101 protein-coding genes, 3 pseudogenes and 1 riboswitch (2 of these 105 cut by a window edge) are annotated in these 115,343 nt (G+C 55.9%); of the genes and pseudogenes, 54 read left to right on the top strand and 50 right to left on the bottom strand.

The features are described 5' to 3' along the window. The 5 genes from FKCLFG_RS15515 to gabT form a co-directional block, all read right to left on the bottom strand. A protein-coding gene (locus FKCLFG_RS15515) for an ABC transporter permease (RefSeq protein WP_472613964.1) crosses the window boundary here: on the bottom strand, window positions 1-728 show its 5' portion. The gene continues 565 nt to the left of window position 1, outside the view; the window shows 728 of its 1,293 coding nt (coding positions 1-728); its start codon is at window positions 726-728; the stop codon falls past the left edge of the window. 111 nt (window positions 729-839) lie between these two features. Continuing rightward, window positions 840-1,889, bottom strand: coding sequence for an ABC transporter substrate-binding protein (locus tag FKCLFG_RS15520; protein ID WP_472613965.1), 1,050 nt, complete (start codon window positions 1,887-1,889; stop codon window positions 840-842). A 39-nt stretch (window positions 1,890-1,928) separates the two neighbouring features. Further along, window positions 1,929-3,059 carry an ABC transporter ATP-binding protein gene (locus FKCLFG_RS15525; RefSeq protein WP_472613966.1) on the bottom strand — a complete coding sequence of 377 codons (1,131 nt, stop codon included), beginning with the start codon at window positions 3,057-3,059 and terminating at the stop codon, window positions 1,929-1,931. Window positions 3,060-3,102: 43 nt separating this feature from the next. Further along, complete coding sequence (locus FKCLFG_RS15530; protein ID WP_472613967.1) at window positions 3,103-3,303, bottom strand: hypothetical protein; 201 nt, start codon at window positions 3,301-3,303, stop codon at window positions 3,103-3,105. Between the two features lie 523 nt (window positions 3,304-3,826). After that, on the bottom strand, window positions 3,827-5,092 hold the full coding sequence (gene gabT / locus FKCLFG_RS15535; RefSeq protein ID WP_472615878.1) for a 4-aminobutyrate--2-oxoglutarate transaminase: 1,266 nt from the start codon (window positions 5,090-5,092) through the stop codon (window positions 3,827-3,829). A gap of 324 nt (window positions 5,093-5,416) precedes the next feature. Here gabT and pdxR point away from each other — a divergent pair, with 324 nt between their 5' ends. Then, window positions 5,417-6,910, top strand: coding sequence for a MocR-like pyridoxine biosynthesis transcription factor PdxR (pdxR, locus tag FKCLFG_RS15540; protein ID WP_472613968.1), 1,494 nt, complete (start codon window positions 5,417-5,419; stop codon window positions 6,908-6,910). A gap of 428 nt (window positions 6,911-7,338) precedes the next feature. Here pdxR and FKCLFG_RS15545 read toward each other — a convergent pair. Beyond that, window positions 7,339-7,511: pseudogene (locus tag FKCLFG_RS15545) on the bottom strand (IS481 family transposase); the annotation flags it as partial. A gap of 169 nt (window positions 7,512-7,680) precedes the next feature. Next, entirely contained in the window at window positions 7,681-8,604 is a 924-nt protein-coding gene (locus tag FKCLFG_RS15550; protein WP_472613969.1) for a LysR family transcriptional regulator, read from the bottom strand. Window positions 8,605-8,736: 132 nt separating this feature from the next. Here FKCLFG_RS15550 and FKCLFG_RS15555 point away from each other — a divergent pair, with 132 nt between their 5' ends. The 6 genes from FKCLFG_RS15555 (at window position 8,737) to FKCLFG_RS15580 (ending at window position 12,684) form a co-directional block, all read left to right on the top strand. Next, window positions 8,737-9,357, top strand: coding sequence for an NADPH-dependent F420 reductase (locus tag FKCLFG_RS15555; RefSeq protein WP_472613970.1), 621 nt, complete (start codon window positions 8,737-8,739; stop codon window positions 9,355-9,357). Between the two features lie 26 nt (window positions 9,358-9,383). After that, the gene (locus tag FKCLFG_RS15560) at window positions 9,384-9,809 is read left to right on the top strand and encodes a DoxX family protein (protein ID WP_472613971.1); all 426 of its coding nucleotides are present in this window, start codon (window positions 9,384-9,386) and stop codon (window positions 9,807-9,809) included. Window positions 9,810-9,859: 50 nt separating this feature from the next. Next, a complete protein-coding gene (locus FKCLFG_RS15565) occupies window positions 9,860-10,642 on the top strand; it encodes a DODA-type extradiol aromatic ring-opening family dioxygenase (RefSeq protein WP_472613972.1) in 783 nt (260 codons plus the stop codon). Window positions 10,643-10,714: 72 nt separating this feature from the next. Further along, window positions 10,715-11,431 carry an alpha/beta hydrolase gene (locus tag FKCLFG_RS15570; protein WP_472613973.1) on the top strand — a complete coding sequence of 239 codons (717 nt, stop codon included), beginning with the start codon at window positions 10,715-10,717 and terminating at the stop codon, window positions 11,429-11,431. Between the two features lie 4 nt (window positions 11,432-11,435). Beyond that, a complete protein-coding gene (locus FKCLFG_RS15575; protein ID WP_472613974.1) occupies window positions 11,436-11,867 on the top strand; it encodes a 2-keto-4-pentenoate hydratase in 432 nt (143 codons plus the stop codon). Between the two features lie 232 nt (window positions 11,868-12,099). Then, window positions 12,100-12,684: a hypothetical protein gene (locus FKCLFG_RS15580; RefSeq protein WP_472613975.1), complete on the top strand. Its 585-nt coding sequence runs from the start codon at window positions 12,100-12,102 to the stop codon at window positions 12,682-12,684. A 1,549-nt stretch (window positions 12,685-14,233) separates the two neighbouring features. On the opposite strand, the gene FKCLFG_RS15585 is transcribed toward FKCLFG_RS15580, so the two are convergent. Together FKCLFG_RS15585 and FKCLFG_RS15590 are read right to left on the bottom strand one after the other, a co-directional pair. Then, window positions 14,234-15,454, bottom strand: coding sequence for a CaiB/BaiF CoA transferase family protein (locus tag FKCLFG_RS15585; protein WP_472613976.1), 1,221 nt, complete (start codon window positions 15,452-15,454; stop codon window positions 14,234-14,236). A gap of 15 nt (window positions 15,455-15,469) precedes the next feature. Continuing rightward, window positions 15,470-16,651, bottom strand: a complete 1,182-nt coding sequence (locus tag FKCLFG_RS15590; protein WP_472613977.1) for an acyl-CoA dehydrogenase — start codon at window positions 16,649-16,651, stop codon at window positions 15,470-15,472. 365 nt (window positions 16,652-17,016) lie between these two features. Here FKCLFG_RS15590 and FKCLFG_RS15595 point away from each other — a divergent pair, with 365 nt between their 5' ends. Beyond that, window positions 17,017-17,928 (top strand): LysR family transcriptional regulator, encoded by a 912-nt coding sequence (locus FKCLFG_RS15595; RefSeq protein ID WP_472613978.1) that lies wholly within the window; start codon window positions 17,017-17,019, stop codon window positions 17,926-17,928. Window positions 17,929-17,941: 13 nt separating this feature from the next. Here the strand turns inward: FKCLFG_RS15595 and def are convergent, their stop codons facing one another. Then, a complete protein-coding gene (gene def / locus FKCLFG_RS15600; protein ID WP_472613979.1) occupies window positions 17,942-18,454 on the bottom strand; it encodes a peptide deformylase in 513 nt (170 codons plus the stop codon). Between the two features lie 179 nt (window positions 18,455-18,633). On the opposite strand from def, the gene FKCLFG_RS15605 reads away from it, so the two are divergent. The 4 genes from FKCLFG_RS15605 to FKCLFG_RS15620 all read left to right on the top strand — a co-directional run bounded on the left by FKCLFG_RS15605 (window position 18,634) and on the right by FKCLFG_RS15620 (window position 24,290). Then, complete coding sequence (locus FKCLFG_RS15605) at window positions 18,634-19,710, top strand: LysM peptidoglycan-binding domain-containing protein (protein ID WP_472613980.1); 1,077 nt, start codon at window positions 18,634-18,636, stop codon at window positions 19,708-19,710. 37 nt (window positions 19,711-19,747) lie between these two features. After that, window positions 19,748-20,881: a DNA-processing protein DprA gene (dprA, locus tag FKCLFG_RS15610; protein ID WP_472613981.1), complete on the top strand. Its 1,134-nt coding sequence runs from the start codon at window positions 19,748-19,750 to the stop codon at window positions 20,879-20,881. 417 nt (window positions 20,882-21,298) lie between these two features. Further along, window positions 21,299-22,723 (top strand): sigma-54 interaction domain-containing protein, encoded by a 1,425-nt coding sequence (locus tag FKCLFG_RS15615; RefSeq protein ID WP_472613982.1) that lies wholly within the window; start codon window positions 21,299-21,301, stop codon window positions 22,721-22,723. 265 nt (window positions 22,724-22,988) lie between these two features. After that, window positions 22,989-24,290: an acetate kinase gene (locus FKCLFG_RS15620; protein WP_472613983.1), complete on the top strand. Its 1,302-nt coding sequence runs from the start codon at window positions 22,989-22,991 to the stop codon at window positions 24,288-24,290. Window positions 24,291-24,510: 220 nt separating this feature from the next. On the opposite strand, the gene FKCLFG_RS15625 is transcribed toward FKCLFG_RS15620, so the two are convergent. Both FKCLFG_RS15625 and FKCLFG_RS15630 read right to left on the bottom strand, forming a co-directional pair. Beyond that, window positions 24,511-24,804 carry a hypothetical protein gene (locus tag FKCLFG_RS15625; RefSeq protein WP_472613984.1) on the bottom strand — a complete coding sequence of 98 codons (294 nt, stop codon included), beginning with the start codon at window positions 24,802-24,804 and terminating at the stop codon, window positions 24,511-24,513. A 90-nt stretch (window positions 24,805-24,894) separates the two neighbouring features. Next, a complete protein-coding gene (locus FKCLFG_RS15630) occupies window positions 24,895-25,029 on the bottom strand; it encodes a hypothetical protein (RefSeq protein WP_472613985.1) in 135 nt (44 codons plus the stop codon). A gap of 240 nt (window positions 25,030-25,269) precedes the next feature. Between FKCLFG_RS15630 and FKCLFG_RS15635 the strand changes: the two genes are divergently transcribed. Next, entirely contained in the window at window positions 25,270-26,325 is a 1,056-nt protein-coding gene (locus tag FKCLFG_RS15635) for a TAXI family TRAP transporter solute-binding subunit (RefSeq protein ID WP_472613986.1), read from the top strand. A 605-nt stretch (window positions 26,326-26,930) separates the two neighbouring features. Here FKCLFG_RS15635 and FKCLFG_RS15640 read toward each other — a convergent pair. The 4 genes from FKCLFG_RS15640 to FKCLFG_RS15655 all read right to left on the bottom strand — a co-directional run bounded on the left by FKCLFG_RS15640 (window position 26,931) and on the right by FKCLFG_RS15655 (window position 31,083). Then, window positions 26,931-28,199, bottom strand: coding sequence for a hypothetical protein (locus FKCLFG_RS15640; RefSeq protein ID WP_472613987.1), 1,269 nt, complete (start codon window positions 28,197-28,199; stop codon window positions 26,931-26,933). A gap of 89 nt (window positions 28,200-28,288) precedes the next feature. Next, window positions 28,289-28,978 carry a C39 family peptidase gene (locus tag FKCLFG_RS15645; RefSeq protein WP_472613988.1) on the bottom strand — a complete coding sequence of 230 codons (690 nt, stop codon included), beginning with the start codon at window positions 28,976-28,978 and terminating at the stop codon, window positions 28,289-28,291. A 2-nt stretch (window positions 28,979-28,980) separates the two neighbouring features. Continuing rightward, window positions 28,981-29,343 (bottom strand): hypothetical protein, encoded by a 363-nt coding sequence (locus FKCLFG_RS15650; RefSeq protein WP_472613989.1) that lies wholly within the window; start codon window positions 29,341-29,343, stop codon window positions 28,981-28,983. A gap of 213 nt (window positions 29,344-29,556) precedes the next feature. Further along, a complete protein-coding gene (locus FKCLFG_RS15655; RefSeq protein ID WP_472613990.1) occupies window positions 29,557-31,083 on the bottom strand; it encodes a hypothetical protein in 1,527 nt (508 codons plus the stop codon). A gap of 82 nt (window positions 31,084-31,165) precedes the next feature. Between FKCLFG_RS15655 and FKCLFG_RS15660 the strand changes: the two genes are divergently transcribed. Continuing rightward, window positions 31,166-31,354, top strand: coding sequence for a hypothetical protein (locus FKCLFG_RS15660; RefSeq protein ID WP_472613991.1), 189 nt, complete (start codon window positions 31,166-31,168; stop codon window positions 31,352-31,354). Between the two features lie 293 nt (window positions 31,355-31,647). Here FKCLFG_RS15660 and FKCLFG_RS15665 read toward each other — a convergent pair whose 3' ends face one another. After that, entirely contained in the window at window positions 31,648-33,018 is a 1,371-nt protein-coding gene (locus tag FKCLFG_RS15665) for a sigma-54 dependent transcriptional regulator (protein WP_472613992.1), read from the bottom strand. Between the two features lie 700 nt (window positions 33,019-33,718). Here FKCLFG_RS15665 and FKCLFG_RS15670 point away from each other — a divergent pair. Then, entirely contained in the window at window positions 33,719-34,309 is a 591-nt protein-coding gene (locus FKCLFG_RS15670) for a uracil-DNA glycosylase family protein (protein ID WP_472613993.1), read from the top strand. 124 nt (window positions 34,310-34,433) lie between these two features. On the opposite strand, the gene proX is transcribed toward FKCLFG_RS15670, so the two are convergent. The 3 genes from proX to proV form a co-directional block, all read right to left on the bottom strand. After that, window positions 34,434-35,453: a glycine betaine/L-proline ABC transporter substrate-binding protein ProX gene (gene proX, locus FKCLFG_RS15675; RefSeq protein ID WP_472613994.1), complete on the bottom strand. Its 1,020-nt coding sequence runs from the start codon at window positions 35,451-35,453 to the stop codon at window positions 34,434-34,436. Between the two features lie 73 nt (window positions 35,454-35,526). Further along, entirely contained in the window at window positions 35,527-36,741 is a 1,215-nt protein-coding gene (gene proW, locus FKCLFG_RS15680) for a glycine betaine/L-proline ABC transporter permease ProW (RefSeq protein WP_472613995.1), read from the bottom strand. 18 nt (window positions 36,742-36,759) lie between these two features. Continuing rightward, window positions 36,760-37,974 (bottom strand): glycine betaine/L-proline ABC transporter ATP-binding protein ProV, encoded by a 1,215-nt coding sequence (proV, locus tag FKCLFG_RS15685; protein WP_472613996.1) that lies wholly within the window; start codon window positions 37,972-37,974, stop codon window positions 36,760-36,762. 330 nt (window positions 37,975-38,304) lie between these two features. Between proV and FKCLFG_RS15690 the strand changes: the two genes are divergently transcribed. Together FKCLFG_RS15690 and ribB are read left to right on the top strand one after the other, a co-directional pair. After that, window positions 38,305-39,075 (top strand): class II glutamine amidotransferase, encoded by a 771-nt coding sequence (locus tag FKCLFG_RS15690; RefSeq protein WP_472613997.1) that lies wholly within the window; start codon window positions 38,305-38,307, stop codon window positions 39,073-39,075. Between the two features lie 99 nt (window positions 39,076-39,174). Further along, window positions 39,175-39,358, top strand: a riboswitch (FMN riboswitch). Between the two features lie 103 nt (window positions 39,359-39,461). Further along, window positions 39,462-40,142, top strand: coding sequence for a 3,4-dihydroxy-2-butanone-4-phosphate synthase (gene ribB, locus FKCLFG_RS15695; RefSeq protein ID WP_472613998.1), 681 nt, complete (start codon window positions 39,462-39,464; stop codon window positions 40,140-40,142). Window positions 40,143-40,323: 181 nt separating this feature from the next. Here ribB and metH read toward each other — a convergent pair whose 3' ends face one another. Next, entirely contained in the window at window positions 40,324-44,136 is a 3,813-nt protein-coding gene (gene metH, locus FKCLFG_RS15700) for a methionine synthase (RefSeq protein ID WP_472613999.1), read from the bottom strand. Window positions 44,137-44,624: 488 nt separating this feature from the next. Between metH and FKCLFG_RS15705 the strand changes: the two genes are divergently transcribed. Then, complete coding sequence (locus FKCLFG_RS15705) at window positions 44,625-46,013, top strand: FAD-binding oxidoreductase (RefSeq protein ID WP_472614000.1); 1,389 nt, start codon at window positions 44,625-44,627, stop codon at window positions 46,011-46,013. A gap of 134 nt (window positions 46,014-46,147) precedes the next feature. On the opposite strand, the gene FKCLFG_RS15710 is transcribed toward FKCLFG_RS15705, so the two are convergent. Then, window positions 46,148-47,407 (bottom strand): MFS transporter, encoded by a 1,260-nt coding sequence (locus FKCLFG_RS15710; RefSeq protein ID WP_472614001.1) that lies wholly within the window; start codon window positions 47,405-47,407, stop codon window positions 46,148-46,150. Between the two features lie 122 nt (window positions 47,408-47,529). On the opposite strand from FKCLFG_RS15710, the gene FKCLFG_RS15715 reads away from it, so the two are divergent. The 5 genes from FKCLFG_RS15715 (at window position 47,530) to FKCLFG_RS15735 (ending at window position 52,745) form a co-directional block, all read left to right on the top strand. Beyond that, complete coding sequence (locus FKCLFG_RS15715) at window positions 47,530-47,979, top strand: CBS domain-containing protein (protein WP_472614002.1); 450 nt, start codon at window positions 47,530-47,532, stop codon at window positions 47,977-47,979. A 98-nt stretch (window positions 47,980-48,077) separates the two neighbouring features. After that, complete coding sequence (locus FKCLFG_RS15720; protein WP_472614003.1) at window positions 48,078-49,250, top strand: PQQ-dependent sugar dehydrogenase; 1,173 nt, start codon at window positions 48,078-48,080, stop codon at window positions 49,248-49,250. Between the two features lie 195 nt (window positions 49,251-49,445). Beyond that, window positions 49,446-51,116, top strand: a complete 1,671-nt coding sequence (locus tag FKCLFG_RS15725) for an ExeA family protein (protein ID WP_472614004.1) — start codon at window positions 49,446-49,448, stop codon at window positions 51,114-51,116. Further along, window positions 51,116-51,835 (top strand): general secretion pathway protein GspB, encoded by a 720-nt coding sequence (locus tag FKCLFG_RS15730; protein WP_472614005.1) that lies wholly within the window; start codon window positions 51,116-51,118, stop codon window positions 51,833-51,835. The genes FKCLFG_RS15725 and FKCLFG_RS15730 overlap by 1 nt, the downstream gene beginning before the upstream one ends. Window positions 51,836-52,037: 202 nt before the next feature. Beyond that, window positions 52,038-52,745: a Crp/Fnr family transcriptional regulator gene (locus FKCLFG_RS15735; RefSeq protein ID WP_472614006.1), complete on the top strand. Its 708-nt coding sequence runs from the start codon at window positions 52,038-52,040 to the stop codon at window positions 52,743-52,745. A gap of 92 nt (window positions 52,746-52,837) precedes the next feature. Here the strand turns inward: FKCLFG_RS15735 and pstS are convergent, their stop codons facing one another. Both pstS and FKCLFG_RS15745 read right to left on the bottom strand, forming a co-directional pair. After that, complete coding sequence (gene pstS / locus FKCLFG_RS15740) at window positions 52,838-53,881, bottom strand: phosphate ABC transporter substrate-binding protein PstS (RefSeq protein WP_472614007.1); 1,044 nt, start codon at window positions 53,879-53,881, stop codon at window positions 52,838-52,840. Between the two features lie 84 nt (window positions 53,882-53,965). Next, window positions 53,966-55,231 (bottom strand): TIGR03862 family flavoprotein, encoded by a 1,266-nt coding sequence (locus tag FKCLFG_RS15745; protein ID WP_472614008.1) that lies wholly within the window; start codon window positions 55,229-55,231, stop codon window positions 53,966-53,968. 153 nt (window positions 55,232-55,384) lie between these two features. On the opposite strand from FKCLFG_RS15745, the gene FKCLFG_RS15750 reads away from it, so the two are divergent. Further along, window positions 55,385-55,675, top strand: coding sequence for a hypothetical protein (locus FKCLFG_RS15750; RefSeq protein WP_472614009.1), 291 nt, complete (start codon window positions 55,385-55,387; stop codon window positions 55,673-55,675). Here FKCLFG_RS15750 and FKCLFG_RS15755 read toward each other — a convergent pair. The 3 genes from FKCLFG_RS15755 to FKCLFG_RS15765 are packed head-to-tail and all read right to left on the bottom strand — an operon-like array spanning window position 55,672 to window position 56,983. After that, window positions 55,672-55,887: a hypothetical protein gene (locus FKCLFG_RS15755; RefSeq protein WP_472614010.1), complete on the bottom strand. Its 216-nt coding sequence runs from the start codon at window positions 55,885-55,887 to the stop codon at window positions 55,672-55,674. The genes FKCLFG_RS15750 and FKCLFG_RS15755 overlap by 4 nt on opposite strands. Before the next feature lie 40 nt (window positions 55,888-55,927). After that, the gene (locus FKCLFG_RS15760; protein WP_472614011.1) at window positions 55,928-56,482 is read right to left on the bottom strand and encodes a YgjP-like metallopeptidase domain-containing protein; all 555 of its coding nucleotides are present in this window, start codon (window positions 56,480-56,482) and stop codon (window positions 55,928-55,930) included. A gap of 15 nt (window positions 56,483-56,497) precedes the next feature. Beyond that, complete coding sequence (locus tag FKCLFG_RS15765; protein WP_472614012.1) at window positions 56,498-56,983, bottom strand: asparaginase domain-containing protein; 486 nt, start codon at window positions 56,981-56,983, stop codon at window positions 56,498-56,500. A 288-nt stretch (window positions 56,984-57,271) separates the two neighbouring features. Here FKCLFG_RS15765 and FKCLFG_RS15770 point away from each other — a divergent pair, with 288 nt between their 5' ends. From FKCLFG_RS15770 to FKCLFG_RS15780, 3 genes are all read left to right on the top strand, one after another. Next, window positions 57,272-57,667: a DUF2946 domain-containing protein gene (locus FKCLFG_RS15770; protein ID WP_472614013.1), complete on the top strand. Its 396-nt coding sequence runs from the start codon at window positions 57,272-57,274 to the stop codon at window positions 57,665-57,667. A gap of 177 nt (window positions 57,668-57,844) precedes the next feature. Then, window positions 57,845-59,860 (top strand): TonB-dependent receptor, encoded by a 2,016-nt coding sequence (locus tag FKCLFG_RS15775; RefSeq protein ID WP_472614014.1) that lies wholly within the window; start codon window positions 57,845-57,847, stop codon window positions 59,858-59,860. 16 nt (window positions 59,861-59,876) lie between these two features. Then, on the top strand, window positions 59,877-61,016 hold the full coding sequence (locus FKCLFG_RS15780) for a PepSY-associated TM helix domain-containing protein (RefSeq protein ID WP_472614015.1): 1,140 nt from the start codon (window positions 59,877-59,879) through the stop codon (window positions 61,014-61,016). Between the two features lie 123 nt (window positions 61,017-61,139). Here FKCLFG_RS15780 and FKCLFG_RS15785 read toward each other — a convergent pair whose 3' ends face one another. The 4 genes and pseudogenes from FKCLFG_RS15785 to FKCLFG_RS15800 form a co-directional block, all read right to left on the bottom strand. Continuing rightward, window positions 61,140-61,805 (bottom strand): LysE family translocator, encoded by a 666-nt coding sequence (locus tag FKCLFG_RS15785; RefSeq protein WP_472614016.1) that lies wholly within the window; start codon window positions 61,803-61,805, stop codon window positions 61,140-61,142. 1 nt (window position 61,806) lies between these two features. Continuing rightward, window positions 61,807-62,358: a hypothetical protein gene (locus FKCLFG_RS15790; RefSeq protein WP_472614017.1), complete on the bottom strand. Its 552-nt coding sequence runs from the start codon at window positions 62,356-62,358 to the stop codon at window positions 61,807-61,809. Continuing rightward, on the bottom strand, window positions 62,358-63,320 hold the full coding sequence (locus FKCLFG_RS15795; protein WP_472614018.1) for a DMT family transporter: 963 nt from the start codon (window positions 63,318-63,320) through the stop codon (window positions 62,358-62,360). The genes FKCLFG_RS15790 and FKCLFG_RS15795 overlap by 1 nt, the downstream gene beginning before the upstream one ends. A 59-nt stretch (window positions 63,321-63,379) precedes the next feature. Then, window positions 63,380-64,036, bottom strand: a pseudogene (locus FKCLFG_RS15800) (ATP-binding protein); the annotation flags it as partial. A gap of 138 nt (window positions 64,037-64,174) precedes the next feature. Between FKCLFG_RS15800 and FKCLFG_RS15805 the strand changes: the two are divergent. The 5 genes from FKCLFG_RS15805 to FKCLFG_RS15825 are packed head-to-tail and all read left to right on the top strand — an operon-like array spanning window position 64,175 to window position 69,351. Further along, window positions 64,175-64,843, top strand: a complete 669-nt coding sequence (locus FKCLFG_RS15805; protein WP_472614019.1) for a TnsA endonuclease N-terminal domain-containing protein — start codon at window positions 64,175-64,177, stop codon at window positions 64,841-64,843. After that, complete coding sequence (locus tag FKCLFG_RS15810) at window positions 64,840-66,726, top strand: transposase (protein WP_472614020.1); 1,887 nt, start codon at window positions 64,840-64,842, stop codon at window positions 66,724-66,726. The genes FKCLFG_RS15805 and FKCLFG_RS15810 overlap by 4 nt, the downstream gene beginning before the upstream one ends. A gap of 3 nt (window positions 66,727-66,729) precedes the next feature. After that, window positions 66,730-67,635: a TniB family NTP-binding protein gene (locus FKCLFG_RS15815; RefSeq protein ID WP_472614021.1), complete on the top strand. Its 906-nt coding sequence runs from the start codon at window positions 66,730-66,732 to the stop codon at window positions 67,633-67,635. Next, complete coding sequence (locus tag FKCLFG_RS15820) at window positions 67,635-68,810, top strand: TniQ family protein (protein ID WP_472614022.1); 1,176 nt, start codon at window positions 67,635-67,637, stop codon at window positions 68,808-68,810. Before FKCLFG_RS15815 ends, FKCLFG_RS15820 begins: the two co-directional genes overlap by 1 nt. Beyond that, entirely contained in the window at window positions 68,800-69,351 is a 552-nt protein-coding gene (locus tag FKCLFG_RS15825; RefSeq protein ID WP_472614023.1) for a hypothetical protein, read from the top strand. Before FKCLFG_RS15820 ends, FKCLFG_RS15825 begins: the two co-directional genes overlap by 11 nt. Before the next feature lie 10 nt (window positions 69,352-69,361). Here FKCLFG_RS15825 and FKCLFG_RS15830 read toward each other — a convergent pair whose 3' ends face one another. The 5 genes from FKCLFG_RS15830 to FKCLFG_RS15850 form a co-directional block, all read right to left on the bottom strand. Then, window positions 69,362-70,054, bottom strand: coding sequence for a hypothetical protein (locus FKCLFG_RS15830; RefSeq protein WP_472614024.1), 693 nt, complete (start codon window positions 70,052-70,054; stop codon window positions 69,362-69,364). Further along, window positions 70,051-71,193: a hypothetical protein gene (locus FKCLFG_RS15835; RefSeq protein ID WP_472614025.1), complete on the bottom strand. Its 1,143-nt coding sequence runs from the start codon at window positions 71,191-71,193 to the stop codon at window positions 70,051-70,053. The genes FKCLFG_RS15830 and FKCLFG_RS15835 overlap by 4 nt, the downstream gene beginning before the upstream one ends. Next, window positions 71,186-72,181 (bottom strand): PD-(D/E)XK nuclease domain-containing protein, encoded by a 996-nt coding sequence (locus tag FKCLFG_RS15840; RefSeq protein WP_472614026.1) that lies wholly within the window; start codon window positions 72,179-72,181, stop codon window positions 71,186-71,188. The genes FKCLFG_RS15835 and FKCLFG_RS15840 overlap by 8 nt, the downstream gene beginning before the upstream one ends. A 121-nt stretch (window positions 72,182-72,302) precedes the next feature. After that, window positions 72,303-74,720, bottom strand: coding sequence for a UvrD-helicase domain-containing protein (locus FKCLFG_RS15845; RefSeq protein WP_472614027.1), 2,418 nt, complete (start codon window positions 74,718-74,720; stop codon window positions 72,303-72,305). 48 nt (window positions 74,721-74,768) lie between these two features. Beyond that, window positions 74,769-76,457 (bottom strand): hypothetical protein, encoded by a 1,689-nt coding sequence (locus tag FKCLFG_RS15850; protein WP_472614028.1) that lies wholly within the window; start codon window positions 76,455-76,457, stop codon window positions 74,769-74,771. A gap of 805 nt (window positions 76,458-77,262) precedes the next feature. Between FKCLFG_RS15850 and FKCLFG_RS15855 the strand changes: the two genes are divergently transcribed. The 6 genes from FKCLFG_RS15855 (at window position 77,263) to FKCLFG_RS15880 (ending at window position 85,733) form a co-directional block, all read left to right on the top strand. Next, window positions 77,263-78,339: an SIR2 family protein gene (locus FKCLFG_RS15855; RefSeq protein ID WP_472614029.1), complete on the top strand. Its 1,077-nt coding sequence runs from the start codon at window positions 77,263-77,265 to the stop codon at window positions 78,337-78,339. A gap of 9 nt (window positions 78,340-78,348) precedes the next feature. Next, window positions 78,349-80,133 (top strand): ATP-binding protein, encoded by a 1,785-nt coding sequence (locus tag FKCLFG_RS15860; RefSeq protein ID WP_472614030.1) that lies wholly within the window; start codon window positions 78,349-78,351, stop codon window positions 80,131-80,133. Between the two features lie 121 nt (window positions 80,134-80,254). After that, a complete protein-coding gene (locus FKCLFG_RS15865) occupies window positions 80,255-80,374 on the top strand; it encodes a DUF6471 domain-containing protein (protein WP_472615879.1) in 120 nt (39 codons plus the stop codon). A gap of 321 nt (window positions 80,375-80,695) precedes the next feature. Further along, window positions 80,696-82,108 carry a site-specific DNA-methyltransferase gene (locus tag FKCLFG_RS15870; protein ID WP_472615880.1) on the top strand — a complete coding sequence of 471 codons (1,413 nt, stop codon included), beginning with the start codon at window positions 80,696-80,698 and terminating at the stop codon, window positions 82,106-82,108. 11 nt (window positions 82,109-82,119) lie between these two features. Continuing rightward, on the top strand, window positions 82,120-84,777 hold the full coding sequence (locus FKCLFG_RS15875) for a DEAD/DEAH box helicase (RefSeq protein ID WP_472614031.1): 2,658 nt from the start codon (window positions 82,120-82,122) through the stop codon (window positions 84,775-84,777). Between the two features lie 173 nt (window positions 84,778-84,950). Beyond that, on the top strand, window positions 84,951-85,733 hold the full coding sequence (locus FKCLFG_RS15880; RefSeq protein ID WP_472614032.1) for a DNA/RNA non-specific endonuclease: 783 nt from the start codon (window positions 84,951-84,953) through the stop codon (window positions 85,731-85,733). A 207-nt stretch (window positions 85,734-85,940) separates the two neighbouring features. On the opposite strand, the gene FKCLFG_RS15885 is transcribed toward FKCLFG_RS15880, so the two are convergent. The 10 genes and pseudogenes from FKCLFG_RS15885 to FKCLFG_RS15930 form a co-directional block, all read right to left on the bottom strand. Next, the gene (locus FKCLFG_RS15885) at window positions 85,941-86,171 is read right to left on the bottom strand and encodes a hypothetical protein (RefSeq protein WP_472614033.1); all 231 of its coding nucleotides are present in this window, start codon (window positions 86,169-86,171) and stop codon (window positions 85,941-85,943) included. 9 nt (window positions 86,172-86,180) lie between these two features. Further along, window positions 86,181-86,432, bottom strand: a complete 252-nt coding sequence (locus FKCLFG_RS15890) for a hypothetical protein (RefSeq protein ID WP_472614034.1) — start codon at window positions 86,430-86,432, stop codon at window positions 86,181-86,183. Between the two features lie 27 nt (window positions 86,433-86,459). Continuing rightward, window positions 86,460-86,702, bottom strand: coding sequence for a hypothetical protein (locus tag FKCLFG_RS15895; RefSeq protein ID WP_472614035.1), 243 nt, complete (start codon window positions 86,700-86,702; stop codon window positions 86,460-86,462). Between the two features lie 16 nt (window positions 86,703-86,718). Continuing rightward, on the bottom strand, window positions 86,719-87,555 hold the full coding sequence (locus tag FKCLFG_RS15900) for a hypothetical protein (RefSeq protein WP_472614036.1): 837 nt from the start codon (window positions 87,553-87,555) through the stop codon (window positions 86,719-86,721). An 11-nt stretch (window positions 87,556-87,566) separates the two neighbouring features. Continuing rightward, on the bottom strand, window positions 87,567-88,331 hold the full coding sequence (locus FKCLFG_RS15905; RefSeq protein ID WP_472614037.1) for a hypothetical protein: 765 nt from the start codon (window positions 88,329-88,331) through the stop codon (window positions 87,567-87,569). A gap of 17 nt (window positions 88,332-88,348) precedes the next feature. Further along, window positions 88,349-88,606 (bottom strand): hypothetical protein, encoded by a 258-nt coding sequence (locus tag FKCLFG_RS15910; RefSeq protein WP_472614038.1) that lies wholly within the window; start codon window positions 88,604-88,606, stop codon window positions 88,349-88,351. Window positions 88,607-88,665: 59 nt separating this feature from the next. Next, the gene (locus FKCLFG_RS15915; protein ID WP_472614039.1) at window positions 88,666-89,082 is read right to left on the bottom strand and encodes a hypothetical protein; all 417 of its coding nucleotides are present in this window, start codon (window positions 89,080-89,082) and stop codon (window positions 88,666-88,668) included. Window positions 89,083-89,132: 50 nt separating this feature from the next. Further along, complete coding sequence (locus tag FKCLFG_RS15920; RefSeq protein ID WP_472614040.1) at window positions 89,133-89,342, bottom strand: hypothetical protein; 210 nt, start codon at window positions 89,340-89,342, stop codon at window positions 89,133-89,135. A gap of 189 nt (window positions 89,343-89,531) precedes the next feature. Beyond that, window positions 89,532-90,398 (bottom strand): annotated as a pseudogene (locus FKCLFG_RS15925) (YifB family Mg chelatase-like AAA ATPase); the annotation flags it as partial. A gap of 4 nt (window positions 90,399-90,402) precedes the next feature. Then, window positions 90,403-90,642 (bottom strand): accessory factor UbiK family protein, encoded by a 240-nt coding sequence (locus FKCLFG_RS15930; protein ID WP_472614041.1) that lies wholly within the window; start codon window positions 90,640-90,642, stop codon window positions 90,403-90,405. A 208-nt stretch (window positions 90,643-90,850) separates the two neighbouring features. Between FKCLFG_RS15930 and FKCLFG_RS15935 the strand changes: the two genes are divergently transcribed. The 3 genes from FKCLFG_RS15935 to FKCLFG_RS15945 all read left to right on the top strand — a co-directional run bounded on the left by FKCLFG_RS15935 (window position 90,851) and on the right by FKCLFG_RS15945 (window position 95,396). Next, the gene (locus tag FKCLFG_RS15935; RefSeq protein ID WP_472614042.1) at window positions 90,851-91,189 is read left to right on the top strand and encodes a P-II family nitrogen regulator; all 339 of its coding nucleotides are present in this window, start codon (window positions 90,851-90,853) and stop codon (window positions 91,187-91,189) included. A gap of 52 nt (window positions 91,190-91,241) precedes the next feature. Beyond that, window positions 91,242-92,567 carry an ammonium transporter gene (locus tag FKCLFG_RS15940; protein ID WP_472614043.1) on the top strand — a complete coding sequence of 442 codons (1,326 nt, stop codon included), beginning with the start codon at window positions 91,242-91,244 and terminating at the stop codon, window positions 92,565-92,567. Window positions 92,568-92,843: 276 nt separating this feature from the next. After that, a complete protein-coding gene (locus tag FKCLFG_RS15945) occupies window positions 92,844-95,396 on the top strand; it encodes a chemotaxis protein CheW (protein ID WP_472614044.1) in 2,553 nt (850 codons plus the stop codon). Window positions 95,397-95,508: 112 nt separating this feature from the next. Here the strand turns inward: FKCLFG_RS15945 and lpxO are convergent, their stop codons facing one another. Beyond that, on the bottom strand, window positions 95,509-96,408 hold the full coding sequence (gene lpxO, locus FKCLFG_RS15950) for a lipid A hydroxylase LpxO (protein WP_472614045.1): 900 nt from the start codon (window positions 96,406-96,408) through the stop codon (window positions 95,509-95,511). A 467-nt stretch (window positions 96,409-96,875) separates the two neighbouring features. Here lpxO and gshA point away from each other — a divergent pair, with 467 nt between their 5' ends. The 9 genes from gshA to FKCLFG_RS15995 all read left to right on the top strand — a co-directional run bounded on the left by gshA (window position 96,876) and on the right by FKCLFG_RS15995 (window position 106,997). After that, entirely contained in the window at window positions 96,876-98,174 is a 1,299-nt protein-coding gene (gene gshA / locus FKCLFG_RS15955) for a glutamate--cysteine ligase (RefSeq protein WP_472614046.1), read from the top strand. Window positions 98,175-98,301: 127 nt separating this feature from the next. After that, on the top strand, window positions 98,302-99,240 hold the full coding sequence (gene gshB, locus FKCLFG_RS15960) for a glutathione synthase (protein ID WP_472614047.1): 939 nt from the start codon (window positions 98,302-98,304) through the stop codon (window positions 99,238-99,240). A gap of 109 nt (window positions 99,241-99,349) precedes the next feature. Then, on the top strand, window positions 99,350-99,757 hold the full coding sequence (locus FKCLFG_RS15965) for a PTS sugar transporter subunit IIA (protein WP_472614048.1): 408 nt from the start codon (window positions 99,350-99,352) through the stop codon (window positions 99,755-99,757). A 3-nt stretch (window positions 99,758-99,760) separates the two neighbouring features. Continuing rightward, on the top strand, window positions 99,761-100,030 hold the full coding sequence (locus tag FKCLFG_RS15970) for an HPr family phosphocarrier protein (protein ID WP_472614049.1): 270 nt from the start codon (window positions 99,761-99,763) through the stop codon (window positions 100,028-100,030). A gap of 146 nt (window positions 100,031-100,176) precedes the next feature. Next, the gene (gene ptsP / locus FKCLFG_RS15975; RefSeq protein ID WP_472614050.1) at window positions 100,177-101,931 is read left to right on the top strand and encodes a phosphoenolpyruvate--protein phosphotransferase; all 1,755 of its coding nucleotides are present in this window, start codon (window positions 100,177-100,179) and stop codon (window positions 101,929-101,931) included. 288 nt (window positions 101,932-102,219) lie between these two features. After that, complete coding sequence (gene metX, locus FKCLFG_RS15980; RefSeq protein WP_472614051.1) at window positions 102,220-103,347, top strand: homoserine O-succinyltransferase MetX; 1,128 nt, start codon at window positions 102,220-102,222, stop codon at window positions 103,345-103,347. Then, entirely contained in the window at window positions 103,344-103,955 is a 612-nt protein-coding gene (gene metW / locus FKCLFG_RS15985; protein ID WP_472614052.1) for a methionine biosynthesis protein MetW, read from the top strand. Before metX ends, metW begins: the two co-directional genes overlap by 4 nt. After that, window positions 103,952-105,451 (top strand): MFS transporter, encoded by a 1,500-nt coding sequence (locus FKCLFG_RS15990; RefSeq protein ID WP_472614053.1) that lies wholly within the window; start codon window positions 103,952-103,954, stop codon window positions 105,449-105,451. The genes metW and FKCLFG_RS15990 overlap by 4 nt, the downstream gene beginning before the upstream one ends. 283 nt (window positions 105,452-105,734) lie before the next feature. Next, window positions 105,735-106,997: an HD-GYP domain-containing protein gene (locus tag FKCLFG_RS15995; RefSeq protein WP_472614054.1), complete on the top strand. Its 1,263-nt coding sequence runs from the start codon at window positions 105,735-105,737 to the stop codon at window positions 106,995-106,997. A 32-nt stretch (window positions 106,998-107,029) separates the two neighbouring features. On the opposite strand, the gene FKCLFG_RS16000 is transcribed toward FKCLFG_RS15995, so the two are convergent. Beyond that, complete coding sequence (locus tag FKCLFG_RS16000) at window positions 107,030-107,599, bottom strand: DUF1003 domain-containing protein (protein WP_472614055.1); 570 nt, start codon at window positions 107,597-107,599, stop codon at window positions 107,030-107,032. Between the two features lie 204 nt (window positions 107,600-107,803). Here FKCLFG_RS16000 and FKCLFG_RS16005 point away from each other — a divergent pair, with 204 nt between their 5' ends. After that, a complete protein-coding gene (locus FKCLFG_RS16005) occupies window positions 107,804-108,052 on the top strand; it encodes a YdcH family protein (protein WP_472614056.1) in 249 nt (82 codons plus the stop codon). Between the two features lie 64 nt (window positions 108,053-108,116). Here the strand turns inward: FKCLFG_RS16005 and FKCLFG_RS16010 are convergent, their stop codons facing one another. After that, on the bottom strand, window positions 108,117-109,538 hold the full coding sequence (locus FKCLFG_RS16010) for an aminotransferase-like domain-containing protein (RefSeq protein WP_472614057.1): 1,422 nt from the start codon (window positions 109,536-109,538) through the stop codon (window positions 108,117-108,119). Between the two features lie 135 nt (window positions 109,539-109,673). On the opposite strand from FKCLFG_RS16010, the gene aptA reads away from it, so the two are divergent. Together aptA and FKCLFG_RS16020 are read left to right on the top strand one after the other, a co-directional pair. Continuing rightward, window positions 109,674-111,023 carry an omega-aminotransferase AptA gene (gene aptA / locus FKCLFG_RS16015; protein ID WP_472614058.1) on the top strand — a complete coding sequence of 450 codons (1,350 nt, stop codon included), beginning with the start codon at window positions 109,674-109,676 and terminating at the stop codon, window positions 111,021-111,023. 66 nt (window positions 111,024-111,089) lie between these two features. After that, window positions 111,090-112,586: a CoA-acylating methylmalonate-semialdehyde dehydrogenase gene (locus FKCLFG_RS16020; protein WP_472614059.1), complete on the top strand. Its 1,497-nt coding sequence runs from the start codon at window positions 111,090-111,092 to the stop codon at window positions 112,584-112,586. A 329-nt stretch (window positions 112,587-112,915) separates the two neighbouring features. Here FKCLFG_RS16020 and FKCLFG_RS16025 read toward each other — a convergent pair whose 3' ends face one another. Beyond that, complete coding sequence (locus FKCLFG_RS16025) at window positions 112,916-113,275, bottom strand: DUF6232 family protein (protein WP_472614060.1); 360 nt, start codon at window positions 113,273-113,275, stop codon at window positions 112,916-112,918. 465 nt (window positions 113,276-113,740) lie between these two features. Between FKCLFG_RS16025 and FKCLFG_RS16030 the strand changes: the two genes are divergently transcribed. After that, window positions 113,741-115,343 carry the 5' portion of a SulP family inorganic anion transporter gene (locus tag FKCLFG_RS16030; protein WP_472614061.1) on the top strand. Its footprint extends 77 nt past the window's final position, so only the first 1,603 of its 1,680 coding nucleotides appear in the window; its start codon is at window positions 113,741-113,743; its stop codon lies beyond the right edge, outside the window.

A 115,343-nucleotide genomic window follows, 5' to 3' on the forward strand; every position in this document is an offset into this window, starting at 1 on the left:
GACATGGTCGAGATCCAGTAGGCGAGCGGATAGCCGATCAACAGGCAGCATAAGGTTGCCACCAGGCTGATCATAAAAGTGCGGCCGAAAATCTCTTGATAGGCCGACTGGTCTGCCGGTTTTTTCTCGATATTGCCCATGCTGTCCTGCCGCATATCGACTGAGGCCAGCAGGTAATACGGCGAATATTTCGAGCCGTTTTTGGCGATCACGCGCCAGTATTCGGGCTGTGCCCACTGTTCGTCGAGCTCGATCAGCGCTTGCCGGATGCCGGCAGCCGGGATCGGCTTGCCGTCGGCATCGACGGGCGGCATCGCGCGTATCGTCTTCATGATGATCGAACGCGCACCGGGAAGCTCGCTATTGATGCGCCGGGCCAGCGTGCCGGCGGTATTTTGTTCCTTGGCCAGCGTCAAATCCTGCGCCAGCGCGACAAACGCGGCGGCGTCCGGCGTCGCCTTGCGGTCCCACTGCGACAGCGCGGCAACGGTGTGCGGCAAGGTGGCGGCCACTTCCGGATTATCGATTGCACGCTTGAGCAAGACCCCAATCGGCACCACAAAAGTGATCATCAAAAAAATCGCCAGCGGCGCAATCAGCGCCAGCGCCATGCTGCGCTTGCGCATTTGTGCCTTTCGCAAGTCGCGTTTGAGCTGCTGCACCGATGGCGCGATTAATGCCGCGTTTAGCGCAGGGTTCGGCGCAATGCCCGATGCCAGTGAAGTCATAATTTAAGACGCCAATAATAATAAAAATACTGCCCACAAAGCCGCCATGGGCAGCATCGAAACCCGTCATGTATCGCCCTTGCATGGGCACACGACGGGCGAGGAGACTCCTTATTGGACAGCCCAGGCAGTAAAACGCTGCTCCAGATCTTCGCCATGATCGGTCCAGAATTTCAGATTATTCCCAACCGCATCCTTCACATTTTTTGTCGAGGTCGGCAGGCCCGCCAGCGTTTTGGCATCCAGCAACTTCAGTGCAGTGTTGTTGGTAGGGCCGTAGGCAATTTTGCCCGCATAGTTCTTTTGCGCTTCAGCTGAACTGGCGTAGGCGATGAATTTCTCGGCGGCGGCCTTGTTTGGTGAACCCTTCGGGATCGCCCAGTAATCGAGGTCATAGATGCTGCCGGCCCAGACTACTTGCAGGTTCTTGCCTTCGCGCTGGGCGGAATCTATCCGGCCGTTGTAGGCAGTGGTCATCACCACGTCGCCGGCCACCAGAAATTGCGGCGGCTGCGCACCGGCTTCCCACCATTGGATATTCGGCTTGAGTTCAGTCATTTTTTTGAAAGCGCGCTCCACCCCGGCCTTGGTTGCCAGCACTTTGTAGACATCCTGGGTCGGCACCCCGTCGGCCATCAGGGCGAATTCCAGGTTATAGCGCGCACCCTTGCGCATGCTGCGCTTGCCGGGGAATTTTTTGACGTTCCAGAAATCGGCCCAGCCGGCAGGCGCCGTCTTGAGCTTGTCGGCGTTATACGCCAGCACAGTGGACCAGACGAAGGTGCCGACGCCGCATTCATTGATCGCTTCCGGCATGTAATCGGCTTTCTTGCCGACTTTACTGAAGTCGATTTTTTCCAGCAAACCCTCTTCACAAGCACGGCCAATCACGCCGGCTTCGATTTCCAGCACATCCCAGCTGACGTTCTTGGTTTCGACCATGGCTTTGAGTTTGGCCAGTTCACCGTTGTATTCCACCATCACCACTTTATTGCCTGTCGCTTTTTCAAACGGCTGGATATACGCGGACTTTTGGGCGGCACCGTTGGCGCCGCCAAAGTTCACGACCGTGATGTCCGCGGCCTGCGTCTGGCCGACCAGGCCGACCAGACCAACGGACAATGCAGCTGACGCCAGGATAGGTTTGATTAACAGTCTCATTGCAACTCCTCTTTATTTTATGGTTTTGGGTGGTAAAAACTAGATGAAAATACGCAAACGGTCCGGGTTCAGGTCCAGCGCCACCTGCGTTCCCTCGGCCAACCCGGACAGCGCCGGATCGCCCAGAGTCAGTTTGACGAAACAATCCTCCTGATGCGCCAATGAACAACGCACCCGCACGTGGTCGCCGAAATAAATCAGGCCGGCCACGCTCACGCGCAGCGCGTTTGGAGCGCCCGCGTCCAGCGACGCCAGCCGAATCCGCTCGGGGCGGATGCAGGCGACTGCGGCTTGCCCCACCGATGCGGCATTCGCGTTGGTGCCGGTCAGCACCGAGCCATCCGGCAGGCGCACCTTGGCGAGCGGGCCCGACACCGATTCAAGCGTGCCGACAAAGCGGTTGTTGTCGCCGATGAAGCCGGCTACAAACAGGTTTTCAGGATATTCATACAGGCGATCGACCACCGCCAATTGCTGGATGACGCCCTGGTCGAATACCGCGACCCGATCCGACATCGTCAGCGCTTCGCTTTGATCGTGGGTGACATAGACGAAGGTGACGCCGAGCCGCTGGTGCAGCGCTTTCAGTTCCAGCTGCATGTGCTCGCGCAGCTGCTTGTCGAGCGCGCCCAGCGGCTCATCCATCAGCACCAGCTTGGGATCGAACACCAGCGCGCGCGCCAGGGCGATGCGCTGCTGCTGGCCGCCGGACAGCTGGGCCGGATAGCGTTCGGCAAAATTACCCATCTGCACCATGTCGAGCGCTTGCTTGACCTTATCGGCGCGAGCGCCGGCGGCCATGCCGCGCACCTGCAGCGGGTAAGCCACGTTCTGGCCCACCGTCATGTGCGGAAACAATGCGTAGTTCTGGAACACCATGCCGATGTTGCGCTTGTGCGGCGGCACCTTGTTGAGCAATTGCCCATCCAGCAGAATTTCGCCGCCGGTGGGAAACTCGAAACCGGCCAGCATCATCAGGCAAGTGGTCTTGCCGGAGCCGGACGGCCCCAGCAAGGTCAGGAATTCGCCGCGCTGGATCTCCAGGTCCAGATGCTTGACGACCAGATTTTCGCCATCGTAGGTTTTTTGGACGCCCTTAAATGCGACCAGCGTGTCGCGCACTGCAGGTACTGGATGTGCTGTCTCTACTGCGGTATGTGCCTGATTCAAAATTGGTTCTCCATGGCGCCAGAAATCTGTCGAAACTTATGCATCAATTAAAAAAATGCGCGCGTTTTTTAATCGGGATGTCTCCCCGACTGCACTGCCATATCAGGACGCTCGATACTGCTTGATATTCTTCAAATTCTTTCTCCGGTCTCCCGACATCGGCTGCTGATGCTACTTTTTCCTTGACCGTCTTGCCTTGACCGGCGACAAACCTGCTGGTGTCAGCGCGGTCAAGGCTTTGCATTTCCAAGGCCGGCAACGCAAAAACCATGCCGCCCAGAATGCGCAGGCGCTGGCCCAGACTGCCGCCTGCCGGAACACCACTTTTTGAAGCGATCGGCCCGCTCTGCCGCGGCGCCTGCGGGCCTGTCGCTAGACATTGCGGTGCGCTCGGATGTGCGTGTGTACGTATGTGAGTGCGTGTGTGCGGAGTTTAATTTTGCGCGGTGTGCCGAACCAATGGCACAGGGCGAAACTCGGCCATGAATATGGCTAATTGCGGGTGGGATTGTGTGTGGTGCATGCGGGTTGTCTCCATCTTTATAGTTAATTGATGTTACGCACGTCACAAGCAAAACGTGTCGGAATCAGTAGGTTGGGTGTGCGATCGCGTAACCCGACATTCGCAGCCGCAAATGTCGGGTTACGCGATGAAACCGCACACCCAACCACCCAAAACCGTTTCAATCTGTGCTCAGAATAAGTGCGTAACAAGGCGGGCAATTGCAATTGCTCTCATCCTTGTACTGCGTTAAAACCGATACCGCTTATGCTTTGATGGCAAGCGCCAGTTTTTGCAATCCTTCTTCAAACACTTCCGGCTGAATCGTCAGCGGCATCAGGAAACGGACGACGTTGAAATAGATCCCGCAAGTCAGCAATACTAAGCCTTGTTCGAGCGCCTTGGCCTGCACTTTCCTGGCGAAATCCGGGTTCGGCTGCTTGCTGTCGGGATGGTTGAATTCGACTGCGATCATCGCGCCCAGGCCGCGCACATCGGCGATTTCCGGCACCTCCGAACGTAAGCCTTCCAGCGTGCTGCGCAATTGCGCACCGAGCTGATTGGCCCGCGCCACCAAGCCTTCTTCCTCGATCACGTCGATCACTGCCAGCGCCGCCGCCACTGCCAGCGGATTGCCGGCGTAGGTGCCGCCCAGGCCGCCCGGATTTGCCGCATCCATGATTTCCGCACGGCCGGTCAGGGCCGACAATGGGAAGCCGCCGGCCAGGCTTTTTGCCATCATCAGCAGGTCCGGCACTACGTCGTAGTGCTCGATGGCGAACATTTTGCCGGTGCGGGCAAAGCCGCTCTGCACTTCATCGATTACCAGCAGAATGCCGTGCAAGTCGCAGATCGCGCGCAGCTCGCGCATGAATTCCGGCGGCGTCGGATAGAAACCGCCCTCGCCCTGCACCGGTTCGATGATGATCGCGGCGACCCGTTTCGGATCGATGTCGGCCTTGAACAAGCGGTCCAGCGCTTGCAACGAATCGTCCGCCGTCACGCCATGCAGCGCCACCGGAAACGGTACGTGATACACGTCGGACGGGAACGGGCCGAAACCCACTTTATACGGCACCACTTTGCCGGTCAGCGCCATGCCCATCATGGTGCGGCCGTGAAACGCGCCGGAGAAAGCGATGATGCCGCTGCGGCCGGTGGCGACACGGGCAATCTTGACCGCATTTTCCACCGCTTCGGCACCGGTCGAGAACAGCGCGGTGCGTTTTGCATGGTTGCCGGGCGTCAGCTGATTGAGCTTTTCAGCCAGCTCGACATAACCCTGATACGGAAACACCTGGAAGCAGGTGTGGGTGAATTTTTGCAGCTGGGCTTCCACCGCAGCGACGATCTTCGGATGGCAGTGGCCGGTATTGAGCACGCCGATGCCGCCGGTGAAGTCGATATAGCGGCGGCCTTCGACATCCCACACCTCGGAATTCTTGGCATGATCGACATAGATCTGGGTCATCACGCTGACGCCGCGCACGGTGGCGGCTTCTTTGCGCTGCTGCAGGGTTTGGTTGCTTATTTCCATGAGTTCTCCGTTAATATTATTTTTGACCGGGGCGCAACCCGCGGAACTGATGCAGGGCGGGTGCAACCCGTATTTTGGTGCGGCAAAACTATCTGTTCTTCACCTACACTACCAACTGTATTTTTAAGAACCGCATATGAATAATGCGGAAAACATGGTGTTTTGAAGCATACCCCCATGTATTTATTAAATTACCGAAGTGGCTGGCTGGCTTTTTGCCAGCGTCTCATCGACTCCGATGGTCATTCTGTGGAACTATATTAATAGGATTCTGGCGTTATACTTTAGAGCCAGTTTGATTTATTTGATGGAGCCACTTTGCGCATAGCCTCGTTACCGGATTTTTTATTGCAACGCATCGATCGCGCCACCGGTGGGCCGGTCAATCGCCAGATATATCAAGTGCTGCGCGAAGCCATCCTGTCGCATCAATTGCCGGCCGGCTTGCAGCTGCCGTCCTCTCGCGAACTGGCGCACGAGCTGGCGATGTCGCGCAATACCGTAACCCACGCCTACGAACAATTGATCGCCGAGGGATATCTGGAAACGCGCGCGGGCGCCGGCACTTTTATTGCCGATACGGTGCCGGATCAGATCGTCGACGTGCGCCAGAACAGCCGCAGCGACACCGACCATCCCGGCCATGCCGGCTTGTCCAGCCGCGGCGCGCAACTGATCCGGCGCGCCGGCGTCAGCCCCTTGCAGTGGGGCGCGTTCATGCCGGGGGTGCCGGATGTCACGCAATTCCCCAGCAAGGTGTGGAGCCGGCTGCAGAATAAACACTGGCGCCGTTCGCGCGCCGATCTGCTGAGCTACGGCCAGGGCGGCGGCTACCTGCCGTTGCGGGAAGCGATTGCCGAATACCTGCGGGTGGCGCGCTCGGTCAATTGCCGCACCGACCAAATCATCATTACCACCGGCATCCACCAGTCGATCGATCTGGCCGCCAAATTGCTGGGTGAGCACGGCGATCAGGCCTGGGTCGAGGAACCCTGCTACTGGGGCACCCGCAGCGTTTGCCAGTCGCTGGGCATCGAGCCGGTGCCGATCCCGGTCGATGCCGAAGGCATGCAAGTGCCCCAGACCGCGCTGTCACATCCGGCGCATCCGCCGCGCTTCATCTTCGTGACGCCGTCGCATCAATATCCGCTCGGCACTGTGATGAGCCTGTCGCGCCGACGCCTGCTGCTGGAATACGCGGCCGCGCATAAGGCGTGGATCATGGAAGACGATTACGACAGCGAATTCCGCTACGGCAGCCGGCCGCTGGCGTCATTGCAGGGCCTCGATACGCACGAGCGCGTGCTGTACATGGGCACCTTCAGCAAGACCATGTTTCCCGGGCTGCGCATCGGTTTTCTGGTGGTGCCGGAAGGGTTGTCGGAAGCCTTCGCCACCGGGCACTCCGAGCTGTATCGCGGCGGCCAGGTATTTACCGAGGCCATCCTGGCCGACTTCATGACCGAAGGTTATTTTGCCTCGCACATCCGGCGCATGCGGGTGTTGTACGGCGAGCGCCTGCGCTTGCTGCAACAGGCCATCGAGCGCCATTTCGGCGACGCCATCGATTTTTCCGACGGCGACGCCGGCCTGCATCTGGCGCTGCATCTGCCGCCCGGCTGCGACGACCTGACCATCTGCGGCGAAGCCCGCGCAGCCGGCATCATCACCCGCCCGTTGTCGGGCTATTACATGCAGGCTGACAACGCCAGACGCGGCCTGATGCTGGGTTATGCCTGCGTGCCGAACGAGCAGATCGCGCCCGCGTTCGACAAGCTGGCCGGCATCATCAAGGGGCACTGGCCGGCGTAATCCCATTCACAAGCACCCGGCGCACTGAAAGCAGGAAGGAAGAAATGACAATAAAGCCCTGCAGACCGGACATCTTGTTGTGCTGCAAGAATCTTGTGCTTTTGAAGTGCCATGCTGGTTGGATAGCGGCAATCGAACCCAAACCTGACGCTCCTGCTTCGTAAAACCGGATGGTCAACACAGAGTTCCCCCAGCGCATTTGTACGCCTAAGACCTTTAGCACCGCCCCGTTACGCAGCCCCCAGTAGCTGCTTGCGCAAAAATATCAGAAACAATATTGATAACGCTTTTTATTAATAGTAAATATCGCCCCCGATACTTCCTCAAAATTTCATGCCCCTCTATGTCCCACTTGCACACATGACTTTTCAAATCCAACACACTATTCTTGATGCCATAGCAACAGACGCTCTGCATAGCACCACGAAGGTGTGGGCGCGATGCGAGCGATTTGTACATCGTCGCGCTTGAGCCACTTCGCGGCCATGGCACGCGTGATATTGAAGACCTTGGCCGCCTCGCGGTCGGACAGTCCTGAGTCCTTGATCTCCTGGCGGACCTTTGGGGTGGTACGGGCCTGCGGATGAATGCGTGTGTTCACGCTATCGAAAGTTCCGACGATGGGTTGCAATGAAGGGGCGACTGCCGCTTTAAGCCGGCAATCAACTCGTCAAGCACGGCCTTGGCGCGAAACAGAGCCACGCTACGACGAGGAACATGATCACATGAAACTCCACACATAACGGGTAGCTATTTCACTAGCGTTTCTTTCATTTTAGTTTAATGTCGAAATCCCAGTAAGGCTCGGGACCGAAACGTTCGGCGAGAAAATCGATAAAGCTGCGCACCTTGGGCGGCAAAAACTTACGATTCGGATAAACCGCAAATACGGTCAGGTCATCGGCCTCCCAGTCCGAAAGAATGTGCACCAGCTTCTTTTCCCGTAGTGCCTCATAGATCAGGAAGGTCGGTTGCAGAATCACGCCAAGACCTTCGATGGCAGCATTACTCAGGATATCGCCACTGTTGCCCCGTAGATCTCCGGAAACCAGAACCTTCCGCTCCACGCCTTTGCGCCTGAAGTGCCACTCGTTTGGCAAGCTCACATAGGCGTAGGAAAGGCAATTGTGGTCGGCAAGCTCCTCGGGCGATTTTGGCACTCCATGTTTTTTCAAATAACCGGGTGAGGCGCAAGTCACAATACGCGCGCGTGTGAGCTTGCGCGCGATTAACCCGGGATGAATTTGCGTAGCGACGCGTATTCCAAGATCAAATCCCTCCTCGACCAGATCGACCACGCGGTCGTTCAGCGTGACATCGACTTGAACGCCCGGATATCGCCGCAGATACTCAGTGATCGCCCAACCCAAATGACGCACGCCAAAGGCATGCGAGGAGGCCACCCGCAACGTTCCACGCGGAACCGAGGCCGCCTGTGCCACCGAACTCTCGGCTTCCTCGACCATGGCCAGCACCTGAGCGGCTCGCTCGTAATAGTCGTTGCCTGCCTCTGTGAGCGATAGCTTACGCGTAGTTCGATTGAGTAGCCGAACTCCCAGGTGCCCTTCGAGTTGCGCCACATAACGCGTGGCCATACCGCGCGACAGATCGAGCTTGTTCGCGGCACCGGCAAAGCTGCCAGCATCCACGACTGCGGTAAATACCCGCATGCTCGCCACAATGTCGATCGTCATGATTGTTTGATTAAATTGAATAGTAAGTTGTTATTTTGCTGGTTTATCTTCTATCGTGCAACTGGTTAAATGTGGTCATCAGATGCCGGAATGGTTCCGACTCTGATCAAAACCACTCCACGGAGGCTCTACATGAAAATTACATTAATCGGCGCAGGCAACATGGGCTCTGGCCTGGCCAAACAAATCACTAAGGCGGGACACACGCTGGTTATCACCGGCCGCGACTCTGCAAAAGCAAAGGATCTGGCAGAAACGACTGGCGCTACTTTCAAAGCGTTGAATGCAGCAGAAGGCGCCGATGTCGTGATCGTCGCAACCGGGTATGGCGATGCGGTGACAGCATTGGGTACAGTCGGTGATCTCGCTGGCAAAGTCGTGATCGACATCACCAATCCTCTGACAGCAGATTACTCGGGACTGACCATCGGGCATAGCACGTCGGCTGCGGAGGAAATCCAGAAAGCATTTCCGACAGCCAAGGTCGTCAAAGCCTTCAACACGGTATTTGCTCAAACGCTTGCAAGCGGCCCGTCGCTTGACGGTGAAATTGTTCCAGTGCATTTCGCCGGCGATGAACCTGCTGCAAAGGAAACAGTCAAGGCGCTGATCCAAAGCACAGGCTTTGCGGCGGTAGATGCCGGTGGCCTGAAGAACGCGCGCTATCTGGAGCCTCTCGGTGGGCTGAATATCTACTTTGGCTACGGCGCGGGCAAAGGTACGGCAATCGCCCCCAAGTGGATTGGAATTTAGTAAACAGACTAATCAAGGAGAAACTTATGCAAACGAATACTCAACAAGGCACGGCGAACGCGGTCTCCGATTGGGCCGCGCTCATTGGTCGTCTCGGGCTTGCCGCACTCTTTCTGTGGTCCGGTTACGGCAAGCTCGCACATTCGGCCGGAATGGTTGGATACATGACAGCCTATGGCATGCCTGCAGCGGATATTCTGGTCTGGCCCGTGGCTCTGGTCGAAGTGTTCGCGGGTGCAATGCTGGCTCTGGGTTGGAAGACGCGCTGGGCGGCACTGGCGCTGATCGTGTTTACGCTTCCCACCATATTCATCTTTCATGCGTACTGGAGCGTTCCAGCTGATCAGGTCATGAATCAGCAGATTCATTTCATGAAAAACCTGGCGATCCTGGGTGGACTGCTGACCGTGTTCGCACACGGTTCCGCAGGCTATGCACTTGATCGGCGGTAATCGACGCCAATCAATTATCCACGCCAACAACATTTTTGAGGATTGCTGCCATGAGTATGCCCACACTGTTCATTTCCCACGGGTCGCCGATGCTGGCGATCGAGGACAGCGCCGCGCACCGTTTTCTGCTGGGGCTAGGCAAAGCGCTGCCTCGGCCAAAGGCGATCATCGTCATCTCCGCACATTGGGAATCGACGGGCGGCCAAGTGGTCAGCCTTGCATCGCATCCTGAGACCATTCATGACTTCGGCGGTTTTCCGGAAGCGCTGTTTGAGATTCAATACCCGGCGCCAGGCGCGCCCGACACTGCGGCCCGTGCAGCGGAATTGCTGGAGCAGGCTGGCTTTGACGTCGGGCGCAGCGCGACGCGCGGTCTCGACCATGGTGCCTGGGTGCCATTGCATTTGATGTATCCGGAAGCCGATATTCCTGTCGCGCAGATTTCGCTGCGACGCGGCGCATCGCCAACCGAAAACGAGAAAATGGGAAAAGCGCTGCGCAAGCTTCGCGAGGATGGCGCTCTGATCATCGGGTCTGGTTCACTCACGCACAACCTGTATGCATTTCGCGGCACATCCATCGACGCGGAGGTCCCGTCATGGGTCAGCGATTTTGGTGCATGGATGCATGCCAAACTGCAAACAAACCAGCGTGAGGCGCTGCTGGATTACCGTGCGCAGGCGCCGTTCGCGGTGCGCAACCATCCGACCGAAGAGCACCTGTTGCCGCTGTTCGTGGCAATGGGTGCTTCTGGAGAGGGGTCGAAAGTGGAACGTCTGCACGCGAGCTATGAATATGGCGTGCTGGCGATGGATCTCTATGCCTTTTCATAGCGGACAAAGGATTTCCAAAAATTGGCAACAACGTCAAAATCAAATGCAGCGCTGAATGTAAAAGGAATCACCATGACTCACAGCTTAATGACAACGATTGCCCAACCCGTCTTGCCGCTGGTTCACCGGGTGCGCGCTCCACAAAACGGTTCAACCACCGGTTCACCATGCCTGATCCTGTTGCACGGGGTTGGCGGCAATGAAGCAAACCTGATCGATTTTGCGCAACAGCAGGATCCCCGCCTGACCGTGATTCTTGCGCGCGGACCTATCGCAGTCGGTCCAAACATGTATGGCTGGTTCAACGTCAATTTCACGTCCTCAGGACCGGTGATCAATCCCGCACAGGCGGAGCAGTCGCGCCAGACGCTGATTGATTTCATCGACGCATTACCCGCTGCATACGGCAATGATGCGAATCGGATTTGGATCGCCGGCTTCAGCCAGGGTGGCATCCTCAGCGCCAGTGTCGGATTGACGCGACCAGACAAGGTTGCCGGATTCGGCATTTTGAGCGGTCGCATCCTGCCGGAGATCGCGCCTTTGATCGCAACGTCCGAGGCGTTCGCCACGCTGCAGGCCTTCGTCTCGCATGGTGTTCGCGACAGCAAGCTTTCGATTGAATTCGCGCGCTCTGCGCAGCGCCTTTTGAATGAAAGAAAGGTGAATCTGACTTATCGGGAATATGAAGCTGATCATGAATTCAACGGCGCGATGCAGCGCGACTTCAGCCATTGGATCGCGCAGCAGCTGGATAGCGCGCGCAGCGCCGAGCGCGAACAGGAATGAAAAAATGAACAGAGTCGAGGTACTGGCAGAATTACTTGATGACGCGTGCATTCAGGCAAAGGCAATTGCGCCATTGAGTAATCTTCATGCATTGACGATGGATCAAGCATACGGGATTCAACATGCGTCCATTGCTCGACGCATTGCCAGGGGCGAGCGTATTGTTGGGATCAAAATGGGATTCACCAGCGAAGCCAAAATGCGCCAGATGGGCGTCAAGGATCAGATATCAGGATGGCTAACCGACGTCATGCACGTAAAAAGCGGCGCATCGATTTCGTTGGAAAAATACATTCATCCGCGTTGCGAACCGGAAATCGCATTTCTGTTGAAGCGTGCGCTGCCGGGCGGCGCAACCGAGGAAGAAGCATTGGATGCCATTGGTCGACATGAGACAATGCCAAATTGCCGTAGTAGTCGGCAGCCTTCGCAATGAATTCTTCAACTGGAAGCTGGCGAGTACCATTGCAAAATTAGCTTCAGCGGAATTTGCGTTCAAACAAATCGAGATTGGCTATTTACCGCTTTACAACCAGCTGAATCTCCTGTTGCACCACACCCCCATCGTGCCGATCGTCGGTGTGATACCGGCTCAAGCACCAGCGCCAGGCCGGCATGTTGCAAGTTGCCACCCATGGACCGGCTTGCTAACCCTAGATTGATATTGAATGAGTAACTCAGAAAATCCCCCCGTTCTACTGCTGGTAAGTCGTCATGCGAAATTCGGATATGAATCCCAGTTTGAGTGTCTGATGGCCGAGTTCATAGCCAGAGCAGAGGATTTTCCAGGGTGCCTCGGTGCGCAGATAGTGCATCCCGGCGATGAGGTTGGTGTTGGAGATACCTTGTATCACGCCTTGATGGCATTTGATAACACAGTAAGTCTCAAAGTCTGGCAAAACTCCCCTGAGCGCGCTGGGGGATTAGCCACCATTGCTCCCTATATCGAAGGCGCCGCAATGGTGCGTGGAATTTCGGGATTGGCGCACTGGTTTCAGCCGCAACGTAGCAACAAGGCAGGACAACCACCGCGCTGGAAAGTGGCAGTGGTTACTTGGTTAGGGATATTCCCAACTGTGTACTTGTTATTTCTATTATTGGGAGATTTATTGGCCCCTTGGTCTCTACTATCTCGCATTTTTCTCTTAACCATATTAGTAGTCGCCATCATGACTTGGGGTGTTGCACCACAACTGACAAGGCTACTCAGGACTTGGCTTTATCCCGCGGCTATACCCAAGAGTGAATCGTAATCGCTACGGCGTTCCCACCAGCGTTGCCGGCCAGGCAGTTTCTATTGGTACCACAGCAGATTAGGTGCGCATCGTGGCCCATGGCAGAATTATTGCCGCACATCCCAGTGTGTTGGGCTGTGACCAATTGATCTGCAGTCCATGGCATTACCTGCCGGTGCTTGAGAAGAAGCCAGATGCACTGCGAACGGTGCGGCACTCGTTGCATGGGACTTGCCCAGACCCATTCAGATCGCGCGTGCTGCATTCTGAAACAAACCAAGGGTGGCCGCGCCTTTGTCGAACTGCTGATACTTGCAGGGTAAGCTGGCCTAGATGCGTTCATAGTGGCCTGTGAGCTGACGCTGGAATGCGGTGTTGTCGGCTCCGCCGTCGTGATAAATGAATTACGCAGGCTCATCGTCCCCCATTTGTCCATTGATTACGCGACGAGTTTAAAGCGCTGCAGCTTTATGGCATGGCCACTGCATGAAGTGAACGGCTAGCAGAAAAACCAAAGCAGACACATCCTCCAGAAAGCTGGATGGAGCGCCTGATTGCGGCAGAACAAACGGATCGCCAACTCAAGAGCCTGCTGCGCTATCAAGGGTCAGCTCACGAAACGGAAAAATCGTACGCATGCGACGTGAAGTCGCACCAATTATGGTCTCGCCCCGTAAGGGCGAAGTGAGACCCGTTGTTCCTTCAACGGTAGAGGATGGTCGACAAAGCGAATCTTCAGACCCCGAGGCAGTCCGCCAAAAATTTTTTGCATTCAAACTGCACCCCATTTGACATAAAGCCCCTTGCGCGAATTTAGCCTAGACATCATCAGCGCAGGAAGTTGACAGACGTCCCTCGCCAATTGGCCGGCGGCGGGCGAATGCCCCCCTATAAAGCGCTTACATGACCGACCGGTACACTGGCCGAGTGCTGCCGCTCGGCGCACCTCCAAATTCACAAAAACATCGGATCAGCACCAAGCTCCGGCTATTCGCGCATACAGCTGTGCGTATTTTTAAAAGTGCAGTAGATACATGCGAAAGAATGCCTGTTTTTACTACGACTCCACTTTATTGTGAAATACCTGTATCTATTCAGCCTGCTATGCGATTGATATCCAAGTGACTGCTTTATGTCATTGGCGGTTGTATTGACGCTGTTTTTGATGTTAGGCCGCTGGGGACGCAGCCGTTTGTGTGCTGCAGAAAATGGATCAGAAATGAAGGCTGTCTGAGGTGTAGCAGGGGTTTCGTGGGGCACTGCCCCACGCCTGCGTAACGGTATCCGCTTGCAAGCGGATATGCGCCCTGCAAGGGAAGCGAGTTCCTTCATTTCCCATTTTTTGCAGCACACAAACGGGTACCCGAAGGGCAAGTCTGCGGTCGCCTTTCTTTTGCTTACTTTTCTTTGGCGAAGCAAAGAAAAGTGATTCGTTGGACTATAGTCCAACCTATCGGGCTACCCCCGACAAAGCATCTACGAAGAGTGCAGCGATTAATTAAGTCGTCGACTTTGCAGTCACCCTCTCCCCCAAGGCAGCGGAAGGCATAGATCGGGTGAATGTGCTTTACACCAGCCCCTGCTGCCGCAACGCGGCAATCTGGTCGGCCTGCAGCCCCAGCATCTCACCCAGCACAACATCGGTATGCTGGCCCAGCATCGGCGGTGCTTGCATCGCCACCGTCGCGTCGCCGGAAAAACGCACCGGATGGCGAACCTGCGGCACGCTGCCGGCGCTCGGATGCGGCACGTCGACTCGCATCTCACGTGCCTGCACCTGCGGGTCGGCAAACACTTGCGCCAGATTATTGATCGGCCCGCACGGCACGCCGACCGCTTCCAGCGCTTCTGCCAGTTGCGGCCCGCGCCACGTTTGCAGCGCTGCGGTAATCAGCGGCAGCAGCAGATCGCGGTGCTGGACCCGCGCCGGATTGCTGGCAAAGCGCGGGTCTGCGCTCCACTCGGGACGGCCCAACACCCGGCACAAGCTGGCGAACTGGCCATCGTTGCCGACCGCAATCACGATTTGCCCGTCGCCGGTTTCGAACGCCTGATACGGCACGATATTCGGATGCGCATTGCCCCAGCGCTGCGGCACGGTGCCACTGACCAGATAATTCATGCCGACATTAGCCAGCATCGCCACTTGCACGTCGAGCAGCGCGACATCGATATAGCGGCCTTCGCCGGTGCGTTCGCGATTGGCCAGCGCCGCCAGAATCGCGCTGCTGGCATACATGCCGGTCATCACGTCTACCACCGCAACGCCGACTTTTTGCGGGCCGCCGCCGGGCAACGCGTCGCGCTCGCCGGTAATGCTCATCAAGCCGCCGACGGCCTGGATCGCAAAGTCGTAACCGGGCCGCGACGCATACGGGCCGGTCTGGCCGAAGCCGGTGATCGAGCAATAAATCAGGCGCGGATTGAGCGCCTTTAAAGATTCGTAATCCAGCCCGTATTTCTGCAGGCTGCCGACCTTGTAATTCTCGATCAGGACGTCGGCTTGCGCCACCAGTTGGCGCAGCAATGCCGCGCCTTCCGGTTTGGCGAAATCGAGCGTGACCGATTGCTTGCCGCGGTTGGCCGACAGGTAATAGGCGGCTTCGCTGGTCAGGTTGCCGTTGGCATCTTTGGCAAACGGCGGCCCCCAGTGGCGGGTATCGTCGCCGACACCCGGCTTTTCGATCTTGATGACCGTCGCGCCATAATCGGCCAGGAGTTGCGTGCACCACGGCCCTGCCAGCACACGCGTCAGATCCAGCACCTTGATGTCGGGAAGCAGGCTCATGGCATCATCCCGCTATCAGGAAAACGCCGGGATGCCGGTAATCGCACGGCCCAGAATCAGCGCATGGACGTCGTGCGTGCCTTCATAGGTATTCACTACTTCCAGATTCACCATGTGCCGGATCACGCCGTACTCGTCCGAGATGCCGTTGCCGCCCAGCATATCGCGCGCCATGCGGGCGATATCGAGCGACTTGCCGCAGGAATTGCGCTTCATGATCGAGGTGATATCGACGGCGGCAATGCCTTCATCCTTCATCCGGCCCAAGCGCAGGCAACCCTGCAGGCCGAGCGATATTTCAGTCAGCATATCGGCCAGTTTTTTCTGGATCAATTGATTGGCGGCCAGCGGCCGGCCGAATTGCTGACGGTCCAGCACATATTGGCGCGCACGGTGGAAGCAATCTTCGGCCGCGCCCAATGCGCCCCAGGCGATCCCGTAACGGGCGGAATTCAGGCAAGTGAACGGGCCTTTCAGGCCGCGCACGTCGGGGAAGGCGTTTTCTTCCGGGCAGAACACGCCGTCCATCACGATTTCGCCGGTAATCGAGGCGCGCAGGCCGAACTTGCCGTGGATTGCAGGGGCCGTCAGACCTTTCATGCCTTTTTCCAGCACGAAACCGCGAATCGCGCCTTCGTCATCTTTGGCCCAGACCACGAACACGTCGGCGATCGGCGAGTTGGAAATCCACATCTTGCTGCCGGAGACGCTGTAACCGCCCGGCACTTTCCTGGCGCGGGTGATCATCGAACCGGGGTCGGAACCGTGGTTCGGCTCGGTCAGGCCGAAGCAGCCGATCCATTCGCCGGTCGCCAGCTTGGGCAGGAATTTTTGCTTTTGGGCTTCGGTGCCGAATTCATAGATCGGCACCATGACCAATGAAGATTGCACGCTCATCATCGAACGGTAGCCGGAATCGACCCGCTCCACTTCGCGCGCGATCAGGCCGTAACTAACGTAATTCAGGCCGGGGCCACCGTATTGTTCCGGAATCGTCGGCCCCAGCAAGCCGAGTTCGCCCATTTCACGGAAAATCCCGGGATCGGTTTGCTCGTTGCGGAACGCTTCCAGCACGCGCGGCTGCAGTTTATCCTGGCTGTAGGCGCTGGCAGCGTCGCGCACCATGCGTTCCTCGTCGCTCAGTTGCTGGTCTAGTAACAGAGGGTCGTCCCAATGAAATTGTGCTTTCTGGTGCATTTTGTTCTCCTGATGAATTTTGTAGTAATGCCGGCCACTGTACGAGAATGACTGGCCGCATGCAAACGCGTAATATGCATCAGATTGTGCGTTTTACGCACACATTAGGAGATGCATGTCCATAAAAAACCTTGTCCACGAAAAACACGAAGGGCACGAAAAAAATGGACTCGGAGTGCGCCGGAACATTGCAAATCCTACGAACTGGTAGTTGTATATTTTATATACGCAATAAATATATGCGGCAAATGCCATAAAAATGACGATACTCCTTATTTTTTAAAATAATCTGGTTGTGATTTTGGTTCGTGCTCTTCGTGTCTTTCGTGGACAATAATTTTTAAATGGTGCCAATGGCATTGCACATGCGCAGAAAAATTCCGAACACCAAGGCACTGATGGCTTTTGAAGCGGCCGCCAGACACCAGAGTTTTACCCAGGCGGCGCTGGAATTGAGCCAGACTCAGAGTGCAATTTGCCGGCAAATTGCCAGCCTGGAAGAGTTTTTGGGCGTGCCCCTGTTCCACCGCAGCAAGCGCGGCGTGACGCTGACGGAAGCCGGCACAACCTATGGCCGCCAGGTCGCTCTGCGGCTGGACGAAATAGAACGCGACACGCTGGAACTGATGGCGCGGCGCGGGCTGGGCGGCAACCTGGAGCTGGCCATCGTGCCGACCTTTGCCTCCAAGTGGCTGATGCCCAGGCTGGCGCAATTTCATCAGGCACACCCGGATATTTCAATCAACCTGAGCACCAGCACCCGTCCGTTCCTGTTCAACGAAACCGGATTCGATGCGGCGATCCATTGCGGCGACGCCCACTGGCCGGGAACTGAAGCGTGCTTTCTGATGCAGGAAGATATCGTCCCGGTGTGCAGCCCGGGCCTGATCGCGCCGCGCAAAAAGCTGACCCCGAAGCAGGTGCAGGAATATCCGTTGCTGCAGCAAACCACGCGGCCGTATGCCTGGCATACCTGGTTCGCATCGTTCGATCTGCAGGTGGAACATGACATGACCGGGCCGCGCTATGAACTGTTTTCGATGCTCACGCAGGCGGCAATGCACGACATGGGGATCGCGCTGATCCCGCGCTTTCTGGTGGAATCCGAATTGAAAAGCGGGCAATTGATCATTCCTGCCGACCATTATTTCGTCAACAACAAATCGTATTACCTGGTCTACCCGGAGAAGAAAGCGGAAAGCGCAGTCCTGAAACAGTTCCGGGACTGGCTTGAAAACGAGGCGAAATCATATCGCCAGGGAATTGCTCAGAATTGATGCCGGAGGGTGATTAGCCCCGGCGCTGCTGGCGCTCTTCCTTCAGCATTCTGGCCTTGATGCGGTTGCGCTTGAGCGGCGACAGATATTCGACGAATACCTTGCCCTTGAGGTGATCCATTTCGTGCTGTATACAAACCGCCAGCAAGCCATCGGCACTGACTTCGAACGCTTTGCCGTCTGCGTCCAGCGCCCGCACCTTGACCTCGGCCGGCCGCTCGACGCCATCATAGACGCCCGGCACCGACAGGCAGCCTTCGTCATACAGCTTGGTTTCGCTGCTGGCCCAGAGGATTTCCGGATTGATGAATACCTGCAAATCGTCTTGCGTATCCGAGGTGTCGATCACCAGCAACTGTTGATGGACATCGACTTGCGAGGCGGCCAGGCCGACGCCGGGCGCTTCGTACATGGTGTCAGCCATATCCTTGATGAGTTTTTTCAGGCGCGCGTCAAACACCGTCACCGGCTTGGCGATCTTGTGCAGGCGCGGATCGGGATACAGCAGAATATTTAATAGTGGCATACGATTTTTTACGCAACGGCACCACGGTGCCGAAAAGGATTTTCTCTTGCTAGTTCAAGGTTTTATGGGCAGAATTTGATTCAATTTGGCAAGTATTGCCGTGCATCCACTTGTGTGCGTACACCACATTTGCAGCGCTGCATCCGACACCAACTCATGCCCACTCATTGAATAACATCATGAAAAATTTTAGCACAATCGCTCTGAAATTGACCGCTGCACCTATTTTCGCTGCATTGGCTTTACTGACTGTACCGACTGCGCAGGCAGCCTCGTGCGCGTTTCTGTCGAATGCCCCGGATCAGCATACGGTGGTGCGCGGCGACACCCTGTGGGAAATTTCCGGAAAATTTTTGCAGCATCCGTGGTGCTGGCCGCAAGTGTGGGGCTTGAACCGCGATCAGATCCGTAATCCGCACTGGATTTATCCAGGCCAGATTGTGTATTTTGACCGCGTAGCCGGCCGCCTGCGGCTGGGGTCAAAAGCCGCTCTTGGCGGTTCGCCGAACGTGCGGCTGTTGCCCGGAATCCGCACCGAAGGCTTGGGTCTGGATGCGATACCGGCGATTGCCGCCAGCAGCATTGAGCCGTTTCTATCGCAACCATTGATAATCGAAGAAAACCAGCTCGACGATACGCCGCGCATTGTCGCGGCCCAAGAGGGGCGCGTGTTCCTTGGCAAAAATGACAAGGCGTATGTCCGGGGCGATCTGCAGGGCGGCACCTCGTTCCAGGCATTTCGTCCGGGCAAGCCGTTAAAAGACCCGGAAACCAAAGCGGTCATCGGTTTTGAAGCGGTCTATCTTGGCACGCTGAAACTGCAGCGCGCAGCCAGTGCGGAAAATGAAGCGCACACCTTTACGGTGGTTACGTCCAAGCAAGAAATGGGAGTCGGCGACCGCCTGTTGCCGGTACCGCCAACGCCGGTCCTGAATTACATGCCGCATCCGCCGGAAACCCCGGTCGCCGCGCGCATCGTGTCCATCTACGGCGGCGTAACCCATGCCGGCCAGAATCAGGTGGTGGCGATCAACCGCGGCAAGAACGACGGCATCGATATCGGTACAGTGCTTGAATTGTCGCGCTATGGCCAACTTATCAAGGACCCGGCCGATAAGGGCAAGACCATCAAGCTGCCTGACGAGCAATACGGTACGCTGTTTATTTTCCGGGTCTTCAACAAAATCTCTTACGGCCTGATCATGCAAGTCACCGACTCGGTCCAGGTCGGAGACGTGGTCAAGTCGCCCGAGTAATCAACCAACTAAGCAATTAACCGATATCAATTCCACGATGACAGATACCGCAGGCGCGGCGCGGCCGGAGGAGTTGGCGCACTGGTTGCGGCTGGAGCAGACGCCCGGCGTCGGCCCCGAGACCGCGCGCAAGCTGCTGGCGGCCTTCGGTTTGCCGGAAAACATTTTTTCGACCAACTTTTCGGCGCTGAATAAGGTGGTGTCGCAGCGCGTCGCGCAAGCGCTGCTGGCGCCGCCTTCCGACACCACCCTGACCCTGATCGACAAGACGCTGGCCTGGAGCGCGCAAGCCGACAATCACGTGCTGACGCTGGCAGACGCTGGCTATCCGCCAGCGCTGCTGAATATTTCCGACCCGCCGCTGATGCTGTATGCGAAAGGGCGGCTGGCGCTGCTGTCGGCTCCGGCGCTGGCGGTGGTCGGCAGTCGCAACGCCACCGCGCAAGGGATTGCCAACGCCGACCAGTTTTCGCAGGCGTTGAGCCAGGCGGGGCTGACCATCATTTCCGGCATGGCGCTGGGAATCGACGCGGCCGCCCATCAGGGCGGTCTGCGCGGCGCCGGATCGACCGTGGCCGTGATCGGCACCGGCACCGATATCGTCTATCCGGCCCGCAATCGCAGTCTGGCGCACCAGATTGCCGATGGCGGCTGCATCGTCAGCGAGTACCCGCTCGGGATGCCGGCGATCGCCTCCAACTTCCCGCGCCGCAACCGCATCATTTCCGGACTGGCGCGCGGCGTGCTGGTGGTCGAGGCGGCGCTGCAATCGGGTTCGCTGATCACCGCCCGCATGGCCGCCGACCAGAACCGGGAGGTATTTGCGATCCCTGGCTCGATCCATTCGCCGCTGTCCAAAGGCTGTCATCTGCTGCTCAAGCAAGGGGCAAAACTAGTCGAGTCGGCCCAGGACATACTGGAAGAGTTGCGTGATTTCAAGCCGGCCTCTATTCCAGCAGCGGTTGCAGCGGCTGGCACTGCCAGCGCCAACCCGAAAGACCCGCTCGCCAGCCGGCTGCTGGTTGCGATGGGCTTCGATCCGGTACCGGTGGACCTGCTGGCGCAGCGCAGCGGCTTCGATATCTCCACCCTCAGCACCCAACTGCTGATGCTCGAACTGGACGGCTTGGTGGAGCGACTGCCGGATGGCGCCTATCGTCGCTTAGGCTAAGTTTACGCAGGCGTGCTGCCGCCACGCCTGCCATGTGGGCCAGCTCCTGGCCCTAGCCCATTTGCAGCGGCTAAAATTTCCCCTATTCAACGCAAATATCTTGCCTCCCGGCATACCTTTCTGCGTTATCGAACCCCGCTTGAATGCACATTGGAAACAACCTGTGCATACCCTCAGGAAGAACGTTGATTTCAATCAACAAACACAATTAAATCAATGGCTTACAAGAAACTTTCAACGGATTGCAGATTGTTAAAAAAGGACACGCGCTGTAACCTGATTATTCAGTTATCAACTATTACGGTACACGAGTCAGCTGCAACCTGACCTCCATCCGAAAGGTCTAGCAGCGCGATAGGAGGGGATCATCCAGATGATCCGCTGCGGATACCGATAAGAATAGAAAAAGACAGAAAAATGCTATATGCCTCGACTTTCGCGCGGCGACTCCAGCCGGTACTGGTTTTGCGTTTATCCAGCCCGACCGGGCTGGCCTGTCCTTATGCAGACTTGCTACTCGATAACAACATTCAACTGATTGAGAAACCGACACTGGAAACAGCCTATCGCGCGATAAATGACGGCTGCCGTGTGGGCCTGGTGATCATCCGGGAAGAACAGGATTTGCATCAAATGGATGTCTATGAAAAATTCCTGAACATTAACCAAATTGCATGGGTCGGCCTGTTTTCCCAAGAACTCATTCTGTTGCCCTCTATCAGGAAATTCATCAGCGAACGCCTGTTCAATTTCCTGACCATCCCGGCCGAGTGCGAACACATCGTCCTCGCGCTGCAGCACGCCTGGAGCATGGCATTCGTGCATGACGCCCACAAGATATCCGCCGATGAAGCTTCTGCCTCCAAACTCAATGCCACCATGGTGGGCAGGTCGGCGCAGATGCAGCGCCTCGCCCGGCAAATCAGGAAAGTGGCGAATACCGATGCGGCCGTGCTGATTACAGGGCCATCCGGCACCGGCAAAGAACTCGCCGCGCTGTCGATCCATCATCAGTCTTCCCGCAATGACGCGCCGTTTGTAGCGGTTAATTGCGGCGCAATTCCGGCAACGTTGTTCCAGTCTGAATTGTTCGGGTATGAAAAGGGGGCTTTTACCGGTGCCAACCAGCGCAAAATCGGCCGCATTGAAGCGGCCCAAGGCGGCACCCTGTTTCTCGATGAAATAGGCGACATGCCATTTGACATGCAGGTCAACATGCTGCGCTTCCTGCAAGAAAAAACCATTGAGCGCGTCGGCGGCACGGCGTCCCTGACCATTGATGTACGCGTTATCGCCGCGACCCATATCAACTTGGAGCAAGCAGTCAAATTAGGGCGTTTCCGCGAAGACTTGTATTACCGCATCAATGTCATTTGCATCACCACGCCGCGCCTGGTCGAATGCACCGAAGACATAGAACAGCTTGCATTGCATTACTTCAGGCAATTCTCGCAAGCACACAATAAAAGCTTGCGCGGGTTCTCCAAAAACGCGATGAAAGCGATGCTGCAGCATGATTGGCCCGGCAATGTCCGCGAATTAATCAATCGCATCCAGCGTGCGACGGTGATGGCGGAAGGCCGTTTCATCAAGCCGGAAGACCTCGGTTTTCGTGCCAGCGATACCGCAGAAGAGCAGATTTCGTTGGAACACGCACGCGCCACCGCTGAAAGAGAAACCATTCAGCGCGCGCTGACTCAGGCCCGCAATCAGATCTCCCGTGCGGCCCAATTGCTGGGAATTTCACGGGTGACGCTGTACCGTCTCCTCGAAAAATACCAGCTCCGTGCTGCCATCACAGCACATGAAAGCGACACAACGATGGATGCCGCGCCGCAATAAATCAAATCCAATCAGACATGATCGCGGCCAATTTTTCTAACAGCGCTGCCCGCGTTTATTGCAGACAAACTTTGATTTCGAACAACATTAAAAACAACCCTTTCTTTACCATCCAATTACAAGATGCAGGGTTCCATCTACGCTGCAGTAGGGGCAGGAGAGCATTTGCACTTGTAAATCAATCGCGTCTGCAAAATCGGCGCGATGACGACCAACACTTCAAAATACAGCGTGCCCGAACGCTGGGGACAACAGGGGATTACACATGACGCAAAAGCTACGATACGTCGGTTATGCAGGTTGTTCCGCCCTGTTGCTAGTGGGTGCGATAGCCTCCGCCGAACCGGTCACCGGCACTCAGGAGGAGCTCGCCACCAGACTCGAGTCGATGAAGCAACAACTGGCTGAACAAAAAGAATTGCTTGAATCCCTGAAGCTAACCGTGGCAGAGCAAAGGACCAGCCTGCGGGAAGTACGCCGTACCGTTGGCATCGATGTATTGGCCAGACAACGTGGCGCAGGTAAAGTCGGCGCGCCGGAAGAGTTGACCTTGGCCCAGGCCGAGCCACAGAATACCCAAGCGGTAGGTCAAGCACCTAGCCAGGATGGCCGGCCGCCAGAAGTGGCCCCGCTCTTTGAGCAACCGGGTGTACTGACCCCCAAAGGAAAATATGTACTGGAGCCTTCGTTGCAGTTTGGGTACTCCTCCAGCAACCGGGTGGCGCTGGTCGGCTACACCATCATTCCAGCGCTTCTGATCGGCTTGGTGGATGTGCGCGAAGTCAAGCGCAACACTTTCACCGGCGCGTTGACCGGGCGCTTCGGCATCAACAACCGCCTCGAACTGGAAGCCCGGGTGCCGTATGTATATCGTTCAGATGCCGCCATCAGCCGCGAAATCTTCGATGGCTCCGCAACAGAAAGAGTGTTCGACACCAGCGGCAGGGCGCTGGGCGATATTGAACTGGCGGCGCGTTACCAATTGAATGAAGGCGGGGTCGACAAACCTTTCTATATCGGCAGCTTGCGCTTCAAATCGCGCACTGGCAAAGATCCGTTCGAGGTGGTGACCGATTGCGCCCAGCGCTGTGTTGGCAACACCACGGGCACCGGCTTGCCAACGGAATTACCGACCGGCTCCGGCTTTTATTCCTTGCAGCCGAGCCTGACCTGGCTGTTCCCTTCCGACCCGGCGGTATTTTTCGGCAGCGTCAGTTATCTGCACAACTTCAAGCGTTCTGACGTCAGCCGCAGAGTTCTGGGCGGCGCCGAAGAATTCATCGGCACCGTCGCACCCGGCGATGGGATTGGATTCAATTTCGGCATGGGTCTGGCCTTGAATGAAAAATCCTCCTTCAGCATCGGCTATGACCATAGCTCGATCGGCAGGACCAAGCAAAATGACACGGTGGTGCCAGGCTCGGTCAGGACGCAGCTTGCCACTTTGCTGGTCGGCTACTCCTATCGTTTGAGTGAAAAAACGACATTGAGCGTATCAGTTGGTGCGGGCCTGACGCGCGACACACCAGACGTATCGCTCACCGTCAGATTGCCGATGACGTTCTGACCAGAGGAATATGCGCTGGGAGGCTCGTGCATGCTTGAAGCTTTGTTACATGGGAAGTCCGCATACTGCGAGTAAGGTTGATGAAATACGTATTCCACCTGTCTGAACCCGGGCCAAAAACGCAAGTTCGCGACCACTGGGGCCTGCCCCTGAACCTGCAGGTCTGCCCCGGGTGCGGGACTTTCAACCACAAGATGGCGACGATCTGTACTAAGTGCGGTCAGCCATTGTCTGCGGCAAAAACGGCAACAGCCCCTCCTGTCACAAGCGCTGACACCAGCGCCGACACGAAAGCAGCATCAGCAAGAGCCGCTGCAACGGGCGATATCCAGCCGGAAACACCCGACATCCTGAAGAGTCCGCCGGCCATGGCCGCGCCGTCCGCTGCAATCCCGCCCCAGGCTGCGCCCGCCTCCGCTCCAAACACCGTCAACTCGATGCTGGCATCTTCAGCCGTTTTCCAGCAGCAGAAATGGCTGCGCCGGGCCTGGCTGGCGGCGCTGATTCTGGCCATATCAGGTGCGGCAGCTTTGCTCGTTTCCTCTTTCTTTCCGCCGCCGCCTGCAACGCCCTATGCTGAGAAACAGCCCAGCAAGGACGTCGTTCACAGCGTGGCAGCGCCGCCCCTGGTCAAGCCGGAGCCTGCCGCCACGGCGACGCAAGCGCAGACAGGGTTGCCTGACAATCGACTTGCCGAGGCGGCTCCGGCCATCCCTGAGCGAGCGGAGCCCATGCCCATAGTGCCTCCGACTTTAGAGAAGAGCGAGAACGCAGCCCTGCCACGGACGGCAAAGGGCTTGAAAAAACAGCCGGCGCAAACCGGCAGTCGGCAGGAACGTATCAACCGGGAAACCGCCGCCCCCGAAGTACCCACACAGACGCCACGTGAAAGAGAACCCACTGCCCCGACCCATACTCCATGTTCCGAAGCCGCACAGGCGTTGTCACTATGCAATTTAGATTAAATGAGAGCGATATCATGAGAAAAATCTGCTTTATCGTCTGTTTTTTGCTGGCGTTGCCGGGGCTGGCCTTGGCCAGGGCGGAGTACAAAATCGTGACTGCGTCCGAACGCGGCACCTACATCCAGATTGGCCGCGATCTCGCAAAGTGGGTTGCCGATCCGGCTGGCATAGACTTGGAAGTGCTGCCCTCGAAGGGTTCGGCGGAAAATGTGCAGCGGCTGCGTTATGAGCCCGGCGTCAAGTTCGCGCTGGTGCAGTCCGACCTGTATCAGGCGCTGCTCGATCAGGCCGCGGCGGGAAACAATCCGGCAGGACAGCTGATCCGGCCCTTGCGCGTTATTCTGCCGCTGTATGACGAAGAAATTTACTTTGTCACGCGGGCCGATTCACCGCTCAAATTCATCCATGAAATGAAAGACAAAAAAATCAATGTGGGCCCGGTCGGCAGCGGCACCGCACTGTCATCGACCACGCTGTATCGGCTGATGTTCGGCCAGCCCTTGCCTGATGCCAACGCGAGCTACCTCTCCAACGAGGAAGCGCTGCTCAAGCTCACCGGCGATAAATCGGTGGATGTGGTGATCATCGTTGCCGGCCAGCCTGCCAAATTGTTGGTGGATATGAAGCCTGAAGCACGACAACTCATCAAGCTGTTGCGCCTGGATGACAAGGCACCCGAAATCATGCGGGCTACCAAGACCTATTTTCCAGCCGTCATACGCAACACCAGCTATCCCAACTGGCTGGGCGAAGATATACCAACGCTGACGGTCAAGGCGTTTCTCGTGACCTACGACTACAACTTGAAACAGACCAAAGGTCAACTGAACCGCTTCGCACAAGCTCTTTGCCTGAATTTCGACAATCTGCAGAACTTTGGGCACCCGAAATGGAAGCAGGTCAAAATGGAATTGCCGCAGCTCGGCAAAGGATGGGCCTATTACCCGCCGATGGAACATGTGCTGCGTGCTTGCGTGGCGCGTCGTGCCACGCAAGCCAAGGCCAAACCCACGCCGCTAGCCAAGGAATGTAGCCAGCAAGAGAAAGTGCTTGGACTGTGCGGCATCTGAGCCTGAAAACAGCAGCGCAGCGCTGCTGTTACGCATTGTCCGCGCAAGATGCGCTGTATCTATTCAGCCTACTATGAGGTTGATATCCAAGTGACAGCTTTATGTCATTGGCGGTTGTATGGACGCTGTTTTTGATGTTAGGCCGCTTGGGACGCAGCCGTTTGTGTGCTGCAGAAAATGGATCAGAAATGAAGGCTGTTTGAGCGAAGCGAGTTCCTTCATTTCCCATTTTTTGCAGCACATAAACGGGTACCCGAAGGGCAAGTCTGCGGTCGCCTTTCTTTTGCTTACTTTTCTTTGGCGAAGCAAAGAAAAGTGAGTAGCTGTCGGGCTACCCCGACAAAGCATCCACGAAGGGCAAAGCGATTAATTAAGTCGTCGACTTTGCAGTCACCCTCTCCCCAACCCTCTCCCGCAAGCGGGCGAGGGGGTATTCATAGCGAGGTGAACAGTTACGATGTGCTCATATACAACAGGAGTATCACGATTTTCATGGCATTTCACGCATATATTTATTACGTATATTAAATACACTCAGGATAGTACCTGCATGATGCGCAACATCGGCTCATCGTTTGATGGGTTTCGATATAACGCGCATCTGCTCATCTGGTTCCCACTGAATTGCTGATGGCGTCCCTCAGGACAGACTGCGCATTGATACCCTTGAGCAGACCCAGACTGTTAGTTGTGGTATCGATGATCGTCAGGTTCTGGATGCGCTGGTTGTTCAAGGTATTCTGGATCACTGTGGCGCCGACGGCCTGTGATAACGCACCTGGCTGAAGCGTGTTGCCCGAACCATTTTGAACCAGGTTGACCGTACTTGCGGCAGCACTCAGCATTGCGGCTTGCGCGCCGGTAACCTTGCTGACATCCGGGATGGTGAAACTGGTGGTAGTTGCCAGGTTGCCGTTGATATACACCGCGCGCTGAATGCCGAAGGAAACCAGCAGCCCTGACCCGGCATCGAAACCGCCGCGCAGTTGATCGAGATTGGTGTCGCTGACGGCGGCGATCCATTTATCCGTCGCCGGCCTTTGTTTGCTATTACCTTGTTCGCTACTACTCTGCTTGACTTCAGCCATGCTTACTGGCTGTGGCTGGGCCGGCTTCTCCGCTGCCATCTGTTGTTGCGCCACTGGCAGTACTGGTCCGGGGTCCAATGCAGCGATCGCCTCCACCCTTGGCAGAGGCGATTCCACTGCTTGCGCGCCAGAGGCGAAAGTCTCTGGCTGGTTTGCTGATGCTGCTGAGGCTGCAAACGGCAGCTTGTTTTCTGCCTGTCCCACAACTGCTACGGGCGGCAATAGCTCCCAGTTGTCGGACACGGCGACGGGTTCGGATTGTTCCCAATTGTTGGCTATCGCCTGAGTATCTGTGGTTGCTGGCATCCCGTCCAAGCTGAGGGAAAGCGTCTGCGCCAGTTGCGCCGGTTCACGCCCGTCGGTTTCCTGTTTGAGTAAAATAGCGTTGGTCGACCGCAGCCCGTCATATTGGGATAACGGTGGCGGTGGCACGCTTTTATCTTCGAGCAGGCTCAGGATAAGTTTATCCATTGCTTCTTCGTCGTATGCGGGGGGCGTCGTGCGGTTTGTAACAACGGTGGATTTGTCGTCGGACGGCGGCTTAACTGCTGGCATTGCCGGATGGGCTGCAGATGCGATGTGCAACTGTTCGATGCTGTGGTCACTGCATACGGTCACGTACTGGCTAATTGCCAAAGCCTCTGCCAGCGCCGGCAGTGCGCAGTCTGCGGGCGCTGGCGCGGCGGCAGTTGCCGACCGGGTTGGCGCAAACCCGCTGGCCGTATCTGCCACATGCCCCGCACCGGGGCCCGCCAAGCTGCCATCTTCCGCCAGTGCGACGCCCATGCAAGATATGCTGGCACCAATTAACGCGCAGAGAGTCGCAATTTTTTGATGCGCTTGCTGTTTCATATAATCCTGTCAAAAAAATCCTGTCAAAAATCGCCTGAACCCATTTTGGGTATAGTCACATTGCTTAATCCATCGTTGTTGATGCCGGCGCTCAAAGGCGCCCTCGGGGCGACGCGCCAATCGGCCGCATCGTTGAATTTAATCGCTCCCTGTGGTTGCTTGTGTATGACAAACAGGAGCTTATTCACCCATGCCGCTTCAAAACTGGTGCGTGGAATCGCCCGCGTTCCACTGGATGGATCGCCGATCAGAATCCGGCCGTCACGCATCCCTTTAATCACGACAAAATGGTGGTAGCCCTTCTCTTCAATCAGCACAATGGCTGGCAAGCCAGTATCGGCCAGCTTTTGCAGCGGTTGCTCAAAGCCGTCTGCCAGGAAACCGTGGTTAGCCAGATACTGCTTGATATCCAGCAGGGAAAATCCTTCCTTCTGAATTTTTTGTTGATTGCCGCGGGCAAACATTTCTTCAAACACTTGCTGCTCGCTGACCGGGTAACCATATTGGTGGGTGAGCAAGGTAGCAACTGCCGCTGAACCACAGCTGAAATCATATTGCTGCCGCAATGTCGCCTTGAAACGGGCTTCTTTCAAGCTGGTCACAGGCACCGCATATTTCCCGCCTGCATAGCCCGGCAAATCCAAAGCACCCACCTGCAGTGGCGTCAGCGCCAGCGTTGCAGAGGTCATGACCAGCGCCAATAAGTTATTCATGATTATTTGAATTGCACGTTAACAACAGTCGCGTTCTGGATCAATACATTGGCGCCTGTATTCTGGATCACGGTGGCAAAACCGTTGGAATTGGCAAATGCAGCGCCGTTAATGGCATTGCTTCCAGTGTTCACATCGCTGGCCGAATTGCGCGCTACGGAGCCGCTCAAGGTCATGTCATTGATGACTGTGTCGGTGCCGCCACGATAACTTTCCAATTGACCGGCTGTCAGCGCCGGCCCCATTCCAATAACGACCGGTGGTAACGCTGCGTCGGCTGGCGACAGTGTTGCCGACACGGCGAAGCCGGGTGAACATATTGCCACTGCCAATAGGGCCTTGAGCGCATAGTTGATTGATTGCATGTTGTTCTCTCCTTGGTGACGCCTGGCCGATAAGTTGGCTGAATCTGCATGCCAACGACATCTGCCCAAATGTCTGGAAATCACGGGCTTAAAGGTCCGTTTTCTTGTCTGATCGAAAATGGTTAATCTTTTCGCTCTGCGGCTTCCACCTTGTTGCCGATCCAACCCCGGCGCTGGGTGCGTATCCAATGCACCCAGCGCCGGGTAACGCTATTACCTGCCTAGGTTCAAGTTGGCTTGAACGTTCACACTTTGCTGTACTAGTGAAGCGAAGCCGCTGTTCTGGCTTATTACCATGACGCCTGCAGCAGATTGCGCTGCGCTCGTCATGGTGTTGGACATGTTGAAAGTACCGGCATTGACGGCGATGTTGCCGCCAGCGCCGCCAGCTCCGCCAGTGCCAGCACCGCCAGTACCGGCTGCGCCTGCACCACCGGCTGCGCCGGCGCCACCAACACCACCAGTGGCAGCGCCATTGCTGGCAGTAGTGGTTGCACTGCCGCTGGTTGCTGAACCGCCGACGCCACCAGTCCCACCTGTGTTGCTGGCAGTGCCGCCAGCGCCGCCAGTGCCGGTTGCTGTACCGCTGCTGGCAGTTGATGCGCCGGCTGTTGCTGCGCCACCAGTGCCGGTTGCTGTACCGCTGCTGGCTGTCGCGGCGCCGGTAGCTGCACCGCCGGTGCCGGTACCTGCGCCACTAGTGGCTGTGCCGTCAGCGTTACCGCCGACGCCGACAGATAAACCGAGGCCAGCACCACCGATACGTGTAGGGGCAAAACTATTATTGTTGCCCCGACCATTAGCGCCACCACCGTAGCCGAGGCCACCCAAAGCCGCGGCGTCACCGCCGCTAGCCTTGTTGCGAGCGCTGGACTCACCCTTGGCGAAACCGCCTACAGATACGTTGAGGGCCCCAGCTTTGCCGGAGTCACCCGCGCCATAGCCACCTTTGGCGCCGCTGGCAGCAACAGCCTTGCCGCTAGTGCCGTCGCCGTCGCCGCCACTGCCGCCACGGGCGTGTTTGGCGTTGCCGCCGTCGCCGCCGTCACCACCGGAAGCTCTGCCGCTGCTGGCAGTAGCCTTGACGCTGCCATTTTTGGCGTAGCCGCCGTCACCGCCACTGCCGCCTCGAGCGCCGTCACCGCCGACGCCTTTAGCGCCGATGCCTTTGCCGCCGTCGCCGCCATTGGCATTGCCGTAGCTCGATGCATTGTTACCGATGCCTAAGATCGTGTTGCCGCTTACGCTGCCCTCCAGCTTGCTGACTGCGATCGCCTTGTTGGTATTGAAGGCGTTGCTGAAATTGGCGGTGGCGGTAGAGCCATTGTTGGCTGCTGCCGTACCGTACCCTTCAGCCTGCGCTTTGCCTTTGTTCTGGTTGTGCGAATCGGTTCTGGTGTCGGTATCAGTCTTGGTGATGGTGGTGGTCTTGGTGTCGTTGTCGTTCTTGGTGATGGTAGTGGTCTTGGTATCGTTGTCGTTCTTGGTGATGGCCTTGTTGTGCGAATCGGTTTTAGTGTCGGTATCAGTCTTGGTAAGGGTAATGGTCTTGGTATCGTTGTCGTTCTTGGTAATGGTCTTGTTGTTGCTATCAGCGGTGGTCCTGGTGTCCGTATCGGTATTGGTAATGGTCTTGTTGTTGCTGTCAGTGGCAGTCTTGGTGACCGTCACTTGAGCCATTGCCTGACCAGCAAGGCCGAAAGCAACAGCGATGGCAGATGCCAATAAAGTCTTTTTCATGATAGTTCCCTTACCGAAAGTTGAAGAAGATTGTTCAAAGATTAGCCTCGCAAGCCAACCCATGCACACCTGAGCAAATTCGATGCCAGGAAAACCTCAGCCAATTCAAGCCTTTGAAAAATATGAAGAAAATCTATTTTTACTGGCAAATACCGGTTCTTTTTCAGATAAAAAAAGCGCCATGCGCCGATCGAAAAAACAGACCTGTCACATCCACGTTACAGTCCGCCCGGATTCCTTATTCTTCGCATTTGCGTTGCCACAAAGTTAACAATATTTCATCAATCAATTCAAGCGCCTAGTCGGCCCTGTCAACCACTACGCCAGGCAAAAACAGCTGTCTCAAATCTGTTACGTTAAAACCGGTTTGGCACAGATTCAAGTGGCCGCAAGGATCAGGCCTCCAGCGGCATTGCACTGCTTTGAAAAAGCTGTTTTTCATGGGGGGAAATCCGCACTCGGCACGCTAAAAATCCTGCTGTGATAGCAAACGCAATCACGCCAATAACGTATTCAGCACAGTGTAAAAAATTCGCAATGACCTCGCATCCAAAGATGCGCCTACTACATGATGTCGGTGTTTGCGTCAGCCTTATTCGCATCAGGATGAATGCCGTGTTTTTCCATCAACCGATACAGGGTCATGCGCGAAATGCCTAAGTCATGCGCTGCGTGGGTAATGTTTTTACCGGTGCGTTGCAAGCTGACATGAATTGCGCTGCGTTCGGCGCGAATGCGGGCATCGTCGAGCGCATCGCCACTGCGCAGCCCGCTGCGCCGCTCCAGACCGAGGTCCTGCGGTGTAATCAAACGGCCTTCCGCCATCACCATCGCACGCCGCACCCGGTTGATCAGCTCACGCACATTGCCGGGCCAGTCATGCGCCTTGACCGCATGCATGGCTTTGCCGCTGAACCCTCTTAACCTTGGGTTTCTGTCCTGTGCAAACACCTTGAAAAAATGGTTGGCCAATAATTCCAGATCTTCCTTGCACTCCCGCAACGGTGGCACATCGAGCGGCAGCACACTTAATCGATAAAATAAATCTTTCCGAAAAAGTCCTGCCGCCACCGCCTTTTCCAGGTTCACATGGGACGCTGCAATGACATGCGCATCCACCTCGATGCTGTGGGTGCCGCCCACACGATTGATGGTTTTTTCCTGCAGGAAACGCAATAGATTGGTCTGCAGATCCATCGGCAAATCACCGATTTCATCCAGAAATATGGTGCCGCCCGCAGCGGACTCGATCAGGCCACGCTTTTCCTTGGCGGCGCCGGTAAATGCGCCGCGCTCATAGCCGAATAGTTCGGACTGGATCAAATTTGCCGGAATCGCGCCGCAATTGACCGCTATGAAAGGACCGGCCGCACGTACCGAATTCTTGTGTATGGCCTGCGCCGTTAGCTCTTTACCGCTGCCGCTCTCGCCCCATATCAGGACCGGCGCATTGGCACTGGCGATTTTCAATATCCGCTGACGCAGGTTGTTAATGGCCGCGCTCTGACCGACAAAACCCATATTCCAACTGTGGTCAGCCGCTGCATCGGATTCGTGATGCAAGCCTGCATAACCAAAAGCATGGCCCAGCGTATGGTTCAAACGTGGTTCATCTATCGGCCAGGTATGGAAGTCAAACAAGTGCTCAAGCATCAGTTCGCGACATACACGCGACTGCATCGCATTCGGATGAAAAACTCCGACCCATTGCATCGACCAATGCATTTTCAGAAAGCTATCGATTTCACCATACGCCTGGGCGTCGATCTGATGCAGCAATAAAATGCCGACTCGCAACGGCTGATCGCGCAATATCCTGCCGGCAGCCCTGACATCAGCGGCACAACACACCTCCCACGCCGCTGACAAGCGCAACGGCGCTGACATCTCGGCTGGGCTACCCAAAGTAATGCACAGCAGTTTCCGTAAGGTCATAACCATCCTTATTTGAGTTCACTGATGCGAATAGACAGCCCGGGCATGGCCTGCCGTGCGTTTGAAGCGCTGTCAATGTGCGGACCTGATTCCATGCAAATGCATTGACTTGCCATTATTCGAGCAAACTCCATGCCATATAGGCAAGCCATTGATTTCAATGTATTTTTGTGTATGCATCGCGAAATTTCTGTCCGTGGATGTTCGCTCTTTGACGCACATATCGCGCTGCCAGAGATGAGATGACGCGCTCGTGTATCCGCTATCAGCGCAGAATCTACGGTTCTGAAGGTTTGACAAGGAACGTACAGAAAACTGACAATTTTCAACTGCAAAATGCGCAATCAATATAAGTGTGCATCGTGTGCATCCGTCAGCTGCGTGCGGCAATTTTCAATGGCGCTTGCGCATGTCCTATTTCAGGCTCCGTCCCGGGTTGTCTCATGCGAAGCCAGATAATGTGTGACCGGATCGTTGCCTGGCCCGATAGTATTTTTAGTCAGATTGTAAAATGGGACACCCGCTGAATTCCCGACGCATGCAGACCAGTCACCGGTACTCCCGACACGCATGAAAACAACCCGCCCGCAATGCAACAGATCCCGCCGATCATGATGGGAAACCCAATCAACGAACGCCGCCTGAGCACCAAACGTCCCAGTTTGCATCGTGATCAGAGCGTCCACAGAGGGAATAACGCATGAGCCATAGTCCAGACCTGGAAACGCTGCTAAACGACGTGCGCGCTTGCCGCGCATGCGCATCCGATCTGCCGCTGGGTCCGCGCCCGGTGCTGCGCGCCAGCGCAACCGCGCGCATTCTGATCGTGGGGCAAGCGCCCGGATTACGGGTACACACCAGCGGGATCCCTTGGGACGACCTCAGTGGCGAGCGCCTGCGTGCGTGGATGGGAGTCGACAAGGAAATATTCTATGATGCTTCGCGCATCGCCATTATCCCGATGGGCTATTGTTATCCGGGCCGCGGCAAGGGTGGCGATTTGCCGCCGCGCCGCGAATGCGCGCAACTCTGGCTCGATCAGTTGCTGGCGCGCATGCAGCAGATCGAGTTGACACTCCTGATCGGCCAATATGCACAACGCCATTTTTTGGGCCAACGGCGCAAAGCGTCGCTGACCGACACGGTCAGCGCCTGGCCGGAATACGCACCGCAATACATTCCACTGCCCCATCCATCACCGCGCAACCAGCCGTGGTTCAAGCGCCATCCCTGGTTCGAACAGCAATTGATTCCAGTCTTGCGCACACGCATCGACGCACTCCTGGGTTGAACCTGAAAAAATCAGCTGGACAGGCGTGATGGTGTATTTTTTCGTTGTCCATGCCGAACGCGCAAAAAAAAACTGCCAACGCCCTTGAATCGGGCGCTGGCAGCCAATTTTCCTCTGATTCGGCTTATTTCTTGGCCGCTGCCAATGCTTGTGCAATCCAGCTGTCGAAGATTTTTTGGTGCGCCTTGATCCAGCCGTTGGCGTGGCGCTCGATGTCTGCGGGCTTGTTCTCGCCCTTGCTCATGCGCAGGTTTTGCGCGCTAATGTCGGCAATGGGCAATTGCATCAATTCAAACAGCTTGCCGGCGGCCGGGTTGGCCTCGACGAACTTCTTGTTGGCCACGATTTGCTGCTTGTTGATGACAAAGCCGTAATTCTTGCCATTCGGCAGCTTGGTGTCGAGCTTGGTCTGTTCGCCCGGCAGCGACGAAAACGGCACTTCCAGCCACACCACTTCGCGCCCGGGGCGCAACTGGGCGCTGACCCAGTACGGCGTCCAGGTGTAGTAGAGGATCGGCTTGCCTTGCTTGAAGCGCGTGATGGTGTCGGCAATCAGTGCGGAATAGCTGCCTTGCTTGTGCGTCACCGTATCGCGCAGCTTGTAAGCGGTGAGCTGGTGCTCGATGACCGCCTCGCAGCCCCAGCCAGGATCACAGCCGGTCATGTCGGCCTTGCCGTCGCCGTCGGTGTCGAACAGCTTGGCAATTTTGGGGTCAGTGAGCTGGCTGATGTTGGTGATCTTGTACTTGTCGGCTGTCTTCTTGTCGATCAGGTAGCCCATGGCCGCGTTGTCCGTGTACACGCCCTTGCGCGAAAGCTTGGCGTCGCCGCCGGAGTTTTTGTAAAAGTCGGCGTGCAGCGGATTCCAGTGATCGGCTATGAAAGTGGCGTCGCCGTTGGCAACCGCGATGTGTGCGGCCGGATACGCGACTTCCTTGATCGGCTGCACCTCGTAGCCGAGCTTTTGCAACGCCTTCGATACCAGCAGCGTCTGGAAAGTTTCTTCGGCAACCGGGCTCTGCAGCGGCATTACCTTGATGTCCTTGCCGGGTAAGGTAGCGGCCGAGACTTGCGCCAGGCCCAGGGCCAGCAGGCCGCCGGCCAGCAGCGTGCGCGTCAAGCGCCGTGTGGTCATTGTTGTCATGAGGTTGGCTCCTTTAGTTCAGGGGTGGGGAAACAGTTGGGTTGCGTACTGTTTGCTACTTCGGTTGCTTCGGTTACTGCGCACCGGATGCGGGGGCCGGCGGTTCAGCAGCTGCGCCGCCGGACGGCTTGTCACCGCGGCGCAGCAGACGCCACGCCAGCCCAGCCGGGCCGGTCTGCCACCAGTGCCGCACGCCGCGGCGCGGCTGACCCGCAGCTTGCGTGATGCGGTCCAGCGAAATCGCCAGCAGCACGATGCCCAGGCCGCCCACGGTGGCCAGGCCCATGTCCAGCCGGCCAATACCGCGCAGCACCATCTGGCCCAGGCCGCCGACCGCAATCATGGAGGCGATCACCACCATCGACAGCGACAACATCAGCGTCTGGTTGACGCCGGCCATGATGGAAGGCATCGCCAGCGGCAGTTGCACCTTGACCAGCAGTTGCCAGGGCGAAGCGCCATAAGCGCGCGCCGCCTCGATCAAATCGGGCCGCACCTGACGGATGCCCAGGTTGGTCAGACGCACCAGCGGCGGCAGCGCAAAGACGATGGTGACGATCACGCCGGGCACGTTGCCGATCCCGAACAGCATCACCACCGGCACCAGATACACGAAGGCGGGCGTGGTTTGCATGGCGTCCAGCAGCGGACGCATGATGTTCTGGGTGCGATCGCTGCTGGCCAGCAGAATCCCCAGCGGCAAGCCCACGGCCAGGCAAAACACCAGCGAGGTCAGCACCAGCGACAGCGTGACCATGGCCTCGGGCCAGATGCCCAGCATTACTACCACCAACAACGATATCACCGTGCCGAGCGCCACTCCACGGCCGGCAAACTGCCAGGCCAGCAGGCCGAACAGCGCCACCATAGCCAGCGAAGGCACGCTTAACAGCAAAGCTTCAACCCAGGTCAGCGTACTGTCGATGGGCGCGCGCACGGTCTGGAAAAAAGGACGAAAGTGCAGCACCACCCAATCCAGACCCTGGTTGATCCAGGATTCGATGGGCAGCGAGCCGTCCCACAATTGCTGAATCTGCCAACCGCTTACACTGCCGCTGCCGCCATCGGCGGGCACGGCAGCGGTTGGCGCGTCCAGCCAATTGCTTCCTGCCGCAGCGCTGTCGTCTACGGAGCCGGCCGGCGCCGGGCTACTGAGCCAAGGGTCGGCGTCTGCTGTGGGCGAAGCCGCCGGACTAGCCGGCGCGGCGCTGTCCCAGGGAGAAGGACTGGCGCTGGAACTGGCGCCGGGATCGATCGGGTGCGCCTCTGGCGTGGATGTGTTTTGCATGAGGGGAACCTTTCAGAGTCAGGACGCGGGCACCGCTGGGGTGTCGCGATCCAGGAATTTCAACAGGGTGGTCTTGCTGATGGCGCCGCAAAAGCGTCCATCTGCGGTCACCACGGGCACCGCGTAGGGCACTTGCGCCACCTGGCCGAACAATTCGCTAACCGGTGCATCGGCGGCAATCGGCGTCACGTCCGGCAAGTAGGCGTGCACCAGGCCGAGGGGGCCGACATGATCGTGCAGCGCTGCGTGCAGCGAGTCGGCCGAGACCACGCCCAGGTACTGCTTGGTTGGGCTGACCACATAAGCGTAGTTGCGATCCTGATCCTCCAGCATCTTGAGCGCGGCGCGCGAGCCCCAACTGGAATGCTCGGATACCACGATCTGTTTTTTTTGCGCGATGTCGACAGCCTTGAACACGGCCGCCGCATCCACGCCATATATGAAGCTGCGCACATAATCGTCGGCCGGATTGCGCAGGATTTCGTCGGGCGTGCCGACCTGTACCACATGGCCGTCCTTCATGATGGCAATGCGATCGCCGATGCGCATCGCTTCATCCAGATCGTGCGAAATGAAAACCACGGTGCGGCGCTTGACCTGCTGCAGCCGCAACAGCTCCGACTGCATCTCGGTACGGATGATCGGGTCCAGCGCCGAGAAAGCTTCGTCCATCAGCAGGATCGAGGGGTCCGAAGCCAGCGCCCGCGCCAAACCGACGCGCTGCTGCATGCCGCCGGAAAGCTCGTCCGGGTAGCTCGCGCCCCAGCCGGCGAGGCCGACTTGCTCCAGCGCCTGTGCGGCCTGAGAAGTGCGCTCGGCGTGACCGACGCCGGCCAGTTCCAGGCCGAACGCCGTATTGTCTTGCACCGTCAGATGCGGCATCAGCGCGAAGGATTGGAACACCATGCTGATGTCCTTGCGGCGCAACGCGCGCAACTGGGCGTCGGACAGATCGTTGATATCAGAGCCGTCGACCAGGATGGTGCCGGCAGTCGGTTCAATCAGTCGGTTGAGCAAGCGCACCAGGGTCGACTTGCCCGATCCGGACAGTCCCATGATGACGAAAATTTCACCCGCCTCGATGGTGAAGCTGGCGTCGAACACACCGATGGTTTTGCCGGTGCGTGCCAGAACCTCTTCTTTGGTGCAGCCCTGGCGGACTAATTCGAGTGCATCTTGCGGTGCATCGCCGAACACTTTGAATACATGGTTGATGCAGATTTGTTTTGCCACGGTGTATGCCTCCCTTGGTTAATTAGTTGAACACAAGGCCCGGCCGCTTAGGCGTTTTGGCCAAAGCACGAACCGGATGATAGCACAGAACAGCTATTGATACTAGATGGGGGTATATTGCCATATGCCAGCTGCCCGCACATAATGCGTGGCACTCCATGAATACTGCCGTAAAACATGTCACCCTGGCGGGCTGATCCGGGCTCCCCGGTGGCACCGCGATAAACATATAGACATACTATAACCCCGCGCGCTATACGGCGTCGGCGGCGCGTGTTACCGTAGTCGCTGCCCCTTTCTCAATGCGTTTTTTGGATTCGACCTCAAGCCATGTGCCAACTCCTCGGGATGAATTGCAACGTCCCCACCGACATCGTTTTCAGCTTCACCGGCTTCGCCACGCGCGGCGGCCGCACCGATGAACACAAGGACGGCTGGGGTATCGCCTTTTTCGAAGGTAATGGGGTGCGTCATTTTGTCGACCACCTGTCCGCCGTGGAGTCCCCGATTGCCGAATTGATCAAACGCTATCCGATCAAATCCAAGAGCGTGGTCGCGCATATCCGCAAGGCCACCCATGGCGCGGTGGCGCTGGAAAACTGCCATCCGTTCGTGCGTGAATTGTGGGGACATTACTGGGTGTTTGCGCACAATGGCGACCTGAAAGAGTTCACCCCAGCGCTGACGGGCGCTTACCACCCGGTCGGCAGCACCGATAGCGAGTATGCGTTTTGCTATATTTTGCAGCAATTGCGGCACCGTTTCGGCGAACAACGGCCGACCAATGCGCAACTGAAAATCGCACTGCAGGAACTGTGCAGCGAGATCGCCCGCCACGGCACATTCAACATGATGTTGTCGGACGGCGATGCGCTGTTCGTCCACTGCTCGACCAAACTGCACTACATTGTGCGGCGCTATCCTTTTGCCACTGCAAAATTATCGGATGAAGATATCAGCGTCGATTTCTCGCAAGTCACCACCCCGCAAGACTGCGTCGCCATCATCGTCACCGAACCGCTGACGGCCAACGAGAACTGGATCCAGTTTGCGCCGGGCGAACTGCAGGTGTTCGTCGAAGGCGTGCCGGCCGCGCTGTAGTCCGTTTTCAAGGCAATCCTGATTCAGTCCGCAACGTATTCTGCGACTTACCGCCTTGTTGTTCTAGGTATAATGCGGGGCCGAATATTTCGGTAGGTAGCACGTCTTCAGGGCGGGGCGAAATTCCCCACCGGCGGTAAATTCGGCGCATGATTCGTGCGCCCGAACAAGCCCGCGAGCGCTTGCAAGGCGAATCCGGAATGCCCGGATTCGCCTTGCAAGGTCAGCAGATCTGGTGTGATTCCAGGGCCGACGGTCATAGTCCGGATGAGAGAAGATGCGCCATGCGTAAAGTGTCCGCGGTCTGTACCGTGGGCGCTTGCGTTTGGCTATTCAAAAACCCTGAAACGTCTTTTGCGCATTCTTTTTGCCGGAGCGTTTCAATCATGTTTATCACCACCGCATCAGGTTCCACTCCTCCTTCCACCAACACGGAAAACCCACCGCAAGCCCCATTCGAGCAACGCTTGCAACGCGCGCTGTCCGATTTGCGGAGCGGACGCCCAGTCTTGCTAATGGATGATTTTGATCGGGAGAATGAAGCCGATCTGATCCTCGCCGCCGAAAAAATCAGCACCGAATCGATGGCGAGACTGATCCGCGATGGCAGCGGCATTGTCTGCCTGTGTCTGACCGACGAGAAATTGCAGCAGTTGCAATTGCCGCCGATGGTCGCCAAAAATGAAAGCCGTTACGGCACCCCATTTACCATCAGCATCGAGGCCAGGGATGGCGTAACCACCGGCGTATCGGCAGCGGACCGCGTCACCACCATCCTCGCCGCGATTGCCGCCGACGCGCAACCGGATCACCTCGCTCGGCCCGGGCATGTGTTCCCGCTGCGGGCGGCGCCCGGCGGCGTATTAAGCCGGCGCGGTCACACCGAGGGCTCGGTCGATCTGGCGCGGATGGCAGGGCTGATGCCGGCTGCCGTCTTGTGCGAATTGATGAACCCGGATGGCAGCATGGCCAAGGACGATGACATCACGGAATACGCCATCGCTCATGATCTGATCATGTTATCGATCGATGAGTTGGCCAGCTATCGCTTGCAACAGCAAATCTGATTCGCACTCATGTTAAAAGCGCACCTTGGTTTTGCTGTGGATCGTCGCCAGGGAGTGCCGCAGTTTAATCGGAGCAGAGCATGGGTACGCTCCACTCCGGTTTGGCTTGCTTTATTTAGAATCAGTGAAACGCATACTCGTCATATTTACGACAGATTCGCTACCATAAAAAAACATCCCTCTACAAATTCGGCGCCAGCCAGCGCTCGACATCTTCCTTGCTGGCGCCGCGCCGCGCCACCATGTCGCCCAGCTGATCGCTGCCGATCTTGCCGACGCTGAAGTATTTCGATTCCGGATGCGCGAAGTAAAAACCGGATACCGCCGCTCCTGGAAACATCGCGAATGACTCAGTCAGCTGCATGCCGATCTCGTCGCATTGCAGCAGCTTGAAAATATCCGCCTTGACCGTATGTTCAGGACAGGCCGGATAACCTGGCGCAGGGCGGATGCCTTTATAGCTTTCCTTGATCAGCTCTTGCTTGTCCAGCCGTTCCTGCGACGCATACCCCCACAAGTCGGTGCGCACGCGCTGGTGCAAATGTTCAGCCAGCGCTTCGGCCAAACGGTCGGCCAGCGACTTCAGCAGGATCGACGAATAATCGTCCTGCGCCGCTTCAAAACGCTTTTCGTATTTCTCGATGCCGATACCGGCGGTGACTGCAAACATGCCGATGTAATCTTTAACGCCGGACGATTTAGGCGCGATGAAATCGGCCAGGCATTGATTCGGCCGCTGGATTTTTTCGCCATCCTCGCCCTCGATCACAGGCTTCACGCCTTGCTGACGCAGGCCGTAATAAGTGAACGCAACTTCGGTGCGGGTCTCGTCGGTGTAAATTTCGATGTCGTCGTCATTCACGCTGTTGGCCGGCAGCAGAGCTGTCACGCCGTTGGCGCTCAACCAGCGGCCTTCGATCACCTGTTTTAGCAGCGCCTGGCCTTCGGCAAATACTTTGGTGGCGATCTCGCCGACTACTTCATCCTGCAAGATGGAGGGGAAAGGCCCGGCCAGGTCCCAGGTCTGGAAGAACGGACCCCAGTCGATGTATTGCGCGAGCGTCGCCAGATCGACATTCTTGAACACGCGGCGGCCGATGAATTTCGGCTTCACCGGCGCACAATCGCCCTCGAACGATACTTGCATTTTGTTGGCGCGGGCCTGTGCCAGCGTCAGAATCGGCAGCGCTTTCTTGTTCGCGTGCTGGACCCGGATGCGCTCGTAATCGGTCGCAATCTCGGCCAAATACTGATCGCGGCTTTCCGGCGTCAGCAACGATTGCGCCACCGCTACCGAGCGCGAAGCATCCGGCACATACACCACCGGCCCTTCGTAATTGATGGCGATCTTGACTGCGGTATGGGCGCGCGAAGTGGTCGCGCCGCCGACCATCAGCGGAATCTTCAAGGTGCGGAAATGCGCGTCGCGCTGCATTTCCTTGGCGATGTGCGCCATCTCTTCCAGCGACGGCGTGATCAAGCCTGAAATGCCGACGATGTCGGCGCTTTCAGCCTTCGCCATCGCCAGGATTTCCGAGCACGGCACCATCACGCCCATGTTCACGACTTCGAAGTTATTGCATTGCAAGACCACCGACACGATGTTCTTGCCGATATCGTGTACGTCGCCTTTTACGGTGGCGATGACGATCTTGCCTTTCGGCTTGGCGACGATGCCGGTGCGCTGTTCTTCCAGCAGTTTTTCGGCTTCGATGAACGGGATCAGATGCGCCACCGCCTGCTTCATCACGCGCGCCGATTTGACCACTTGCGGCAGGAACATCTTGCCCTGGCCGAACAGATCGCCGACGATATTCATGCCGTCCATCAGCGGCCCTTCGATCACATGGATCGGCCGGCCGCCGTTAGCCAATAATTCCTGGCGCGCTTCTTCGGTATCCTCGACGATCCAGTTCGTGATGCCGTTCACCAACGCGTGCGACAAGCGTTTTTGCACGGTATCGTTGCGCCACTCCAGCGTTGCTTCTTCTTTCTTGTCGCCGGCTTTCAGGCTGCTGGCGCATTCGATCATGCGCTCGGTCGCGTCTTCACGGCGGTTCAGCACCACGTCTTCGGCCCGCTCGCGCAATTCAGCGGGAATGTTGTCGTACACGCCGACCATGCCGGCGTTGACGATGCCCATCGTCATGCCGGCCTGAATCGCGTGATACAGGAAAACGGTATGAATCGCTTCGCGCGCCGGATCGTTGCCGCGGAAGCTGAAAGATACGTTTGAAACCCCGCCGGAAATCTTCGCGTGCGGCAGATTCTGCTTGATCCAGCGCGTCGCGTTGATGAAATCGACCGCGTAATTATTGTGCTCTTCGATGCCGGTCGCAATCGCGAAAATGTTCGGGTCAAAGATGATGTCTTCCGGCGGAAAGTCGAGCTTTTCAATCAGCAAATCGTAGGCGCGTTTGCAGATTTGGGTCTTGCGCTCGTAAGTGTCGGCCTGGCCTTTTTCATCGAACGCCATCACGATTGCCGCCGCGCCGTAACGACGGCACAACTTGGCCTGGCGCAGGAATTCTTCTTCGCCTTCCTTCATCGAAATCGAGTTCACCACCGCCTTGCCCTGCACGCATTTCAAGCCGGCTTCGATCACCGACCATTTGCTGGAATCGATCATGATCGGCACCCGCGCAATATCAGGCTCGGACGCGATCAGGTTCAGGAAGCGCGTCATCGCGGCCACCGAATCGAGCATCGCTTCATCCATGTTGATGTCGATGATCTGAGCGCCGTTCTCGACTTGCTGGCGCGCTACCGCCAGCGCATCATCGAATTGCTCGTTCAAAATCATCCGTGCAAATGCTTTGGAACCGGTGACGTTGGTGCGCTCGCCGACGTTGACGAACAGCGAATCCTCGTCGATCACGAACGGCTCCAGCCCGGCCAGCCGCATCGTATGGTTCGACTCTGGAATCAAACGCGGCGAAATATCCTTGAGCACTTCGGCAATCGCCTTGATGTGGGCCGGCGTGGTGCCGCAACAACCGCCGGCGATGTTGATGAAGCCGCTGTCGGCGAAGTCTTTCAGCAGCGAAGAAGTGTCGGCCGGCAGCTCGTCAAAACCGGTGTCGCTCATCGGGTTGGGCAAGCCGGCGTTCGGATAAATGCAGACGAAGGTATCGGCGATTTTCGACAGCTCTTCCGCATACGGACGCATCAGCGCCGCGCCCAGCGCGCAGTTCAAGCCTATCGTCAGCGGCTTCGCGTGGCGCACCGAATTCCAGAACGCCGGCACGGTCTGGCCCGACAAAATACGGCCCGAGGCATCGGTCACGGTGCCCGAAATCATGATCGGCAATTTCTTGCCGGATTCTTCGAAAAAAGTATCGATGGCGAACAGCGCCGCCTTGCAATTGAGCGTGTCGAAAATGGTTTCGACCAGCAGCACATCCGCGCCGCCTTCAACCAGCGCACGGGTCTGTTCCAGATAAGCGGCCACCAGCTGATCGAAAGTCACATTGCGCACCGAAGGATCGTTGACGTCGGGCGAAATCGATGCGGTTTTCGGCGTCGGCCCCAGCGCGCCGGCGACGAAGCGCGGCTTGTCGGCACTGGAATACTTGTCGCAAGCAGCACGCGCCAGCTTGGCCGCCTGCAGGTTCATCTCGTAGGCCAGATGCGCCATGTGGTAATCGTCTTGCGCCACCGAGGTCGCGCCGAAAGTATTGGTTTCGATCAGATCGGCGCCGGCGGCCAGATACTGCTCATGGATTTCGGAAATGATCTGCGGCTGCGTCAACGTCAGCAATTCGTTGTTGCCCTTGACGAACAATTCACGCGGATTCGGCGTGCCATCGGCCAACGCCGGCGCTGCAAAATCGGCGAAACGCCCGTTCGGCCCGCCGCGATAATCCTGCTCGGTCAGCTGGTATTGCTGGATCATGGTGCCGGTCGCACCGTCCAGGATCAGGATGCGTTTGGCGAGCAAATCGCGCAGGATGGTTTCGGTGGCGGAGATATTGGGGATGGCGGTGCGTGTCATAGTTTCATTCTCAAAAAGCAAAAAACCCGACTAGCCAGGAGTCATTTGGTCTCCTTAAAGCGGGTCGGGTCATTTTCCACTTTAGCTGTATTTGTAGTGGCGTAGTTTTCACTACTCCGTGCGCCCGCAAGATGATTCTCAAATCGGCGCTTAATTGTCTCCGGAAATTATACGATAAATCAGGTATTTTCTTTTTTCAGGAGCAAAACAGGAATTGTTGCCAAGGGTAAATATGGCGGCTTTTTGCATCCCGCAAAGTATGGTGATACGCAGCAATATGCACCATGAAAGTTATGTCTCTGCCACCGAATGCATGCTTAACTTGCCGGCCGGCTAGACCAATATCGATTCGGCAAACGCAGTGCTGATAAATATCAAAAGCAGTGCAAAAACCATCACCATACTGGCATCTGAGTTACGGTCTTGCGCTATGGCTGCGGCGACAGCGCCCTTGATTTTGAGCGTGTTCAATTCTGTGGAGGTACGTCATGACCAGCACCGAAGAGAGTGTTATTGAAGATTTCAGAGCGACCTTGCGCGGGCCATTGCTGCTGCCGGACGCGCCCGGTTTCGATGCCGCCCGCGCAGTCTGGAACGCGATGATCGACCGCCGGCCGGCCATCATCGTGCGTTGCGCCGGTGTGGCCGATGTAATGGCGTCGGTCAACTTCGCGCGCGAGCACCATCTGCTGCTGGCGGTGCGCGGCGGCGGCCACAATATCGCCGGCAACGCGGTCTGCGACGGCGGCCTGATGCTCGACATGTCGCTGATGAAATCGGCCTGGATCGATCCGGAGGCGCGCATCGGTTATGTGGAAGCCGGCGCCACGCTGAGTGACTTCGATCATGAGGCGCAAGCCTTCGGGCTGGCCACGCCGCTGGGCATCAATTCCACCACCGGCGTGGCCGGCCTGACGCTGGGCGGCGGCTTCGGCTGGCTCACCCGCAAGCACGGCATGACGGTCGACAATCTGGTCGCGGCCGAGATCGTCACCGCCGACGGCAAGCGCTTGTGGGTCAGCGCCACCAAACATCCGGACTTGTTCTGGGCGATACGCGGCGGCGGCGGCAACTTCGGCGTGGTGACGCTGTTCGAGTTCGCGCTGCATCCGGTCGGACCCGAAGTGCTGGCCGGGCTGGTGGTGTTCCCGTTCGATCAGGCCAAACAGGTGCTGACCCGCTACCGCGATTTCGTCGCCGCCATTCCGGAAGAATTGAGCGTCTGGGCGGTGCTGCGCAAGGCCCCGCCGCTACCGTTTCTGCCGCCGGAAGTGCATGGCACGGAAGTCGTGGTGTTCGCGCTGTTGTATGCCGGCGATATCGAAGACGGCCAGCGCGCCATCGAACCGCTGCGCAGTTTCGGCCAGCCCTGCGGCGAACACATCGGGGTCCAGCCATACAGCGCCTGGCAAAAAACCTTCGACCCGCTGCTCACGCCGGGTGCGCGCAATTACTGGAAATCGCACAATTTTTCGGCACTCAGCGACGATGCGATCGATACCGTGATCCGCTATGTCGGCACGCTGCCTTCGCCGCAGTGCGAAATTTTCATGGGCCTGGTTGGCGGGCAAGCCAGCCGACCGGCACCCGACGCCACCGCCTATCCGCACCGCGATGCGCTGTTTGCGATGAACGTCCACACCCGCTGGAGCGATCCGGCCGAGGACGCCAAGTGCATTGCGTGGGCGCGCGAATTTTTCGATGCGGCGACTCCCTTTGCCACCGGCGGCGTGTACGTGAATTTTCTGACCCAGGATGAAAGCGGCCGGATCGGCGCGGCTTACGGGCCCAACTACGAGCGGCTGGTGCAGGTGAAGAATCAGTACGATCCGCACAACCTGTTCCAACAAAACCAGAACATCAAGCCGTCGATTTAGCGCACACGCCATTCCACTGCAGCGGACTGGCTCGCCTGGCTTTCCGCTGCAGATATACTACGCATTGTATTTTTTATGTACGCATTTGAATTATTCGGAAAATGCTTGGTTATTTGGCATACTCCCGTATTTTTTCAATTGCGCATGCGTAATTTGCACAAAGCAAAAAATGCCGCCAGCGACAATCCGCCGGACAGCAGCAATGCTGGCCTGAGCCCGCCGCCATCCAGTATCAGCACGAAGGCGAACGGCGCGGCCGCTTGCATGGTGCGGGCAAAAAGCGCCAGTGTGCCGGTCAACGCACCGTAGCCGACCGGCCCGAACAGCGCCAGCGGCAACACCCCGCGCGCAATCGAAATCATGCCGTTGCCGGCTCCGTGCAGCAGCGCAAAGCAGGCTCCCGCCAGCGGAACAGTGGCCAATCCGCCCAATCCGCCCAGCACCAGGCATGCGGCCGGATGCAGGACGGTGGCGATGCGGGCGGTGGTGAGCGGACGGATTTTGGCGTGCTGGGTCAGCCCGTATTCGGCCAGACGGGCCGCCACTTGCGCCGGCCCCAGCAGCGTGGCGGCGAACAACGCCTGCGCCGCGCTTGCGCCGTTCAGCAACAGCAGCGTCGGCAAATGCACCGCCATGGCCGAAGTCACAAACGCAGTCGCACCGGAAAACAGGCACAGATAAGCCACGTCGCGCCGGCTTGGTGGCTGCGGCTGCACGGTGATTTCGGGCGGCGCTGGTTTTACTCCGCAAGCTAAAGTTGGCGTTGGAGTCGAAGTTGAGGCTGCCTCCGCGCTGCGGCGCTTGCCGGCATAACGGTAATGCAGCGGCAGCGCGACGCACAGCTGCAGCAGCGCCCACGCAGCGCAACACCAGCGCCAGCCCCAGTGTTCCAGCATCCAGGACGACAACGGCCAGCCCACGGTGCTGGCAAAACCGCCGATCAGCGTGACGCCGACGATCAAGCGCCCGGCGGATTTGCCATATTGATGCACCAGCGTCGCAAACAGCGCATCGTACAAGCCCAAACCCATGCCGACCCCGATCACGCACCAGGCCGCGTACAAGCTGAAAACGCCGCTGGCGCACGCCAGCATCAGCAAACCGCTTGCCAGCGCCAGATTCGAACACAGCAGCACGCGACGCCCGCCGACACGGTCAATCCGACGCCCGATCATCGGCCCGACCAGCGCCATCACCACCAGCGACAGCGAAAATGCCGCGAAGAAGGTGCCGCGTGAAATCTGCAATTCGGCGGCGATGGCAGTGCCCACAATCGCCGGCAAGTAAGTCGATGAAGCCCAGGCCAGAACCTGCGCGGAGCCCAGCGCAACCAGCGGGACCAACTGGCGGTCGGGCTGGTGGATTATCGGAACGGCGCGCAGGGAGGATGTCATCGAGATTCGGCAACGATTAACGGCGAAGCAGCATTATTGCGCCAGTCCCGCTTGTTTGAGAAAAATCAAAATTGCCGGGCCCGACAAACGCTAGTGTTTCATCATCTGATGAGGAGACTGATATGCGAATCGGTGGAATTTCCACGCTTGAGGCAGTGCATTGCAAGCGCGAAGCGAGTGTGCTGGAAGCCGCGCTGCTGATGCGCCAGCACCATGTCGGCGACCTGGTCGTGGTCGATGCAGCGGACGAAAAATTGTTACCGGTCGGTATTTTGACCGACCGCGACATCGTGGTCTCTATTGTTGCCGAAGGGCTGGACGCCAAGAGCATCGAAGCGGGCGACATCATGAGCGCGGAACTGCTGTCTGCCGGCGAAGACGACGATGTGCATGAAACCATAGAACGGATGCGTTTCAAGGGTGTGCGCCGGATGCCGGTGATCAATAGCCACGGCCACCTGGTCGGAATTGTCAGTGTCGATGACTTAATGCAATTTTTGGCCGAAGAGATGAGCGAACTGTCGCGCATCAGCCTGCGCCAGCAATCGATCGAAAAACAGGCCAGAAAGTAAGGCTGGCAACTGACGGCCGTCATGCTTAAACCGCGCGTTGCCGGCAGTCTGCCCAATCGCTTGCCCGCCTTTGCATGTTCCGGATGAAGAGGTGATCGATGCGCGTATCTTGTGGACAGCGTTGGTTTTTCCGTTGCGTCGTCTTGCCGGGCATGGCCGGAATGTGCGCCGTGGCCGGCGCCCAAATTACTGTGGTCGGCGCCCAAACCACCGCTTCCACCCCGGCGTTGCAGACTGAAGTCTTGGCCCGGAATCTGGAACACCCGTGGGCGCTGGCTTTCATCGGCGACGGCCGCATGCTGGTCACCGAGCGTCCCGGGCGCTTGCGGCTGATGCAACCGGACGGCGCGCTGGGGCCGCCGATTGCCGGCGTGCCGGAGGTCGATGCGGTCGCCCAGGGCGGTTTGCTGGACGTGGTGGCCGACAGCGATTTTGCGCGCAACCGCACCATTTATTTTTGCTATGCGCAGCCGGCCGCGGGCGGCGCGGGCAATTCCACCGCGCTGGCATCGGCCCATTTGTCGGCCGATGCCAGGCGGCTGGAGCAGGTCACCGTGCTGTTCAGCCAGCGCCCCAAGGTCAGCAGCAATGCGCATTTCGGCTGCCGTATCGTTGAAAATACCGACGGCACGTTGTTTTTGACGCTGGGCGAGCGCTTTTCGCGCATGCAGGATGCGCAAACGCTCACCAACCACCACGGCAAAATAGTGCGGCTGCGCAAGGACGGCAGCGTGCCGCCGGACAATCCGTTTGTCGGCAAAAGCGCTGCGCTGCCGGAAATCTGGAGTTATGGCCATCGCAATGTGCAGGGCGCCACGCTAGGCCCCGACGGGCGGCTCTGGACCCACGAACACGGCCCGCAAGGCGGCGATGAAATCAACCGGCCCGAGGCCGGCAAGAATTACGGCTGGCCCGTGATCACCTATGGCGAAAACTATGGCGGCGGCAAAATCGGCGCAGGCTTGCGCGCCAAACCCGGCATGGAAGCGCCGCTGTATCAGTGGACGCCATCGATTGCGCCCTCCGGCATGGCCTTCCTGCGCAGCGCGCGTTACGGCCGTGCCTGGCAAGGCAGCCTGTTCATCGGTTCGCTCAAGTTCCATTACCTGGCCCGCCAGGAATGGCGCGATGGCAAACTGGTGCGCGAAGAACGGCTGCTGCAAGACCTCGACTTGCGCATCCGCGACGTGCGCGAAGGGCCGGACGGTTTGCTGTATGTATTGACCGATGAAAGCCAAGGTCAATTGCTGCGCTTGCGGCCGGAGCGCTAACACCGCCTTCAGCGCATCTGGAAGAATTAAATACTATGCATTGTATTTTTAGAGTGCCAATATAATATTACGTAAAATCTATTGTTTATAGCCATACTCCGCATAAATATATCTTCATCCGATGATGCGCGGAAGCCCTGAACGCGCTCGAATGCCTTTATGCTAGCCTTGGCGCTGGATCATTCACTGACTGCCATGTACACCCAATTCTTCAACTTGCAACAAGCGCCGTTTTCGATCGCCCCCGATCCGCACTATTTGTTCATGAGCGAGCAGCATCGTGAAGCGCTGGCGCATTTGCTGTATGGCGTCGGCAGCGGCGGCGGCTTCGTCTTGCTGACCGGCGAAATCGGGGCCGGCAAGACCACGGTGTGCCGCTGCTTCCTGGAACAGATTCCAGACGACTGCAACGTCGCCTACATCTTCAATCCGAAGCTGACGGTGCCGGAGTTGCTGCAATCGATTTGCGACGAGTTTGGCATCAGCGTCGGCATCGGCATCGGCTTGCCACACGGTGCCGGGGTCGATGCCGCATCGGTCAAGGATTACGTCGATGCGTTGAATGCCTTCTTGCTGGCCGCCCACGCCGAGGGCCGGCACAACGTGCTGATCATCGACGAAGCGCAAAGCCTGTCGGCCGGCGTACTGGAACAATTGCGGCTGCTGACCAATCTGGAGACCAACCAAAGCAAGTTGCTGCAGATCATCCTGATCGGCCAGCCCGAGCTGCGCGGCATGCTGGCTCGGCCAGAACTGGAACAACTGGCCCAGCGCGTGATTGCCCGTTACCATCTGGGGCCGCTGGCAGCGCCGGAAACCGCGCGCTATATCCGGCATCGGCTGGCGGTGGCCGGCATGCTTGACGCCACTGTATTTCCGCCGCCGGTGATGCAGCAGATTCATCGCCTCACGCAAGGCGTGCCGCGCCGCATCAATCTGCTGTGCGACCGCGCGCTGCTGGGCGCATATACCGAAAACAAACACAGCGTCGATCGCGCGATAGTCAGGCAGGCGGCGCGTGAAGTGTTCGGCGATTTTGCGCCGGCAGCAGGTGCAGCCGTAGCCCCCGCCATCCGCCCGGCTCTGGTCTGGCTGATGGCGGGCACCCTCGTTGTCGTCGCGCTGGTATTGGGCTGGAATCTGCAGCAAGAGCACAGTAAACGTGATAGCCGAAGCAAGACCGTCCAGGCCGCGCCCGCCAAAATCAATCACACCCCGCCCCCCGTAACGGCGGCGCTGCAGGCTGACGCCGGATCGCCGGATCGCCGTGACGCGTACCGGCAACTGGCGCAGTTGTGGGGTTTTACATTGCCGGAAGGACCACCCTGCCAAGCCGCGCAGCAACAGCGCGTGGCCTGTTATGTCGCCGGCGGGGTCGGATTGGCCGCATTGGCGCAACTCGATCGCCCTGCGATCCTGACCCTGCAGGACCAAAACAATACGGCGAGCTATTACGCGCTGCTGACCGAGCTGACACCAGGCAGCGCCACCTTACGCACAGGCAACGTCAGCAAAACCGTGCCGCTGGCGGTGCTGGAGGCGCAATTTCGCGGCCAGATGGTGACTTTCTGGCGCACCCCGACCGCGCGCGACATCGCCGGCATGGTCTTTGGCCCGGGCACGCAAGGCGCCGAGGTCGACTGGATCGCAGCCCAGCTGGCGCCATCGGCGCAATCAACGCTGCCGGCCGGCCAGATATTCAACCAGGCCCTGAAGCTCCAGGTGCAGCAGTTCCAGCGCGCCCATGAATTGGCCGCCGACGGCATAGTCGGCCCGATGACCTTCATGTACCTCAATCGCGCCGCCGGCATCGATGAGCCGCGCCTGCATCAGGCTGGCGTCGCCACTGCGGAGTCGGGAAAATAATGTCATACATTCTGGATGCCCTGAAAAAGGCTGAAGCGCAACGCACGCTGGGTGCGCTGCCGAATATTCATGCGCCGGCGGTTTTCGCCGCCAGCTCCGTTGACCGCGCGCCGCTTTGGCAGCGCGCATGGCGCTGGGGCGCGCTGGCGGTGCTGGTCATGATCCTGATCGCGCTGGCCTGGTTTCGGCCCTGGCAGCGCGGCGCTGTGCCGCCGCAAGCAGCGCCCGTCGCGCCCGTCACACCGGCGCAATCCGCTGCGCCGGCAGCATCGATTGCGCCGGCACTGCCGCCGCCCGTGCGCATTGCGCCAACCCAGCCAGCGCCGCCGGCACCCAAGGCCACGCACAAAGCCGTGCCGCTGGAAGCCAGCAAGCCTAAGGCCGCAGCCAGCAGCGCGCCAGCGTCGCTGCCCAAGCAACGGCCGGCCGTAGCCATCACCCCGCCCGCAAAAAAACCGGCTCCGACGCCGTCCGCCAAGGCGGCCGAGCCGGAACTGCAGACGCTGCGCGAACTGCCGCCCCAAATCCAAAGGGAGATTCCGCCACTGGTCATCAGCGGCTACATCTATTCCAGCAACCAGGCCGAGCGCTCGCTGCTGATCAACAACCAGTTACTGCGCGAAGGCGATACCGTCGCGCCCGGCCTGATCCTGGAAAAAATGCTGCGCGGCGCAGTAGTGCTGAATTACCAGGGATACCGTTACCGGATGCCGTATTGATTGAGGTTGGATACGACGGATGGGCAATCGAGCGCATCCGCAAAAAATTGATCCACATCATATATGCGGCAATACCATATCGCTAGTATCGTCGTCCATGATCTTGCGCAATTTTTGCGGTGTTTACATCGAAAAATAGGCGCATTAATGCACTTAAACATTGAAACCGCACAATGCACAAGGATGAAAAAAGGATGAAATTGTGATACCCGCGTTATCCAAAACCCATGACGGCAGCACCAGTCTCATCAACCTGAAAAGCATTATTGCCAAGACCAGCTTGTTCAGAATGCTGGACGAGAAGCAACTCGACGACATCGTATCCGGCACCCGATCCTCCCAAACCAAGACAAATACGCCGATCGTCAGTCACGGCGACGCCGCCAATGGCGCATTCTGGATTGTCTACGGGCAGGTCAAAATCGTTCTGCATACCAAACAGGGCACCGAAAAAATCCTCGAAATCCTGGGTCAGAACACCTGTTTCGGCTTGGGCGAGATGCTGCTGGAGCGCCCGCATATTGCGCTGGTCAAGACCACCACCGACGCCATGCTGCTGCATATCGATCGCACTGCGATCATGCGCGTGGCGGCGCAGAATTTCGATTTTTCACGCGAACTGATGACCTGCGTCGGACGCCAGTTCTACAGTCTGGTGCGCGATATCGAAGCTTATTCGCAAAGCGCCAAACAGCGGCTGGCGGAATACCTGCTGCGGCAAAGCCGGCGCGAAACCAGCGACGATATAGAACTGGTGGCCAAAAAATCGCTGATCGCTTCCCGCCTCAGCCTGACGCCGGAAACCCTGTCGCGCCTGTTTCACGACCTCTCTGCGGAAGGCATGATTGCGATTTCCGGCCGGCGCATCAAGATTCTCGATTTTGAGCGGATGTCGGCGGTAATGCCGTAATGACAAAGAATGCGCCGGCCTGAGGCAGTTTCCGCGAAGTTTCCCCTAATTTTCCGCAATTTTTATCCGACGCTTGAAATCGCCCGCGCCGCTTACAATTCCGACCAGCGCAGCGGCTTGCCGTTTTGATCGGTCACCTTCAGCATCTCCGCATAAATCTTGGCCTGCACCAAGTCCGGCAGGCGCACAAAATCCAGGCCTGCCACCAGGTGGTCGCCATGCATGAACGCCCAATTGAAAAATTTCAGGGTGGCGATGGCGTTTTCAGGTTTTTGGGCAACCTGGGCAAGGATGATGAAAGTGCCCATCGTAATCGGCCAGCTCTCGGCCCCGGATTTGTCGGTCAGCATTTCTTCGAATGCGGCCCGGCGCAGCCAGTTGCTGTTTTTTAGCGCAGCAGCAAAACTTTGCGCGTTCGGTGCGACAAAGTTGCCCTGCCGGTTCCTGAGCCGGACGTAGGCCAGTTTCTCTTGCACCACATAGTTGTAATCGACATAAGCGATTGCGTTGTGGGTTTGCTTGACGCCAGCGGCCACGGCGCTGCTGCCTTTGACCGGCACCACGCCGGCCGGCCAGGCGATGGTAAAACCGCGACCGAATTTTTCCCGCCAGTTAATCTGCATCTTGCTCAGATAATCGCTGAAGTTATAAGTGGTGCCGGAACCGTCCTGGCGCACCACGACCACGATAGCCGCGTTGGGCAGCGGCAGTCCGGGGTTGAGGGCGGCTATCGCGGCGGCATCCCAGCGGGTGATTTTGCGCGCAAAAATATCGGCCAGCACTTCCCCTGTGAGCAATAGCGCACCGGGTTTGATGCCGGCCAGATTGACGACCGGCACCACGCCGGAAATCGCACTGGGAAAGCTGATCAGCCGGTCTTTCTTCAGGTCTGCCGCAGCCAGCGCCACATCGCTGGCGCCAAAATCGACCGCGTGTTGCCTGATCTGCAGCAAGCCCTTCGATGAGCCGACCGGCGCATAGGCAATCTTGACGCTGGTGCGCTGCCGGTAGATTTCTGCCCATTTTTCATACAGCGGTTTGGCGGCAGACGATCCGGCGCCGGTTATGTCACCAGCCAGCACGCGACCGGCAGCACACAGAAAAAGCAATGCAAATACAGCGTTTTTGATGGACATAAAGGCTTGGGTGCAATCGGGCAACGGGAGCCACATCATGCCCAATAATTGTTACCGGGTAATGAATCGCGCACTCCGCAGTCGTTAGCCGTTGCGCCGCAACCATTCCAGCGCGCCCAGTCCGGCTGCACGGCCGCTGGCAAAGCTGGCCGTCAGCAGATAACCGCCGGTCGGCGCTTCCCAGTCCAGCATTTCGCCGGCGCAGAAAACGCCGGGCAGCGCGCGCAGCATCAAATCCTGCTCCAGAGCATCAAAGCACACCCCGCCGGCGCTGCTGATGGCTTCATCCAGCGGGCGCGCCGCGTTCAAAGTCAGCGGCAGCGCCTTGATTTTGGCGGCCAACACTGCCGGCTGGGCAAAATCCTCTTTGCTTATCAACTCGCGCAGCAGGCCGGATTTGACGCCGGTGATGTTGAGCCGGCTTTGCAAATGGCTGGACATCGAGCGTGCGCCGCGCGGCCGGCTGATTTCCGCTGCGACCCGCTCAGGCGTCCAGTCGGGTGCCAGATCGAGCGTGACAGTGGCGCTGCCATGGGCGGCAATGGCATCGCGAATCGCGGCTGAAAAAGCATAAATCAGGCTGCCTTCGACCCCGGAATCAGTAATCACGAACTGGCCCTTCTTGCGTTGCACCGTGTTGCCATCGGCAAAACTGAGCGCTACCGGACTCAGCGGAGCACCGGCGTAGCGGCTGCTGAAATGCGTACTCCAGACACAATCGAAACCGCAATTGGACGGCTGCAGCGGCGCCACCTCGACCCCGCGTGCGGCCAGCAGCGGCAGCCATGCGCCATCGGAGCCGAGCCGCGCCCAGCTGCCGCCGCCCAGCGCCAGCACTACCGCGTCCGGCTTGACCGACGTGCTGCCATCGGCGCTGGCAAATTGCAGCGCGCCGTCCGCATCCCAACCGAGCCAGCGCTGGCGCATGTGAAAGCGCACTCCGGCCCCGCGCAAGCGCTGCAGCCAGGCGCGCAGCAAAGGCGCGGCCTTCATGTCGACCGGGAACACGCGGCCGGAACTGCCGACGAAAGTCGCCACGCCCAGGCCATGCACCCATTGCCGCAGCGCATCCGGCCCGAAAGCCTCCAGCAGCGGCGCAATCTGCGCCCGGCGCGCGCCATAACGCGACAAGAACGCATCGATCGGCTCGGCGTGGGTGATGTTCATGCCGCCCTTGCCGGCCAGCAGAAACTTGCGCCCGACCGAAGGCATCGCATCAAACAGATCAACCTGAATTTGCCCGTTTGCACCCTGGGCCAGCGCCTCGGCCGCCATCAGCCCGGCCGGACCGCCGCCGACGATGGCGACACGGCGTTTGCTGGTATCGGAACAGATCATAAATTCTTTCATATTGAAATCAAGTGGTGAGCGGGCGTGGCGGCGATGGCGGTGGCGGCGCGTTTGGCGCTAAACCCTGTTTTGCGCAACGAAACACGAATGCCATTTGACAAAACAATTGTCATGTCCTAAACCACAGTCAGACCAACTAAAAAGGAGACTGTCATGACTACCGATATCGCTTATTTTCGCACTGCCATGTCGACCGGCGCCGAGTTTCAGTGGACGCTGTTCTGGAACGGCGTCGCCTGGGAAATCCACGCCTATCGGGACCTGGAGCAAACGCACTGCCCGCTGCATACCGCGCGCGAAGAAATCCGCGCATTGCAGACGCTGGACGCGGCCGCCGGCGTCCTCAAGACCCTCGGCGTCGGCAGGTTTTCAGTCGATCAGAATCGCAGCCTGCCGCACGAAGAGCGTGTCCTCGCCGGCGGCAACCAGTGCATCGGCTCTTAAAACCAGCCCAGCAATCTGGCAAAAGCCATCAGCAAAAAGGCCGCGGTCAGGAAAAAACAAATGCTGCGATTGAACACGAACGACGGCAGTTTCTGCCGAGCCTTGATAGAAAAACTGCCGGCGGCGAGGCCGAAGTACATGCACAGGCAGGCCAGAAAAACCATGCTGGCGATGTCGTACCAGGGAATCGGGATGCCATTGATGGGTTGCATAAGCGGGTGATCCGAGGTGAATAGAGGTGAGTAGATAAGGTTATATTTTTTCTGCCGCGGAATTGGCACTGGCAACGGCGACGCTGCCCGGCCACAGCAGCTTGCCGCGTGCGTCGACCTGCGTCAAGTACAGGCGCAGGTCGAATTCGTACTGATGGTAATCCGGCTCCATGTGCGTGCAGAGCTGATAGAAGGCTTTGTCGTGCTGGGTTTCCTTCAGATGCGCCAGTTCATGCACCGCGATCATCTTCAGGAATTCCAGCGGCACCTCCCGAAACAGCGAAGCAATCCGGATTTCGCGCTTGGCCTTAAGTTTGCCGCCCTGCACCCGCGAAATCGCGGTATGCAAGCCCAGCGCATGCTGGATGACTTTAATTTTGCTGTCGAACGCAACCTTGGACAGCGGCGCGGCATTGCGCAAAAACTCGTTCTTCAGCGCCATCACGTAGTCGTACAGCGCGCGGTCGGTGCGCACCTCGTGCAGGCAGCCGTATTTTTTCAGCAGAATGGTGCCGAGCCGATCCTGTTCCAGCAGCGTGCGCACCTGGCTCTTGATGTCTTCCGAATAACCGGCCAGGTATTTCAATGCGTTCATGTGTGGCATATCTGCTCAACAAACCTCAAAAACACCGGCGCTGCGGTTCTTGCTGACCTTGTCCCAATCGAACACGCGCCCATTCATCGCCACGTACACGCCGGCCGGCAGCGTTTGCGCCACGCCGATGGCAAAGCCGAGGTTGAACAGCGCGTCGGAATTGGCGATCTCATACGGAATCATCGCGCCGGTCAGGATCACGGTCCTGCCGAGCGCGGCCGCGCCCAGCACTGCCGCGCTTTCGCGCATGGTGTCGGTGCCGTGGACGATGACGATCGCGGCTTCAGGCGCTTGCCGGCAGCTGGCCAGCAAGCGCTGGCGGTCGGCGTCCTGCATCTGCAGCGAATCGAGCAGCGGCAGCACTTCGAGCGTGTGCGCTTGCGTAATGCGGCTGCGCTGGAGTGCTGCCGGCAGGTGGCTGGCGCCAAAGCCAAGCTGACCGGCAAGCTCGTCGTAATGCTTATCGAAGGTGCCGCCGCTGGCAATAATGCGTAGTGTCATGTTGTGAGCCGGTTAACTGGCGTGATTAAAAAATAGTGGGGTATATGCAATTAACGTGCAATTGCCGAAATGTTTCATTGCGCGCATTAAAAATACAACAGAGTGTATGCAGCCTCAGACAGTCGGCGCGCGCTGGGTGAAAACCTATCTTGCATCTTCAATAAGCACTAACTAGCCCATGCGGCAAAACTATGCGCGATCATTGTTCGTATCTGGCGCCCTGAGTTCTTTGCGAGATTGCCCGCGCTGACGTTCGCACAACAAAAGAACTCAGCTAGAATATTGCGCATGCATCGCTTCCTAGCCCTTCGCCGCCTGTTCACCTGGATTGCCGTCATGGCAATTCTGGGTGGCGTCATGGCACCGGCGATTTCGCCTGCGCTGGCCAAAGATAGCGGCAACGGCGATACGACATCCTGGTTGCAAATCTGCACGGCGCATGGAATCAAACTGATTCTTGCCACCGATTTGCAGCGCGAGAATCAACCCGCGCAGCATAGCATCCACCGGGAGCATTGTCCGTACTGCGCCCTGCAGGCAAGCGCCTTGCCGCCTGAACAGAACCAGCCTTTCCTGTTTCCGGCGGCTCAGGCAGCCTCGCATTCCTTGCAGTTTTTCTCTGCCCCGCGGCCTTTGTTTGCCTGGTCGGCCGCCAGCCCACGGGCGCGCCCCACTCTCTGCTGAAGTGCAATTGCGCCACCTGCCTTTACGGCATGGCGCTGCATGGCCCTGCCCTTAGCAGGCCATGCGCCTTTGCCTGCGCATCTGCGCCGGTCCATCGTGCTTTTGCACGGCAGACCGGTTCGCGACGCGCAACAATCAACGGAAATATTTCCGCTGTACTTGATTCTCGGAGATGGAATGTTTAAACGTAATATCCTGGTTGCGCTCATATCCGCTGCCTTTCCTATTCTTGGCACGGCGCAGTCCGCCTCCAATACCGCCGATTCAGCGCTGGTTCTGGGCGAAGTGCGGGTCCATGCCAATAGCATGGGGCCGCTTCCTACGCGCAGCGTCCTTAGCTCGGTCGATGTGCTGGGTGGCAATATCGCCGCCGAACAAAATGTGCGTTACAGCTGGGAATTACTGGGGCGCGCTCCAGGCGTGCAGCTCACCGATATGGGCCAAGGCGCAGTTTCGGGCGGCTTCTCGTTCCGCGGATTCAACGGCGAACGTGAAATCAATGCGGTGAAGCTGTTGATCGATGGCGTACCGAGTAACAACAATGCCGGCAATATGCCGTATCTGGATATGATTTTCCCGCTCGAGATTGAATCTATCGAAGTGGTGCGGGGCACCAATGACCCGCGTTACGGCATGCACAACATTGCCGGCAACGTGAATTTCACCACCCGCAGCGGCGGCAACTATAACGAGGCGCGCGCTAGTGTTGGCAGCTTTGGAGCGCGGGATATCCAGTTCTCCAAAGGGGTGGAGAAAGACGGTATTTCGCAGAATTATTTTGTCGGCGTGCAGCATGCCGACGGCTATCGCGCGCATTCCGAGTCCGACAAAATAGCGCTCGGCGGCAAATGGTTCTTTGACTCGGCAGACGGGCGTGTGCGCACTGGCGTGATCGCGCGCTATTACGAGAACAAGACAGAAGAGCCCGGTTACATGACGTATGCCGATTCACGCGACAACCCGGATGCCTCTGCCGCGAGGAACGCCAGCGATGGCGGCAAACGCAAGCTGGGCCAGCTCAGCGGCCACCTTGATATGGCGCTCAATGAGCGCCTGTCCTGGTCATCCAAGGTCTATCTGAACCATGCCGACGACCGACGCTGGGTCACTTTTGCGCCAGGCAACGGCCAGCAAGAGCGCTTTGAAGACGAAACCCATGTGGGGGCGCTGACCACTCTGACCTATCGCCCCGACGTCAACTGGGCCCATGACTTCGCGCTGGAAGGCGGTCTAAATACCGAGCATCAGTCGAACCGGAGCCAGCGCTGGAATACCGCAAACCGAGTGCATGCCGCGCAAACCCGCGATCAGGACTTCGATTTCGATACCACGGGCGCTTTTATCCAGGCAGTAATCCGCCCAACCGCCAAGCTGAAAATCATCCCCGCGTACCGCGTAGACGTCATCCGAGGCACGCTGCGCGATAGCAACGGCGCAAGTTATGGCATCAACAACTATGGCAGCATCGGGCAACCGAAATTGAGTGCCGCGTATGCGTTGAACAATGCCTATTCGCTATACGCAAACTGGGGCCGCACCTTCCAGATTGGCGTAGGAGCAGGCTCCTACAACACCGCCAATACCAACGTAGAGCCATCGATCAACGATGGCTGGGAAACCGGCGTCAAGTTTACGCCGGCAGAGTGGCTGGAAGGTCGTATCGCCATCTGGCAACAGGTTGCATCAAATGAAGCGCGCCGCAAGCTGGGCGCGGCCAGCAACGATGTGGAAAACATCGGTAAAACACAACGCCGGGGCGTTGATTTCCAGGCCAAGATCAAACCGGCTGAAAACACCTCGGTCTGGTTTGCTTACTCGCTGCAGAAATCGCGCATTTTGACCTCGGACAATCACACGCCGCTCAGTCAGGACAAGGAAATCGACCATGCGCCACGCTACTTGATTTCCGGCGGGGTGGACTATCAACTGTCGCCACAGTGGAAGCTGTCTTACTGGGCCAACGGCCAAGGCAACTACTATCTGGAGCGCACCAATAGCACCGGCAAGTTCGGCGGCTATTTTCTGTCGAATCTGGGCGCGACTTATCAATGGTCGAAAGATATCAGCATCGAGACCCAGGTCAAGAATGTGACCAATCAATATTGGGAATACGTATGGCACGACGGCACCCAATCTTTGCACGCGCCGGGCAGCCCGCGGGCCTTGTATGTATCGTTGAACACAAAATTCTGATGAGCTCCTTTTTAATATGAAAACGCTGCAACAGCGGCTGCGCCGAATCTGGCTGAAAGTGCATTTCCATCTCGGGCTGTGGCTCGGGATGGTTTTTGTCGTTGCCGGAATCAGCGGCAGCTTGCTGGTGTTTTATGTCGATATCGACCAGTGGCTCAATCCGCACATCGCGGTGCAGGCGCATGGCAAGCCGCAACCATTGGAGGCAGTGTTCGCCGCGCTCAACGCCGAGCATCCGCAACGTCGCGGGCCGTGGCGGCTTGAGTTGCCAATGGACAGCGGCAAGCCGCTGATGGCGCGCTATTACAAGCCGAACGAAACCAGGCAGCGGGGTTTTGCGCCATTGATGGTTTCCGTCGATCCCAGCAACTTGGCCATTACCAGCAACCGTTTCTGGGGCGAAACGCTCATGACCTGGATCTACGATCTGCATTACCTGCTGCTGATCGAAGCTTGGGGCGCAACGATAATGGGGATCGCGGGCTTGCTGCTTACCCTCTCGCTGCTATCGGGTCTGTATCTGTGGTGGCCGGCGAATGCCAATTGGCAGAGTGCGTTGCGCTGGCAACGGCAGGCGGGCCGGATTCGACGCACTTACGACTTGCACAAATTCAGCGGAATTTATGGCATTCAGGTCTTGTTAATTCTGGCGTTGAGCGGCTTCGCGCTCGATTTGCCGGCATGGGCCAACCCGATCATCAACTGGTTTTCACCGTTATCGCAAATGCCTGTTGTGCTGTCGCAAACGCATCGCGCAAAGCAGCGGATCACGGTTGACAGTGCGGTTCGCGTTGCTCAAGCGCGCTTCCCGCAGGCTGAAGTGCGCTGGGTTGAAACGCCTAAGAACGCTGCCGGCGCGTATCTGATCCGCATGTATCAGCAGGGCGAACCCGGACGGCGCTTTCCTAAAACCATGGTCTGGGTCGATCAATACAGCGGCAAGTTGCTGGCGCAGCAAGATGCACGGCAACAGTCGGCGGGCGATGGCTTGCTTGCCTGGCTGCATCCACTGCATAGCGGAGAAGCGTTCGGGCTGGCAGGCCGCATCATCGTGCTGCTTTCCGGTCTGATCCTGCCCTTGATGTTTGTGACGGGCCTGCTGCGCTGGCAACAAAAGAATCGCGCCAAAAGACAGGTCCGGCAGCGGCGTCTCTGAGGCACCGGAATGCTGTGCTCCGGCCCTGCTCTTCACTGGCAATATATGCCGGGTATGCGCGATTATCTGCTTCTTGCGCACTGTTTAAGTGCGCATCTTAAAATACAACAGAGTGTATGTATATCACGCAGTCGGCGCGCGCTTGACGAAAAACAGCGCGGTGCCGACCGCCACCAGCACGCCGCCAAAGAAGCGGTTTTGCCGCCGGACCATGCGCGGATCGCGAAAAAATCGCTGCATCCCGGACGCCGCAAAAGCGTAACTATGCATCACGGTCAAATCAATCGCGCACATGGTGACGCCCAAGATTAGCAATTGCGGCAGCAGCGGCGCTTGCTGCGAGATGAACTGCGGCAATACGGCCACCATGAAAATGATGCCTTTCGGATTGGTCGCATTGGTAAAAAATCCGGTCAGGAAACGGCGGCGCAAGGTCGGCATGGCGCTGCGCTGCGGCTCTGGCGGCGACAGCGCAGTGTCGGCCTCGATCTCGGGACGCGCCCCAACTTTGGCGCGCCATTGGCTCACGCCCAGATACACCAGATACAAGGCGCCGATGGTCTTGACCAGATTGAAGGCGACTTCGGATGCCAGCAAAATCGAGCCGACGCCGGCGCCGGCGATCAGCAGGATCAGCAGCAGGCCGGCTTGCAATCCGAGAATGGTGGCGCTGGTTTTTTTGACGCCGTACGACAAGCCGTGCGACATCGACAGCACCGCGCCGGAGCCGGGCGAAACGGCGATGATGCAGGCGGCAAAAAAGAATGTGATCCAGGTCGCGAAAGTCATATCAGTGCACTTTGAAAGAAGTAAAAAAGGTATCGGCCGCATCCGCGCTCATGGCAAGTACTGCGCTGCTGGGGCCGACGATGATGGCTTGATAAACCCGCTGATCGCGGGCGGCGAAATGCGCCAGCAGTCGGGCCGTTTCCTTGCTGCGGCCGAGGGTGCCGGTGGCGACGATATCGATGCTGCTGCCGCTGGTGTTGTTCACGCGCTCGCTCTCGATGCTGCCGTTGATATTGCGCACCAGCGCCAGCTTCATCGCTTGCAGCGCTTTGGGCGCCAGCGCGGCGTCCGGCAACGCGATTACGCCAACGGCGAAAGTGACGCCATCGACTTCGGTTGCGGTCATTGACATCGTGACCTGCATGCCGTCGAGGTCAATCGGGCGCGACAGCGTGGTCGGCTTGGCCGGCAACAGCACCGCAAACGGCGCATCAACGCCTTCTACCTGACGCCAGTTCAGGCTCGGGCTGCAGCCGGCGAGCAGCAACCAAGCTGCCAGCAACAGCGGCAACGTCAGGCGGAAGTGAAAAGGGGAAAACGGAAACGCAGTCATCAATTATTCAGTGTGGCAACTCTAGCGGGACGGCGGAAAGTCCGGATCGCCAATATTACCCCAACGATCAGCAGCGCGATGCCCGCCAGTACTTGCGCCGACGGCATTGCGCCGCGCCAGAGGAAGGCATACGCCAGCGCCGACAGCGTTTCGAACACGATCAGCTGACCGGCCAGCGAAGTCGGCAAGCGGGCGCTGGCATGGTTCCACAACATGGTGCCCAGCCACGAAGCGCATAAGCCGATCAGCAGCATCATGCCGACGAACAACGCCGGGCGCGGCCCCAGCGGGAACGCATAACTGCCGCCGCTGGCGTGCGCAATCAAGCCATACAGCACAAACCCCGGCAGCACTACCGGCAGCATCGCCAGACCCTGCGCGGTGGCCCAGGTGGACGAGCGAATTTGCGGATGGGACTGCATGAAGCGCGCATTGTTAATCGGATACCAAGTCCAGGCGGCCAGCGCCAGCAGCGCCAGCGCGCAACCCTGCCAATATTGGGTCAGCGTGCGGCTGCCGTCGAGTCGCTCCAGTTCGCTGGCATTCACCAGCAGCAAACCGGTGGCAATCACGGCCAGCGCCGGCAGCAGCCGGTGCCAGGCCACCGCATCCGTCGCCCGGCCCGGCGACCAGTTGGAAACAATCGTAATCACTACCGGCAAGGTGCCGATCAGCAAAGTCGGCAACGGCGCGCCGGACAGCTGGATCGCGCTGGCCAGGGCCGCGTAATACAGCAGATTGCCCACCAGCGAGAGCCGGAACGCCACGCCCCAATCGGCCCGCGACAGCGCCGCGATTTGCCGGCGGCCGAGCCAGGCAGGCACCAGCGCAATCAGACCAAACGCAATATAGCGCCCGAATGACAACACGATGCCCGGATAATCCGGCAGCAATACCGGCGTCACAAAAACCAGGCCCCACATCAGGCCAGCGCCCAGGGCGCACAAAATACCGATCAACATGAATAGTGCCGTAAAGAATTGTAAATCGTGGGGCACGACATGCCGCACCCCAACCGCAATCAATGCTCCCGCAGCGCGCGCCGGTACTGGATTGCCTCGGCTATGTGGGCGCTGCCGATGTTGGTTTGGCCGCCGAGGTCGGCGATGGTGCGCGCCACTTTCAGCACCCGATGATAGGCGCGGGCTGACCAGTTCAGGCGGATCATGGCGGCGCGCAGCAGTTGTTCGGCGGCTGCGTCCGGCTTGCAGTGGGCGTCGATTTCACCGCTGGAGAGCGCATGGTTGCCTTTGCCCTGGCGGCGCAGTTGCAGCGCAAAGGCGCGTTCGACGCGGGCATGCACCGCGCTTGATGGTTCGCCGTCGGCTTGCTTGAGCAAATCCTCGTGCGGCAACGCGCCGACCTGGATTTGCATGTCGATGCGGTCCAGCAACGGACCGGAAATCTTGTCCTGATAGCGCACCACGATATCGGGTGTGCAGCGGCATTTGCCAGAGGCATGGCCGAGGTAGCCGCAGGGACAGGGGTTCATCGCCGCGATCAGCTGGAAGCGGGCCGGGAAATTGGCTTGCCGCGCCGCTCTGGAGATGGTGATGTGGCCGGACTCGAGCGGCTCGCGCAAGACTTCCAGCACGCTGCGGCCGAATTCCGGCAATTCATCCAAAAACAACACGCCGCAATGCGCCAGCGAAATTTCGCCGGGACGCGGCACGCTGCCGCTGACACTTCCTCCGTTAATCTGTACTGTATGCCCATCAGAGTAATAATCTCACAGCGTTAAACTTTACGGGTGAACAAAGATGCTGGCTACCAAATTATATTTTCCATCAATTGTGTGTACTAGTTAAGATTTGCTATGCCAGTACGCAAAATTCCCAAAAATTACCGTAACGTGACAGGTATTGCCACGAGCGCCAAAGCCGATGGTACCGCTGCGTTTGAGTCCACTTTAGAACGCGATTTCTTGATAGTCCTTGAATTTGACTTGAACGTCCAGCAATTCGAGGTACAACCCGTTCAAATTGATTGGCGCGATTCCGAGGGGAAATCAAGGCGCTATACACCCGATGTGCTGGTGGAATATCGTCGTGATATCGCCCCGGCCAAATTTCTTCGCCCAATGCTGTGCGAAGTCAAGTACCGAGAGGATATCCGAGCAGAGTGGATCAAACTGCGGCCAAAGCTGCGGGCTGGATTTAGGTATGCCAAGCAGCATGGTTGGCAATTCAAGATCTTTACTGAGACGGAAATCCGCACGCCATACCTGGATAACGCACGATTCCTTCTAACCTACATGCGCCAGGAGCCAAACCAGGCCCACACAGAGTTGATACTCGGGCGTTTGTCTGAGATGCGTGAAACTGATCCTGATAGTTTGGTCAAGACTATATTTCGCGACCGTTGGGCACGCGCTGAATTGTTACCCGCCCTTTGGCATTTAATCGCTACCCGACGCATCGGCACTGATCTTGGCCTGGCACTGACGATGTTTTCAAGAATATGGAATAAGGATATTGTGCGATGAAAGTACTGCAACCTGCATTGCTTACCTTGCAGCAAGGAAGCTCTGTTTATCATAAAGGGCGTCATTACACGATCACTTACATTATCGATCTTGAATCCATCTTGGGGCGTGAGATAGAAAGTGGTGAAATCACTCGACTACCAATTGCCGAGCTATCCGGCAAGCCTCTGGGAGAAGTGCTGGCCAAGCGTCCAGATCTCAATGCCATCCCGGATGAAGACTGGCAGCTCGCTCAGCAGCGATTCGAAATAATACAGCCACTAGTCAATATGCAGGAAAGAACACGAGCCGATGTCGAAAAGCGTTCTGCCGAATTCGGTCTGCATACAAATACGTTATATGGCTGGATCAGGCTGTATGAGGAGACAGGAACACTAACGTCCCTGATGCCACGTCAGCGGAGTGATTCAGGTTCCACCAAGCTGTCAACTGAGCTTGAAGTGATTATCAAGTCAGTAATCGAGAATGAGTATCTCAGCAAGCAGCAAAAATCCATCCAAAAAGTGTGCGACGAGGTTCGACGTCTCTGCACAAACGCTGGAATTACACCACCTCACTGTAATACTGTCCGCAACCGCATCGGCAGGTTGTCGGAGGAGTTGAAACTATCGCGGCGCCGTGGCAGACGCGCCGCTGAAGAGCGCTTTTCACCAATTGAAGGCAGCTTTCCGAACGCGGACTGGCCGCTAGCATTAGTGCAAATGGACCATACGAAACTTGACATCATCTTGGTTGATGACGTGTATCGACAACCACTCGATCGACCATGGATTACCCTCGCTATTGATGTGTTCAGTCGAATGGTATACGGCTTCTATGTCTCATTTGATCCACCAGGAGCCCTTTCAACAGGTCTATGCCTCGCACAGGTGATTCTGTCCAAAGATAAGTGGCTTGCTAAGCATAGCATCGGTACATCCTGGCCATGTTGGGGACTGCCCAAGACCCTGCATATGGACAATGCGAAAGAGTTCCGAGGCGGTATGTTGCAGCGGGCGTGCAGCGAATATGGCATCAACATTGAATGGCGACCGGTGGCAAGACCACACTTCGGGGGGCACATCGAGCGGTTGTTGGGGACGCTCCTTAGAGAAATGCACACGCTTCCCGGTTCGACGTTCTCGAATCCTGTTGCACGTGGCGAATACGATTCAGAGGGGAATGCTGCGCTGACGTTGTCAGAGCTGGAAAGGTGGTTAGCAACCTATATTACCGAGGTTTACCACCAGCGCATGCATACTGGCATTGGTATGTCTCCAATTAAAAAGTACGAGGAAGGCATTTTCGGTACAAAGAGTCGTCCTGGCACGGGCATGCCAGCAAAGATCCTTGATGAAGAGCGGCTGCGGTTAGATTTCATGCCGTTCGAGGAGAGGACCGTCCAGGATTACGGCGTGGTTATTGATGAAATTCATTACTATCATGACGTGCTACGCCGCTGGATTAGTGCAACTATTCCAGGCAAGCCAAAGTTCAAGCGCAAATTCATTTTCAAGCGAGATCCTCGCGACATCAGCACAATCTGGTTCTTCGACCCTGAACTCAATATCTACTTTCCAATTCCCTACCGGGACACATCGCATCCACCAATTAGCATCTGGGAACTGCGGAAAATCCGCAAGCAGTTGGAAATGGAAGGAAAACAAGATATCAACGAGCGATTGATCTTTGATGCTTACGAGCGGATGCGTGAAATCGAGAGAGGAGCGAAGGCGGCAACCAAGCAGGCTAGAAAAGCAGTACAGCGTCGCCCAAATGGGCAAACTGACGTGAAGCCTCAAGTTAAGCCTGAACCGGCATCCCAGACCCAAGCGATAGCATCTGACTCGGCTCTGGAGCAACTTGAGCCAATTGCCCCATTCGATGAGATGGAGGAATTTTGAGCGATGAATGAAACTATAGGCTCCCCACATCTTAATGATAATGCCGCGAAGCTGCTGGAGTTAAGTGACGCTGAACGGATTAATCGTATTCAGTCATCTCGTTGGATCGGCTATCCAAAAGCCAAGGAAATTCTCGCGAAACTTGAGGATCTGCTTGTTTACCCCAAGACGCATCGCATGCCTAATTTGCTAATTATTGGGGATACGAACAATGGTAAGACGATGCTCGTGCAGCGCTTCAATCAGCTCCACCCATCATACGACGCCCCAGGGGGAGATGCGATCATCGCGCCAGTAATGATTGTGCAAGCGCCTCCTGTACCTGATGAGAGTCGTTTTTACAGTGAGATTCTCGAACAACTTTTTGCGCCATTCCGACATAACGACCGCGCGGAAAAAAAGCAATATCAAGTGATTAAACTGCTGCGCTACATAAATTTAAAGGTTTTGGTAATCGACGAAATTCACTCGATACTCGCAGGCAATCTAAACAAACAACGGACCTTTCTCAACGTAATTAAATACCTTGGTAATGAGTTGCAAATCCCAATTGTGGGTGTAGGTACTAAAGATGCATTTCGTGCAATCCAGACAGATCCACAACTTGCCAACCGCTTCGAGCCGGTTGTACTGCAACGCTGGTCATTCGACACTAACTTCCTGCGGTTACTGGTGAGCTTTGAGCGCATGTTGCCACTACGGCAGGCATCAAACCTGCATGAGAATGCGTTAGCGATAAAGCTCCTCGCCATGACTGATGGATATATAGGCGAACTATCTCGGCTGCTGGTTCAGGCGTCGGCGCATGCTGTGAAAACGGGTAAAGAAAAGATCGATGCAAAGCTACTCGACTCGCTAGGCTGGGTGACTCCATCGGAGCGAAAACGCCAGGCTGACAAGGTGTTGTGATGCTATCAGGAACGTTATTACCTGCCCACCCGCAGCCTCTGGAAGATGAACTCTTTAGCTCGTGGTTAGTAAGAGTCGCAAAAGCGAATGGGCAGAAACTGCATACCTTCTGTCGTATGGTATTAGGCGAAGTGCCGATCTGGAATCGTGATATCGACAAGTCTGTAACAAATGAGAGTTTGGCCGCATTAGCGACAAAAACCGGCACGACAATACAGCGAGCAGAGCAAACATCTCTCGCGGCTTTTGAAGGGCGTCTATACGAGAAGCACAATCCCTATGGAATGACACCGTGGATATTGTCGGCCGGGGTATATCACCGTGTTCGTCGTCGTTACGGGCTTCAATTTTGTCCTCAGTGCTTGACCGAGGACAACGAACCATATTTCCGCAGAACTTGGCGAATTGCGCTATATGTAGCATGCCCGCAGCATGGGTGTCGGCTACTAAACTGCTGTCCTGAGTGCGGTGCGGCCGTGATGTTTCACCGACGCGACTTCTTTGATAAAGAAAATCCTGATCGAGAGCCAATAACGAACTGTTATGCATGCAGGTTCAACTTAGCCTTTGCCCCTCAGGTTCCTTCGGAAGACTCAATTGTCAATTTCCTTCGTTCAGCCACACAAGTTTTATCGCGAGGCTGGATTGAGTTGCCCCAATTTGGGGTTGTGTACTCATTTCTGTACTTCAATGGCATAAAACATCTGATGAAACTAGTGGCAATTGATAAATATTGTTCTCAGCGGTTCAAGAACATTGGGCTCTCCGCCGGTTTCAGCGGGAATAAGGCGGGCCGAAGTATTGAATATTTGGACATAGCTGCTCGCTATGAGGCAATTCGAAATGTGGCTGAATTGATTCGCGACTGGCCAACCATATTTGTTGAAAACTGCAAAAAGGTAAATCTTCACATGGCCTATCTGATGAAAGATTTTGAAAATGCACCATGGTGGTATTCAGCACCTGTTTTCTGGGATCTCAAGCACGCCGGCTATCAACCCAATGGCGATGAAATCACTAGTGTCGTGTCATGGCTGCAGAGTCAGAATATACGAGTCAGCGCACAACGAGTTAACCGAATGCTTGGCGTCGGCGAATCGAAACTTGTTACTAAAGCAGTTGCAATGGAAACCTCGAAAATGAAGCAATATGGGAGAACACGCCGTGGAGCATGACGATAGGCAAGAGGAGGAGAGTGAGACCGAAGTTGCCATACAAATTGCTCAGCAGCGGGATCATTGGCTACTACAAGCAACAAAGAACGAGTTGGTCGCAGAAGTTCGGCGCTTGGATGTTGAAATGGGCCGTCGAGAAGCTGCACTATGGCCACTCCGCCGAGATGCATGGAAATGGTCTCGGCAACATGGGCATCTCTTAGCGATCGTCGGCGTGAGAACTCAGTTGGGAAGTGATCCAGACGCCGCATTGAAGGCTGCCATAGAAGCGGCTGAGTATGCTACAGGGCGATATTGGCTTGACCGATGCGTTGAAATTCATCTTGCAAAGGGCGATCCAGCGATTGCTGTCGCTTTAACTTTGGCCCGGCGGCGCGCTTCAAGAAACCTGGTTGCGCCTTGGTTCTCGTCGCCGGCACGAGAGCACTACGCCAGAAATCTCATAGCCGATACAAAGCACGTTACAGTAGGTGGGCCACCGCATCATGATTCCGATATGTGGTCTTCGGTAATTGAGAATCTTTCAGCAGATGCAGGATAGCTTCGACGACCTAATGTGATTGTCTGTTAGTGATCTGTGCCAAAGACTGGCGAACAGCTGCCAATACTATTTCCGTAGGGTCGTCGGCATCAATTTTCACGGAGCCGGAATGGGTCAGTACGATAGAACCACCGGTAGGCCCGGGTAACCGAAGCTGAATTTTCTCTAACGTGAACTTCCGTTCATGTGTCAAACCGGTGCACGCGGCGCGAACATCTCGGTCCCCTTTGATGACTGCTTTGACTTGGATGCCCCGTTCTAGTTGTAATGCTCCAACCTGAAGGGAGTCAACGATCCCTTCGACGGCAGCGATGCTCTGAAACGCTGTAGCCCATGCGAGTACATCTACCGTTAACGGGCTAACTGCAAGTGAAAAATCCGATGCCTCTGCCAACCTATTTAGCAGATTCTGAGTAGTGCGAGGAGCATCCAATAACTCCAGTCCAGGGGATTCGGATGATGCTCTGAACACACATTGTCTGAATTCCACGCGATCGAACGACAATTCTTTTCCAAAGGGATCAACAACTTTGTCTGTGCACTCCATGCGCTCGATGTATCGCGCTTCCAAGTAGTCATCACGAACTCTGTCTATTACAAAGCCGTGGGGAAAATCTTCGCCAAATGGAATGGCCTTAATCCGTTTTGCTAGAACTCGGATAGAAAATGGCCACTCCGCACGGAACCACCGGTATCGACTCACGGTTTTACCTCCCGCGTTACTGACTCTTCGCTCCGCTCCGCTTCAGTCTTTAGTAACGTTTCCAACACACTTCTAGCAGTGGACTCCATCAGTGCGAACAGTGCAGTACGTTCGACATCCTCCACTGGACGTGCCGACTTCGTGTGATGCCCCTTGTTGAACCGAAATGCACCCTGAACACCATACTTGAAGCCTATGCCACTCTGACGATCCTCAAAACCCGCATCCAACTGAATGATGTCATACGGTATACTCACTTGCTCTGCGCGCCAATTGATAGTCGTAATAAAGAAACCACGCTTCGTGAGTTGTTGGTATTCCTCGGACTGGACCAAATTTTGGCCATTCATCGCCATGCTATGAACTACCGCGTACATTTTTCTGCTTGCCTCGCCATCCTTTTCATCTTCAATATCTAAGCCATCGTCATTGTCAGTTTCATTGCTGCCTTGATTCGACGCAACTTTCAAGTTGGTCACATCTTTGAGACGATAACCGGGCATCTGTGAAATTAGTTTCGTGAAAAATGCTGAGCGGTCTTCGGGAGTCGTTAGGCCAGTAAGTTCAATCGCTTCTTCAACTATCTTTTCCTTACGTTTGCTCTCGATGTTATCCTTAACGATGGCTACGATCCGCTTGGCCTTTTCGGAGGCAGGAAAGCGAACAATCGTTTGTCCGTCTTGCACCAGGAATTCTATTTCTGCATCGTGGCGTTGTCTTTGAAGCAGCCTCGTACGGGAGTGGTTAAATTCGTCGTACTCCACATTCATTGAAAGTCCATTCGTGCCTTTTTGATGGTGGATGACCTTTTCCTTCACACCGACTTCTTTTTCATACGCGACAACAGCCGCACGAATGTCCTCAATGGGAATATCGGCATTTAGCCGTATGGAGGTAGTCTTTTCACCACGGCGTCCATGTTCACGACGTTCAATAATGCCTTTGATGTCGTGGTAATCGTGGGTCAGTAAGGATAGTCGATCAGCCAGATCATCGCGATTTTCTTTGGAGGAATAAAAAATTCCCCGGTCACGGGCAAGCTCATACAGTACGCTTTCGGTTAGGCGCTGTTTGCCAGAAATAAGAAGGTCATATACGTCTTTGTCGTTAGCACTCAGGTGGTCGAGAAAATCATTCATAGTCCATTCCCAAGTCAATTGCAGAGTAGGTTGTTCGAACTTGTGTAATAGGCTCGTATAAAATCGCCTTCACGCAAGCTGCGAGATCTGAGTGACCTCCGCCTTCAGCCAAGCCCTCGATGTACTGCTGTTGCGCCTTCTGGAAAGTTGGCGACGAAATAGGAGAGGCTCCCAATGTCTTGATTGTTACCTTAGTGTCTTCATCAAGTAATTGGTAATTTCGGAGTATGTCGATGAGATATATGAACTCATCTGAAGTGTCTCCATAACGGGCGTAAAAGACAATAATGCCTTTTCGATCGCTGCTCTTTGGTCCTTTATATTCCAAGATAATCCAGGGCGATGTAAGCATTTCTAATGTGGCAGCCTTCGCTTTCTTTATCTGCACATTTGCACGTCGCACGTGCTGAGGATAGTAGTACTTGCAGTACTCCCGGTCGGGTAGCCTGTCGACTCCCGATTTCCCGCGCATTAACTGAATTTCATAGCGGATATTATCTAACCAGAAAATTTCTTTAGGCCCGAGTACAAAGAGTTTGGCTCCCTTGGGCAAGTCGAGATGTTCCGGACTGATACTCAATAGATTGGTTCTGAAATTTTTTTCGTATTCGCCATCGTGATTGTAGACAAATAGAAGACCGCAAATCGATGGAGTTACATGATCATGAATGTGCCTATTTCGCCAAGTGTCACTTTTTTCCGCACATGCAACCTGTTTTGCCAAACTTTCCACCGCAGACCGAACCGTCGTTGCTGTGATAGTGCCCTTCTTGTAACTCTTCAAATCACAATTGACATACGTCCGTACTGTCGAATATGGTTCGTCGTAGCAGTAGACAACGTCGGTCGGATGAGTAGTGGTCACATGACGATCTTGATCCTCACAAGGCCAATCTTGATTGGTCGGTCCTATCTTTTCCCAAAAAAATTCGGCGAACAATTCGCTGGCAAGTTTCTCTGCCATTTCGGCGATATGTGCAGTCTCCATTGATTACTGTGCTTTCTTCATTAAAAGTTGTTCCTTTATCATCTATTTAAACTAATAATATGACATTAAACAGCGCTTATTACGTCTCAATTTAATATCTACTCAAGTGCTCTGAATTTCGTCACATGTCAATTACTGAAATGTAGTCGGCGGATGTTGGTAGATTTTTCGATGCAAAAGTGCCCATAGATTTTTTATTCTGCCGCAAGAACCAGAAACATCGCTCTTCGGCACGAGTGACAGCCACATAAGCGAGCCGTAAGGCCTCGTCTTCTTGCGCTTGGTCATAACTGCCGAATCCCGCATGACCATAAACCATATTTTTTAACGGATTTCGCTGCGTGTAAGAACAGTCCTGAAGTAAAAAAACGCTCTTCGCTTCTAGTCCTTTGCATGTATGGAATGTCATGTAAACGACAGATTTCCCCCATTGCTTTGGTGCTTTAGCGAGTTCGGCATTTGATCGCGATAGAACAAATAATGGATGATCTTCTGTAGGCTTTACTCGTTTGACTTCCTCGGCAATTGCGTCTGAAATTGCCTTATAAGGCAATTTATCACCACTCACAAAAGTAACTTGAACAGCAAAATTGTTGCAGGCAAAATCTCCCTTTGCGACTCCGTGTTTCTTAGACCGTCTGGTGTGCGGGATTGGTGCCAATAACTGTTCTGCACAATCAATCACTTTTTTACTACTACGATAATTTTCTTCCATCTTTACCGGGAGATGAGACTTCGCAGGAAACTCATCTTCGAAGTTTAAGAAGAAATGTGGTGAGCTCCCTCGCCACCCGTAGATTGATTGCCAATCGTCGCCAACACACATAAAAGAGCCTCCTGGCATGGCATCTTTTTGTTCTTTCTCCCTCTTGACGAGTTCATATTTGCAAGCGCGTATCCATTGAACGATCTGCGGAGAGATGTCTTGAAATTCATCGATCATTAAATGCTTAATCGACTTCAGGATTTTTATAGGAATGTATTGGAGGTTTTCAGGATGGCGCTCAGAAAATTGGACGAACATTTGATTGAACGTAACAATTTCTTCTTTCTCAAGTATTGCCTCGAAATACTCCCAGAAGATTGCTGTCGCTTGGGCAAAGTTTTGGTCGCCGCGAGACAGTGACTTGCCTTGTAGATTTGTTAGCGCTGACGACACTGTTAATCCAAGGCTTTCTATAAATTGTCCAAAGCCAAAAATTGTCTCGGTAATGTGTACTTCCTCATCACGCTTCGGCGCAAACTCTCCCTCTGGCGTGTATGAAAACGCTGGTGCCGGCTTACTTGGTACAGAGGTGTCTTGAAACCACTGCAGAAATGCAATCAGTTCGCCCAGTCTTTTTGGTGTATCAATCCAAAAAATTGGCTTTTCGTTCCTTGCCGAAAAAATCTTGCGTTTAGTGTTTATCAGCGCTGCGATATTTTGAGTAGTGCTTGGCAAACACTGCCCTTTGAAATAGTCCGCACCACCGAGTACAACATATGTCTTAAGCGCCGGAATGTATCCATGCGCAACAAAACGGTGAGGAAATGTGGGCGATAATGTGATCTCTTGAAATTTTGCTTCGACACCAGAAAAGGGCCACTGGTCCGGAGCGATAGTCGAACGCCATGCCTGATCGACAATCACACCCATTGCTTGATCATTCTTGGATACCCAATCCGCATTTGATGTCTGTTCCGGGTACGGTGCGATTGGCTGCTGCAGAAAGCTGCTCAAGTATAGGTTTTGGATTGCATTGCTGAAAGTAGAATTCACAAGATAGGCAGATTCGTAAGCGGACTTTAGTCGCTTGCGCATATCTTCATTATCTTCTTCATTGGCGATAAGATTTTCAATCTCGTTATCATCTTTGATTTTTAACTCGCCTTTACTATTTAGAATTTCAAGAACTCTTGGAGGATCTCTTACCGTATGGCGATAAATCGTATAAATCATGGAGTGGAACGTCCGGACTATGCTACGCGCGAATTGATACTCAATGGGCCGGCCCCATGTTTCTAAACGTTTACACAATTTCTTAATGAAATCCTTACGGCTATTCCTTGTGAAGGTAAAGATGGAAATTTCTTCCCATGGGACATTCAGATAGAAATTCAAGACCAACGCACGCATGACTAATGCCGTTGATTTACCCGATCCCGCCCCAGCAATGACATAAGTCGATGTGCATGGTGATAGGATCATTTTCCACTGAGAGGGGTTGAATTTGACATCGCTTGCAAGGCGTGCCACGTCAGCACGTATTTTATCTACAAGATTGTCATCGATTTCGAACGGATGCTCACTCACCAACCATTTGTTGCCTGAAACTGGCGGTGGGGGTTCCGCCGTTTTTCGTGTGACAAACGTTTTCCGGCCTTTGTCCTGTCCCTGTTGATGCGCTTTCCTAATCGCTGCATTCAACAGGCTTTGATGGCGGCCTTTTGTGATTAACCGGAGCTTATCCAATATATTGTCGAGTAAAGGCATGTCATCAGACTCAGTAGTCTCTGTCAGCGTGGATTTATTTGTTGCTATCCCTTGATTTAATCCCATTGCTTTTCGGCGCTAACCGTTCCTTTTATTTGATATTTCATATCAAGATTAGAGTTTTGAAACAATTTTTTCCACAAATGTTGTGATCACTTCATTTTCCAATTCCGCATTGGAGAATGTATGCTTAAAGGCATATCGGTGGAGATGCGTAAGACTTTCATCGGATAGCCATCCACCACGACGTTCTGCGCATTCAGTTAGAACTGCCTTGAGATCCTTTTCTGAAACTGCTATATCGGTATGGCTATGGAGAAGCAGCATCGAGCATCTATCTAAGTAATTTCCCATTGCATCAACACGACGCTCTATCTCGAGGAGATATCGAATTTTCTTATCAAAATGAATCCGCGCAACTACCACACGTCTACGTAGACGCTTGTTATGACAAACGCCTTTGATGTAGTCTATGAATGGCCATGTACTTTCTCGACCAGTTTCAGTTTTTACCAATGGGAAGACAGAGCAACGTGAATCGATGCCTCCTGGATATGGAAGCTCAAATGAAATTTCTTTGACGCCTTTGTAAAGGTGAAGAGAGGCCAGAATTTTAAAAAAAGTCTGAAAATCAGCGGGTAATTTTTCTACTGTTGAAATAGATTCATCTTTTATTACATCTTCTTTTCCTATATCGGCGGGACTGATGGCTGAGTCAGTACCGCCTTCACCAATCCCCAATCCATCTGTATGGATCGGTATAACTTCAGTGGGATCGGCTGATTGATATTCGCACGACTTTTGGCGTACTTTTTCAATATTTTTAGTCGCCAGGTCTGTAAACGGCGTCTCTTCTGGAATCAATATTTCTGTGTCGTCTAAGAATGCGTAAGGTTCGTTGTCTGTCAGCAGATCGGTGCCATCAATATTGCTGGGAGTGGGCCGAGGGCTGGTTCCCTCATATGCTTTAGGACGAGAAGGATCGTTTGTGCCGTCTTTGTCTCCAGCATTGTCCCTAAAAAAATTTAGAGATTCAAACGGGAACGGTGCTGTGCAACGAACAATCCGATAGCAAACGAATATCTTGCCTTCTGCTGTGTAAGGCAACCATTTTCCAATTAGGGTAAGTGTTGTAGTGCCTTTAAAGGGGAAATTGGTTTCGGCATATATGGGGCGTTGGTCTTTCGCGCATTTAACGATAGATTTGCTAATAAGCGTTGCAGCACGTTTCGCGTTCGCGTCCAAGGCTATTCGTGCTATATCTGCGGCCGACTTATCCTTCATCTTTGGGCGTAATTGAATAAAAGATGAGCCATCTACCTGTTGCGGTATTGTTGCGTTGTAGTCGTAAATCTCGTTGAGCACCATTCCATAGCTAAAGAGTTTCGCGACCAGAGCGGGTGACGAGCCAAAATAACATCGTGCAAGCTCCAATTGAGGGATGACAATTTTATTATCGCTGCTAGGAAGTGAAATCAACATGCACTTCGATCGCGGGTGGTTCATGTGAAATGGATGATGCGCCAGTGGTAGTAGAAACCGCTTGGAATTCGGTGCATTTCCGGACTCAAATGCACTAGCCACAATGGAAGTACAGTGATCATCATCAATCAAAACGTCCTGAAATGTCTCAGTGGTGTAGGACGGGCTGGCGATGTATCGCTCCCTTCGCCATATGTCTCCAATGCGCAGAATCGGCAGGAAACCTATAGGCAGGCAAATCTCTCGCTGTTTTTTGTAGTCAGGTAGGTGTTGGGTATTGAGGTCAAGGTCGCAAGGCTGTCGAGCCAGACTTGACAGCATGACTTGAACGCTAGGTTGACTGTGACGTTGGACCCGATCCGGATATCGTAGATCTCCAAGCCAATCCATTCGCCAATATCCCTCACCCTCAGTGAGCAATGGTATTGCTACTTCTGACAACTTTATTTTTTCAGCCATCCTGATTGGATCAAACTACTTGATTGAGTGTTAGCGAATTCATACTCTACCTGATTCGTTGCAATGCAGTAACAATAATAGATGTTATGTACATTGTTTAACGCAACTGGATGGATATAAATAAAGGCAGAAGCCAAAGTAATTCCCACTACTATTTGACGGCAGAAGTTAGTACAGGCAATCGGAGAAGGCGTCCGAATTATTCGCTTATTTTAAGCATCGAATGGCTGCGTCTACGTGTTAACCAGGCATATCGGTGTCGATGCTGGCTCAGAACGACTCATCTTCGGCCGAGATGGTCGCCGTTGGTAGCAAAGTGGCGAGCATCAAGCGCCACCGTGTTGAACAGATCCACTCGGTATTTGAGGTGCCATTTGGTCACAAATGATGTTGACTAAAAGTTGAAAATCCACAATAGTTGGTTAAAGGAAATAATTGATAGCAGTGAGGAGGGTTATGATCGTGATAGTAAATCAGGTGTTCGTATGGTTGATATAACTGTGAAAAACGGAAATCGAGAAGCTGGGAAAATTACATGAATGGCTGATTCTGTAGGAATAGCAGGCTAGTTTGGCGAGGTGACAAAGTGATTGCCGTCCATTAGAAGCGCTAGTCAGTAATTTTTCTTGTTCCCTCCTAACACTCTTCAAAAAAAGATGAAAAGCGTATGACTGCATCTGGGCTCCCAGAGGAAATATATATCAAAATTCAGGCAATGTTCAGGACGACGCCTGTACTTTTGGTCGGCTCCGGTTTTTCGTGCGGATACGAATTGCCGCACATGGGTGCGTTGGGCGAACATTTGACAAGGGTTGTCGGCCCACGTCTGGTATCAAACGAAGCAAAGGCTGTATGGGCGGCTTCGTTGGACGCGGTACGCGCAAATCTGGAGGTTGGTCTCAATACGATTGCGAATGGCGCTAACGGTAGAGATGAGATTATTGCTATATTACGCGAAGAGACTGCTAAGCTCATCATCGCTAAGACTTTAATCGCAGAAGCAGCGATTCTCGACCATCTGGATCCCTCTACGCATGCACCTGTGAGATTGTTGCGTCGTCTATTCGATGGCGCTCCACAAAATGCGGATGCTATCTCAATAATCACCACCAATTATGACACTTTGCTAGAGTTGTTTTGTGATATTGCTGAATTGCCTTTAGATACCGGATTTTCCGGCTTTCGTCGCAGAATACCTAGAACAAATCCGCTGTTTGTAACGCAGTACAGCCGAACTAGATCAGTAGATAAAAAGGGCGCGGTGTTAGAACATCACCCTTGCCTAACCGTGCGATTGCATAAGCCGCACGGGTCAATAACTTGGATATCCACGAAGGACGGCCCAATCGAAGTTCTTAATGATTATTCAAACGCTACGAAGGCTATAGTCGTACCTGGTCCGTCGAAATATCAGGATGCCCTGGTTAATATTTTGTTTGACACGATGCGCACCGAAATGAACGGAGCATTCAACAAAGCAAACGCCTTAATTTGTGTAGGCTTCGGTTTTAATGATGATCATCTTCAAGGTGTCATCAAAACACGGCTTGACTCACACATGCCTATGTTGATTATTACGCGTGATTTAACCGACAACATCCATGCAGTGATCCGCAGCTACCCGCATGTGATCGTCTTTTGTGCACAGAGTATGGGTTCAAATTGCTATCACAATGGCCAGATGTTGCCCTCCCCGACTCCACTTTGGCAGCTGGACGACTTCTTAAAAACCTTTATTGAATAAGGGATTACGATGGGAATTTTTACATTTAACGAAGATCAGTCAATTGGAGAAGTGCGTAGCATCGACACATCTCGGATTACCATTCGCGTGACCGACGGACAGCGATTGCAAAAAGCCCGCGTGGGGCGGCTGGTGGCGATTCAATCCATGGGTGACGAATGGCTGGTAGGAATAATCGAGCGCGTCTGGCGCCGCCCTGTGGAACTAATAACTCTCGATGAAGAAAGCGAGGAGCCGGACTTGAACACGATTCCCGTCGAGGAAAACGGCGTAGCCGTCAGTCTTGTTGGAACCTATAGAGAACGTGATGGTGAGAAAAAAGACACATTTTCGCGCGCCATATTTTCGCTACCAGAAATAAGTCGCTCAGTGTTTCCGATTGAAGAAAAATCACTCGAAGATTTTATGGGAATACTTAGTGCATCGTCAAAAGCTGACGGTATCGCTCCGCTCAGGGTGGGCACCTATACCTTGGATGGCAAAGCAAGTGCCTATATTGATGCAGACAAATTATTTCAACGTCATTCTGCATTATTAGGTAGCACTGGGTCGGGAAAATCATTTACCGTCGCATCTATACTTGAGCAGGCATCTCAACTTCCACACGCGAACATGATCGTGCTTGATCTTCATGGAGAGTACTCTAGCATGGCGTTTGCTGCACATTTCCGGATCGCAGGAATTGGTGATTTGAAGTCAAAGAAAAGCGGCGCGATTTTTCTTCCGTTCTGGTTGCTGACGTATGATGAAATGCAATCTGTATTTGTCGACCGGTCCGGTGACAATGCCCCTAATCAAGCCTTAGCTTTAATGGACTCAGTGATTGAGACAAAGCGAGCATCAATTACCGCCCTTAATAAGAATGATCTGTTAGACGGATTCACCGTTGACACGCCAGTCCCTTATAAAATTCAAAGCCTTGTTGATTCGTTAGGCAAAAAAAATGAGGATGAAACCGATACTGGCGAAACATATGCCACCGGTGCGCGGAAAGGACAGGCAAAAATGGAGCGAGGTCCTCTTTATGGGAAGCTTTCACGTTTCCTGATAAGGCTCAAGACAAAAATAAATGATAGGCGCTATGCATTCATGTACCAAGCGCCGGCTGAATATGATACTTACGAGTCTCTACACAAATTGGCATGCCAACTTTTGGGCTCTGGTACTTTCAAGGACGGGGTAAATTCTGGGGTGAAGATCGTCGATTTTTCTGAAGTTCCTTCTGACATCCTGCCAGTTGTCGTCGGCTTGGTTGCCCGACTTGTTTACCAAATCCAATTCTGGACTGACCCAGGACTGGATGGCGATTCTCGCCATCCAGTCGTAATCGTCTGTGACGAAGCTCACCTTTACCTTCCCAGCAATGCAGCGATGACGGGTCCGCTTGAAAAGCGAGCACTGGAGAACTTCGAGCGAATAGCCAAGGAAGGAAGAAAATACGGAGTTAGTTTGATGGTAGTTAGCCAGCGGCCGTCAGATGTAAGTACAACGATACTTAGCCAATGCAGCAACATTATCAGTCTGAGACTTGCGAATAAAACTGATCAAGCGGTGGTAAAGCAGCTGCTTCCAGAAAGCCTAGAAAGTCTCATGGAGGTTCTTCCCACATTAGATGTCGGTGAAGCAGTAGTGGTTGGTGATGCAACCTTATTGCCGACTCGCATCAAAATAAGCAAGCCAAAATATGAACCCCGAAGTGCAACGATTCCATTTTGGCGCCGATGGGCAAAGCCGAAGTCAGTGGTCGATTTAGTCAAGTCCGTTGAAAATATGCGACGTCAGTCTCGCGAGTGACGATCAGGCAACGGCCATGCCGGATAGGGTTATCCGGCATATCAATATATATACGAATTCATGGGCAGGCATCTGGAGTTAATAGCAGGTGTGATCTATGAAAATCTGATTCAACGCCTACATACTAAATGTTAATGAGAGCTACAAAGAAATTGCCTCGAAGATCAATCGCGGTACTTTCAGTTTTTTATTTTTTGCGCAGTCCATAAAGGCGCTAAGCAAAAACGAGATTCGGTTATAAGCCGAACGCAGACAACACATCATTCGAAAGATATATGCCTACATTGACTTGGGTTGGTAAAGAAAAAGTAATTCACCATCATCGTGATGTACCTTATCGCGTATTGAAAAAACAATATCATTTCAGCCAGCCAGCCAGCCAGCCAGCCAGCCAGCCAGCCAGCCAGCCAGCCAAAAGACCGCGCCAGAACTAAATAGTTCCAGTAGTTTCGCCAAAAATCCAGAAGCGGAAAGTGATTGCAATCGCATCATCCACGGAGACAATCTCGAAGCACTAAAAAGCCTGCTACCTGAATTCGAGGGGAAGGTTAAGTGCATCTACATCGACCCGCCGTACAACACCGGCAATGAAGGCTGGGTATATAACGATTCGGTAAATGACCCAAAAATCAAGAAATGGCTTGGTAAGGTAGTTGGCCCTGAAGGCGAAGATTTGAGTCGGCACGACAAATGGCTGTGCATGATGTATCCGCGCTTGAAGTTGCTACATCGGTTATTGGCCGATGATGGGGTTTTTTTCGTCAGCATTGACGACAATGAATTAGCCTCATTGAGGCTGGTTTTAGATGAGATTTTTGGAGCAAGTAATTTTCTATCAAATGTTGTTTGGCAGAAACGAACGTCGCCTGACGCAAGATTAAATCTTGGCCCCGCCCATGATCATATTGTTGTTTATGCGAAACGCTTACTCTTGGCTAAGGAACGACTCAATAAAGTTCCTATATCAATCGGAAGAGCAAAAGATTTTAAAAATCCTGATCTGGACCCTCGTGGGTTATGGGCGTCTGTCGATCTAACCGGGCAAACCGGCCACGCAACAAAAGACCAGTTTTACGAAATCACTACCCCAAGCGGCAGAAAATTGTCCCCTCCCGCAAAACGGTGCTGGGCATTATCAGAAACATCGTTTCTTGCACTTAATAACGATAAGCGTATTTGGTTTGGAAAGAACGGAGATTCCAGGCCGAGGTTGAAAAAATTCTTATCAGAATCCGAGGGTAGTACCGTATGGACTTGGTGGACAAATGAGGAGGTGGGGCATAACCAAGAGGCAACCAAGGAATTGCTCGCGATATTGGGAGATGATTCCATGTTTGAAACTCCTAAGCCGACAAGGCTGATAGAGCGCATTTTGCAACTTGCTACCGATAAAAATTCTCTTGTTCTGGACTCCTTCGCCGGCTCTGGCACGACCGCACACGCCGTTTTGAAACTCAATGCACAGGATAAGGGCAACCGTCGTTTTATCCTCATTGAGACAATGGATTACGCCGAAACTATTACCGCCGAACGTGTACGTCGCGTCATAAGTGGCTATGGCGAAGGCAATAAAACCGTCGCAGGTCTGGGCGGAAGCTTCGACTACTACACCGTAGGCGAACGGCTATTACTCGATGACGGCATGCTTAACCCATCGGTCGGACTGCAAGCTATCCGCGACTATGTTGCATGGACAGAGGGAATCCCTATCGGCCAATGCGCGCCGCTCATTCCAATAGCAACAGAAGGAAATGCCAGTGCGCCCTCTTGGATGGGCGAAGCGCATGGCCTTGGGTTGTTCTTCGTTTGGGACGATGCCAATCCCACCACGCTTGATTTGTCATTGCTGACGCAACTGGTGAAGCGGACAGGTCGCTACCTGATCTACGCCGACCAGTGCGCGCTGGGCGAGGATTTCATGCGCCGCCACAATATCGTTTATAAAAAAATTCCGCGCGACATCACGCGTTTGTAAGGGGAGCATTGATGCATCCGAACGAATATCAAAATATTGTCCTGAACGACCTACGCTCATTTTTGGCGCGCTGGCAGGTTTGCGATGATCCGGTGCTGGCTTACCGTGCACATTGGGATGAAAAAGGTGCGGCACGTATGCCGCCCTACCAACCGCAGTCCCACAATGCGCCGCAACTGTGTGCCAAGGTGCCAACCGCTGGCGGTAAGACGCTTATCGGCATCTACGCCTTACGAGAGGTGCTGGATGCGCTCGGTAAGCGACGCGGTGAGCCACGCCTGTGTATCTGGTTGGTGCCGTCGCTGTCAATCAAGGACCAGGTGCTTAACCGCTTCAATGCGGTCGGCGATGGTTATTGGCTGGCACTGCGCGTGGCATTGGGGGAACGGGTGAGCGTACTAACGAAGGAGCAATTGCTGGCCGGTAGCGGTCAGTTCAATGCCGATTCGGTACGCGACGAAGTGGTTATTGCAGTGCTTACCTATGACAGCCTGCGCGCCAAGAACAAAGACGACCGCAAGCTCTACCAACAGAACGGAGCACTAACGTCGTTCGGCGCAGATGTGAGTGATAGCGAAGCAGACGAGGATATTGACCCGGAATCACTGGTCGCGGCTATTGCCAGTCTTAGCCCGGTAGTGATTGTGGATGAAAGCCACAATGCAACGTCAGAACTGTCACGCGAGATGTTGGCGCGATTGAAGCCAAGCTGTGTGGTGGAACTGACGGCAACGCCACGTAAAGGCGCAAACATTGTCAGCTTTGTTGATGCAATGGCGCTGCGCGATGCACACATGGTCAAACTGCCGGTGGTGGTTCGTAATTTACCAGATCAGGCCGCAGTGATTGCCCATGCTATCGACCTACGTGCGCGCCTGGAAGCTGAAGCGAAGGAGGAACAAGTTAATGGCGGTTCCTATATTCGGCCCATCGTACTGTTTCAGGCCGAGCCGAAAAACAAGGGCGACAGCCTGAGCTTTGAGAAGCTACGCGACGAGTTAGTTAAGCAACATGCCATCGATCCGGATTGGGTAAAAATCAAGACCGCCAACGTCGATGAGCTCAAAGGCATTAACCTGTTGGCGGACAATTGCCCTGTACGCTTCATCATTACCGTGAACGCGCTCAAAGAAGGTTGGGACTGTCCATTCGCCTATGTGCTGGCAACGTTGGCGGATAGGTCATCGGCTATCGACGTGGAGCAGATTCTTGGCCGAATTTTGCGCCAGCCGTATATCCGCCTCCATGGACAAGCACCGCTGAATATGAGCTATGTGCTTACCGCCTCGTCGGTGTTCTCTCTGGCATTGGAAAAGATCGTCGCTGGTCTCAATCGCGCTGGCTTTAGCCGCAACGACTACCGCACGCCCGACGTGCCTTCATCTGATAGCACCGCGCCGGTTGCCTGTTTGCCAAATGGAGTGACGACTTCTTATGACCTGTTTAATCCAGCGGCGCAGCCACAAACATCTGCAACGGCCAATGCAATCGATTCGGCAGCGGCCGTAAGTACCTCAACAGTAGATGCTCCGGCAACAACTGATTCCGCCGCCATCTATTCGGTTGAGACCACGCTTCGCTGTGGCGAGGAAGCCAGCAACCAACTTGATCAAGCAGCGGCCAAGCTTGGCGGCCGATACATTGCACCGGAACAACGTGAAATGATGAATAGCTACCCACTACGGAACGACTTTGTAAACGAGATTTCCAATCTGTGTATGCCACAGTTCTATCGTCGTGTGGATGAGGACAGTCTATTCGCTGAAACTGATGGGGGTACGCTGCTTGACCGCGATATGCTGCTGGAACGTTTCCGATTGGCCGATTGCGATCTGAATGACTTTAAGCCGAATTTGACGGCTGGAGATGTCGCACAGATAGACTTAAAAGCATTGAATGCAGCAGGCATGGCAGATTACGAGCCAACACGTGTGCATCTCAAGAGCTATGAAATTCGTAAGCTTCGTGACTATCTGGCGACTCTTTCGCCTGAGTCGAAGCGACGGGAATTGGCCGGGCTAGTTAGCAATTGGCTGGGTAAAATGCCACCATTGGGTGAACCCGATTTGCGAGCCTATATCGACAAGCTGCTGGGACGCATGTCAGCCGCCGATCTTGAAGAGGTGTTAGAACAACAGCATGCCTTTGTCGAAGTCGTAAGGAAGCGAGTTCGGCTTGAGATGGCACGTTACCGCCGTAAGAGCTTCCTCCAATGGGTACGGACTGACGAAGTGTTTGCTACGGATAGCTATGTATTTCCCAAGGAGGTGCACCCTGTAGCGCTGTATACGCCATCAGCGAATACCCTCTACGAGCGGGAAGAGCGTGCCGGTAGCACCAATTTGGAAAGCCTTATGGCCGACTGGTTGGCATCGGCAGACAATATCCGCTGGTGGCATCGTAATCACCAGACACGCGGCTTTAACCTAAACGGTGCAATTAACCATTACCCCGACTTCATCGCTCGGACTCAACGTAACACCTTGGTATTGATCGAAACCAAGGGCGAGCACTTAAAAAACGACGACTCTGACACTAAAGTTGAGTTGGGTAAGCTGTGGCAGGACTGTGCTGGACGTAACTATCGCTACATAATGGTGTTCGACCAAGTTCCTGTCGTTGGGGCAGTGAACTGGCAGGACGCGATTGATATTCTGTCACGGGTATAGGGCTTCAGAATTGCGTCGCAAATATTTGTATTCATTAGAATCTATTGATTATTAATATTGTCCGGTTGCTACATAATTCTGGAGCGTAGAGATATTGCTCCGACTGAAAATCGAGTTTTGAAGGTAAGAAATCCTACGCGATTACACAGATAAAACGGTTATTAGTGTGGCCTATGAGTCACCGTAATACACATTTGAATAGAAATAGATTGACCACATTAATAAATAAATTTGCCGCCACAGCCCTGCTGCTGACAGCGGTTTCGACCAGCCTTGCCGCGAACGCCGATTTCTCGCAATGCCGGCAGATGTTCGCCAATGCCCAGCCACCAGTCCTTCAAAATCAAACCATGGCGCCGAGGGCACTGTGTTACAGCGGCTTTGCGGTTCTGCACTCTGGGAAAAGCCGCACGCCGATGTATGTGGCACAACGACTCAATAAAGAACAATTGGAAGTCAAAGTGGCCAGAGGAACACGGTTTTTTGCCGATGCCCGGCTGCCACGAGCGGAACGCGCCGAGTTAGAGGATTACAAAAACTCAGGCATGGATCGTGGGCACATGGCCCCTGCTGGCGACATGGCAACGGAAGAGTCGATGGCGCAAAGTTTCTCGCTGGCGAACATGGTGCCGCAATATGCCGTCAACAACCGCAAGTCATGGGCTGGCATTGAAAAAGCCACCCGCAAATATGTAATGCGTGCTGCCGGGGATGTTTTTGTAATTACTGGTCCGGTGTTCGAACCAAATCACCCCACCATCGGCTCGAACAAGGTATGGGTTCCGCAACATTTATTCAAGCTGGTGTACGACCGATCGACCGGGCGGGCATGGGCGCATTGGCTCGACAATACTGATGAGGCGCGTGTCGGCAAGCCGATCAGCTACGATGAGCTGGTGCGTCGCACCGGGATTGATTTCATACCAGCGCTATCCTCAATGAAGGCAGCAGCATAACGGACCTGTCCGTCTTTGATCAATTCGATAAATTAGCTGACCTGCTCATCGCTCAAGCCACTAAAAGAACAACTTGCAGAATGCGCCCGATTGCTTGCGGTGAACCTGGCCCACCACCAGAGTTTGCATGGTGAAGTACCTCGGGGCGAAACGCTGGCGATGTTGGACGCAACTGCACTCAATCTTCACACAAAAAATCTGACAGGCTCAGTTCCTAATCAGCTTATCGCTTTTCACATCCACTAGGATCACTTGATAGTTACCTTTTGCGTATCCAAGTCCTTGTGCTGTGTCGTCCGCTTCGCCGGTATTGGAGAAGTGTCCAGCATGATCCTTATCATCCGTAAACGATACATCACCCTCACAAGGGTAGAGATAGCCATCACAAGTTTTCACAATATATGCACGCATGCGGGATTTCTTTCCTGAAATTTGCAAAGATCTTCCCTACTCACCTCTGTCAAAGCAAGCTAAATCAAAATACGCTTGCATCTTCGCTGGAGTTTCCCAATGGGCGTAGTACAGTGAACTATCCCAGATACAACCGATGGTAGCGCCACTATCGTCCATTAGAACAATTGCTTTTTCTTTGTCGGCGCGTGCCATGTGTGAATCAACGAACGCCCAGACTGCATCAATGCCCACGCCTTCGTCGAATTCTTTTATGTGTTCACCGACTGCGGCTTGAATAATTGCCATCGGTTTCCCTTATTTCGGTTCAAACGGTCAGACTTTGGATTTTGACCGGGTATTGAGGCAATTCTTCAAATACTGCTCAGGGGCAGGCATAGGGTGCGTTTTGCCTGGTTTCGTTTTACGTTCATGATCTCGATAGCTCTTCTGGATTCTCTCCCAGTCTTTGGGATGCATATTTTTAAACTTCGTGACAAAATCATCTACAGAAAAACCTGCCTGCAACGCCTCCACAACCGCAGTCACCTTTTCATCCTTTTTCAAAATTACCGCCATGCTTTTTCCTTCACATTTAGGAGGTTAGACGGTCTGCCATTTCGTACCCTTCACGAGTCAGGCGGAAAACTTCTCTCTTTGAGCCTGCACTAAGAATAAGGTGGTTACTTTCAAGCTCGTTCATTGCTCCCTCCCAGATGGCCACAGACCGGGCTGAATTTTCGACCAAATTCTTTCCCGCTACCTGCACAATGGTCCCTCCTAAATGCGGGATGTGAAGAATCTGGCCGTCTTTAGACGCTTCTTTCAATAGCACAATAGCCTCGCGAGATAGCTTTGGCTGGGCGTGAATAAACGTTAATGTCTCATCGATATCTGTCGCGGAATTACTATGGCCGACGAAGGAAGTGTCTTTGTTGAGCTTAAGCTGAAGGTGCCGATCAAATTTATTCCTAAAGTCCACCAGGTCGTCGTATTCTTCATAGATTCCACGAATCCGACATGCTTCTTTGAACTGTTTGAGCTGTTCATACTGTGTAGGGTCAACGCTATCGTACACAACTGGTGCAGCTGAGAAGTAGAGCATAGTCGGCTTTCCCGTTTTCAAATGCTCTTCGATTTCCTCGACTGAGCCGCTTGCATACTCGCCCGTTGCGGTGCCAATTCGAGTCCAAAAAACGCCAATTAGAAAATCGCAATCGCACAATATTTGTTTGTTAAGAATTGCTTGCGGCCGATCTCCCATCTCTGGCGAAGAATGTGTTTCCCAACCTATCGGCATCAGTACAATACTCCGACTATCTGAATGGACATAGTTCCACTGATTAAGGACTTCTCGGATGACTCCTCTTTCTGGGCCGACATCACTTGGAGATGCGATCATTGCCTTATAAACAATTGCTGAGTAACTCATATTTTCCCGATCTATTGTTGTGGCGCGAGACCTTCAACTCTTGTTACACAAACAGGCGGCAACTCGATAAGTGCAAATTCATGCAAAATACTAAGTGTTATTTCCATCGGTATAGAATGGCGGTGTTTCAGATTAAGAGAAAATGCCCAAGGATCAGACCGCGAGCCACCTCCGAAATATCTGATAATCAGATCCTTCTCACCGGTTCTCTTATCGCTGGAAATATATTGCTCGATCCTGCTACGACCTTCAACGAGCGAACGTACCCACATCCAACGCATTGCGGCGCCGTCATCAAACGGAAGATGTTGTGGTGTCTTGTAAGTTGCGTTGTCCGAAAAAATGTCGGGAACCCTTATCCGATCCATGTTAAGCGCTGCAAGCTTCTTCAGACGTTCCTGCTCGTCTTCTAGGTGCTGAGCATCTGCGAGTTCGGCCTCAAGCCTCGCCGCCTCTAGCTTTGCGATGAACCGCTCCGTGTTATCAAGCAGCACTAGGCGTTCATCATCGGTCAAACACATTCCATCTGAAGATCCATATCTGGGCGTTGACACATCCCTGCCTAAGTGCCCGTACAAGCGTTTAAAGCATTGCGAGCCCAACACTTTAAATGCATTATCAACTTTCATTATATGGATACGCTTGAAGACCGAATGGCCGCAACCTATTGCTTGGCAAAGTATTCGATCCTCTCGCTTTACTTCAATAACAGCTAAAAGGTACACCGCTGATTCTGGCAGCATACCAATTGGAACAGGCGTATCAACTATTGACATCACATTTTCTCTTTGGCCTAGCGGTCGTTATTCATCAAAACATCACCAGCACGGCGATTGGGCCAAGCGTCGCAGATTATTCGCTGCGCCATGGCAAATGCGCAGTCACGATGCATCATCACCCGAGTTAAAGCTTCTGGCGTAGGCCAAGCATCATATGAAACTATTGAGCCATCAATTGCACTCGCCAATTCCTTATTGCAGCAGAAACATCGATCCTGTACCTGGAATGGACTCTCCTCTTTGGCGACAATAATCGAGATTGAATGCGTCATAATTTTCCTTGGTTATGGATCTTGGATCGATCACACCAGCGCGAAATTGATAAACGTTCTCATATGTTTCCAAAATTTGAGCCATATGGAATTGAGGATCGCATTTCTAGTAGTTGCTGCTCTTTGATTTTCTTACCTTCGGCGTAAAAAAAATTTGAATCTCCTGAAGCCGCCTTCATCGCCTCGACCGCGGACGGAATGCTGGTACCGGTCTTAAAGAAGAGATGATTGTAAAAAGCGAGGTATCCGACCGTAAGGTCGGCCTGAAATACCTTGCCAGTATTCCCGATAAGGAAATTGAAAGCGCTATCAAATGCATGAGCCATACTTGTGGCCTTGATGCCCTCACAGGACGCCATGCATACAAACGGGTCAAAACCCTTAATGTGGTTATGCTCAATTAAAATCATTCTCAATTCGTTCCAATTTAAGAATGTTCCATCGGTCAGGCCAATGCCGTCATAGTTTCCGTGCATGCATAAATGGATGAAGGGATATGCATTTGATTGCCCTGATTACATTCTATTTACGCTTTCTTGGAGCCTGTGCCGAAATGCCTCCTCAAATGCTCTTTTGCTTGTAGCCATTGATAGAAACAAGGAACTCTGATGGCTGTGAGCGCGTCCCTGAGGCCCATGCCGATGCTATAACCATTGAAAAGATCCGCATCTGAAGGAGAGTCAACAATATAAACAAACGGAACCCATGGTGTATGTGGCTGTTGAATGTCAAACATATTTTCCGAGATAAGATTAATTGACTCTTTACTACGCTTACTCAACGATTGCTTTTTGTGGCGGAACTGCAGACGATCCCCCAAAGATATGCTAGAAAACTTGGCTCAGTAGCCACGGATAGCAGTACAAGTCAGCAATATTCAGTACAGAGTAGCGATATACAGTCTAATTTTTTGTTGGAATTAATAGCCGCCGCCGACTAATGCCACGCCGGAAGCGGTGTGATGGGGGGCGCGATAGGGCCGCACTTTCCAGCGGTCAATCGAGAAGCCGCTGGTGAGCGATTGCACGGCGGCCGATTCCAGCGCTTCGTCTTCCGTCATCGACGGCAAGATGCCGGGAAAGCGTGCCGCCAGCATCGACTTGCCGGTGCCCGGCGGGCCGACCATCAGCACGCTGTGACCGCCGGCGGCCGCCACTTCCAGCGCCCGCTTGGCTTGCACTTGCCCTTTTACCTCGGCAAAATCCGGATATTCGGGCCGCATCTCCAGCGCACTCACCACATGCGGCTTTAGCCTTGCATCGGCGTCGGATGCGCCGAAGTGGGCGCATACCTGCAACAGCGAATCGGCCGGTAATATCGTCACATCGCGCACCAGCGCGGCTTCATCGGCGCTGGCGCGCGGCAGGATGAAGGCGCGCTGGCGACCGCCTGCGCGATTCTTGTGCATCGCGAAAGTCATCGCCAGCGCGCCGCGAATCGGGCGCAACGCGCCGGACAGCGACAGTTCGCCGGCGAACTCGTATTGGTCCAGCGTATCGCCCGGAATCTGGCCGGAGGCGGCCAGGATGCCGAGCGCAATCGGCAGGTCGAAGCGGCCGGATTCCTTCGGCAGATCGGCCGGCGCGAGGTTGACGGTGATGCGTTTGGCGGGGAATTCAAAGCGCGCATTCTGCAATGCGGCGCGCACCCGGTCCTTCGATTCCTTGACCTCGGTTTCCGGCAAACCGACTATCGTAAAACTCGGCAATCCGTTGGCCAGATGCACCTCGACGGTGACTTCCGGGGCGTGCATGCCGGTCAGTGCGCGGCTTTTCAGGACTGCCAGACTCATCCGCTTATTTGGTCAGTTGCGCTTCGAGTTCGGCCACGCGGGTTTCCAGCGCCTCCAGTTTGGCGCGGGTTTTAGCCAGCACCTGGGTCTGAATGTCGAATTCTTCGCGCGTGACCAGGTCCATCTTGGCAAAGCCCTGGTTGAGCATGGCCTTGACATTCTTTTCCATTCCCTTGGCCGGCGAATTTTCCAGCACCTGGTTGATCTTGTTTTGGAAGTCGTTCAAAAAATTGCCTTTGTTCATGATGTTTCCTATCGTAGGCAAGCGCACAATTTTGGTGCAATGGTGGATCGATGTTGGCACAAGCGCCCATCAATGGTGCGCAATGGGGCTTGGGCCAGGCAGGCATCCCGTTTGGAAGCCAGCCAAAATCATACCTCAGGGAGCTGGCACGAGTTCTGCTAATGATGGTTTGAAACAGTTTATTTCACCCAGCCCAATCGAGGTTCCCATGAAAATCATTACTGCAATCATCAAACCCTTCAAACTCGACGAGGTGCGCGAAGCCTTGTCGGATATCGGCGTGCATGGCATCACGGTCACCGAAGTCAAGGGTTTCGGACGCCAAAAAGGCCACACGGAGCTGTATCGCGGAGCCGAGTACGTGGTCGATTTCCTGCCGAAAACCAAGATCGAAGCGGCCGTCGATGACGCCATCGTGGAACAGGTTATCGAAGCCATCGAAAAAGTGGCGCGCACCGGAAAAATCGGCGACGGCAAGATTTTTGTCCAGGATTTGTTGCAAGTCATCCGTATCCGCACCGGCGAAACCGGCCAGGACGCGCTTTAACGCATTTCAAATTAAACACGTTAAGCAAATAGACAAGCGAAGGGGAATCCAGATGAAAAAAATACATGCAGGATTTGGGGCGCTGATCGCCCTGCTGGCGGCGTCGGGGGCGCAGGCCGCAACCGAGGTGGCCGCAGTGGTGGCGGCCACCGTCGACAAGGGCGATACCGGCTGGATGATGACGGCCACCGTGCTGGTGATTGCGATGACGATTCCCGGCCTGGCGCTGTTTTACGGCGGCCTGGTGCGGGCCAAGAACATGCTGTCGGTGCTGATGCAGGTGTTCGTGGTGTTTTCCCTGATCGTTATCCTGTGGGCCGCATACGGCTACAGCCTGGCGTTTTCCGGCACCAATGCGTTTATCGGCAGCTTCGACAAGCTGTTTCTGCTGGGCGTGGGCAAGGATTCTCTGGCGGACACATTTACTGCCGGAGTAAAAATCCCTGAGTTCGTGTTCATCGCATTCCAGGCCACCTTTGCCGCCGTCACCTGCGGGCTGATCGTCGGCTCTTTCGCCGAACGCATCCGCTTTAGCGCGGTGCTGCTGTTCGCCGCGATCTGGTTCACCTTCAGCTATCTGCCGATCGCCCACATGGTCTGGTTTACCGAAGGTTTGCTGTTCAAAATGGGCGCAATCGACTTCGCCGGCGGCACCGTGGTGCATATCAACGCCGCGGTGGCGGGCTTGATCGGCGCTTACATGGTCGGCAAGCGGATCGGCTTCGGCAAAGAATCGATGACGCCGCACTCGCTGACACTGACCATGGTCGGGGCCTCGCTGTTGTGGGTCGGCTGGTTCGGCTTCAATGCCGGCTCCAATCTGGAAGCCACTTCGGGCGCGTCGCTGGCGCTGATCAACACCTTGCTGGCGCCGGCCGCGGCGACTCTGTCATGGATTGCCGGCGAAGCTTTGTCGAAAGGCAAATCGTCGATGTTGGGCGCGGCCTCCGGCTGCGTTGCCGGCCTGGTGGCAATCACCCCGGCCTGCGGCACGGTGGGCCCGATGGGCGCAATCGTGATCGGCTTGCTGGCCGGCGTGCTCTGCCTGTGGGGCGTGAATGGCCTCAAACGCATGCTCGGCGCTGACGATACGCTTGACGTGTTCGGCGTCCACGGCATCGGCGGCATCCTGGGCGCGCTGCTGACCGGCGTATTCACTGCGCCGGCGCTGGGCGGCACCGGCGCAGCCGAGTTTTCGATCGCCAGCCAGGTCGCGATCCAGGCCAAGGCTGTGCTGCTGACCGTCATCTGGTCCGGCGTGGTGTCGGTGATTGCCTACAAACTGGTGGATATGGTGCTTGGCTTGCGGGTGGCGGAAGACGCCGAACGCGAAGGCCTGGACGTCACCAGCCACGGCGAATCGGCGTATCACTATTGATTTGACTGGATTGCATCCAGCGGCCCGGCACAATACCGGCCGCGCCGCTGGATGCAATAAAAAAACGGGAGTATGCCCATAAATATGGCATTCACCGCATAAATCAATTGCGACATCAATAAATACGCCGCCTGGTATATATACCAGGCGGCGCAAAATATATTCGCAGGCGGATGCGCCGCGCGCACCCGCCGATTGATTCATTTTTCGCAAGCCATGTCCAACCTATTGCGTTGATTGCCTGGTACCTGCACTCTCTTTCACAGGATGCGCAAAATGCATCACACCGCCCAGCTTCAGATCGACACCTTTCTGCCCTACATGCGCGACGTGATCCGTTGCGAGCAATCGCTGCACGAGCTGAACCTGATGTGGCGCATCATCGAAGCCTCGGCCAAGATGAATTGTCCGCTGGAAGCCAAAGCCATCCTGCCGACCATGGCCGCCACGCGCGCCGGTTTCAACCGTCTGGAGCAGGAACTGGTGGCCAGCCTGGTGCGCGAAAAAGTGGCCACAGTGCAGAGCGAAATCGGCACCAAGGCCCAGTACGTGATCGACATCGTGGTGCGCAATCTGTATGAGCGTACCGCCGACGTCGGCTTTCTCGCCACCGATAACGCGCTGTGCGCGTTCGCCGCCGGGCTGCATGAAAACCAGGATATGATCCGGGCCCGCTTGCGCGCCTACCGCAGCAAATACACGGTCTACGACGAGATAATTTTGCTCGATGTCGCCGGCAATGTATTGGTGCAGATTGACGACGCCACGCCGCTGGAAGGCAGCGCCGATGCGCTGCTTGCGCTGACGCTGGCGTCGGACAATTATGTCGAAACTTTTCGCGCCAGCGACTTGCGTCCAGGCAAGCAGAAGGCATTGATTTACTCGCGCCGGATGCTGCATCCGGACACCGGCGTCGCCGTCGGCGTGCTGTGCCTGTGCTTTAACTTCGAGCAGGAAATGGCCGGCATTTTTCACTCGCATCGCGATCCTGCGGGGCGCTCGAACATGCTGCTGCTGGATGGCGACAATCGCGTCATCGAAAGCGCAGATCCGCTCTGGATTCCGCTCGGCGCGCAGGTGCCGGTCAATCAGAATGCAGCGCCCGAACTGATGATGTTGGGCGGCCGCGAATATTTGGTCCAGACCTTTGCCGCCGTCGGCTATCAAGGCTATATGGGGCCAAACGGCTGGAAGGGGCAAGTCATGATTCCGGTCGAAGTCGCATTTACCGGCGGCCGCAGCAATGCGCTGGCGGCGCTCGACCCGGCGGTTTCCGACGGGCTGTTGTCGCACGCGCAATCGTTTTGCCCGCCGCTGTATGAAATCATGACTGCCGCAGAAACGATCCGGCGCGTAGTCTGGAACGGCCAGGTGATGACCGCCGGGCAGCACGACGAGCTGCTGAAACTGAAAACCATCCTGGACCAGATCAGCGAAACCGGCGCCCGCAGCAACGCGCTATTTACCCAATCCATCAACGACCTGTACCAGACCGTGCTGGCGTCCAGCCTGCGCGATGCCGAGTTCGTCTCGCATCTGCTGGTCGACCTGCTGGATCGCAATTTATACGAGCGCGCGGATGATTGTCGCTGGTGGGCGCTGGCGCCGGAATTGCGGGCTGCGCTCGCAGCGCCGCAGCGCGATTGGGAAACCACCTCCCGCATCAACAGCATTCTGGAATATATCAATCGCCTGTACACGGTGTACGCCCGCATCTTTGTCTACGACGACAGCGGCTGCATCGTCGCCTGCACCCATCCTGAGCAGGACGGCGCTTCGGTGATCGGCACCAGCATCGACGCCGCGACGCTGGAACAGGTGCGCGCGCTGCGCACCGAGCAGGATTATCACGTCTCGCCCTTTGCGCCGACGCCGCTGTATGGCGCTGCGCCGACCTATATTTACCATGCGGCGATTCGCGCTCCCGAGGATGAGCGGCAGGTAGTCGGCGGCATCGGCATTGTGTTTGACGCCGCGGCTGAATTTTCAGCCATGCTGCGCGGCGGGCTGGCGGGCAAGAAAGACAGCACCGCCTTCTTCGTCGATCGCCAGGGCATCGTAATTTCCAGCACCGACCCGAGCCGCCCGGTCGGCACGCGCCTGGAAATCGACGCCGCCTTGCTGGCGCTGCCGAACGGGGCCAGCGCCTCGCGCATCGTGATCCACGATGGCCATTACGCGATTCTGGGCTGCACCGCATCCTGCGGTTACCGCGAGTTCAAGGTCTCCGATGGTTACCGCGAAGATGTGCTGGCGGTGGTGTTCGATACCTTCGGCGCAGTGCGCGAACGCAGCGGGGTTGGCGCCGGGGCCGACACCGCCCTGACGGCTGATTTTACGCAAACCAACGGCCGCGAGTTTGCCACTTTCTTTATCGATGGAGCCTTGTTCGCGCTGCCGGCGGAGTTTGCGATGGAAGCCTTGCCGGCGTCGCAAGTGTCGCCGGTGTCGATGGATGGCCGCGCCGAGCGCATAGGCTTGCTAGCGCCGCAGCGTGACAACGAAAGCGAAAAATTCGTATGGGTGTTCGATCTCGGCCATCTGATCCGCGGCACGCCTTCCGTGATCGACAGCGGCAGCCAGGTCATCATCGTGCGCTACCGCGATCAGACGCTCGGCTTGCTGGTCGGCGAGCTGCATGGCGTGCCGCAGTTCAATCCGGAGCAGATCATTCCGACCCCATTTGCCGGCCACGCCGACGGCATGCTGGTGGCGCAGGTTATCAAGGCCAATGAAGGCCGATTGCTGATTCAGGCGGTGGATGTCGCTTATCTATTTAACAAATTGATGGATCGGGAACAGCCGCCGGAGATAAAAATTGCGGCCTGATCCTGCTGAAACAAAAACCATGATGGCGATCGCATCGGCGCGCAGCAGCGCCGGGCGCGCTCCCATTTTGCCCAGGGAAGTCGAAGCTCCCGGCAGCGCTTCAAGTGCTTGCTCAGAGCAGCACGATCAGCGCCGCCACGCCCACAATCAAGCCAAACTTAATCACGTAGTACAGCCGCCGGTTCCAGTTTTTCAGCTTGCGCCGGTACTGGCCGGCCAACCAGACGAAGCGGAACAGTTTATTGATCGCGCCGGTCTGGTCGCCGTGGTCGTTGGGCGAGCTGGCGGCGGTCATCATGGTCTTGCCGAGCCAGCGGTTGATGGCCTGGGCCCAGCGCCAGCGCATCGGACGCTCGATATCGCAGAACAGGATGATGCGGTTGCTGTCGCTGCCGTTGTAAGCCCAGTGGATGAAGGTTTCGTCGAACACCACGGCCTGGCCGTCGCGCCAGCTGTAGCGCTGGCCGTCGACTTCGATGAAGCAGCAGTCGTCGTTGGGCGTGACGAGGCCAAGGTGGTAGCGCAGCGAGCCGGCGAACGGATCGCGGTGCGGGTTGAGTTTGCCGCCGGGGCCGAGTTCGGCGAACATCGCGGCCTTGACGCTGGGCAACTGGCGCAGCAGCGCGACGGTCTTCGGGCATAACGCCGCGGCCGACGGATGGCTGGCGTCATACCATTTCAGGTAGAAGCGTTTCCAGCCGTTCTTGAAGAAGGAATTGAAGCCGGCGTCATCGTTTTTTTGCGCGGCGCGGATCTTTTGCAGGCTGCTCAGGTGGAGCGCCTCGGCGCGAATGGTTTCCCAGTTGTCCTGGAGTAATTGCAACTCTCTGAACTGGCCGAGTTTGAAGTAAGTCGTCGCCGGCACGTCCGACAGCGCATACATCAGCAGATTGAGCGGTGCCATCAGCGACGAGTGGTCGAGCAGCTGGCGCAACAGCGGCAGCCGCACCGTGCCGCGAAAATGCAGGTAGGCGATCGATAGCAGATACAGCGCAACTGCGGTCCATTTCATTGCAACGCCCTCATGTCTGACCTGGCGGCCGGTCGCCGGCGCCAGCCTGATTGCTACGACATTGGACTATAGGTGCCTGAGGCGGCGCCGTGTTGCGAGGCATCAAATCCGGTGCAATATATTTTAGCGCCCTATCCGGCCCGCAATCGGCGCCCGTTATTCAAAAAAATAGTGGGGAGTATGGCAAAAAACACCCGTGTTGCCGCATATAAATAGTGCGGCAACGCAAAATACAATATCCAGTACATTGGCTGCGGCGCAGTTCGCGCCGGCACCTCGACGACAGCCTTGACAAACCCGCCTCCTATCCCAAAATAGCATTGATGTCACGCAATCCTGCATGGGGGCATACGCGCAAAAGTTGGATTCCCGATAAAATCAGTGCATTCATGTACTGCAACACAGATGCACTGCAATACACGCGCTGCACAATTCACACTTCGCATCAGACAAGAAAAAGGTTTTATATGGTCCCGCACCTCGTCACCGCCCTGAACGGCCCTCTGCTCGAGCTGGAAAAGAAAATTCTGGACGCCACCCCGGCCATCGAGCGCTGGTTCCGGCTCGAATGGCAAGAGCACACGCCGCCGTTTTACTGTTCGGTCGATTTGCGCAACTCCGGCTTCAAGCTGGCGCCGGTCGATACCAACCTGTTTCCGGGCGGCTTCAACAACCTCGCCACCGAAATGCTGCCGCTGGCGGTGCAGGCGGCGATGGCTGCGATCGAGAAATATTGTCCGGACGCGAAAAACCTGCTGCTAATTCCCGAGCGCCACACCCGCAACACCTTTTATCTGCAAAACGTTGCGCGGCTGATCCAGATTTTCCACCAGGCCGGCCTGAACGTGCGCTTAGGCACCTTGGCCGGGGATGTCACCGAGCCGACCCCGATCGAACTGCCGGACGGCACCACGCTGATGCTGGAGCCGCTGGAGCGCACCCATAACGGACGCCGGGTCGGCCTGAAGAATTTCGATCCCTGCACGATTCTGCTCAACAACGACCTGTCGGCCGGCCTGCCGCCGATCCTGGCCGACCTGCACGAGCAGACGCTGCTGCCGCCATTGCACGCCGGCTGGGCGGTGCGGCGCAAGAGCAACCACTTCGACGCCTATAACGATGTCGCCAAGAAATTCGCGAAGCTGATCGACATCGACCCGTGGATGATCAACCCGTATTTCGCCAAGTGCGCCAACATCAATTTTCACGAGCGCATCGGCGAAGACTGCCTGGCCGCCAGCGTCGACACGCTGCTGGCCAAGATTCGCAAGAAATACAAGGAATACGGCATCAAGGACAAGCCGTTCGTGATCGTCAAGGCCGATGCCGGCACCTACGGCATGGGCATCATGACCGTCACCGACGCCAGCGAAATCGTCGGTCTGAACCGCAAGCAGCGCAACAAGATGTCGGTCGTCAAGGAAGGGCTGGAAGTATCCGACGTGATCATCCAGGAAGGCGTGCATTCGTTCGAGAACATCAACGAAGCGGTGGCCGAGCCGGTGGTCTACATGATCGACCGCTATGTGGTGGGCGGCTTCTACCGGGTCCACGCCGAGCGCGGCATCAACGAAAACCTGAATGCGCCGGGCGCGCATTTCGTGCCGCTGGCGTTCGAGCAGCAACACAGCTTGCCGGACCTGTCGGCCAAGCCCGGCACCGCCTCGCCGAACCGCTTCTACATGTACGGCGTGGTGGCGCGCCTGGCCTTGCTGGCGGCCTCGCTGGAGCTGGAACGCACCGATCCCAACCCGGAAATCTATTGATTTATTAGTTCATTAACTTACACAGTAGCGTAGGCCTCCGTGCCTGCGCCCTGCAACCCAATGCAGGCACGGAGGCCTACGCTACTGAAAACATTGTTTTGCGTCGTATAAATAATTCTGGAACCCCATGAAAATCGCTTTCCTCGCCGATCCGCTCGACACTTTCAAGACTTACAAAGACACCACTTATTCGATGATGATCGAGGCCGGGCAGCGCGGCCACAGCGTGCATGCGTTCGAGCCGGCCGACATGGCGCTCGACGACGGCGTGGTGGTAGCCAACGTCGCGCCGGTCACGCTGACCGGCGACCCTGCCGACTGGTATCGGCTGGAGCCACGCGCGCCGCAACAACTGGATACGTATGATGTGATCGTGGTGCGCAAGGACCCGCCGTTCGACATGGAATACGTGTACGCGACCTATCTGCTGGAGCTGGCGCAGCAGGCCGGCGCGCGCATCGTCAACCAGCCGCAGGCGATTCGCAACCATAACGAAAAGCTGGCGATTGCGCATTTTCCGCAATTCATCGCGCCCACTCTGGTGTCGCGCGACATGGCGCGGCTGCGGGCGTTCCACGTCGCGCATCAGGATGTGATCTTCAAGCCGCTCGACGGCATGGGCGGCACCGGCGTGTTTCGCATCGGACCCGACGGCCAGAATCTCGGCACGGTGCTGGAAATGTTGAGCGATAACGGCCGCCGCACCATCATGGCGCAACGCTTCATCCCGGAAATTACGCAGGGCGACAAACGCATTCTGCTGATCGGCGGCAAGGTGGTGCCATTTTCGCTGGCGCGCATCCCACAAAACGGCGAAGTGCGCGGCAATTTGGCCGCCGGCGGGCTCGGCGTGGCGCAAGCGCTGTCGGCGCGCGACCTCGAAATCGCCGAAACACTGGCGCCGATTCTGTTCCAGCGCGGCTTGTTGCTGGTAGGATTGGATGTGATCGGCGGTTATCTGACTGAAGTTAATGTCACCAGCCCGACTTGCTTCCAGGAAATCCGGCAGCAGCAAGGCTTCAACGTGGCGGCGATGTTCATCGATGCGCTGGAACAGGCGGCCTGATGCGCTTCCCGACACGATATTGACGACCTGGGGTATTTTTCAGGACGCAGTATAATTAGGCGGAAATCATCGGTTTTTTAATCATACTCCCGTATTAAATAATATATCCATGGTTGGAATTTTGCTCTTGACGCATGCACCGCTGGGCCAGGCTTTTATCGAAGCTGCCGCCCATGTGTTCCATGGCCGGCCCGATCGGATCGAGGCGATCGATGTCTTGGCCGATCAGGACCCGCTGGAAGTCCAGCGCCTAGCGCAGGACGCCATCGCGCGCCTGGACGACGGCTCCGGCGTGCTGGTGATCACCGACGTGATGGGCGGGACCCCTTCCAATTGCTGCAACAAACTCAGTCTGCCGGGGCACATCGATGTGATTGCCGGCATCAGCCTGCCGATGCTGCTGCGCGCACTGACTTATCGCCAGGACACGCTCGATGTCGTGGTCGAAATGGCGCTGGCGGGCGGTCAGAGTGGCGCAGTCCGCGTCGATAATCGTATTCGCCTTTCTCCACAATAAAAAATGATCCAGCAAGATATCGAAATCGTCAACAAACTCGGGCTGCACGCCCGGGCCTCGGCCAAACTGACCCAGTTGGCCGGCAAATTCCACAGCGAAGTCTGGTTGACACGCAACGGCCGCCGCGTGAATGGCAAATCGATCATGGGCGTGATGATGCTAGCGGCCGGTAAAGGTGCCAAAGTGACGCTGGAAATCGACGGCGAAGATGAAGACGCATGTCTGCAGGCGATCACAACCATGGTCAATGACAAATTCGACGAAGGCGAGTAATAGGTATATAAAAAACAAGTAATAAGCACGTAAAAAGCAAGTAAGCTAGAACGCGCCAGAAGGACCGCCGGCGATTGCGCCGGTGACTTCGCCGGTAATTTATATGCCGGCGCAACACATCACTAAAACCACGCAGACCAACACCAATGGCATCTTTTTCGCTCCACGGCTTTCCGGTTTCCCGCGGCATTGCCGTGGGCCGCGCGCACTTGCTCACGCCCGCTGCGCTGGACGTAAAACATTATCTGGTCGGCCAGACGCAGGTGGAAGCCGAAGTACGGCGCTTGCAAAATGCGTTTGCCGTCGTGCATCAGGAGCTGCGCACCATCTGGGAAGAGCTGCCGGTGGAAGCGCCGGCCGAACTGGGCGCGTTCATTGATATCCATATTCTGATCCTGTCCGACCCGATGCTGGCGGAAGCGCCGCTCGATATCATCCGCAGCCGCCACTACAACGCCGAATGGGCGCTGGTGACGCAGATCGATGGATTGGTGGCCCAGTTCAACGAGATCGAAGACAGCTATTTGCGCGCCCGCAAAGCCGATATCCAGCAAGTTGCCGAGCGCGTATTGAAAGTACTGACCGGCACCGCCCAGATATTGCCGGCGCTTGACGATGGCGACGAAGCGCAGGCGCGCCTGATCGTGGTTGCGCATGACATTTCGCCGGCCGACATGCTGCAGTTTCGCAATCGCGCCTTTAGCGGCATCGTCACCGATGTCGGCGGCCAGAATTCGCATACTGCTCTGGTGGCCCGCAGTCTGGACGTGCCGGCCGCCGTCGGCCTGTCGAATGCTTCGACCCTGATCAAACAGGACGACTGGCTGATCATCGATGGCGACTCCGGCGTCGTGATCGTCAACCCAAGCCAGCTGATGCTGGACCAGTATCGCGACATGCAGGCCAAAATCCAGCGCGATCGCAAAAAACTCAGCAAGCTCAAGAAAACTCCGGCCGTCACCATAGACGGCACCGCCGTGACGCTCTTGGCCAACATCGAATTGCCGGAAGATTGTGCGGGGGCGATGGAAGTCGGCGCCAGCGGCATCGGCCTGTTCCGCTCCGAGTTCCTGTTCATGGGGCACGCCAGCACGCTGCCATCGGAAGAGCAGCAATTCGACGCCTACCGGCGCGCGGTGCGCGCGATGAAAGGGCGGCCGGTGACGATCCGCACGCTCGATGTCGGCGCCGACAAACGGCTGGACGGCTTCGAGCAGAGCGCGACCAACCCGGCGCTGGGGCTGCGCGCGATCCGCTATTGCATGGCCGAACCGCAACTGTTCCTGACCCAGCTGCGCGCGATCCTGCGCGCCTCCGCTTTCGGTCCGGTCAAGCTGCTGATCCCGATGCTGTCGCACAGCTTCGAGGTGACCCAGACCCTGACCATGATCAACCAGGCCAAGGCGCAACTGGTCAAGGCCGGTCGGAAGTTCGATGCCGGGATCAAGATCGGCGCGATGATCGAAGTTCCGGCGGCGGCGCTGACGCTGCCGACCTTCATCCGGCACATGGATTTCCTGTCGATTGGCACCAACGATCTGATCCAGTACACGCTGGCGATCGACCGCACGGATCACGAAGTCGCGCATCTGTATGACCCGCTGCACCCGGCCGTGCTGCTGCTGCTGGCGATGACGGCGGCGGCTGCCGCCAAGGCCGAAATCCCGGTTTCGATTTGCGGCGGCATGGCGGGCGACACCAAACTGACCCGGCTGCTGCTGGGCATGGGTTTTCGCGAACTGTCGATGCCGGCCTCGATGTTGCTGTCGGTCAAGCAAGAGGTGCTGGGATGCGACCTGGAGCGCATCACGCCGCTGGTCAAGAAAATCCTGCGTAGCGACGACCCCGCCGCCATCAAGCAGATGATCAGCCAACTGGCCGATGCGCCGGCCACCGTTTGACGATCCCCGCAGGTTTGACGATCCCGGCAGAGTTGGTTATTCTTGTTGGCGTTGCGCCGATTTGATGTCAGCTTGCGGGCGCAGGGGGAAACCCATCCAAATACGGCTAAAGCTGCTTGCAGACATCAACAAGCGATAATTTAGCCCGATCAGCGGATTGCTATCGGGCTTTTTGTATTTAGGAGCCTGTCGGGCTTAGGGAATCGAAGCCCGACAGGCTCCTAAAAATTTTTTCGACTCACGGCAGCGATTTGCAAAACACCGCAGACGGCCGTTTCTAGGTTAAACATGTCCTCCCTCGGAATCGTTACCCCGCAAGCCATGCACTTTGCCGCTGCGCTCGCCTTGCAGAGCGGCGCGACGATTGCCGATTACACCCTGACCTATGAAACCTACGGCAGCCTGAATGCGGCGCGCTCGAATGCGGTGCTGGTCTGCCACGCGCTCAACGCCTCGCACCATGTGGCCGGCGTGTATGCGGACCAGCCAAAAAGCGCCGGCTGGTGGGACAACATGGTGGGGCCGGGCAAGGCGCTCGACACCGACAAGTTTTTCGTCATCGGCGTCAACAACCTCGGCTCCTGCTTCGGCTCGACCGGCCCGATGCACATTAATCCCGCCAGCGGCAAGCCCTACGGCGCGGCGTTCCCGGTGGTCACGGTGGAAGATTGGGTCAATGCGCAAGCGCTGCTGGCCGACGCGCTCGGCATCAGCCAGTTTGCCGCAGTGATGGGCGGCTCGCTGGGCGGCATGCAGGCGCTGGCCTGGAGCATCATGTATCCGGCGCGGCTGCGGCACTGCGTGATCATTGCCTCCACACCGATGCTGTCGGCGCAGAATATCGCGTTCAACGATGTGGCGCGGCAGGCGATTCTGACCGACCCCGACTTCCACGGCGGCGATTATTACGCGCATGGCGTAGTGCCGAAAAACGGCCTGTCGGTAGCGCGCATGATCGGCCATATCACCTACCTGTCGGACGACGACATGGCCGAGAAATTCGGCCGCGGTTTGCGTAACGGCGATTACCAGTTCAGCTTCGGCGTCGACTTCGAGATCGAATCCTATTTGCGCTACCAGGGCTTGAAGTTTTCCGAATACTTCGACGCCAACACCTATCTGCTGATCACCAAGGCGCTCGATTATTTCGACCCGGCGCGCCCGTGCAAGGGCGATTTGACCTGCGCGCTGGAAAACACGCAGGCGCAGTTTCTGCTGGTGTCGTTTGCGACCGACTGGCGCTTTGCACCCGCGCGCAGCCGCGAAATCGTGCAGGCGCTGGTCAACAATAAGCGCCGCGTGACCTATGCCGAAATCGATGCGCCGCACGGCCACGACGCCTTTTTGCTGGAAGATCCGCGCTACCACAATCTGGTGCGCGCCTATTACGACCGTATCGCCGGAGAGTGCGCATGAATTTCAACCAACTCAGCGTGCTGCGCCCCGACCTGGCCTTCATCGCGCACTGGATCAAGCCGGGCGCGCACATTCTCGACGTCGGCTGCGGCGATGGCGTGATGCTGGATTATTTGCAGACCGATAAAAAGTGCAGCGGATACGGCATCGAAATCGCCGATGATCGGGTACTGGCTTCGGCCAAACGCGGCATCGACGTAATCCAGCAAGACATGGAAAACGGCCTGGCGATCTTTGCCGACAAAGCCTTCGATACCGTGCTGTGCCTGTCGTCGCTGCAGATGATGGTCAATGTGGAAGCGATTTTGCGCGATATCGCCCGGGTCGGACGCGAAGCGATTGTCTCCTTCCCCAATTTCGCCTACTGGCCGCACCGCCTGGCGCTGATGGGAGGGCGCATGCCGGTTTCCAAATTGCTGCCTTACGAATGGTATGACACCCCGAATATCCGCTGCGCCACCATTTACGACTTCGAAGAACTGGCCAGCCAGGTCGGGCTGCAAGTGATCGAGTGCGTGGCGCTGCACGATGGCGAACCGGTAACCTTCCTGCCCAATTGGCGCGGCAATCTGGCCGTGTTTCGCTTATGCAAAAAGAATCCAGCATGAATGTCATTCCCGGCCAATCTGTGGCCCCGCCAAAAATCCTGCGTTCCAAATTATTCTGGATCAGCCTGCTGTATTTTTCGGAGGGCTTTCCGCTCGGATTGTTTTTTGATTTATTTCCAGTTTATTTCCGTCAGCAAGGCGTCGAGCTTTCCAAAATCGGTTTGCTGAGTTTGTTGGGATTGGCCTGGACCCTCAAGTTCCTGTGGGCGCCTTTGATCGATTACACGCGCCGCCATCGTTACTGGATGGCGGCAGCCGACATCGGCATGGGATTGGTGATGATCGTCTGCGCGCGCGAAGCGGGCTTCGGCCCGTGGGTATGGTTTGCGATTGGCGCGTTCACCACTTTTTCCGCGACGAATGACATCGCCATCGACGGCTACACCATCGAGCAGTTGGATAAACGCGAATTGGGCCTGGCCAACGGCTTTCGGATCGGCTTTTACCGCGTCGGCATGCTGGCGGCCGGCGTGCTGCTCTGGTTTTCCGACAAGGCCGGTTGGACCGCAACGTATGGTTTGGCCGCGCTCCTGTTTTTGGTCATTGCCGTGGTCAGCCTGCTGGCGCCCAAGGAACCGCCGCGGCCGGAACGCGAAGCGCCATCCAGTGTGCGCAATGAGTTGACGGCGCTGGCGCAGCAACCGATTTTAATCGCCGCGCTGTTTTTGTTTATCGCCGGTCTGTTGTGGCCGGTATTGGGCGTGCTCGACGCCGCATGGCTCGCGCCCTTCAAATCGGCATGGTGGTTTAAAGGCGGCGCGCCGGTGTTGCTGCTTCTGTTCTCGGCGCTGGCATTTGCGCACGGCATCCGCGGCCAATCTGCCGCCGTATCGACGGTCTCGGCGCGCGGACCGATATTCGGCGCGATCGTGTCGTTGCTGAACCGGAAATATGCATTGTTGCTGATCGCGTTCATTCTGATTTTCAAGCTTGCCGATTCTTCGATCGGATTCATGATCAAGCCGTTCTGGGTCGACAGCGGCTTCACCAACACGCAAATTGGTTTGGTGTCGGTAAATCTGGGCCTGGGCCTGTCGATCGCGGGCGGTATTCTGGGCGGCTGGTATACGGACCGGGTCGGCATTTTCCGGGCGCTGTGGGTGTTGGGCCTGTGGCAGGCGCTGTCTAATCTGGGGTATGTCGCGGCCGCTTTCCTGGTCCCGAAAGCGCTGCAGGGCGCCGACATTGCGCTCACGCACCAGGCTCTGATGTATGGCGCGAGTGCGATCGAGTCCTTCACCGGCGGCCTGGGAACCGCCGCCTTCCTGGCATTCCTGATGGCGATCGTCGATAAATCCCGCGCCACTACCGAATACGCAATCCTGTCTTCGATTTTCGCATTCTCGCGTTCGATTGCAGGCTGGGCCGGCGGCATCGGCGCGCAGGAAATGGGTTACGCCTATTATTTTGCCCTGACTTTCATCCTGGCCTTCCCTGCCTACGCATTGCTGCCGTGGATTAAGACAATCTTGCTTGCTTCCGACGACCGGCGCTGAAGCGGCACCTTCGCTTCTGCCAGCACATGCAGGGGTATGGCAAAAAACATGCTGTTTTACGCATATACAATATGCGATAAATTAAAATACTCGCATAGTTTTACATATTGGCAAAATGAAGCACGACATTTAACCGGAAACATTCACGATTACCGGATAATGATTATATTTTCCACAAGGAAATACATTACTTGATTGCGTTGTGGCGCATCTAAATGCAGGACTTTGCAGCCAATGCTTCAATCGCGTGCAACACAAGGTGATATCAAGAACACCCAAGACGATGAATACCTTCCAAAAACGTACCGCTATTCGCATCGCTGCAGTCAGCGTTTTACTGGCATCTTTGGCCAGCCCGGTGGCATGGTTTGTCGCGCGTGAAAGCACGGAGCAGAGCATCGTTTCTTTGGCCATTGAAGAATCAGACCGATTACTGCATCACTTCGATGCAATCAATCTGACCGGCCCGGATGCCGTTGCACATGCCGCCCTTGCTGCAAAAACTATTTCCGGCGGCTTGTTTGAGATCGCTAAAATTTACCACCGCAGCGGGAGCAAGCTTGCCGAATCAGTGACCGACGAGGGCCGTGCGGTTGAATCGTCTATACCCCGTCATGGGGCACCCAACTACACGGTGGCGTCTTACGAGAGCATCAAACTGCCTGCGCGGCCTTGGGTCTTGCGGGTTTTCGTGCCGTTGCGCGATTCGGCCACCGACATGAACTTGCCGATTACCGGCTACTTCGAGGGCGTGCGCATTGTGCCAGCCTGGCAACAAGAGCAAATCTTCGCCAGTTCCATGACCATGGCGCTGATGGTCTGCCTGGCATCCTTGCTGTGCGGTGCCGCACTGTATCCGGTGGTGGTGCATCTGTCGGCGGACAACGAACGCAAAGCGCGCGAGGTGCTTGACTCTCGTATTTCCATGATGGAAGCGCTCGGCCGCGCCATCGCCAAGCGCGACTCCGATACCGGCGCCCACAATTACCGGGTCGCATGGATCGCTGCCAGCATTGCCGAGCGCATGGGCCTGAAGGGAAGCCCGATGCAGGCGCTGATTCTAGGCAGCTTTTTGCACGATGTGGGCAAAATAGGGATTCCCGATGCGATTCTGCTCAAGCCCGGAAAACTCGACGATGCGGAGCTCGTCATCATGCGCACCCACGTCGAACAGGGCGAGAGCATTGTCAACGGCATCGGCTGGCTCAACGGCGCCAACGAGGTGGTAGCCGGCCATCACGAAAAATGGAACGGCTCCGGCTATCCGCGCAAACTCGCGGGCGAAGCGATACCGCTGGCGGCGCGTATTTTTGCCGTGGCCGATGTGTTTGACGCCCTTTGTTCAAAACGGCCCTACAAAGAGCCCATGGGCTTTGAGGCAACCATGGCAATACTGGAGAAAGACACAGGAAGCCATTTCGATCCGTCGGTAATGAACGTGTTCCGCACGATGGCAGTCAAGACTTTCAAGCGCCTCGCCAATATTAGCGAAAGCGATGCCAAACAGCTGCTGGAAGACCGCGTCCGCCAGCATTTCGATCTGTAACGGGAAGTGCATGGAGCCCAAGCTACGCGCTGCTAGGGCTGCGAAGGTTCAGCCGCGGTCTTCTTCTCGACCAAGCTCCCGATCAACTTGAGCTGCTCCTGCTGGATTGCCAATAGTTCGCTCCACTGGCCCTCTCGCAACAAATCTATTTTCTCGTGCAACAGCATGATTTCGAGTTCAGCCTTCAGGTTGACTTCATAGTCATGCTCGGCATCGAGCCGGTCTTTTTCTGCATGGCGGTTCTGCGACATCAAGATTATGGGGGCCTGAATCGATGCCAGCATCGAGAGAAACAGATTCAGCAAAATGTACGGATACGGATCGAAGCTCTTGTTGTAATTCACCAGGATGAAGGAGTTCAACGCCACCCAGGCAAGCATGATGGCGGCGAAGATGCCGATGAAGGTCCAGGAGCCGCCGAAGCGCGCCACCGCATCTGCGGCGCGCTGGCCCACTGTGATCTGGGCCTCGAATTCCTTTGATACGTTTCTGGCAATGTGCTTGCGCCCGGCAATATGGCGGGCGACTTTTTTGGTGCGCTCGTCCAGTGCTTCATAAGGCATGCCGAGAAGTTTCTTGGCAATATCATCCAGTTTTTGCATCATGTCTCGCTGTAAGTTTGCATGTTTGCATTATCCTGGAAGCCGCAGTTGCCCGCTTATGTGCGTCATCCAGGTAAAAGTCTTTTTGGTTATAAACGCAGGTTCCATTCGTGATTTACCGCAATTTTTGCCCTTTCTTGTCCGATATTCAGGTTAATATAGTATTCAGAAGAAACATTTTTCCGATGCAACCAAGGAGTACCTATGCAAGTAAATCAACATCCGCTGTCTGTAGAATTTCCGGAATTCAAGGATGCAATTCATACGTTAAAGTTGGGCAATCCGCATTTTGCCAAGCTGTTCAATGAGTACGATGAGGCCGACAAGGCAATCAATCAGGCTGAGAATGGTGTAGCAAATCTGGCTGATGATGGACTCGAAAATCTGAAAAAAGTACGCGTTGCACTGAAAGATCAGTTGTTCCAATTGCTGCAGACTGAAGCGCAAGTATAAATTAGGCATTACCCAAAAACGGACAGCTTTTCGCTGTCCGTTTTTTTATTGCCCGCGTTTTAGTCTAGGCGCCGGCTGCGATCCGCTCCAGAAAACGGTACACCTGCGCATGATCGCTATGGGCGACGTTGAAGCGCAGCCAGGGGCTGGACTGGTCGGCGGTTTCGAACAGTTTGCCGGGCGCCAGCAATAGCGCTTCTTGCGCCGCTTGCTGCGCCACTTGCGCGGTGTCGATGGCGCCGGCAAAGCGCGCCCACAGGAACATCCCGGCGCTCGGCCGGTGAAACAGTTGCAGGCCGCAATTTTCCAGCCCTGTTGCGACCGCGCGCTGCGCTTGCTCGCAGCGGCCGCGCAGGCGCTCGATCGAAAGCCGGTGGCGGCCTTCGGTCAGGATGATGGATGCCAGTTTTTCGCTGATTTCGCAACTGGTCAAGCCTTCCAGCATCTTTTTCTGCGCGAATTCATGGGCCAGATCGCGGTTGCAGGCGATGAAGCCGACCCGCAGGCTGGGCGAGATCGATTTCGACAAGCTGCCGATATAGGTGACCCGATTGAGTTGATCGAGCGCCGCCAGCGAGATGCCGCGCTCCGGCTGCAGATCGGCGAAGATATCGTCCTCGACGATCTGGAAATCGAAGTTTTCCGCAGCGCGCAGAATCCGGTGCGCGGTGGAGATGCTGGTGCAAGTGCCGGTCGGATTGTGCAGGCTGGTATTGGTGAAGAAAGCGCGCGGCCGGTGGCTGGCGGCCAGCAGCTCGAGTTGCGCCGCATCCGGCCCGCTCACGGTGCGCGGCACGCCGACCACACGGTAGCCTCCGGTACGCAGCATCGCGATCAGGTTCGCATACATCGGATCATCGACAAATACCGTATCGCCCGGCTTCAGGAACAGCCGCGCGCACAGATTGAGCGCCTGGCTGGCGCCTTGGGTCAGGATGATCTGCTCGGCATCGACCTCGATTGCGCGTGCATGCAATGCCATTTGCAAGGCCTTGCGCAGCGGCTGATAACCGTAAGGATTGCCGTAACGCACCATTGAACCGGCGCTTTTGCGCGCCAGGGTGGTGAGCGCATGGCGAATCTGTTCGCCTTCCAGCCAGTCTTCCGGCAGCCAGCCGCAACCCGGCATCAACAGCGAGGACGCATCGGCAAACACGTGGCTGACCAGCCATTCCGAATCCACTGCGACCCCGGCCATTGAAGGATTGACGGCCGGCAGCGGCAGGCTGCGCGAGGGCTGGCTGACGTAATAGCCGCTGGCGCGGCGCGGCTGCAAATAACCTTCGGCCACCAGCCGGTTGTAGGCATTGACCACCGTGATCAGGCTGACGCCGCACTGTTTCGCCATCAGCCGCACCGACGGCACGCGGCTGCCGATGCTCAGTTGGCCGCAGTCTATCTCGCGCCGCAGCGCATTGCTCAATTGATGAAACAGCGGCGTATCTGCAGTGCGGTCGAGGGTGAACATGCTGCGGTTGTACTCCAAACGTGCTCCAGAAATAATGAATTGTATCCAGCATCGGATAGGTACAGTTATAGAGGCAATCGCACCAACTGTATATATATAATTGCTACGGACTGACATACAGTAGCAGCACAGCCATTCACTGGAGACACCCACATGCGCAGCCCTGATTTCCCGCCAACGATGACCGACGTCGCGATGGACCATTACTGGATGCCGTTCACATCCAATCGTTATTTCCAGCAGCATCCAAAAATGATCACGCAGGCCAAGGGAGCGTATTTCACGCTGTCCGACGGGCGCCGCGTATTTGATTGCCTGTCTGCGCTGTGGACTACCGCGCTCGGGCATGGCGACCCGCGCATTACCGAAGCGGCGCGCCAACAACTGGAAACCGTGGATTACAGTCCGCCGTTCCAGCTGGCCAATCCGTGGGCGCACAAGCTGGCCAACCGCATCGCCGCGATGGCGCCGGAAGACTTGAACCGGGTGTTTTTCACCAACTCCGGCTCGGAAGCGGTCGATACCGCGATGAAAATTGCGCTGGCCTACCATCGCACCCGCGGTGAAGCCGGCCGTACCCGCTTCATCGGCCGCGAACGCGGTTATCACGGCGTCGGCTTCGGCGGCATTTCGGTCGGCGGCATCGGCTCCAACCGCAAGATGTTTTCGCCGCTGACCCTGAACGGCGTCGATCACCTGCCGCACACCCACAATTTAAAAGAAATGGCATTCAGCCAGGGCCAGCCGCAATGGGGCGCGCATCTGGCCGATGAACTCGAACGCATGGTGGCGCTGCACGACGCCTCCAACATCGCCGCCGTGATCGTCGAGCCGGTGGCCGGCTCGACCGGCGTGCTGGTGCCGCCGGTCGGCTATTTAAACCGCCTGCGCGAAATTTGCACCAAGCACGGGATTTTGCTGATTTTCGATGAAGTCATCGGCGGTTTCGGCCGTTTCGGCGCAAATTTCAGTTGCCAGCGCCTCGGCGTGACGCCGGATTTGCTGACCTTCGCCAAGCAGATCACCAACGGCGTGGTGCCGATGGGCGGCGTGATCGCGCGCGAACAGATTTTCCAGGCCTTCATGAACGGCCCCGACTACGCGGTCGAATTCTCCCACGGCTACACCTATTCCGGCCATCCGCTGGCGGCAGCGGTCGGCAATGCGGTACTCGACATCATCGAGCAAGATGACTTGATCGCCCGTTCCCGCGCACTGGAACCGGTATTGCAGGAATCTTTCCATGCATTGAAAGGGCAAGCCGGCATCCTGGACATCCGCAACTTCGGCCTGGCCGCCGCGATCGATCTGGAGCCGATCCCCGGCAAACCCGGCCTGCGCGGCATGCGGGTGCTGGAAGAAGGCATAAACCAAGGCATGCTGTTTCGCATCAGCGGCGATACCGTGGCAGTCGGGCCGCCGTTCATCTCGACCCCGGACGAGCTGCGCCTGATGGGCGAGACGCTGGGCAAAGTGGCGCATGCGGTGCCGGCTGTCGAATAACATGCGATATTAAAATAGTGCAGGCCTGTGTGCCTGCGCTACTCATCACCCAAACAAGGAATCAACATGACTGTCATCGGACACTGGATCAACGGCGAACTGGTTGCCGACACTGGGCGCACCCAGGATGTTTTCAACCCGGCAACGGGCGTATCCACCAAGCAAGTGGCGCTGGCTTCCAAAGCAACCGTGGAGCATGCGATCGCCAACGCGCAAGCGGCCTTCCCGGCATGGCGCAATACGCCGCCGGGCAAGCGCGCGCAAATCATGTTCAAGCTCAAGCAATTGCTCGATCAGCACGTCGCTGACATTTGCGCGCTGATCACCGACGAACACGGCAAAGTGCTCAACGACGCCGCCGGCGAACTGCAGCGCGGCATCGAAGTAGTCGAATACATGTGCGGCGTGCCCGATCTGCTCAAAGGCGAGCACAGCAAAAACGTCGGCCCGGCCATCGATTCCTGGTCCGAGCGCCAGGCGCTGGGCGTGGTAGCCGGCATCACTCCGTTCAACTTCCCGGCCATGGTGCCGTTGTGGATCGCCATTCCCGCGATTGCCTGCGGCAACACCATGGTGCTGAAACCGTCCGAACGCGATCCCAGCTGCATGCTGCTGATCGCCCAACTGGCCAAGGAAGCCGGCCTGCCCGACGGCGTACTGAATGTCGTCAACGGCGACAAGGAAGCGGTCGACACGCTGCTGACCGACCCGCGCATCCAGGCCATCGGCTTCGTCGGCTCGACCGCGATTGCCGAATACATCTACGCCACCGGTTGCGCCAACGGCAAGCGCGTCAAGGCGCTGGGCGGCGCCAAGAACCACGCGATCGTCATGCCGGACGCCGATATCGACAATGCAGTAACCGCGCTGATGGGCGCGGCGTTCGGCTCCTGCGGCGAGCGCTGCATGGCGATCTCGGTTGCGGTTGCAGTGGGCGACGAAGCAGCCGACGCGCTGGTGTCCAAGCTCAAAGAGCGGCTGGCCACACTCAAAGTCGGCCCCGGCACCGACAACAACAACGACATGGGGCCGCTGATCACGCGCCAGCACCGCGACAAAGTGCTGGGCTACATCGACAGCGCCGAACAGCAGGGCGCGACCGTCGCAGTCGATGGCCGCGGACTGTCGGTGCCCGGCCATGAAAACGGCTACTTCGTCGGCGCCACCCTGCTTGACCACGTCAAGCCGGACATGAAGTCCTATAAGGAAGAAATTTTCGGGCCGGTATTGTGCGTAGTGCGCGTGGGCTCGATGGAAGAAGCGATGCAGCTGATCGACGACCACGAATACGGCAACGGCACCTGCATCTTCACCCGCGACGGCGAAGCGGCGCGCTACTTCAGCGACAACATCAAAGTCGGCATGGTCGGCATCAACGTGCCGTTGCCGGTGCCGGTGGCGTATCACAGCTTCTGCGGCTGGAAGCGTTCCGCCTTCGGCGACAACGGCATGTACGGCCCCGACAGCGTCAACTTCTTCACCCGCCGCAAAACAGTAACCCAGCGCTGGCCCACCGGCGGCGTGCGCGAAACCGCGCAGTTCGCTTTTCCCAACAACCAGTAAAGCGTTGTTAGTTTGAAAGTGAGAAGCCCTGCACAGCATCGCTGTGCAGGGCTTTTTTTGTGGTTTTTTACGGTTCGGCACGAAACCACATATAAATAAAATTGATGGGGTATGCCGTTAAAAGGGCTCTATTCGCGTTAGACGTTGCTGCGTAAATAATCCCGAGCAAAGTTGAATATTTTGCTTCACTCTATAGCAACGTCTAACGCGAATAGAGCCGTTAAAAGCACTATTTTCTGCATACATTCATTGGATATTTAAAAATACCATTGATAGTATGTTTATGCTCGAGATTGAATATGGTTGCACTCCGGTGTGCGGTTTACGGCCTAACCTCGATATACGATGGCTTGATTAAGCGCGCCAACAACCTTGTCCAGGTATTCACGCTGGTGTGTTTTTAGCGCACTGGTTTCGCCGCCAGCAGTTGAGAGCATGACGTGGTACATCGTCTTCTGCTTGTACAGATAGAACGCTGCGGCAGCAACAATAGCGATACCGACGACTAATGACTGGTTCGCGATACCAAGCCCTACAAGCAATACCAGAATCCCGCCAAAGCGTTTCGGTTTCTGCTCAGAAGTCTTGACTGACGTTACGTTGCTCATAGCGAACGTCTGGCCTCCAGTGATGAAGCGAGCGTTTGTGACCTTGACATCCTCGTACTCAAAATACGTTTTTTCATCCATGTGTTTAACTCCCGGAAATAACGCTGTGATTATTGTGGCTCATCGTCCGCCGCCCCGAGCTAAGTGATGGCTAACGAATACGTTAAAGGCGCAGATATGTCCGAACAACAATGACGCGTATTCGGACTTGTGACAGATAACGTTGTTTGGGAAATCCCATGAAACACTCTTGCCGCTTAGTTTTCAGGAGATGTACTGGCATTCGTACCGTACCAAATATTCTATGAAACCCGTTACTGCAATTGCTTTGCATTTTACCAAGTTTCTTTATCACAACGAAGAAGTGATTTGATCCAAACATCACCATTCAGGCACTGATGGCCGTAGCACATCACAAGGCGGAATAACATGAAGCCAAGGAATAATCTGGAAAACAAGGATTCGAAGCACGACCGGATAATCTCGCCCCTATACTGACACTTGCATTCCCCTCACTCGGGGGAAGTTCAATCACAGGAGCATGTCATGTCAGGCGCCAAACAGCAGAGCGCCAGCGCGTTGGACAATCCAACCAGCCCGCAGATTTCCGGCCGCCAGGCGCGCTGGCAGGATTTGATTGCCGGATTGTCGATTGCCGGTTTGCTGCTGCCCGAAGCGGTGGCTTATGCCAGCATCGGCAACCTGCCGCCGCACACCGGCGTGATCGCCTTGTTCGCAGGGCTGGTCTGTTATGGCCTGTTCGGCAGCAGCCGTTTTGCCATCGTTTCCGCCACTTCCTCATCGGCCGCCGTGCTGGCGGCCGCGACTGCATCGATCGCCAATGGCGACGCCGGCTTCAGAATGGCGCTGGCGATTGGCCTGGTGGTGATCACCGGCTTATTCTTCTTGCTGGCCGGGCTGGCGCGCATGGGCAATATCACCGATTTCATCGCCAAGCCGGTGTTGCGCGGCTTTGCTTTCGGCCTGGCGATTATCATCATCCTCAAGCAATGCGCCAGCGTGGTTGGGGTCCATCCGCCCAACGGCGACATGCTCAGATTCGTGTCGGGATTGGTAGGCGAGATCGCGCACTGGAATCTGGTCGGCATCGCCGTCGGTTCGGGCGCGCTGGCGCTGCTGTTTCTGTTGGCCCGTTTCAAACATATGCCGGGCGGCCTGATCGTGATCGTGCTCGGCATTGCGGCCAGCAAATGGCTCGACCTGCCGCAGTATGGCGTCGGCCTGGTCGGCGCCATCCATCTGGAACTGGCGACCCCGACGCTGCCGCTGTTGTCGCGCAGCGAGTGGGTGCGGCTGGGCGAACTCGGCTTCGCGATGGTGATGATTCTGTACGCCGAGTCATACGGCTCAATTCGCGGCTTCGCCATCAAGCATGGCGACACCGTATCGCCGAACCGGGACTTGCTGGCGTTAGGCGCATCCAACCTGTTGTCGGGCCTGTTCCACGGCATGCCGGTTGGCGCCGGTTATTCCGCCACCGCGGCCAATGAAGCGGCCGGCGCCAGATCGCGGCTGGCGGGCTGGATCGCCGCATTGGTGGTGCTTGCCATCGTGCTGACGATCCTGCCCAGCATCGCCCTGCTGCCGGAACCTGTGCTGGCGGCGATCGTGATTCATGCGGTCAGCCATACCCTGAACCCGGCCATCTTCCGGCCTTATCTGGCGTGGCGGCGCGATCGGCTGGTGATCATCGCGGCCGTGATCGGCGTACTGTTGCTGGGCGTGCTGGATGGCCTGCTGGCCGCCGTCGGCCTCAGTCTGATGTTGCTGTTGCAGCGTTTTTCAGAATCGACCATCACGGTGCTGGGACGGCTCGGGCAAGGGCATGATTTCGTGAATTTGACGCTGTATCCAGAAGCCAAACCGGTCGACGGCATCCTCATCCTGCGCCCCGACGAGCCGCTGTTCTTCGCCAATGTCGAACGCGTAATGCAGCAGGCGCAGCGCACCATCGCCGCCGCAGATCCGGCGGTGCACAGCGTCATCCTGAGCCTGGAAGAATCGCCCGATCTGGACAGCACCAGCCTGGAGGCACTGCATGATTTTTATCGCTTTGTCACCAGCCAGAACAAGCGGCTGCTGCTGGCCCGCCTGAAAAGCCCGGTATACGACTTGCTGCAACGGGCCG

The organism is Gelidimonas denitrificans, from assembly GCF_055694065.1.

What these genes read in the sequence shown, in the direction of transcription:
- FKCLFG_RS15520 (WP_472613965.1), bottom strand. Translation starts at nt 1,889, where the DNA reads ATGAGACTGTTAATCAAACCTATCCTGGCGTCAGCTGCATTGTCCGTT.
- FKCLFG_RS15530 (WP_472613967.1), bottom strand. Translation starts at nt 3,303, where the DNA reads ATGCAAAGCCTTGACCGCGCTGACACCAGCAGGTTTGTCGCCGGTCAA.
- FKCLFG_RS15550 (WP_472613969.1), bottom strand. Translation starts at nt 8,604, where the DNA reads ATGACGATCGACATTGTGGCGAGCATGCGGGTATTTACCGCAGTCGTG.
- FKCLFG_RS15555 (WP_472613970.1), top strand. Translation starts at nt 8,737, where the DNA reads ATGAAAATTACATTAATCGGCGCAGGCAACATGGGCTCTGGCCTGGCC.
- FKCLFG_RS15560 (WP_472613971.1), top strand. Translation starts at nt 9,384, where the DNA reads ATGCAAACGAATACTCAACAAGGCACGGCGAACGCGGTCTCCGATTGG.
- FKCLFG_RS15565 (WP_472613972.1), top strand. Translation starts at nt 9,860, where the DNA reads ATGAGTATGCCCACACTGTTCATTTCCCACGGGTCGCCGATGCTGGCG.
- FKCLFG_RS15570 (WP_472613973.1), top strand. Translation starts at nt 10,715, where the DNA reads ATGACTCACAGCTTAATGACAACGATTGCCCAACCCGTCTTGCCGCTG.
- FKCLFG_RS15575 (WP_472613974.1), top strand. Translation starts at nt 11,436, where the DNA reads ATGAACAGAGTCGAGGTACTGGCAGAATTACTTGATGACGCGTGCATT.
- FKCLFG_RS15580 (WP_472613975.1), top strand. Translation starts at nt 12,100, where the DNA reads ATGAGTAACTCAGAAAATCCCCCCGTTCTACTGCTGGTAAGTCGTCAT.
- FKCLFG_RS15585 (WP_472613976.1), bottom strand. Translation starts at nt 15,454, where the DNA reads ATGAGCCTGCTTCCCGACATCAAGGTGCTGGATCTGACGCGTGTGCTG.
- FKCLFG_RS15590 (WP_472613977.1), bottom strand. Translation starts at nt 16,651, where the DNA reads ATGCACCAGAAAGCACAATTTCATTGGGACGACCCTCTGTTACTAGAC.
- FKCLFG_RS15595 (WP_472613978.1), top strand. Translation starts at nt 17,017, where the DNA reads ATGCGCAGAAAAATTCCGAACACCAAGGCACTGATGGCTTTTGAAGCG.
- def (WP_472613979.1), bottom strand. Translation starts at nt 18,454, where the DNA reads ATGCCACTATTAAATATTCTGCTGTATCCCGATCCGCGCCTGCACAAG.
- FKCLFG_RS15605 (WP_472613980.1), top strand. Translation starts at nt 18,634, where the DNA reads ATGAAAAATTTTAGCACAATCGCTCTGAAATTGACCGCTGCACCTATT.
- dprA (WP_472613981.1), top strand. Translation starts at nt 19,748, where the DNA reads ATGACAGATACCGCAGGCGCGGCGCGGCCGGAGGAGTTGGCGCACTGG.
- FKCLFG_RS15615 (WP_472613982.1), top strand. Translation starts at nt 21,299, where the DNA reads ATGCTATATGCCTCGACTTTCGCGCGGCGACTCCAGCCGGTACTGGTT.
- FKCLFG_RS15620 (WP_472613983.1), top strand. Translation starts at nt 22,989, where the DNA reads ATGACGCAAAAGCTACGATACGTCGGTTATGCAGGTTGTTCCGCCCTG.
- FKCLFG_RS15625 (WP_472613984.1), bottom strand. Translation starts at nt 24,804, where the DNA reads ATGGCCAGAATCAGCGCCGCCAGCCAGGCCCGGCGCAGCCATTTCTGC.
- FKCLFG_RS15630 (WP_472613985.1), bottom strand. Translation starts at nt 25,029, where the DNA reads ATGGGCATGGGCTCCGCTCGCTCAGGGATGGCCGGAGCCGCCTCGGCA.
- FKCLFG_RS15635 (WP_472613986.1), top strand. Translation starts at nt 25,270, where the DNA reads ATGAGAAAAATCTGCTTTATCGTCTGTTTTTTGCTGGCGTTGCCGGGG.
- FKCLFG_RS15640 (WP_472613987.1), bottom strand. Translation starts at nt 28,199, where the DNA reads ATGGGCGTCGCACTGGCGGAAGATGGCAGCTTGGCGGGCCCCGGTGCG.
- FKCLFG_RS15645 (WP_472613988.1), bottom strand. Translation starts at nt 28,978, where the DNA reads ATGAATAACTTATTGGCGCTGGTCATGACCTCTGCAACGCTGGCGCTG.
- FKCLFG_RS15650 (WP_472613989.1), bottom strand. Translation starts at nt 29,343, where the DNA reads ATGCAATCAATCAACTATGCGCTCAAGGCCCTATTGGCAGTGGCAATA.
- FKCLFG_RS15655 (WP_472613990.1), bottom strand. Translation starts at nt 31,083, where the DNA reads ATGAAAAAGACTTTATTGGCATCTGCCATCGCTGTTGCTTTCGGCCTT.
- FKCLFG_RS15660 (WP_472613991.1), top strand. Translation starts at nt 31,166, where the DNA reads ATGCCAGGAAAACCTCAGCCAATTCAAGCCTTTGAAAAATATGAAGAA.
- FKCLFG_RS15665 (WP_472613992.1), bottom strand. Translation starts at nt 33,018, where the DNA reads ATGACCTTACGGAAACTGCTGTGCATTACTTTGGGTAGCCCAGCCGAG.
- FKCLFG_RS15670 (WP_472613993.1), top strand. Translation starts at nt 33,719, where the DNA reads ATGAGCCATAGTCCAGACCTGGAAACGCTGCTAAACGACGTGCGCGCT.
- proX (WP_472613994.1), bottom strand. Translation starts at nt 35,453, where the DNA reads ATGACAACAATGACCACACGGCGCTTGACGCGCACGCTGCTGGCCGGC.
- proW (WP_472613995.1), bottom strand. Translation starts at nt 36,741, where the DNA reads ATGCAAAACACATCCACGCCAGAGGCGCACCCGATCGATCCCGGCGCC.
- FKCLFG_RS15690 (WP_472613997.1), top strand. Translation starts at nt 38,305, where the DNA reads ATGTGCCAACTCCTCGGGATGAATTGCAACGTCCCCACCGACATCGTT.
- ribB (WP_472613998.1), top strand. Translation starts at nt 39,462, where the DNA reads ATGTTTATCACCACCGCATCAGGTTCCACTCCTCCTTCCACCAACACG.
- metH (WP_472613999.1), bottom strand. Translation starts at nt 44,136, where the DNA reads ATGACACGCACCGCCATCCCCAATATCTCCGCCACCGAAACCATCCTG.
- FKCLFG_RS15705 (WP_472614000.1), top strand. Translation starts at nt 44,625, where the DNA reads ATGACCAGCACCGAAGAGAGTGTTATTGAAGATTTCAGAGCGACCTTG.
- FKCLFG_RS15710 (WP_472614001.1), bottom strand. Translation starts at nt 47,407, where the DNA reads ATGACATCCTCCCTGCGCGCCGTTCCGATAATCCACCAGCCCGACCGC.
- FKCLFG_RS15715 (WP_472614002.1), top strand. Translation starts at nt 47,530, where the DNA reads ATGCGAATCGGTGGAATTTCCACGCTTGAGGCAGTGCATTGCAAGCGC.
- FKCLFG_RS15720 (WP_472614003.1), top strand. Translation starts at nt 48,078, where the DNA reads ATGCGCGTATCTTGTGGACAGCGTTGGTTTTTCCGTTGCGTCGTCTTG.
- FKCLFG_RS15725 (WP_472614004.1), top strand. Translation starts at nt 49,446, where the DNA reads ATGTACACCCAATTCTTCAACTTGCAACAAGCGCCGTTTTCGATCGCC.
- FKCLFG_RS15730 (WP_472614005.1), top strand. Translation starts at nt 51,116, where the DNA reads ATGTCATACATTCTGGATGCCCTGAAAAAGGCTGAAGCGCAACGCACG.
- pstS (WP_472614007.1), bottom strand. Translation starts at nt 53,881, where the DNA reads ATGTCCATCAAAAACGCTGTATTTGCATTGCTTTTTCTGTGTGCTGCC.
- FKCLFG_RS15745 (WP_472614008.1), bottom strand. Translation starts at nt 55,231, where the DNA reads ATGAAAGAATTTATGATCTGTTCCGATACCAGCAAACGCCGTGTCGCC.
- FKCLFG_RS15750 (WP_472614009.1), top strand. Translation starts at nt 55,385, where the DNA reads ATGACTACCGATATCGCTTATTTTCGCACTGCCATGTCGACCGGCGCC.
- FKCLFG_RS15755 (WP_472614010.1), bottom strand. Translation starts at nt 55,887, where the DNA reads ATGCAACCCATCAATGGCATCCCGATTCCCTGGTACGACATCGCCAGC.
- FKCLFG_RS15760 (WP_472614011.1), bottom strand. Translation starts at nt 56,482, where the DNA reads ATGAACGCATTGAAATACCTGGCCGGTTATTCGGAAGACATCAAGAGC.
- FKCLFG_RS15765 (WP_472614012.1), bottom strand. Translation starts at nt 56,983, where the DNA reads ATGACACTACGCATTATTGCCAGCGGCGGCACCTTCGATAAGCATTAC.
- FKCLFG_RS15770 (WP_472614013.1), top strand. Translation starts at nt 57,272, where the DNA reads ATGCATCGCTTCCTAGCCCTTCGCCGCCTGTTCACCTGGATTGCCGTC.
- FKCLFG_RS15775 (WP_472614014.1), top strand. Translation starts at nt 57,845, where the DNA reads ATGTTTAAACGTAATATCCTGGTTGCGCTCATATCCGCTGCCTTTCCT.
- FKCLFG_RS15780 (WP_472614015.1), top strand. Translation starts at nt 59,877, where the DNA reads ATGAAAACGCTGCAACAGCGGCTGCGCCGAATCTGGCTGAAAGTGCAT.
- FKCLFG_RS15785 (WP_472614016.1), bottom strand. Translation starts at nt 61,805, where the DNA reads ATGACTTTCGCGACCTGGATCACATTCTTTTTTGCCGCCTGCATCATC.
- FKCLFG_RS15790 (WP_472614017.1), bottom strand. Translation starts at nt 62,358, where the DNA reads ATGACTGCGTTTCCGTTTTCCCCTTTTCACTTCCGCCTGACGTTGCCG.
- FKCLFG_RS15795 (WP_472614018.1), bottom strand. Translation starts at nt 63,320, where the DNA reads ATGTTGATCGGTATTTTGTGCGCCCTGGGCGCTGGCCTGATGTGGGGC.
- FKCLFG_RS15805 (WP_472614019.1), top strand. Translation starts at nt 64,175, where the DNA reads ATGCCAGTACGCAAAATTCCCAAAAATTACCGTAACGTGACAGGTATT.
- FKCLFG_RS15810 (WP_472614020.1), top strand. Translation starts at nt 64,840, where the DNA reads ATGAAAGTACTGCAACCTGCATTGCTTACCTTGCAGCAAGGAAGCTCT.
- FKCLFG_RS15815 (WP_472614021.1), top strand. Translation starts at nt 66,730, where the DNA reads ATGAATGAAACTATAGGCTCCCCACATCTTAATGATAATGCCGCGAAG.
- FKCLFG_RS15820 (WP_472614022.1), top strand. Translation starts at nt 67,635, where the DNA reads ATGCTATCAGGAACGTTATTACCTGCCCACCCGCAGCCTCTGGAAGAT.
- FKCLFG_RS15835 (WP_472614025.1), bottom strand. Translation starts at nt 71,193, where the DNA reads ATGAATGATTTTCTCGACCACCTGAGTGCTAACGACAAAGACGTATAT.
- FKCLFG_RS15840 (WP_472614026.1), bottom strand. Translation starts at nt 72,181, where the DNA reads ATGGAGACTGCACATATCGCCGAAATGGCAGAGAAACTTGCCAGCGAA.
- FKCLFG_RS15845 (WP_472614027.1), bottom strand. Translation starts at nt 74,720, where the DNA reads ATGGGATTAAATCAAGGGATAGCAACAAATAAATCCACGCTGACAGAG.
- FKCLFG_RS15850 (WP_472614028.1), bottom strand. Translation starts at nt 76,457, where the DNA reads ATGCTGTCAAGTCTGGCTCGACAGCCTTGCGACCTTGACCTCAATACC.
- FKCLFG_RS15855 (WP_472614029.1), top strand. Translation starts at nt 77,263, where the DNA reads ATGACTGCATCTGGGCTCCCAGAGGAAATATATATCAAAATTCAGGCA.
- FKCLFG_RS15860 (WP_472614030.1), top strand. Translation starts at nt 78,349, where the DNA reads ATGGGAATTTTTACATTTAACGAAGATCAGTCAATTGGAGAAGTGCGT.
- FKCLFG_RS15875 (WP_472614031.1), top strand. Translation starts at nt 82,120, where the DNA reads ATGCATCCGAACGAATATCAAAATATTGTCCTGAACGACCTACGCTCA.
- FKCLFG_RS15880 (WP_472614032.1), top strand. Translation starts at nt 84,951, where the DNA reads ATGAGTCACCGTAATACACATTTGAATAGAAATAGATTGACCACATTA.
- FKCLFG_RS15890 (WP_472614034.1), bottom strand. Translation starts at nt 86,432, where the DNA reads ATGGCAATTATTCAAGCCGCAGTCGGTGAACACATAAAAGAATTCGAC.
- FKCLFG_RS15895 (WP_472614035.1), bottom strand. Translation starts at nt 86,702, where the DNA reads ATGGCGGTAATTTTGAAAAAGGATGAAAAGGTGACTGCGGTTGTGGAG.
- FKCLFG_RS15900 (WP_472614036.1), bottom strand. Translation starts at nt 87,555, where the DNA reads ATGAGTTACTCAGCAATTGTTTATAAGGCAATGATCGCATCTCCAAGT.
- FKCLFG_RS15905 (WP_472614037.1), bottom strand. Translation starts at nt 88,331, where the DNA reads ATGTCAATAGTTGATACGCCTGTTCCAATTGGTATGCTGCCAGAATCA.
- FKCLFG_RS15910 (WP_472614038.1), bottom strand. Translation starts at nt 88,606, where the DNA reads ATGACGCATTCAATCTCGATTATTGTCGCCAAAGAGGAGAGTCCATTC.
- FKCLFG_RS15915 (WP_472614039.1), bottom strand. Translation starts at nt 89,082, where the DNA reads ATGCACGGAAACTATGACGGCATTGGCCTGACCGATGGAACATTCTTA.
- FKCLFG_RS15920 (WP_472614040.1), bottom strand. Translation starts at nt 89,342, where the DNA reads ATGTTTGACATTCAACAGCCACATACACCATGGGTTCCGTTTGTTTAT.
- FKCLFG_RS15930 (WP_472614041.1), bottom strand. Translation starts at nt 90,642, where the DNA reads ATGAACAAAGGCAATTTTTTGAACGACTTCCAAAACAAGATCAACCAG.
- FKCLFG_RS15935 (WP_472614042.1), top strand. Translation starts at nt 90,851, where the DNA reads ATGAAAATCATTACTGCAATCATCAAACCCTTCAAACTCGACGAGGTG.
- FKCLFG_RS15940 (WP_472614043.1), top strand. Translation starts at nt 91,242, where the DNA reads ATGAAAAAAATACATGCAGGATTTGGGGCGCTGATCGCCCTGCTGGCG.
- FKCLFG_RS15945 (WP_472614044.1), top strand. Translation starts at nt 92,844, where the DNA reads ATGCATCACACCGCCCAGCTTCAGATCGACACCTTTCTGCCCTACATG.
- lpxO (WP_472614045.1), bottom strand. Translation starts at nt 96,408, where the DNA reads ATGAAATGGACCGCAGTTGCGCTGTATCTGCTATCGATCGCCTACCTG.
- gshA (WP_472614046.1), top strand. Translation starts at nt 96,876, where the DNA reads ATGGTCCCGCACCTCGTCACCGCCCTGAACGGCCCTCTGCTCGAGCTG.
- gshB (WP_472614047.1), top strand. Translation starts at nt 98,302, where the DNA reads ATGAAAATCGCTTTCCTCGCCGATCCGCTCGACACTTTCAAGACTTAC.
- FKCLFG_RS15965 (WP_472614048.1), top strand. Translation starts at nt 99,350, where the DNA reads ATGGTTGGAATTTTGCTCTTGACGCATGCACCGCTGGGCCAGGCTTTT.
- FKCLFG_RS15970 (WP_472614049.1), top strand. Translation starts at nt 99,761, where the DNA reads ATGATCCAGCAAGATATCGAAATCGTCAACAAACTCGGGCTGCACGCC.
- ptsP (WP_472614050.1), top strand. Translation starts at nt 100,177, where the DNA reads ATGGCATCTTTTTCGCTCCACGGCTTTCCGGTTTCCCGCGGCATTGCC.
- metX (WP_472614051.1), top strand. Translation starts at nt 102,220, where the DNA reads ATGTCCTCCCTCGGAATCGTTACCCCGCAAGCCATGCACTTTGCCGCT.
- metW (WP_472614052.1), top strand. Translation starts at nt 103,344, where the DNA reads ATGAATTTCAACCAACTCAGCGTGCTGCGCCCCGACCTGGCCTTCATC.
- FKCLFG_RS15990 (WP_472614053.1), top strand. Translation starts at nt 103,952, where the DNA reads ATGAATGTCATTCCCGGCCAATCTGTGGCCCCGCCAAAAATCCTGCGT.
- FKCLFG_RS15995 (WP_472614054.1), top strand. Translation starts at nt 105,735, where the DNA reads ATGAATACCTTCCAAAAACGTACCGCTATTCGCATCGCTGCAGTCAGC.
- FKCLFG_RS16000 (WP_472614055.1), bottom strand. Translation starts at nt 107,599, where the DNA reads ATGCAAAAACTGGATGATATTGCCAAGAAACTTCTCGGCATGCCTTAT.
- FKCLFG_RS16005 (WP_472614056.1), top strand. Translation starts at nt 107,804, where the DNA reads ATGCAAGTAAATCAACATCCGCTGTCTGTAGAATTTCCGGAATTCAAG.
- aptA (WP_472614058.1), top strand. Translation starts at nt 109,674, where the DNA reads ATGCGCAGCCCTGATTTCCCGCCAACGATGACCGACGTCGCGATGGAC.
- FKCLFG_RS16020 (WP_472614059.1), top strand. Translation starts at nt 111,090, where the DNA reads ATGACTGTCATCGGACACTGGATCAACGGCGAACTGGTTGCCGACACT.
- FKCLFG_RS16025 (WP_472614060.1), bottom strand. Translation starts at nt 113,275, where the DNA reads ATGGATGAAAAAACGTATTTTGAGTACGAGGATGTCAAGGTCACAAAC.